107 protein-coding genes and 1 riboswitch (1 of these 108 cut by a window edge) are annotated in these 114,154 nt (G+C 63.2%); of the genes, 55 read left to right on the top strand and 52 right to left on the bottom strand.

Translation table 11 applies throughout. The features are described 5' to 3' along the window. The 3 genes from yidC to rpmH all read right to left on the bottom strand — a co-directional run. On the bottom strand, nt 1-285 hold the 5' portion of the coding sequence (gene yidC / locus ACTHLA_RS11500; protein ID WP_440189053.1) for a membrane protein insertase YidC. 1,554 nt of this gene lie to the left of the window's left edge; 285 of the gene's 1,839 nt are visible here — the first part of the coding sequence; the start codon lies at nt 283-285; the stop codon falls past the left edge of the window. Further along, nucleotides 282-683: a ribonuclease P protein component gene (gene rnpA / locus ACTHLA_RS11495; protein ID WP_440189050.1), complete on the bottom strand. Its 402-nt coding sequence runs from the start codon at nt 681-683 to the stop codon at nt 282-284. The genes yidC and rnpA overlap by 4 nt, the downstream gene beginning before the upstream one ends. An 86-nt stretch (nt 684-769) precedes the next feature. Beyond that, a complete protein-coding gene (gene rpmH, locus ACTHLA_RS11490; protein ID WP_018080783.1) occupies nt 770-910 on the bottom strand; it encodes a 50S ribosomal protein L34 in 141 nt (46 codons plus the stop codon). 261 nt (nt 911-1,171) lie between these two features. Here rpmH and ACTHLA_RS11485 point away from each other — a divergent pair, with 261 nt between their 5' ends. Together ACTHLA_RS11485 and ACTHLA_RS11480 are read left to right on the top strand one after the other, a co-directional pair. Beyond that, nucleotides 1,172-2,749, top strand: coding sequence for an ATP-binding protein (locus ACTHLA_RS11485; protein ID WP_440189046.1), 1,578 nt, complete (start codon nt 1,172-1,174; stop codon nt 2,747-2,749). A gap of 7 nt (nt 2,750-2,756) precedes the next feature. Then, the gene (locus tag ACTHLA_RS11480) at nt 2,757-3,290 is read left to right on the top strand and encodes a hypothetical protein (protein WP_440189043.1); all 534 of its coding nucleotides are present in this window, start codon (nt 2,757-2,759) and stop codon (nt 3,288-3,290) included. Here ACTHLA_RS11480 and ACTHLA_RS11475 read toward each other — a convergent pair. The 3 genes from ACTHLA_RS11475 to ACTHLA_RS11465 form a co-directional block, all read right to left on the bottom strand. Continuing rightward, entirely contained in the window at nt 3,287-4,330 is a 1,044-nt protein-coding gene (locus tag ACTHLA_RS11475) for an alpha/beta fold hydrolase (RefSeq protein WP_440189040.1), read from the bottom strand. The genes ACTHLA_RS11480 and ACTHLA_RS11475 overlap by 4 nt on opposite strands. After that, a complete protein-coding gene (locus ACTHLA_RS11470) occupies nt 4,327-5,229 on the bottom strand; it encodes a class I SAM-dependent methyltransferase (RefSeq protein ID WP_440189097.1) in 903 nt (300 codons plus the stop codon). The genes ACTHLA_RS11475 and ACTHLA_RS11470 overlap by 4 nt, the downstream gene beginning before the upstream one ends. A 199-nt stretch (nt 5,230-5,428) precedes the next feature. Beyond that, complete coding sequence (locus tag ACTHLA_RS11465; protein ID WP_440189037.1) at nt 5,429-6,082, bottom strand: glycine zipper 2TM domain-containing protein; 654 nt, start codon at nt 6,080-6,082, stop codon at nt 5,429-5,431. 148 nt (nt 6,083-6,230) lie between these two features. Between ACTHLA_RS11465 and thiE the strand changes: the two genes are divergently transcribed. Beyond that, the gene (thiE, locus tag ACTHLA_RS11460) at nt 6,231-6,863 is read left to right on the top strand and encodes a thiamine phosphate synthase (protein ID WP_440189034.1); all 633 of its coding nucleotides are present in this window, start codon (nt 6,231-6,233) and stop codon (nt 6,861-6,863) included. Between the two features lie 71 nt (nt 6,864-6,934). Beyond that, nucleotides 6,935-7,648 (top strand): hypothetical protein, encoded by a 714-nt coding sequence (locus ACTHLA_RS11455; protein ID WP_440189031.1) that lies wholly within the window; start codon nt 6,935-6,937, stop codon nt 7,646-7,648. Here ACTHLA_RS11455 and ACTHLA_RS11450 read toward each other — a convergent pair whose 3' ends face one another. Further along, complete coding sequence (locus ACTHLA_RS11450) at nt 7,649-8,446, bottom strand: inositol monophosphatase family protein (RefSeq protein WP_440189028.1); 798 nt, start codon at nt 8,444-8,446, stop codon at nt 7,649-7,651. It lies immediately after the preceding gene. 99 nt (nt 8,447-8,545) lie between these two features. Further along, a complete protein-coding gene (gene efp / locus ACTHLA_RS11445; RefSeq protein ID WP_440189025.1) occupies nt 8,546-9,112 on the bottom strand; it encodes an elongation factor P in 567 nt (188 codons plus the stop codon). 157 nt (nt 9,113-9,269) lie between these two features. Beyond that, nucleotides 9,270-9,462, top strand: a riboswitch (cobalamin riboswitch). Nucleotides 9,463-9,533: 71 nt separating this feature from the next. Here efp and metE point away from each other — a divergent pair. The 4 genes from metE to ACTHLA_RS11425 all read left to right on the top strand — a co-directional run bounded on the left by metE (nt 9,534) and on the right by ACTHLA_RS11425 (nt 15,212). After that, the gene (metE, locus tag ACTHLA_RS11440; protein WP_440189022.1) at nt 9,534-11,834 is read left to right on the top strand and encodes a 5-methyltetrahydropteroyltriglutamate--homocysteine S-methyltransferase; all 2,301 of its coding nucleotides are present in this window, start codon (nt 9,534-9,536) and stop codon (nt 11,832-11,834) included. Between the two features lie 252 nt (nt 11,835-12,086). Continuing rightward, on the top strand, nt 12,087-13,046 hold the full coding sequence (locus ACTHLA_RS11435) for an SMP-30/gluconolactonase/LRE family protein (protein WP_440189019.1): 960 nt from the start codon (nt 12,087-12,089) through the stop codon (nt 13,044-13,046). 133 nt (nt 13,047-13,179) lie between these two features. Further along, nucleotides 13,180-14,655 (top strand): nucleoside hydrolase-like domain-containing protein, encoded by a 1,476-nt coding sequence (locus ACTHLA_RS11430; RefSeq protein ID WP_440189016.1) that lies wholly within the window; start codon nt 13,180-13,182, stop codon nt 14,653-14,655. A 50-nt stretch (nt 14,656-14,705) separates the two neighbouring features. Further along, a complete protein-coding gene (locus ACTHLA_RS11425) occupies nt 14,706-15,212 on the top strand; it encodes a hypothetical protein (RefSeq protein ID WP_440189013.1) in 507 nt (168 codons plus the stop codon). A 43-nt stretch (nt 15,213-15,255) separates the two neighbouring features. Here ACTHLA_RS11425 and ACTHLA_RS11420 read toward each other — a convergent pair whose 3' ends face one another. Both ACTHLA_RS11420 and ACTHLA_RS11415 read right to left on the bottom strand, forming a co-directional pair. Beyond that, complete coding sequence (locus ACTHLA_RS11420; protein WP_440189010.1) at nt 15,256-15,951, bottom strand: TorF family putative porin; 696 nt, start codon at nt 15,949-15,951, stop codon at nt 15,256-15,258. Between the two features lie 82 nt (nt 15,952-16,033). Then, on the bottom strand, nt 16,034-17,869 hold the full coding sequence (locus ACTHLA_RS11415) for an ABC transporter transmembrane domain-containing protein (RefSeq protein WP_440189007.1): 1,836 nt from the start codon (nt 17,867-17,869) through the stop codon (nt 16,034-16,036). Nucleotides 17,870-17,998: 129 nt separating this feature from the next. Between ACTHLA_RS11415 and rpmE the strand changes: the two genes are divergently transcribed. The 13 genes from rpmE (at nt 17,999) to ACTHLA_RS11350 (ending at nt 27,926) form a co-directional block, all read left to right on the top strand. Then, on the top strand, nt 17,999-18,223 hold the full coding sequence (gene rpmE / locus ACTHLA_RS11410) for a 50S ribosomal protein L31 (protein WP_440189004.1): 225 nt from the start codon (nt 17,999-18,001) through the stop codon (nt 18,221-18,223). Nucleotides 18,224-18,422: 199 nt separating this feature from the next. Then, on the top strand, nt 18,423-19,313 hold the full coding sequence (locus ACTHLA_RS11405) for a heme-dependent oxidative N-demethylase family protein (RefSeq protein ID WP_440189001.1): 891 nt from the start codon (nt 18,423-18,425) through the stop codon (nt 19,311-19,313). Between the two features lie 196 nt (nt 19,314-19,509). Beyond that, nucleotides 19,510-19,857: a YcxB family protein gene (locus tag ACTHLA_RS11400; protein WP_440188998.1), complete on the top strand. Its 348-nt coding sequence runs from the start codon at nt 19,510-19,512 to the stop codon at nt 19,855-19,857. A 109-nt stretch (nt 19,858-19,966) separates the two neighbouring features. Next, nucleotides 19,967-20,269: a YerC/YecD family TrpR-related protein gene (locus ACTHLA_RS11395; protein ID WP_440188995.1), complete on the top strand. Its 303-nt coding sequence runs from the start codon at nt 19,967-19,969 to the stop codon at nt 20,267-20,269. Next, nucleotides 20,262-21,143 carry an ATP phosphoribosyltransferase gene (gene hisG, locus ACTHLA_RS11390; RefSeq protein WP_440188993.1) on the top strand — a complete coding sequence of 294 codons (882 nt, stop codon included), beginning with the start codon at nt 20,262-20,264 and terminating at the stop codon, nt 21,141-21,143. Before ACTHLA_RS11395 ends, hisG begins: the two co-directional genes overlap by 8 nt. A gap of 43 nt (nt 21,144-21,186) precedes the next feature. Further along, the gene (gene hisD, locus ACTHLA_RS11385; RefSeq protein ID WP_440188990.1) at nt 21,187-22,500 is read left to right on the top strand and encodes a histidinol dehydrogenase; all 1,314 of its coding nucleotides are present in this window, start codon (nt 21,187-21,189) and stop codon (nt 22,498-22,500) included. A gap of 94 nt (nt 22,501-22,594) precedes the next feature. Further along, nucleotides 22,595-24,079, top strand: coding sequence for an imidazoleglycerol-phosphate dehydratase HisB (gene hisB / locus ACTHLA_RS11380; protein WP_440188987.1), 1,485 nt, complete (start codon nt 22,595-22,597; stop codon nt 24,077-24,079). Beyond that, entirely contained in the window at nt 24,076-24,672 is a 597-nt protein-coding gene (gene hisH / locus ACTHLA_RS11375) for an imidazole glycerol phosphate synthase subunit HisH (protein WP_440188985.1), read from the top strand. The genes hisB and hisH overlap by 4 nt, the downstream gene beginning before the upstream one ends. Continuing rightward, nucleotides 24,669-25,400: a 1-(5-phosphoribosyl)-5-[(5-phosphoribosylamino)methylideneamino]imidazole-4-carboxamide isomerase gene (gene hisA, locus ACTHLA_RS11370; protein WP_440188982.1), complete on the top strand. Its 732-nt coding sequence runs from the start codon at nt 24,669-24,671 to the stop codon at nt 25,398-25,400. Before hisH ends, hisA begins: the two co-directional genes overlap by 4 nt. 167 nt (nt 25,401-25,567) lie before the next feature. Next, complete coding sequence (gene hisF / locus ACTHLA_RS11365; RefSeq protein ID WP_440188979.1) at nt 25,568-26,335, top strand: imidazole glycerol phosphate synthase subunit HisF; 768 nt, start codon at nt 25,568-25,570, stop codon at nt 26,333-26,335. A gap of 2 nt (nt 26,336-26,337) precedes the next feature. Continuing rightward, nucleotides 26,338-26,985, top strand: coding sequence for a bifunctional phosphoribosyl-AMP cyclohydrolase/phosphoribosyl-ATP diphosphatase HisIE (gene hisIE, locus ACTHLA_RS11360; RefSeq protein ID WP_440188976.1), 648 nt, complete (start codon nt 26,338-26,340; stop codon nt 26,983-26,985). Nucleotides 26,986-27,042: 57 nt separating this feature from the next. Then, nucleotides 27,043-27,429 carry a DUF805 domain-containing protein gene (locus ACTHLA_RS11355; RefSeq protein WP_440188973.1) on the top strand — a complete coding sequence of 129 codons (387 nt, stop codon included), beginning with the start codon at nt 27,043-27,045 and terminating at the stop codon, nt 27,427-27,429. Next, nucleotides 27,426-27,926: a DUF805 domain-containing protein gene (locus ACTHLA_RS11350; protein WP_440188970.1), complete on the top strand. Its 501-nt coding sequence runs from the start codon at nt 27,426-27,428 to the stop codon at nt 27,924-27,926. Before ACTHLA_RS11355 ends, ACTHLA_RS11350 begins: the two co-directional genes overlap by 4 nt. Here the strand turns inward: ACTHLA_RS11350 and ACTHLA_RS11345 are convergent. Next, nucleotides 27,923-28,915, bottom strand: coding sequence for a cupin-like domain-containing protein (locus tag ACTHLA_RS11345; protein WP_440188967.1), 993 nt, complete (start codon nt 28,913-28,915; stop codon nt 27,923-27,925). The two genes, ACTHLA_RS11350 and ACTHLA_RS11345, sit on opposite strands and share 4 nt — an antisense overlap. Nucleotides 28,916-29,029: 114 nt before the next feature. Between ACTHLA_RS11345 and ACTHLA_RS11340 the strand changes: the two genes are divergently transcribed. The 6 genes from ACTHLA_RS11340 (at nt 29,030) to pip (ending at nt 35,031) form a co-directional block, all read left to right on the top strand. Next, nucleotides 29,030-29,554 (top strand): DUF805 domain-containing protein, encoded by a 525-nt coding sequence (locus ACTHLA_RS11340; RefSeq protein ID WP_440188964.1) that lies wholly within the window; start codon nt 29,030-29,032, stop codon nt 29,552-29,554. After that, complete coding sequence (locus ACTHLA_RS11335) at nt 29,551-29,934, top strand: DUF805 domain-containing protein (protein ID WP_440188961.1); 384 nt, start codon at nt 29,551-29,553, stop codon at nt 29,932-29,934. Before ACTHLA_RS11340 ends, ACTHLA_RS11335 begins: the two co-directional genes overlap by 4 nt. 89 nt (nt 29,935-30,023) lie before the next feature. After that, a complete protein-coding gene (locus ACTHLA_RS11330) occupies nt 30,024-30,212 on the top strand; it encodes a hypothetical protein (protein ID WP_440188958.1) in 189 nt (62 codons plus the stop codon). A gap of 132 nt (nt 30,213-30,344) precedes the next feature. After that, nucleotides 30,345-32,981, top strand: coding sequence for a tipN (locus ACTHLA_RS11325; RefSeq protein ID WP_440188955.1), 2,637 nt, complete (start codon nt 30,345-30,347; stop codon nt 32,979-32,981). Between the two features lie 12 nt (nt 32,982-32,993). After that, entirely contained in the window at nt 32,994-33,971 is a 978-nt protein-coding gene (dgcA, locus tag ACTHLA_RS11320; RefSeq protein ID WP_440188952.1) for an N-acetyl-D-Glu racemase DgcA, read from the top strand. Between the two features lie 61 nt (nt 33,972-34,032). Further along, the gene (pip, locus tag ACTHLA_RS11315) at nt 34,033-35,031 is read left to right on the top strand and encodes a prolyl aminopeptidase (protein ID WP_440188949.1); all 999 of its coding nucleotides are present in this window, start codon (nt 34,033-34,035) and stop codon (nt 35,029-35,031) included. A 122-nt stretch (nt 35,032-35,153) separates the two neighbouring features. Here pip and rodA read toward each other — a convergent pair whose 3' ends face one another. The 6 genes from rodA to ACTHLA_RS11285 all read right to left on the bottom strand — a co-directional run bounded on the left by rodA (nt 35,154) and on the right by ACTHLA_RS11285 (nt 42,389). After that, nucleotides 35,154-36,314, bottom strand: coding sequence for a rod shape-determining protein RodA (gene rodA, locus ACTHLA_RS11310; protein WP_440188947.1), 1,161 nt, complete (start codon nt 36,312-36,314; stop codon nt 35,154-35,156). 9 nt (nt 36,315-36,323) lie between these two features. Then, the gene (gene mrdA, locus ACTHLA_RS11305; protein ID WP_440188944.1) at nt 36,324-38,354 is read right to left on the bottom strand and encodes a penicillin-binding protein 2; all 2,031 of its coding nucleotides are present in this window, start codon (nt 38,352-38,354) and stop codon (nt 36,324-36,326) included. 7 nt (nt 38,355-38,361) lie between these two features. After that, on the bottom strand, nt 38,362-38,964 hold the full coding sequence (locus ACTHLA_RS11300; RefSeq protein WP_440188941.1) for a hypothetical protein: 603 nt from the start codon (nt 38,962-38,964) through the stop codon (nt 38,362-38,364). Next, a complete protein-coding gene (gene mreC / locus ACTHLA_RS11295; protein ID WP_440188938.1) occupies nt 38,964-40,172 on the bottom strand; it encodes a rod shape-determining protein MreC in 1,209 nt (402 codons plus the stop codon). The genes ACTHLA_RS11300 and mreC overlap by 1 nt, the downstream gene beginning before the upstream one ends. A gap of 141 nt (nt 40,173-40,313) precedes the next feature. Further along, nucleotides 40,314-41,357 (bottom strand): rod shape-determining protein, encoded by a 1,044-nt coding sequence (locus tag ACTHLA_RS11290; RefSeq protein WP_440188935.1) that lies wholly within the window; start codon nt 41,355-41,357, stop codon nt 40,314-40,316. A gap of 282 nt (nt 41,358-41,639) precedes the next feature. Then, a complete protein-coding gene (locus ACTHLA_RS11285) occupies nt 41,640-42,389 on the bottom strand; it encodes a TVP38/TMEM64 family protein (protein WP_440188933.1) in 750 nt (249 codons plus the stop codon). Between the two features lie 267 nt (nt 42,390-42,656). Between ACTHLA_RS11285 and ACTHLA_RS11280 the strand changes: the two genes are divergently transcribed. Together ACTHLA_RS11280 and ACTHLA_RS11275 are read left to right on the top strand one after the other, a co-directional pair. After that, on the top strand, nt 42,657-43,865 hold the full coding sequence (locus tag ACTHLA_RS11280) for a pyridoxal phosphate-dependent aminotransferase (protein WP_440188930.1): 1,209 nt from the start codon (nt 42,657-42,659) through the stop codon (nt 43,863-43,865). Between the two features lie 154 nt (nt 43,866-44,019). Then, complete coding sequence (locus ACTHLA_RS11275) at nt 44,020-45,174, top strand: glycosyltransferase family 4 protein (RefSeq protein WP_440188927.1); 1,155 nt, start codon at nt 44,020-44,022, stop codon at nt 45,172-45,174. Here ACTHLA_RS11275 and arfB read toward each other — a convergent pair. Beyond that, nucleotides 45,153-45,584: an alternative ribosome rescue aminoacyl-tRNA hydrolase ArfB gene (gene arfB / locus ACTHLA_RS11270; protein WP_440188924.1), complete on the bottom strand. Its 432-nt coding sequence runs from the start codon at nt 45,582-45,584 to the stop codon at nt 45,153-45,155. The genes ACTHLA_RS11275 and arfB overlap by 22 nt on opposite strands. A 31-nt stretch (nt 45,585-45,615) precedes the next feature. Further along, a complete protein-coding gene (locus ACTHLA_RS11265) occupies nt 45,616-46,077 on the bottom strand; it encodes a Dps family protein (protein WP_440188921.1) in 462 nt (153 codons plus the stop codon). 252 nt (nt 46,078-46,329) lie between these two features. Here ACTHLA_RS11265 and nadA point away from each other — a divergent pair, with 252 nt between their 5' ends. From nadA to nadC, 3 genes are read left to right on the top strand one after another with little or no spacing between them, the layout of a single operon-like run. Continuing rightward, entirely contained in the window at nt 46,330-47,418 is a 1,089-nt protein-coding gene (nadA, locus tag ACTHLA_RS11260; RefSeq protein ID WP_440188918.1) for a quinolinate synthase NadA, read from the top strand. Between the two features lie 54 nt (nt 47,419-47,472). Further along, nucleotides 47,473-49,017, top strand: coding sequence for an L-aspartate oxidase (locus ACTHLA_RS11255; protein ID WP_440188915.1), 1,545 nt, complete (start codon nt 47,473-47,475; stop codon nt 49,015-49,017). Further along, nucleotides 49,017-49,865 carry a carboxylating nicotinate-nucleotide diphosphorylase gene (gene nadC, locus ACTHLA_RS11250; protein WP_440188912.1) on the top strand — a complete coding sequence of 283 codons (849 nt, stop codon included), beginning with the start codon at nt 49,017-49,019 and terminating at the stop codon, nt 49,863-49,865. Before ACTHLA_RS11255 ends, nadC begins: the two co-directional genes overlap by 1 nt. Here nadC and ACTHLA_RS11245 read toward each other — a convergent pair. The 7 genes from ACTHLA_RS11245 to uvrC form a co-directional block, all read right to left on the bottom strand. Further along, the gene (locus tag ACTHLA_RS11245) at nt 49,862-50,983 is read right to left on the bottom strand and encodes an acyltransferase family protein (protein ID WP_440188909.1); all 1,122 of its coding nucleotides are present in this window, start codon (nt 50,981-50,983) and stop codon (nt 49,862-49,864) included. The two genes, nadC and ACTHLA_RS11245, sit on opposite strands and share 4 nt — an antisense overlap. 35 nt (nt 50,984-51,018) lie before the next feature. Next, the gene (locus ACTHLA_RS11240) at nt 51,019-52,011 is read right to left on the bottom strand and encodes an HlyD family secretion protein (protein ID WP_440188906.1); all 993 of its coding nucleotides are present in this window, start codon (nt 52,009-52,011) and stop codon (nt 51,019-51,021) included. An 11-nt stretch (nt 52,012-52,022) separates the two neighbouring features. Then, nucleotides 52,023-52,733 carry an ABC transporter ATP-binding protein gene (locus ACTHLA_RS11235; RefSeq protein WP_440188903.1) on the bottom strand — a complete coding sequence of 237 codons (711 nt, stop codon included), beginning with the start codon at nt 52,731-52,733 and terminating at the stop codon, nt 52,023-52,025. Further along, on the bottom strand, nt 52,730-53,869 hold the full coding sequence (locus ACTHLA_RS11230) for an ABC transporter permease (protein WP_440188900.1): 1,140 nt from the start codon (nt 53,867-53,869) through the stop codon (nt 52,730-52,732). The genes ACTHLA_RS11235 and ACTHLA_RS11230 overlap by 4 nt, the downstream gene beginning before the upstream one ends. Before the next feature lie 164 nt (nt 53,870-54,033). Continuing rightward, entirely contained in the window at nt 54,034-54,654 is a 621-nt protein-coding gene (gene pgsA, locus ACTHLA_RS11225) for a CDP-diacylglycerol--glycerol-3-phosphate 3-phosphatidyltransferase (protein WP_440188897.1), read from the bottom strand. 319 nt (nt 54,655-54,973) lie between these two features. Next, nucleotides 54,974-56,062, bottom strand: coding sequence for a DUF6624 domain-containing protein (locus ACTHLA_RS11220; protein WP_440188894.1), 1,089 nt, complete (start codon nt 56,060-56,062; stop codon nt 54,974-54,976). Nucleotides 56,063-56,229: 167 nt separating this feature from the next. Then, complete coding sequence (gene uvrC, locus ACTHLA_RS11215; RefSeq protein WP_440188891.1) at nt 56,230-58,116, bottom strand: excinuclease ABC subunit UvrC; 1,887 nt, start codon at nt 58,114-58,116, stop codon at nt 56,230-56,232. A 148-nt stretch (nt 58,117-58,264) separates the two neighbouring features. On the opposite strand from uvrC, the gene ACTHLA_RS11210 reads away from it, so the two are divergent. Continuing rightward, a complete protein-coding gene (locus tag ACTHLA_RS11210) occupies nt 58,265-59,383 on the top strand; it encodes an acyltransferase family protein (protein ID WP_440188888.1) in 1,119 nt (372 codons plus the stop codon). Nucleotide 59,384: 1 nt separating this feature from the next. Here ACTHLA_RS11210 and ACTHLA_RS11205 read toward each other — a convergent pair whose 3' ends face one another. Then, the gene (locus ACTHLA_RS11205; RefSeq protein ID WP_440188885.1) at nt 59,385-59,858 is read right to left on the bottom strand and encodes an NUDIX domain-containing protein; all 474 of its coding nucleotides are present in this window, start codon (nt 59,856-59,858) and stop codon (nt 59,385-59,387) included. 167 nt (nt 59,859-60,025) lie between these two features. Here ACTHLA_RS11205 and ACTHLA_RS11200 point away from each other — a divergent pair, with 167 nt between their 5' ends. Continuing rightward, nucleotides 60,026-60,775, top strand: a complete 750-nt coding sequence (locus tag ACTHLA_RS11200; protein WP_440188882.1) for an SDR family oxidoreductase — start codon at nt 60,026-60,028, stop codon at nt 60,773-60,775. A gap of 218 nt (nt 60,776-60,993) precedes the next feature. Here ACTHLA_RS11200 and ACTHLA_RS11195 read toward each other — a convergent pair whose 3' ends face one another. The 3 genes from ACTHLA_RS11195 to ACTHLA_RS11185 are packed head-to-tail and all read right to left on the bottom strand — an operon-like array spanning nt 60,994 to nt 64,822. Then, nucleotides 60,994-62,529 (bottom strand): helicase HerA-like domain-containing protein, encoded by a 1,536-nt coding sequence (locus ACTHLA_RS11195; protein ID WP_440188879.1) that lies wholly within the window; start codon nt 62,527-62,529, stop codon nt 60,994-60,996. Between the two features lie 31 nt (nt 62,530-62,560). Beyond that, entirely contained in the window at nt 62,561-63,781 is a 1,221-nt protein-coding gene (locus tag ACTHLA_RS11190) for an acyltransferase family protein (RefSeq protein ID WP_440188876.1), read from the bottom strand. After that, nucleotides 63,782-64,822 (bottom strand): polyprenyl synthetase family protein, encoded by a 1,041-nt coding sequence (locus ACTHLA_RS11185; RefSeq protein ID WP_440188873.1) that lies wholly within the window; start codon nt 64,820-64,822, stop codon nt 63,782-63,784. Between the two features lie 128 nt (nt 64,823-64,950). Between ACTHLA_RS11185 and ACTHLA_RS11180 the strand changes: the two genes are divergently transcribed. Continuing rightward, nucleotides 64,951-65,700 carry a tRNA1(Val) (adenine(37)-N6)-methyltransferase gene (locus ACTHLA_RS11180; protein WP_440188870.1) on the top strand — a complete coding sequence of 250 codons (750 nt, stop codon included), beginning with the start codon at nt 64,951-64,953 and terminating at the stop codon, nt 65,698-65,700. Here the strand turns inward: ACTHLA_RS11180 and ilvC are convergent. Next, on the bottom strand, nt 65,663-66,691 hold the full coding sequence (gene ilvC, locus ACTHLA_RS11175; RefSeq protein WP_440188867.1) for a ketol-acid reductoisomerase: 1,029 nt from the start codon (nt 66,689-66,691) through the stop codon (nt 65,663-65,665). The two genes, ACTHLA_RS11180 and ilvC, sit on opposite strands and share 38 nt — an antisense overlap. 56 nt (nt 66,692-66,747) lie before the next feature. Between ilvC and ACTHLA_RS11170 the strand changes: the two genes are divergently transcribed. The 5 genes from ACTHLA_RS11170 to ACTHLA_RS11150 are packed head-to-tail and all read left to right on the top strand — an operon-like array spanning nt 66,748 to nt 69,981. Continuing rightward, nucleotides 66,748-67,554: a thymidylate synthase gene (locus tag ACTHLA_RS11170; protein WP_440188864.1), complete on the top strand. Its 807-nt coding sequence runs from the start codon at nt 66,748-66,750 to the stop codon at nt 67,552-67,554. Next, nucleotides 67,551-67,982, top strand: a complete 432-nt coding sequence (locus ACTHLA_RS11165) for a hypothetical protein (protein ID WP_440188861.1) — start codon at nt 67,551-67,553, stop codon at nt 67,980-67,982. Before ACTHLA_RS11170 ends, ACTHLA_RS11165 begins: the two co-directional genes overlap by 4 nt. Continuing rightward, on the top strand, nt 67,961-68,320 hold the full coding sequence (locus ACTHLA_RS11160) for a hypothetical protein (RefSeq protein WP_440188858.1): 360 nt from the start codon (nt 67,961-67,963) through the stop codon (nt 68,318-68,320). Before ACTHLA_RS11165 ends, ACTHLA_RS11160 begins: the two co-directional genes overlap by 22 nt. Next, nucleotides 68,317-68,838 (top strand): dihydrofolate reductase, encoded by a 522-nt coding sequence (locus tag ACTHLA_RS11155; RefSeq protein WP_440188855.1) that lies wholly within the window; start codon nt 68,317-68,319, stop codon nt 68,836-68,838. Before ACTHLA_RS11160 ends, ACTHLA_RS11155 begins: the two co-directional genes overlap by 4 nt. Before the next feature lie 24 nt (nt 68,839-68,862). Beyond that, nucleotides 68,863-69,981, top strand: coding sequence for a tetratricopeptide repeat protein (locus ACTHLA_RS11150; protein WP_440188852.1), 1,119 nt, complete (start codon nt 68,863-68,865; stop codon nt 69,979-69,981). A 95-nt stretch (nt 69,982-70,076) separates the two neighbouring features. Here ACTHLA_RS11150 and ACTHLA_RS11145 read toward each other — a convergent pair whose 3' ends face one another. Together ACTHLA_RS11145 and ACTHLA_RS11140 are read right to left on the bottom strand one after the other, a co-directional pair. Further along, on the bottom strand, nt 70,077-71,168 hold the full coding sequence (locus ACTHLA_RS11145; protein ID WP_440188849.1) for an NADH:flavin oxidoreductase: 1,092 nt from the start codon (nt 71,166-71,168) through the stop codon (nt 70,077-70,079). Between the two features lie 85 nt (nt 71,169-71,253). Then, nucleotides 71,254-72,369, bottom strand: coding sequence for an Mrp/NBP35 family ATP-binding protein (locus ACTHLA_RS11140; RefSeq protein ID WP_440188846.1), 1,116 nt, complete (start codon nt 72,367-72,369; stop codon nt 71,254-71,256). Between the two features lie 71 nt (nt 72,370-72,440). On the opposite strand from ACTHLA_RS11140, the gene miaA reads away from it, so the two are divergent. The 8 genes from miaA (at nt 72,441) to ACTHLA_RS11100 (ending at nt 82,578) form a co-directional block, all read left to right on the top strand. Next, a complete protein-coding gene (miaA, locus tag ACTHLA_RS11135; RefSeq protein WP_440188843.1) occupies nt 72,441-73,298 on the top strand; it encodes a tRNA (adenosine(37)-N6)-dimethylallyltransferase MiaA in 858 nt (285 codons plus the stop codon). A 1,445-nt stretch (nt 73,299-74,743) separates the two neighbouring features. Further along, nucleotides 74,744-75,364 (top strand): alpha/beta hydrolase family protein, encoded by a 621-nt coding sequence (locus ACTHLA_RS11130; RefSeq protein ID WP_440188840.1) that lies wholly within the window; start codon nt 74,744-74,746, stop codon nt 75,362-75,364. A gap of 148 nt (nt 75,365-75,512) precedes the next feature. Further along, entirely contained in the window at nt 75,513-76,682 is a 1,170-nt protein-coding gene (locus tag ACTHLA_RS11125) for an aldose epimerase family protein (protein ID WP_440188837.1), read from the top strand. 6 nt (nt 76,683-76,688) lie between these two features. Beyond that, on the top strand, nt 76,689-78,476 hold the full coding sequence (locus ACTHLA_RS11120) for an IlvD/Edd family dehydratase (protein ID WP_440188834.1): 1,788 nt from the start codon (nt 76,689-76,691) through the stop codon (nt 78,474-78,476). A gap of 119 nt (nt 78,477-78,595) precedes the next feature. Beyond that, a complete protein-coding gene (locus ACTHLA_RS11115) occupies nt 78,596-79,015 on the top strand; it encodes a YeeE/YedE family protein (RefSeq protein ID WP_440188832.1) in 420 nt (139 codons plus the stop codon). Then, nucleotides 79,012-79,473, top strand: coding sequence for a DUF6691 family protein (locus tag ACTHLA_RS11110; RefSeq protein ID WP_440188829.1), 462 nt, complete (start codon nt 79,012-79,014; stop codon nt 79,471-79,473). The genes ACTHLA_RS11115 and ACTHLA_RS11110 overlap by 4 nt, the downstream gene beginning before the upstream one ends. A gap of 143 nt (nt 79,474-79,616) precedes the next feature. Further along, a complete protein-coding gene (locus tag ACTHLA_RS11105; protein ID WP_440188826.1) occupies nt 79,617-80,105 on the top strand; it encodes an SspB family protein in 489 nt (162 codons plus the stop codon). A gap of 97 nt (nt 80,106-80,202) precedes the next feature. Next, nucleotides 80,203-82,578, top strand: a complete 2,376-nt coding sequence (locus tag ACTHLA_RS11100) for a serine hydrolase (protein WP_440188823.1) — start codon at nt 80,203-80,205, stop codon at nt 82,576-82,578. On the opposite strand, the gene ACTHLA_RS11095 is transcribed toward ACTHLA_RS11100, so the two are convergent. The 5 genes from ACTHLA_RS11095 to ACTHLA_RS11075 all read right to left on the bottom strand — a co-directional run bounded on the left by ACTHLA_RS11095 (nt 82,579) and on the right by ACTHLA_RS11075 (nt 87,212). After that, a complete protein-coding gene (locus ACTHLA_RS11095; RefSeq protein ID WP_440188820.1) occupies nt 82,579-82,935 on the bottom strand; it encodes a RusA family crossover junction endodeoxyribonuclease in 357 nt (118 codons plus the stop codon). It lies immediately after the preceding gene. Beyond that, nucleotides 82,932-84,185 carry a cytochrome P450 gene (locus tag ACTHLA_RS11090; RefSeq protein WP_440188817.1) on the bottom strand — a complete coding sequence of 418 codons (1,254 nt, stop codon included), beginning with the start codon at nt 84,183-84,185 and terminating at the stop codon, nt 82,932-82,934. Before ACTHLA_RS11090 ends, ACTHLA_RS11095 begins: the two co-directional genes overlap by 4 nt. Before the next feature lie 83 nt (nt 84,186-84,268). Beyond that, the gene (locus ACTHLA_RS11085) at nt 84,269-86,551 is read right to left on the bottom strand and encodes an ATP-dependent helicase (protein ID WP_440188814.1); all 2,283 of its coding nucleotides are present in this window, start codon (nt 86,549-86,551) and stop codon (nt 84,269-84,271) included. A 71-nt stretch (nt 86,552-86,622) separates the two neighbouring features. Then, entirely contained in the window at nt 86,623-86,862 is a 240-nt protein-coding gene (locus ACTHLA_RS11080; RefSeq protein ID WP_440188811.1) for a ribbon-helix-helix domain-containing protein, read from the bottom strand. Between the two features lie 149 nt (nt 86,863-87,011). Further along, on the bottom strand, nt 87,012-87,212 hold the full coding sequence (locus ACTHLA_RS11075; protein WP_440188808.1) for a DUF4169 family protein: 201 nt from the start codon (nt 87,210-87,212) through the stop codon (nt 87,012-87,014). A gap of 231 nt (nt 87,213-87,443) precedes the next feature. On the opposite strand from ACTHLA_RS11075, the gene ACTHLA_RS11070 reads away from it, so the two are divergent. The 3 genes from ACTHLA_RS11070 to ACTHLA_RS11060 all read left to right on the top strand — a co-directional run bounded on the left by ACTHLA_RS11070 (nt 87,444) and on the right by ACTHLA_RS11060 (nt 90,577). After that, nucleotides 87,444-87,824, top strand: a complete 381-nt coding sequence (locus ACTHLA_RS11070; protein WP_440188805.1) for a YccF domain-containing protein — start codon at nt 87,444-87,446, stop codon at nt 87,822-87,824. Between the two features lie 173 nt (nt 87,825-87,997). Then, nucleotides 87,998-89,026, top strand: coding sequence for a GIN domain-containing protein (locus tag ACTHLA_RS11065; RefSeq protein WP_440188802.1), 1,029 nt, complete (start codon nt 87,998-88,000; stop codon nt 89,024-89,026). Nucleotides 89,027-89,794: 768 nt separating this feature from the next. Continuing rightward, nucleotides 89,795-90,577: an EAL domain-containing protein gene (locus ACTHLA_RS11060; protein ID WP_440188799.1), complete on the top strand. Its 783-nt coding sequence runs from the start codon at nt 89,795-89,797 to the stop codon at nt 90,575-90,577. 60 nt (nt 90,578-90,637) lie between these two features. Here the strand turns inward: ACTHLA_RS11060 and fumC are convergent, their stop codons facing one another. Continuing rightward, on the bottom strand, nt 90,638-92,029 hold the full coding sequence (fumC, locus tag ACTHLA_RS11055) for a class II fumarate hydratase (protein ID WP_440189094.1): 1,392 nt from the start codon (nt 92,027-92,029) through the stop codon (nt 90,638-90,640). 323 nt (nt 92,030-92,352) lie between these two features. On the opposite strand from fumC, the gene ACTHLA_RS11050 reads away from it, so the two are divergent. After that, nucleotides 92,353-92,781 (top strand): MAPEG family protein, encoded by a 429-nt coding sequence (locus ACTHLA_RS11050; protein WP_440188796.1) that lies wholly within the window; start codon nt 92,353-92,355, stop codon nt 92,779-92,781. Nucleotides 92,782-92,842: 61 nt separating this feature from the next. Here ACTHLA_RS11050 and ACTHLA_RS11045 read toward each other — a convergent pair whose 3' ends face one another. After that, nucleotides 92,843-93,577, bottom strand: a complete 735-nt coding sequence (locus ACTHLA_RS11045) for a hypothetical protein (RefSeq protein WP_440188793.1) — start codon at nt 93,575-93,577, stop codon at nt 92,843-92,845. A 107-nt stretch (nt 93,578-93,684) separates the two neighbouring features. Here ACTHLA_RS11045 and ACTHLA_RS11040 point away from each other — a divergent pair, with 107 nt between their 5' ends. Both ACTHLA_RS11040 and ACTHLA_RS11035 read left to right on the top strand, forming a co-directional pair. Next, nucleotides 93,685-94,554 (top strand): 50S ribosomal protein L11 methyltransferase, encoded by an 870-nt coding sequence (locus ACTHLA_RS11040; RefSeq protein ID WP_440189092.1) that lies wholly within the window; start codon nt 93,685-93,687, stop codon nt 94,552-94,554. A gap of 94 nt (nt 94,555-94,648) precedes the next feature. Next, nucleotides 94,649-96,478: an aminopeptidase P family protein gene (locus ACTHLA_RS11035; RefSeq protein WP_440188790.1), complete on the top strand. Its 1,830-nt coding sequence runs from the start codon at nt 94,649-94,651 to the stop codon at nt 96,476-96,478. Nucleotides 96,479-96,480: 2 nt separating this feature from the next. On the opposite strand, the gene ACTHLA_RS11030 is transcribed toward ACTHLA_RS11035, so the two are convergent. From ACTHLA_RS11030 to ACTHLA_RS10975, 12 genes are all read right to left on the bottom strand, one after another. Then, complete coding sequence (locus ACTHLA_RS11030) at nt 96,481-97,206, bottom strand: SDR family oxidoreductase (protein WP_440188787.1); 726 nt, start codon at nt 97,204-97,206, stop codon at nt 96,481-96,483. After that, the gene (gene ligA / locus ACTHLA_RS11025) at nt 97,203-99,353 is read right to left on the bottom strand and encodes an NAD-dependent DNA ligase LigA (protein ID WP_440188784.1); all 2,151 of its coding nucleotides are present in this window, start codon (nt 99,351-99,353) and stop codon (nt 97,203-97,205) included. The genes ACTHLA_RS11030 and ligA overlap by 4 nt, the downstream gene beginning before the upstream one ends. Before the next feature lie 9 nt (nt 99,354-99,362). Further along, nucleotides 99,363-99,590, bottom strand: coding sequence for a hypothetical protein (locus ACTHLA_RS11020; RefSeq protein WP_440188781.1), 228 nt, complete (start codon nt 99,588-99,590; stop codon nt 99,363-99,365). Nucleotides 99,591-99,628: 38 nt separating this feature from the next. Further along, complete coding sequence (gene recN, locus ACTHLA_RS11015) at nt 99,629-101,353, bottom strand: DNA repair protein RecN (protein ID WP_440188778.1); 1,725 nt, start codon at nt 101,351-101,353, stop codon at nt 99,629-99,631. Nucleotides 101,354-101,433: 80 nt separating this feature from the next. Then, on the bottom strand, nt 101,434-102,282 hold the full coding sequence (locus ACTHLA_RS11010; protein WP_440189089.1) for an outer membrane protein assembly factor BamD: 849 nt from the start codon (nt 102,280-102,282) through the stop codon (nt 101,434-101,436). A 157-nt stretch (nt 102,283-102,439) separates the two neighbouring features. Further along, nucleotides 102,440-103,339 (bottom strand): UDP-3-O-acyl-N-acetylglucosamine deacetylase, encoded by a 900-nt coding sequence (gene lpxC, locus ACTHLA_RS11005; RefSeq protein WP_440188776.1) that lies wholly within the window; start codon nt 103,337-103,339, stop codon nt 102,440-102,442. Nucleotides 103,340-103,480: 141 nt separating this feature from the next. Next, the gene (gene ftsZ, locus ACTHLA_RS11000; protein WP_440188772.1) at nt 103,481-105,151 is read right to left on the bottom strand and encodes a cell division protein FtsZ; all 1,671 of its coding nucleotides are present in this window, start codon (nt 105,149-105,151) and stop codon (nt 103,481-103,483) included. A gap of 365 nt (nt 105,152-105,516) precedes the next feature. Continuing rightward, complete coding sequence (gene ftsA, locus ACTHLA_RS10995) at nt 105,517-106,920, bottom strand: cell division protein FtsA (protein ID WP_440188769.1); 1,404 nt, start codon at nt 106,918-106,920, stop codon at nt 105,517-105,519. Between the two features lie 25 nt (nt 106,921-106,945). After that, nucleotides 106,946-107,890, bottom strand: coding sequence for a cell division protein FtsQ/DivIB (locus tag ACTHLA_RS10990; protein WP_440188766.1), 945 nt, complete (start codon nt 107,888-107,890; stop codon nt 106,946-106,948). A gap of 207 nt (nt 107,891-108,097) precedes the next feature. Continuing rightward, the gene (locus ACTHLA_RS10985) at nt 108,098-109,612 is read right to left on the bottom strand and encodes a carboxylesterase/lipase family protein (RefSeq protein WP_440188763.1); all 1,515 of its coding nucleotides are present in this window, start codon (nt 109,610-109,612) and stop codon (nt 108,098-108,100) included. Continuing rightward, nucleotides 109,609-110,559: an ROK family protein gene (locus ACTHLA_RS10980; protein ID WP_440188760.1), complete on the bottom strand. Its 951-nt coding sequence runs from the start codon at nt 110,557-110,559 to the stop codon at nt 109,609-109,611. Before ACTHLA_RS10980 ends, ACTHLA_RS10985 begins: the two co-directional genes overlap by 4 nt. A gap of 85 nt (nt 110,560-110,644) precedes the next feature. Next, a complete protein-coding gene (locus ACTHLA_RS10975; RefSeq protein WP_440188757.1) occupies nt 110,645-112,273 on the bottom strand; it encodes an MFS transporter in 1,629 nt (542 codons plus the stop codon). 466 nt (nt 112,274-112,739) lie between these two features. Here ACTHLA_RS10975 and pyk point away from each other — a divergent pair. Next, a partial coding sequence (gene pyk / locus ACTHLA_RS10970) for a pyruvate kinase (protein WP_440188754.1) occupies nt 112,740-114,154 on the top strand: 1,415 nt, incomplete at its 3' end.

Genomic DNA, 114,154 nt, shown 5'->3' with positions numbered 1-114,154 from the left:
GTCGAGGCGCGCGCCGTCCAGCGCGATTGAGCCTTTCAGCGACGGGGTGTCGATGGCGACGCGCGGCGACTGGGCCAGCGCCTTGTCGCGCGGCAGCACGATCGGCTGCCCCGGAACCGGCAGTCCGGCGGCGGAGGCGCTCGACGAGGCCGACGCGGCGGCGGCCTGGGCGGCCTGCTGCTTCTTCTGCTGCGGGGTCAGGATGAAATACTGGTAAGCCGCAAGCAGCACCATGCTGGCGATCAGGAAGAAGATCATATTCCTGTTGTTGTCGTCTTTATTCATGGAGCGGCTTTTTCCTGAGAAGCTTGGGAAGGCGCGGAAGCGGGTCCGGGCCGGGTGTCGCGTGGGCTTTGCGGGCGGGAGAGCCTTAACAGGGCGGCTTTGACATCGTCAAGTAAAGCCTGCCAGTCGCGCGTCGTCGTGCCTGCGCGCGCTACGAAGACATAGTCGTGTCCCGGCTTGCCGTAGAGCGGCAGCAGGACTTCAGCGGCCTCGCGCAGGCGGCGTTTGGCGCGGTTTCGGATGACGGCGTTGCCGACCTTTTTGGTGGCGGTGAATCCGGCGCGCATCGCCTCTGAGTCGCTGCGGTCGCGCGCCTGCACGACCACGCCGGGACGGGCCTGCCACGGCGCCTTCGACGCGGCCAGAAAGTCGCTGCGGACCTTGATGCGGGAAATCATGCGAGGATTGGCCAGCCGGAAACAGAAAAAGAGCCCCTACGCAACATAGGGACTCTTCCTGTCATCACAACCGTGAAAAGCCGGTATCAGGCCGTCAGGCGCTTGCGGCCCTTGGCGCGGCGGCGGGCCACGATCTTCTGGCCGTTCTTGGTGGCCATGCGGGTGCGGTAGCCGTGGCGGCGCTTGCGCACGAGACGGCTCGGCTGATAGGTGCGTTTCGTTCCCATGACAGGGGCTCCGGTAAGGTGGCGGGCCGCCGGGTGCGCACAGACGCGCGCAGAAGCGACCGGGAATTGCGTAAAGAGGCGCGTGGATAGTCCAGCCGTTTTCGCTTGTCAATGCCCTTATCGGCCTGAATACGGGCGAATGGGTGGAATGGGTGCGTAAAACAAACGCTTTTCAGCATGTTTTCGCGCAATTTCCCGGCCATTTTTTACGAAAATAAGCTATACTGTCTAAACCTCCATCAGGCGTCGAAATAACAAAGCGTGTTCGATCCCGGCAAGACAGATATCAACCTTCCTTACGGACCGAAAGGGCGACCGCCCTCGCGGCAGGGCTTCTATGCCCGCCGTCTGGCGCATGCGGCGGCGGTTCTGGGGCGGCTCGGCCTCGACGCCGGAACGCGCGCCTTCAAGGCCGCGCGCGACTTCCTGTTCTCCCTGTCGGGTCAGCTTCTGATCCTCACCCTCGTCTTCGTGATGATCGTCGAGGTGGTGATCGTGATTCCGCGCATGGCCGCCGATCAGGAGGACTGGCTGACCGACCGGGTGCGCTCGGCCGAGATCGCCTCGCAGGCCGTGGACACCGCCGCCGCCAACAATGTCTCGCGCGCCACCTCGTTCCAGCTCCTGCGTTCGGCGGGCGTATTGTACCTGCGTTTGCAGGGCGGCGGTCGCGTCTATCAACTTCATCCCCTGTCCGATCTGCAAATCCCGGATGAGGTGCTGGACCTGCGCGATTCGCACAAGGATCTGCGCCACGACCTCGCCTATCTGTGGGCGCCGTGGAACACCTTGATGGCCAAGCCGGACCGGCTGATCCACCTGATCGCCAAGCCGCGCGTGCGCTCCGGCGACATGATCGAGATCGTGGTGCGCGCCCAGCCGCTCAAGACCTATCTCAAATCCAGCCTGCTCGGCATGTTGCGCATGTCGCTGAGCATATCGCTGGCCGCCGGTATTTTGGTCTTCGCCGCCCTGTCCGCCTTTATCGTGCGCCCGATCCAGAAGCTGACCGACGGCATCGCCGCCTTCCGCACCAACCCCGAAGACCCGTCCGCTGCGCCGAAACCGACGACGCGCCGCGACGAGATCGGCCATATTGAGCGCGAACTAGCCTCGATGCAGGAACAGGTGCGTCAGGCCCTGCGCTCGCGCGCCCGGTTGGCGGCGCTGGGTCAGGCGGTGTCGAAGATCAACCACGATCTGCGCAACATGCTGACCGCCGCCCAGATGGCCTCGGACCGGCTGGCGACCTCCGCCGACCCCGCCGTCGCCAAGGCTTTGCCGCGGCTGGAGCGCGCCCTCGACCGCGCCCTGTCGCTGGCGCAGAACGTGCTGACCTACGGCAAGTCGGACGAGCGCGCGCCCGAGATTCAGATCGTCAAACTGCGCGAACTGGCCGAGGCCGCCGCCGAGGACGCCGGCCTCGGCGTCACCGCGCAGGCGACGGAGAGCGTGCGCTTCGCCGCCCGCATCCCGCGCGGTTTCCATCTGGAAGGCGACCCGGAGCAACTTCATCGCCTGCTGGTCAATCTGATGCGCAACGCGCGTCAGGCGATCGAACTGCAGCCCAATCGCAAATCGCGCGGCCGCGTCACCCTGACCGCCATAAAAACGGCGCAGGACGTGGTCATCATTGTCGCCGACAACGGCCCCGGCATCCCCGAACGCGCGCGCGACAAGCTGTTCCAGCCCTTCTCCTCATCGGCCACGCCCGGCGGTTCGGGCCTCGGCCTGGCCATTTCGCGCGAACTGGCGCAACTGCACGGCGGCGATGTGCGTCTGGTGCAGACCGGGCCGGAAGGCACGACTTTTGAAATCCGTTTGCCGCTGAAAGGATAAGCGTAAATTGGAATTTGGCGACCTGCTCAATCTCGTGCGCGACAGCTACATCACTCAGTTTTCGAACTTCGTCGAAGAACAGAAGGCCAGTCACGAAAGCGGCGGCCCTGAGGTCAAGTTCGAACTGAGCGAAGACAGCGACTTTTACGGCCACGCCTACTGCGCCGACTACGCCTCGCCGGAAGACGGCGGCCACGTCGTCGAACTCTCGCCCGACGAGGAGATCAGCTTCGATCCCTTACAGGTCAGTTTCGGCGATCTGGAGCTGGCGGTGACGCGGCTGGCCTGGCACGATATGACCTTTTCCCTGCCCTCGACCGCGCAGGTGGCGGCGGACAGGCTGACGCCGTGGTTTCAGACCTGGTTCGATCCGAACGAGGAGCGCTTCGACCCCGACACGCGCTTTTCCGGCAATATCCACGCCCTGACGCTCGACCCGGACGGCATGAATGTCGATTTCGGCACCGCCCCCATCGACGCCTTCGTCGAACTGGTCGAACTGCTCGAAGCCGAAGGCTGCAAGGCGGTGGCGATTTCCTAACCTGCGTGCGGCTCGGTCTCCGCCGGCGCATCCAGCGCCTGAGCAAACGCCTCCGCCGCGTCCCCGCTCGGCGCGACAAGCTCGGCCAGGTCGTCAAACGCTTTGAGCGCCTGAAGCCGGTAGTCGTCCGCCTCGATCAGCAGTTCATGCTCGGCGCCCGCGACCTCGATATAGTGCGCGCCCGCGATCTTGCGCGCGAAGGCCCGCGTCGTCTGGTGGGCGATGACATGATCGTCGCCAGAGCAGATGAAGGTGATCGGCGTCTTGACCTTTTTCAGCCGCTTATGCTTGTCGCGCACCAGATCCTCGCCGAGGCGGAGGGCGAATTGCAGCCAGCCCCAGGTCGGCGACCCGACCGCCAGATGCGGGCAGGCGAACAACTGCTCGCGCCAGCGCTCATAACGCGCGCGGTCGTGCGTCAGGGCGTCGTCTTCAAAGGTGTTTTCAAACGGGTCTTCAAACAGCTCCGGCACATAATCGCTTCCGCGTCCGTGATTGACCTGCCAGTTGACCTGAAAATTGACCGACCACAGCGAATGCTTGCCGGTCTTGATGCGCAGCATCGGATTAACCAGCAGGGCGGCGGCGATGCGCGACTCCCCGCGCGTCAGGGTGGCCATGTTGAGCGCGGCCCCCATCGAATGGCCGATCACGATCCACGGCTTGGGCGCGCGCTCCTCGAAGGCGTCCAGCAGGCGTTGAAAATCGTCGAGGAATTCGTCGGCGCCGCGCGCATGGCATTTCAGCCGGTCGGGCAAAAGGCGCGCCGACAGGCCCTGCCCACGCCAGTCATGCGCCACCACGTCGAAGCCGCGCGCATTTAAGTCGCGCGTCAGCTCATAATATTTCTCGATCGGCTCCGAGCGTCCCGGCGAGATAAAGACCGTGCCTTGTGAAGCGCCGGAAGCAGGCCAGTAGCCGACGCGCAGACGCAAGCCCCCGGCGCCGCGGAACCACTCGCCGGTCCCGCCATCGGGAACCTGCGATTCCGGCGTGAACATCAGCGGGGCGCTGGTGGATAATGCGGCGATGCGACTCATGACGGCTTCCTGAACTTCAGCGTCATACGGTCGCTTTCTCCGATTGATTCGTAAAGCGTTCCGTCAAAATCAGGGTTGGGCGGCTGGCCGCGCGGCGCGGTCAGACGTTGCGGCGGCAGGGTCCAGACCCCGAACGGATGGTCCTTGTCGTCCTTGGGATTGGCGTTGATCTCCGAGGACGCGACGAAGCCGAAGCCCGCCTCGGACGCCAGTTGTCGCACGAACGGCTCCTGCACATAGCCGTTGCTGGCCGCCGGATCCTGCACATTGCCGATATCGGCGCGATGCTGCTCGACGCCCAGAACGCCGCCGGGCTTGAGCGCTGAAAAGGCGTCGGCGAACGCCTTTTCGGCGATTCCCGCCGCCATCCAGTCCTGCACCACGGTGATCATCAGCACGCAGTCCGCCGTCCCCGCCGGAACCAGAGGGCCGGTGTCGGCGCCGAACTGGCTATAGGTGATGTCGCCGTAAAGCTTTTTGTCGGCGTCGAAATGTTTGCGATAGGCGTCGTTGAGCGACAGGATGGCCTGATCGGCGCCCGCGCGCGGCGCGATCAGGGCGGCGACATATTCGCCCTTGCCCTTGTTGAGGTAGGGCGCCAGCACCTCGGTCATATAGCCCGCCCCCGGCCACATATCGACGACCGTGCTGTTCGGATCGACCTCGAAAAACTGCAGGGTTTCGATCGGGTGCTGATACTTGTCGCGCGCCTTATCGACCGCGTTGCGCCAGTTCCCCGACACCGCCCATTGCAGCGTTCCCTCCTGCTGGGCCAGCTTCGGATCGACCACCTCACTGGCGTCAGCGTCGGCGTCGGGATCGTCATCCGGCGGCGGGCCATCCGGTTTCGGGCCGCACGACGCCAGACCGGTCAGGACGCTGGCGCCCATCAGAGTCATCAATGCCCGGCGGCTGAAATCCTGCACGCGTGTTTGTCCTTGCCCCGACTGAACCCGCAAACTAGGCGCAGCCGCCGCAAAGGTCAAAGTGGTTAATGCAAATTTTTCAAGCTGTTTAGGCCCCACCCGCCATTTGCGTCATCGCGACCGGCGAAAAGGCCTCCGGGCCGCGACCCGGAGGCCATAACGCAATGTCGGCCTAGTGGTTATCATTATAACCATAGGACGGGGCCGAGGTTTCGCGCCAGCGACCGTCGGAATCCTTATAGCCATAGGCCTGCACCTGACCCTCGTGCCAGCGGCCATACGTGTCCTTCCAGCCGAAGGCGACCGGACGGCCCGTATGCCAGTCGCCGTGATCGTCACGCCAGCCCTGCTGACCGCGATAGTGATCGTGCGCCTGATTATAGGCCTGACCGTAGCTGTTGTTATTATCGGCGTAGCTGCGGTCGCGGTTGTAATAGATGTGCGAATAGGCTTTCGTCGGCGGCTGATCCTTATAATAGACGACCTGATAGCCGTCCGGCGCCGGAGCGGGCTGGTAATAGCCCTGCTGATAGGAATAGTAGTCGCCGTTCATGCACTTGACGCTGCTGGCGCCGATGCCGCGTCCGACCGCGCCGCCGACGACCGCGCCGCCGACCGCGCCGAGACCGCGTTCATTCTTGGAAATCTGCGATCCGGCCAGCCCGCCGACAATGGCGCCGATCACCGTGCCGGTGGTCTTGGCCTTGTCCTTCTTGGCGTAGCAATAGCCGTTATAGGTGGTGTCCTGAGCGTGGGCCGCCAGCGGGGCGGCGGCGAACAGGCTGGCGGCGGCGAACAGGCCGATTGCGGTCTTCATACGTGTCATAGCGGTGAGGCTCCGTTATTTTTTGCGCCCCCGCATAGGCCGACATGATAGACATACGGGCGCAGGCGTCGATGCGAAGATGATGGTCTGCGATAAAAACCGCATAAGCTTGCTTGCCGCGCCGCCGGACTTGGGGCAAAGCAGGCGCATGACCGATTGCCGCCTCTATCTGATCACCCCGCCGCGCCTCCCTGACCCGCAGGCCTTTGCGCGCGACCTGGACGCCGCCCTGACGGCGGGCGGCGACCGGGTGGCCGCCCTGCAGATCCGGCTAAAGGACGCCAGCGACGACGATATCCGGGCCGCAGCGCGTATTCTGACGCCGGTGGCGCACGCGCACGACGTCGCGGTGCTGATGAACGACCATGTCGGACTGACGAAGGAACTGGGGCTCGACGGCGTTCATATCGGCCAGTCGGATACGCCTTACAAGGAGGCGCGCCGCCTGCTGGGGCCGGACGCGATGATCGGCGTGACCTGCCACAACAGCCGTCATCTGGCCATGGAGGCCGCCGAGGCGGGCGCCGACTATGTCGCCTTCGGCGCCTTCTTCCCGACCACGACCAAGGCGGTCGAACATATGGCCAAGCTGGAGACTCTCAACATCTGGCAGGAAACGATGGAGACGCCGTGCGTCGCCATTGGCGGCGTCACGGCGGATACGGCCCGCGCTATCGCCGAGGCGGGCGCCGACTTCATCGCTGTCTCCGGCGCGGTCTGGAACCACCCGGACGGCGCGGCGGCGGGCGTTGCGGCGCTGAAAATGGCGCTGGAGGCCTGACGGCCCCGTCAGCTTGACCGCATAACGCAGCTATGCAAGCCTGCGCCGCGTCATAACACAAGGGGGTTGCTATGCGTTCTGTCCAATTGTCCACCTGTCTCGCCGCGATCATGGCGCTCGCCCTGACCGGCGCGGCGCAGGCGAAGGACTCGATCCTCGACCAGTTGCGTCCCGTGACCGATGAGATCAAGCTCAAGGGCAAGAAGGGGCATGACCTGTTCCATCCCGGCTATGCTCTGGGCGACTATGCGGGCGAAACCCATGCCGTGACAAGCCATGCCGACGGCCTCGGCCTGTTCACCTCCGACAAATTCAAGACCAGCTTCACCGTCACCGGTCCCGGCATGGGCGACGGGGTCAGCGCCGACTGCGCAGGCGGTCAGGGCCGGATTGGCCTCGACTGGCTGCCGTTCAAGCGCGACACATTGGCCTATATCTGCGCCTATGGCGGCGCCGCGCCGAAAGACGCCGAACTGGACCTTGCGCTCTCGACCGGCGGCAAGCTGCTGAACCGTCTGGCCCAGCCGCAGCGGGGCGGCGAATTTCACTATGGCGACGTCACCTTGCGCGTCACGACCGAACTGCTGGGCGGCTTCACGCTCAGCAACGGCCAGACCTCGGACTATCTGATTGCGCGCCCGGATGGAACGCCGGTCGCGGCGGTGCGCAAGACCGGCCTGCAGCCGACCGTCTATCTGCCGAAAACGCCGGGACCGGAGCGCGACGCCGCCGCCGTGCTGGCGCTCAGCCTGGTCTTTTTCATGGACCCCGGCAATAACAGATAGCTATTTCGCCAACCGCACCTTGTCGAGGAATTCCGGGAACAGGTCGAGATTGGCGCAGATCACCGTGCCGGTCTCGAACGGATGGGCGTCTGAGTCGATCGAGGCGAACTTGCCGCCCGCTTCGTGGACCATCAAAAGGCCCGCCGCCATATCCCACGGCTTGACGCCGCGCTCCCAGTAGCCGTCGAACTGACCGGCGGCGACATAGGCGAGGTCCAGCGAGCAGGCGCCGTTGCGACGGATGCCGACCGTGCGCTGCATGATCTGATGCAGCTCTTTGAGCGCCTGCGCATGGCCGGACTTGCCCAGAAACGGCAGGCCTGTGCCGATCAGCGCCTCGTCCAGGGTGCGGCGCGACGAGACGCGCAGGCGGTGGTCGTTGCGATAGGCGCCCTTGCCTTTTTCGGCCCAGTAGAGGTCGTTGGTGACCGGATTATAGGTCACGCCCGCCACGATCTCGCCATCGCGCTCCAGCGCGACCGTACAGGCGAAGTGCGGAATGCCGTGCATGAAGTTGGTGGTGCCGTCGATCGGATCGACGATCCAGCGGTGCGTCTTGTCGGTGCCGATGACCTCGCCCTGCTCCTCGCCGAGGAAGCCGTAGCCGGGACGCACGCGCAGCAGTTCCTCGAACAGGGCGGCCTCGACGCGCTTGTCGGCGGCGGTGACGAAATCGCCCGGCCCCTTTTTCGAGACCTGCAATTCGGACACTTCGCCGAAGTCGCGCGCCACGCCCTTGCAGGCCTTGCGCACCGCGCCGACCATGACCTGAATGAGGGAGGATTGCAGAACGGTCATTACGTCACCTGATGGCGCCCAAGCGGCGCTGAAACAAAAAAGTCAAATCCGGGCGAAGATGGTCCCCGCCCGGATGTCAATCGCCTTGCGCCGACAGTCTTAGTCCGCGCGCTTCATATATTCGCCGGTCTCGGTCGAGACGACGATGCGTTCACCCACGCCCATAAAGGGCGGGATCATGACGCGCATGCCATTGGAGGCCTTGGCGGGCTTGTAGGAGGACGAGGCGGTCTGGCCCTTGATGGTTGGCTCGGTCTCGATGACCTCCAGCACCACCGTATCGGGCAGGCTCATGCCGATCGGCTTTTCTTCGTGAGATTCGATGACGACCACCATGCCGTCATGCAGGAAACGGACCTGGTCTTCGCCGACCCAGTCCTTACTCAGGCTGATCTGTTCGTAGTTTTCAGTATCCATGAACACCAGCATGTCGCCGTCTTCGTACAGGAACGAATGGTCGCGCTGCTCCAGCACGGCGCGTTCGACCGTGTCGTCGGAGCGGAAGCGCTCATTCAGCTTGGTGCCGGTGACCAGGTTCTTCATTTCGACCTGGGCGAAGGCGCCGCCCTTGCCGGGCTTGACGTGCTCGGTTTTCACGACGGTCCACAGACCGTTCTGATATTCGAGGATCATGCCGGGCTTGATCGTATTGGCGTTGATTTTCATGAGATACGACTTGTCAAAGAAATAGGGATTCCGTTGGGCGCGTTACTACTCGGATCGGCGCGCAAAGGCAAGGGGGCGCGGAAACGGCGCTTAGGATGCATACATAATCACATAAACATATCTTTATATCTTTATTGACTCTCGCCAACACCCTGCTAATCTGCCCGTGACCAAAGGTTCCGGCGGCATGGCGACATGCGCGTCGGCTAAGAGGGAATCCGGTTTAAGGCCGGAGCTGTTCCCGCAACTGTAAGCGCGGAGCGCCGCCGCATATGTCACTGGGCAACCGGGAAGACGCGGCGGCGCATTGAGGCGCGAGCCAGGAGACCTGCCTTGGGTTTGACGATAATCCACGGGCGGGACTACCCGAAGGATGCACACTGGCATTCGCTTCCCCGCCCCCATTCTCAATGGGGTCACGATGACACATATTCAAACGGCCAATCTGGGCTTCCCCCGTATTGGCGAAAGGCGCGAGCTGAAATTCGCGCTCGAATCCCACTGGTCCGGCAAGACCTCCGAGGCCGAACTTCTGGCGACCACGGCCGACATCCGCGCGCGCAACTGGACACGACAGGCCCACAGCGGCCTCGACATCCTGCCGTCGAACGATTTTTCGCTTTACGACCATCTGCTCGACACCGCCTTCATGGTGGGCGCCATACCAAGGCGTTTTGGCGAGACAGCGGACCTTGCGACCTATTTCCGTATGGCCAGAGGACAGGCGGGACGGGTCGCCTGCGGCCACGACCACGGTGACGCCACCGCGCTCGACATGACCAAATGGTTCAACACCAATTACCATGTGCTGCTGCCGGAGCTGGGCCCGGATACAGATTTCGCCCTGACGACCAACAAGCCTCAGGCCGAGTTCATGGAGGCGAAGGCGCAAGGCGTCCATACCCGCCCGGTTCTGGTCGGGCCGGTCACCTTCCTGTCGCTGGCGCGCACAGACAGCCATTTTGACGCTTTAAGCCTGCTGCCGAAACTTCTGCCCGTCTATACGCAAGTCCTGCGCACGCTTGCGGCGGCGGGCGCGGACTGGGTGCAGATCGACGAGCCTGTTCTGGCGCAGGAGCTGGACGGCCAGAAACGCTGGGCGCTCGACACCACTTATAAGAGCTTCGCGCGCGACGCCGACATCAGACTCATGCTGACCAGCTATTTCGATACGCGTCTGGCCAATTTGCGCCTCGCTTTCGACCTGCCGGTGGCGGGCCTGCATGTCGATACGGTCAGCCGTCCTGAGCTTCTGCCGCGCCTGCCGGAGCTGGCCAAAGACAAGCTTCTGTCCCTCGGCGTGATCGACGGCCGCAATATCTGGAAGACCGACCTCAACGCCCTGCTCGACCGGCTCGAACCGGTCATGGCGAAGCTCGATCAGGTCATCCTCTCCCCGTCCTGCTCCCTGCTGCATGTCCCCATCGACCTTAACGCCGAGACGCAGCTCGACGCCGAACTCACCTCCTGGCTGGCCTTCGCCGCGCAGAAGCTCGACGAACTCCAGCTTCTCAAACGCGCTCTGAACGAAGGCCGCGACGCCGTCGCCGCCGATCTCAAGGCCAATGCCGAGGCCCTGGCGGCGCGCAAGGCGTCAAAGCGCATCCATAATCCGCACGTCGCCGCGCGCCTCGCCGCCGTGACTCCGGCCCTGTACGACCGGCAAAGCCCGTTCACCGAGCGCAGCCGCAAACAGGCGCGCCGCCTGAACCTGCCGCTGTTGCCGACCACCACCATCGGCTCCTTCCCGCAGACCGCCGAGGTGCGTCAGGCGCGTCTCAAACACAATCGCGGCGAACTCAATGACGCTGGCTATAACACCTTCCTGAAAGCCGAGACCGAACGCGCCATCCGCTGGCAGGAAGAGATCGGCCTCGACGTACTGGTCCACGGCGAGTTCGAGCGCAACGACATGGTGCAGTATTTTGGCGAGCAGATGGACGGCTACGCCTTTACGCAAGCCGGCTGGGTGCAGTCCTATGGCTCGCGCTATGTCCGCCCGCCGATACTTTATGGCGACGTGTCGCGCCCGAAGCCGATGACGGTCGATTGGGCCGCCTATGCGCAATCCCTGACGAATAAGCCGGTCAAGGGCATGCTGACCGGGCCGGTGACCCTGCTGCAATGGGCGTTCGTGCGCGACGATCTGCCCCGCGAAACCGTCTGCCGTCAGGTCGCCCTGGCCCTGCGCGACGAGGTGCTGGACCTCGAAGCGGCGGGCGTCACCATCATCCAGATCGACGAGGCCGCCTTCCGCGAAGGCATGCCGCTCGACGCATCCGAGGCCGCCGCCTATCTCGACTGGGCCGTCGCCTGCTTCCGGCTGGCCGCAAGCGGCGCGGCGGACGAGACGCAGATCCACAGCCATATGTGCTATTCGGACTTCAACGCCATTATCGGCGCCATCGCGCAGATGGACGCCGACGTCATCTCGATCGAGACCTCACGCTCGCAGATGGCGCTGCTGGAGGCCTTCGCCGACTTCAACTATCCGAACCAGATCGGACCGGGCGTCTATGACATCCACAGCCCGCGCGTCCCGACCGAAGCCGAAATGGCCGAGCTTTTGCGCGCAGCTCTCAAACGTCTCAAACCGCAGCAGCTCTGGGTCAATCCCGACTGCGGCCTGAAGACGCGCGGCTGGGACGAGACCCGCCCGGCGCTGGAACGCATGGTCGCGGCGGCCAAACGCCTGCGCGCCGAACTCAGCGTGAAGGCGTAAAGTCTCTCCCGCGCAGCGGCAAACCTTATGCTCCCCACCGTCGATAGCGGTAGCGTGCGACGACCCTGAACATCTGTGCTGATCTGTGGATTAAAAAACGACCTTTATCGCCCGCGGAGACGACGGCAGTAAGGGTATCCACAGATGACACAGATGTTCTGAGTTGCGACACGCTACCGCTATCGTCGGCTTGACGCCCAACCCCTCTCCGCGCTTTATGCTGCTTATAATTATAAATCTGAGAGGACACCCATGCGTCACATCACCCGCCGTTCAGCCTTGCTCACCGGCCTCGCCGCCAGCGCCGCCGCTTCGCTCCCCACCCTCGCCCGCGCCGACGAGACTCCGCGCGCCGTCACCCCGCCGGGCATGATCCTCGGCGAAGGCCCAATCTGGTCGGCGCGCGACAACGCCCTCTACTGGGTCGATATCCGCGGCAAGAAGATTCACCGCCTCAACTTCAAGGACAACAGCCAGCAGAGCTGGGACACGCCGGATATCGTGCCGTGGATCGTCGAGCGCAAGTCGGGCGGCTTCCTGTGCGCCATCCTGCGCACGGTCTGCGCGGTCAGCTTCGACCCGGAGTTCAAGCTGACCCCGCTGTTCAGCATCGAAAAGGACAACGCAGCCGTCCGTCTCAACGACGCCAAGGTCGATCCCATGGGCCGTCTGTGGACCGGGACCATGGACCTGGCCTTCAAGGACCGCATCGCCAATCTTTACCGCATCGACCCGGATCTCAGCGTCCACACAATGGACACCGGCTATACCTGCACCAACGGCCCGGCCTTCTCGGCGGACGGCAAGACCCTCTATCATAACGAGACGCATGACGGCATCGTCTATGCCTTCGACCTCGCCGCCGACGGATCGCTCAGCAACAAGCGCGTCTTCGTGAAGCTTCCCGACGGCGTCGGCTTCCCCGATGGCTGCACCACCGACGCGCAGGGCGGTCTGTGGGTGTCGCATTACGGCGGCGCGCGCGTCAGCCGCTATACGCCCGACGGCAAGCTCGATTTCGACGTGATGGTTCCGGCCAAACAATCCACCAGCCTGACCTTTGCGGGCGCCAATCTCGACCGGATGTTCGTCACCACCGCCGCCCAGCCGCCGGTCGATGCCGACGACAAACAGGCCGGAACCCTGTTCGAAATCCCGTCCGCCTCCTTACGCGGCCACACCGGCCTGCCCATGGGCGTGTTTGCGGGGTAGGTTGACGCTCAGGAAAAGGCCACCACTCTGGCGGTGGCCTTTTTTGCGCCTGAGTCTGCGAGGCGGATTGATTTTCACAAGGCTCGATAATAGCGCTACCACAAAAAATAAACTCTCAGGGAAAGCTCCGAAAATGCCGCACAAGATCCTGTCGCCGTCCATTCTCCTCGCCTGCGGTCTTTGCCTTGCGCCCCTGCAGACGATGGCGGCCCAGCCCGCAGCGGCGCACCCGCCTTTATCCGCCCCCACGAAGAAGCAGCGCCTGATCGTTCTGACGGACATTGGCGGCGAACCGGACGACACCGAATCGATGGTGCGTTTGATGCTGTATTCCAGCGAGATCGACATTGAAGGTCTGGTCGCCACGACCTCGGTGTGGATGAAGAATGACACCCATCCTGACGACATACGTCACGTCATTGAAGCCTATGGCAAGGCGCGGCCCAATCTGCTCCTGAACGAAACCGGCTATCCAACAGTGGAAAGTCTGCTGGCGAAGGTGGCGGTAGGCCAGCCCGGCTACGGCATGGACGCGGTCGGCAATGGCAAGGACTCCGCAGGCTCCAACTTAATTGTAAAGGCGCTGGAATCGAACGACCCGCGCCCGCTCTGGGTCACTGCATGGGGCGGAATCAATACGCTGGCTCAAGCCTTGGAAACAATTCACGACACCAAATCGCCCGTCGAAGCCAAACGACTGATCGCCAAGTTGCGAGTCTATGCAATTTCCGATCAGGACGACGCGGGACCGTGGCTGCGCAAAAAATTTCCGGATCTCTTCTATATCGTCAGCGTTGGCGCCTACGCCAATGCGACCTGGACCGGCAACAACGCCGTCATCGACGGCATCGACAACGACAGGATCAGCAATGGCTGGCTGGCTAAAAACATTCAACAGGGCCATGGCGCGCTGGGCGCAGCCTATCCCGATGTTGGCTGGGGCATGGAAGGCGACACGCCATCCTTTCTGGCCCTCATACCCAATGGTTTAAGCGTTCCGGATCATCCGGATTATGGCGGTTGGGGTGGGCGCTATATATTGGCGACACCTTCGGTCGAAGGTCTGGGCGACAGCGTCAACGGTGGCATTCCAATAATGCCGGAAACGCGCCCCATCTGGTCGAACGCCATAGACGCCTATACGCCCTATGTTCCATCCGATTACGGTCGCGCCATCAAGCCTGGAGACAAAACTTTCAAGGACTTCCGCGTAACCCTGTGGCGCTGGCGCGACGATTACCAGAACGACTTCGCGGCGCGTATGCAATGGGCCACAAAGCCCTTTGCGCAGACCAATCACGCACCGATCATCAAACTCGCAACGCCGGATCATATGACGGTTCATTCGGGCGATTACGTCGGCATGAGTGCGGCGGGCACGACCGATCCCGACGGCGACAGCCTCAGCTATCTATGGTTCGACTATGCCGAAGCCGGAAGTCTCGACAAGCCGATCGCGATCAGTGGCGCTGAAGATGTTTACCACGCTGGTTTCACGGCCCCCGTCGTCACAAAGCCGGAAACTGTCCATATCATCCTGAAGGTTACTGATAAGGGCATGCCATCCTTGACAAGCTACAAGCGGATCATTGTGACGGTCCTGCCCTGATTGACGACTAATCTTATCCCCCTCCCAAATTTCTGCTGCATCCTATCCCCATGTCATCGGATGCGCGCACAGATCAGCCCCACCTGACGCCGGAACAAAGGCGCGAGATGCTGCGCGCCTTCGCCGACCGGATGTTGATCAAGATATCGGCCATGGACGATCCCGAAGACCTACCGGGCGTCGAGCGCGCCGTGCGCGTGGCCTCGGTCATCGAGCGGCTCTACAGCCGCTGCGACCACGCCGAACATCAAGGGCCCGATCCGCGCAAGCTTCGCGCCGAGCGCGCGCAAAACGAGGGCGAAGCCCTCAAGGCGCAGGTGTCGCTGGCCGGGACGCTCAGATGGAGCGAGGAGCGCCGTCGCGATCTTGGCAAATGGTGGGACGCTGCTGGCGAGGCGATCAAAACGCCGGTCGCGGAGACGAAGACGACCCACACGCCGCCGGTCAGAATGGCGAAAGCGGCGGATGTCAGCAAGGCCCATGACACCGAAACAAGGCAGACCGCTCCGGGACGCTTCCCGACAGGGACCGGCAAATCCCCCCTCCCACCACCTTGATCTTCTACCTCTCCCCCCGTTTACGGGGAGAGGGAAAAGGCGCTTAAAACTTCTGGCTGATTTTGGCGACCAGACGGCCCTTATATTTATCGCCGTAGCCATGTTCATCGCTGTCGTACCAGCGCACGTCGAGACTGGTTTTTTTCAGCAGCGCATAGGTTCCGCCGACATTCCAGCCGTTGTAATTCTTCGCCGGCGTGACATCGCGATGGCCATAGGCCGCCGACAGGGAAAACTTCGGCGTGATCTTCTGCGCGACCGAAGCTTCGGTCCAGTACGACGCCTTGGTCTTACCGTAGGAATCACCGGTATATTGCTCGCTCAGCTTCACCGAGGTCTTGCCGAAGCTGCGCCCGATCGCGCCCTGCCATTCATAATAGGCGTCGTCCGTACCGGCCCTGGCGCCGTCGATGATCTTATAGACGACCTGCAAGGACAGATCATATCCGCCCGCCTTGCCCGCTGCGCCCGCATACCATTCCTGCTGGTCGTCTCCGCCTTCGGCGGTCTTGACGTTCTTGACGCGCGCCCCCGCGTACCAGATTCCGTGCGAGACTTTCAGCCCGACCAAGCCTTGCGGATCGCCGTCCGTATCGGTGGCGCCCTTGGTCATGCCCGCCGTCGCCAGACTGGCCTCGCCGCTGAGTTTGAAAAAGGGTTTGTCGGCGGCGTGCGCGCCAAACGCCGAAACGGAAGCGGCCATGATCAGGCCAAGAGCAAACGGGTACGCAACTTTCATAAATACTATTCCTTGAGAGCGGAAACGGCGTCTGTCGGCCATTCCTCCGTACAAGGATTACCATCGGGCTGTTGAAAAGCCGTTAAACCTCGAATTGCAGGCTGGCCAGCCTTTGATAAAGCCCGCCGCGGGCGACCAGTTCGTCGTGCGTGCCGATATCGACCACGCGCCCGGCGTCCATGACCACGATGCGGTCGGCCTTCAGCACCGTGGCCAGCCGGTGGGCGATGACAAGCGTGGTGTGTTCGCGCATCGCTTCGCTCAGCGCTTCCTGCACCAGCCGCTCATTCTCGGCGTCGAGCGCCGAGGTCGCCTCGTCGAGCAGCAGCACCGGCGCGTCGCGCACCAAAGCCCGCGCAATCGACAAACGCTGCTTCTGACCACCGGACAAGGACTTGGCGCGCTCGCCCAAGGGCGTGTCGAAACCTTGTGGCAGCGCCTCAATAAAGCCGAGCGCCTGCGCCTTGGCGGCAGCGGCGCGCACCTCGTCCATCGTCGCGCTCTCGCGCCCGAAGCGGATATTGTCGGCCGCCGAGCCGGAGAACAGGGCCGCGTCCTGCGCCACCAGAGACAGGCGCTCGCGCACCGCCTTGGGGTCGGCGGCGCGGATATCGACGCCGTCCAGTTCGATCCGGCCCTCATTGAAGTCGTAATAGCGCAGCAGCAGCCGGAACACGCTCGACTTGCCCGCGCCGGACGGTCCGACCAGGGCTACCGTCTCGCCGGGCTGAACGTGCAGGGAAAAGTCGTCCAGCACCACCGTATCGGGCCGCGACGGATAGGCGAAGCGCACATGCTCGAAGCGAATCTCGCCGCGCGGCGCAGGCAGGTTCGCGGGCGTCGGCGGCGCGGTGATATTCGGCTCGGACTGCAACAGCTCGTCGATGCGCATCATGGCGCCCGCCGCCTTTTGCAGATCGCCCCAGGTCTCATTGAGATTGGCGACCGACCCCGCCGTGAACACCGACAGCATGACGAACTGGATCAGGGCGCCGGTCGTCATGCGGTGATGGAAGACATCGTGCGCGCCCAGCCACAGCACCACAGCGATGCCGCCGAACACCAGCGAGATCACCAGCGCCGTCATGGTCGCCCGCGCGCGGATGCGCTTCAGCGAGGTTGCATACGCCGTCTCGACCGCCGCGTCGAACCTGCGCCGCGTAAAGGCTTCGCGCACAAAGGCCTGCACCGTCTCCAGCGCGTCGAGCGATTCGGACGCAAAGCCGACCGCGTCAGCGAAATTGTCCTGCGTCCTGCGCGTCAGCTTGCCCACGGCGCGGCCAAAGGTGATCAGCGGAACCAGCACCAACGGAAACAGGGCCAGCACAATCAGGGTCAGTTTCGGACTGACAATCATCAAAAGCGTCAGGCCGCCGACAAAGGTGACGAGATTGCGCAACGCGATGGAGATCGAGGACGACACAAGCGTTTCGATGATCTGGATGTCGCTGGTCAGGCGCGAAATCACCTCGCCGGTGCGGATACCGAGGAAAAAGGCAGGGTCGAGCCTGAGGATATGCGCGAACACGTCTTCGCGCAGGTCGGCCACCACGCGTTCGCCCAGCCGGGTGATGTAGAAGTAGCGAAACGCCGTCGCCAGCGCCATCACAATAGCCACGCCGCCGATCACCAGGAACCAGGCGTCAAGCTGGGCTGCATTGCCGGAGCCGAATCCCTTATCGACCAATAGACGCGCCGCGCCGGTCAGGCTGAGGCTGGCCGCCGACGAAATGACCAGAAACACCAGCATGAGCGCCAGATTGCGCTTCTGCCGCATCAAATACGGCCATAGCCGCGCCAGAGGCTTCAGATTGCGCGTCTTGCCCCGTCCGCCCGCCGCGTGCCGGATCTGGGCGGCCAGCTCGGCGCCAGCGGAGGGACGATCTTTGGCGGCGGCTTCGGGGGCGGAGTCGGGCATGACGGCTGTTTAAACAACAAGCCCTTGCGCGGCAAGGCCGCATCCTGTATGAGCCGCGCTTCGCTAAAGTTTAGCTCCACCCTTTTCTGGCGTCGGCGTCATGCTGGCTGACGTAGCAAGGATCGCAAGATGAAAAAAGACGGCCACCCCGATTATCACTGGATCACGGTCACCCTGACCGACGGCTCCAGCTACAAGACGCGCTCGACCTACGGCAAGGAAGACGCCGTCCTGAACCTCGACATCGACCCGCGCACCCACCCGGCCTGGACCGGCGGCACGGGCACGCTGCTCGATCGCGGCGGCCGCGTCTCGCGCTTCAACAACAAGTTCGGCGGCTTCCTCAAGAAGTAAGCGGCGAACGCGCCGCAGCGAAAACTTAGTTGCGTTTATCCGGCTCGCGTTTGATTACGCGGGCCGGATTTTTAATCCCCCTCGATGTTGGCGCCCTTATTCTCATTGCCTCCCCATCTTTGATGGGGAGGGGGACCGTCCTCCGCAGCGTCAGCGAAGGAGGATGGTGGTGGGGTCTCTTTCTTGCTAAGTTTTTGACATGCACACCCCCTACGACGGTTCGCACAAGCTGTTCACCATCGGCGTCAAACCGCTCGATCCGGCGGGGTGGATCGCGGTCGATGACACATTGCTGGCCTATCTCGACGAAAAAGACCGGCTGGCCGAGCGCGCGCCCGAGACGATCTTCGTAATGGAGCCCGGCACGGAGGCGGCGCAGGCCGAAGTCCTGACCCTGCTGGCCGACCACCTGCCCGAACGCTGGCCCGGCATCTATCAGCGCCTGGGCCCGCAGATCGACATCGTCCCCGCTTTCCGCCGCGTGCGTCTGGATACGCCCTATCCGCCCCTGCTGATCGCGGGCGGGCTGGTGCAGGAAGACCTTGTGCTGATGCGACGGGGCGAGGATGGCTGGCGTCTGGCCGCGGCGCATCTGTGCTTTCCGTCCTCATGGCGGCTGCATGAAAAATTCGGCAAGGCCTTGCAGGAGATTCACGCCCCCGTGCCGGACTTTGGCCGCGACACGCGTAACGCTAATATCATCGAGCGCATGTTCGATAATTTACGCACCGAACAGCCGGTCTATCGCTGGAACTGGTCGCTGCACGCCGACGACGCTTTGCACCATCCGCACTCGGCGGGGCAATGGAGATTTGGCGATGAGCGCATCGACAACCTCTATTTCCGTCTGGAGCGCCAGACCTTACGCAAGCTGCCGGTGAGCGGCGATATCCTGTTCACCATTCGCATCTTTCTCGATCCGCTGACCGAAATGGAGCGCCTGCCCAACGCCCCCGACCTGGCCCGCGCCCTGATCGAGCAGCTAGGCGCCTATACGTCGCAACAGCTCGATTACAAGGGCCTGACTCTGGAGCGCGACCGGCTGATCGAGCGGCTGGCGGCCATTGCTCATCAAGATTCAGCGTCTTGATTATTTAACGGTATCATTGCACAATATTGACATGAATGACGCCACGACAAGTCTTAACGGCTATTCGATCAAGATCAGCGATTACAGCGCCTTTTATCGCGCCTATCTTCGTCATAATTATTGGACACTGTCGCGGTGCTTCTATTTTTTGTAATTTTCGCTTCAAAACCAAGTCATTGCGATGGATTGGGCAGACATGATTATCATGACCGTCCTAGCCATCTCAGTGTCCTACATAATTACGCCTGTTTTGACCTATATCCACGGCGTCACGCAATTCGCCTTTGGCAAGGCGGTGAAGGTCCAGCATAATCTCAGCATATCAGGCGAAGGCGTAACCAAATCATCCCAACTGGCCACGGTCAGCATTCCGTGGACCTCACTCTACGCGATTGATGAAACGCGCAGCACCATCCTGTTCTTCACGAATCGGCGCTGCGCCATCATGCTGCCCAGGACAGCCTTTGCTTCGTTCGCCGACTCCGAGGGCTTCTTAGCTGCTGCGCGCACCTGGTTTAGGCAGGCAAAAATCGTTGCTGGCTGATCTCGGAAACCACGCGCTGAAATAAAAGTTCATGCAAATCTCTGAATTGCAGCTTGCATCCCAACCCGTCACACTGTATTAGCGCGATAACACGTTACTACGGTGAGACATGTCGCTGACCAAGCCTGAAGACGTCGCCGCTCTGGCCGAGGCCCTGCTGGGTCTGCAATCGCGCGAGGAGGTTCTGGCCTTTCTCGACGATCTGTGTACGCCCGGTGAGTTGCGCGCCTTCGCCGAGCGGTTCAAGGTGGCGAGGTTGCTCGATCAGGGCGGCCTCAGCTACCGCGAAATCTCCGAGCTGACCGGCGCCTCGACCACCACGGTCACGCGCGTCGCCCGCTTCCTGCGCGACATGCCGCATCAGGGCTACCGGCGCGTATTGGATAAGATGAAAGATAAGACGCATGACTGAACCCCGCCTCCGTATCGCCGTGCAGAAATCCGGCCGACTGGCCGACCGCTCGCTGGAGCTGATCTCCGGCGCGGGCCTGCGCGTCATGAAGGGCGCCAACGAGCTTCTGTACCGCATCGAGAACCAGCCGATCGACCTGCTGCGCGTGCGCGACGACGATATTCCGACCTTCGTGGCCGACGGCGTGGCGGAGCTGGGTATTGTCGGCCTGAACGTGCTGGCCGAACACTTCCCTGAGACCGACCTGTCGGACATGATCGTCATGCGCCTGGGCTTCGGTTCCTGCACGCTGAAGATCGCCGTGCCCGCCGACGCTGACTATACCGGCCCGCAATGGCTGAACGGCAAGCGCATCGCCACCTCCTACCCCAACATTCTCGCCAAGTGGCTGAAGGCGAACAATGTCACCGCCGACATCGTCGAGATGCGCGGCGCGGTCGAGGTCGCCCCACGCATGAAGATCGCCCACGCGATCTGCGATCTGGTCTCGACCGGCGCGACGCTTGAGGCGAACGCCATGAAAGCGTGCGACCTGGTGCTGAAGTCCGAGGCCGTGTTGATCAAGGCTCCGCACGCCCCGCCCGCCGAATTGCAGCACACCTATGACATGGTGGTGCGCCGCTTCGATGGCGTGACGGAATCGACCGGCGCGAAATATGTCATGCTCAACGCCCCGCGCGCGCATCTCGATGACATTATCCGGCTGATCCCCGGCGCCGAGGCCCCGACCATCATGCAGCTGGCTGGCCGTGACGATGTGGTCGCCGTCCACGCCGTCTGTCAGGAAAACGTGTTCTGGGACACGCTGGACAAGCTGAAAAGCGCCGGGGCCTCGGCCATACTGGTGCTGCCGATTGAGAAGATGATGAAGTGAGGCGCGATCCCGCGCCGGGGAATTTTTTTAGGAGCGCGCCCGGATGGGCCGTCGCAACATGAAGACCTTTATCTGGAAAGACCTTAGCGCCTCCGAGCGCCGCAACGCCCTCGCCCGGCCGGAGAACCGCCGTGATCCGGCGGTGCTGGCGCGCGTGCATGAGATTTTCGACGACATCGAGGCGCGCGGCTTTGCGGGGCTGGCCGACTGGGCGATCAAGCTCGACGGCCATGCGCCGACGCAAATCCGGCTCGATGCGAAGACCGTGGACGCCGCGCGCGCGCAACTCTCCGCCGACGATCTTGCGGCGATGGAGCTGGCGGTTGAGAATGTGCGCAGCTTTCAAGCCGCCGAGCTGCCCGGCGACGGCCCCGTCATTGCGCCGAAACCGGGTCTGAGCTTGCAGCGCGTCTATCGCCCGATCACCACGGCAGGCCTCTATGCACCGGGCGGCACAGCGCCTCTGTTTTCGACCCTGATCATGACAGCGGTTCCGGCCCTGGTCGCCGGCGTGCCGAACCGCGTCTGCATCACCCCGACAGCAAAAGATGGTTCAATCCACCCGATGATGATCGCAGCGGGCGCGGCTTCCGGCCTTGATGCGGTGTGGCGCGTCGGCGGCGCGCATGGCGTGGCGGCGCTGGCGCTGGGGGTGCTTGAGGGCGTTCCCGCCGCCGATAAGATCTACGGCCCCGGCAACAAGTATGTCGCCGAAGCCAAGCGCTACGCCACCGAGCGCGTCTCCAGCCTCGCCATCGACATGCCCGCCGGGCCGTCGGAACTCTTATGCATCGCCGATGAGACGGCCAATGTGAAGCTGGTGGCCGCCGATCTCCTTAGCCAGGCCGAACACGATCCCGACGCGCAGGTCATCCTCGTCGCCACCTCACGCGCCGTCGCCGAAGCCATCGAGGCCGAGGTCGCCCTTCAGGTCGAGCGCCTGCCGCGCGCGCAGATCGCCAAGGCCTCGCTCGATCAGGCGCGCGCCTTTATCGTCGCCTCGCTGGAAGAAGCCGCCGAGGTCTCCAACCTCTATGGTCCCGAACACCTAGCGCTTCAGGTCGCGGAGGTCGATGCGCTGATCCCGCAATTGACCGCCGCCGGGACGATCTTCGCCGGAACCTACGCTGCGGAGACCTTTGGCGACTATGCAGCGGGGCCGAGCCACGTCCTGCCGACCGACGGCGCCGCCAGAGCCTATGACGGCATCACCGTGCGCTCGTATCTGACCAGCTTCGTGGTGCAGAGGGCGACGCGCGCGGGCGCCGCCGCCATCGCCCCCGCCGCCGCCCGCCTGGCCCGGCTCGAAGGTTTAGAAGCCCACGCTCTGGCGGCGGACTTCCGACTGGAGATTTAAAAGGATGATCCGGGTTTGCGCCGCCAGCATTTTTGTTTGCGCTAACGCTTCGCTTCTTGAGCGCGGGGCGGCCGATTTCCGCTTGGAGATATAGATGTTCAACTCGCCCTTCTCATCGCTGAACGCCACGGGCGCGGGGCTGGAATCGCTGCCGCCGTCGCTGGAGCCGCTGCGAGAGCGCATGGCCGACTTCTACGGCGTCGAGGCGCACAGCCTGATGGTGACGCGCGGCGCCTCGCACGCCATGGAGGTGCTGATGCGCCGCCTGCGCGTGCCTGGCCATGAATTTGTCTGCGCGCAAGCCGACCACTATCTCGACGATCTCAGCGCCGTCTATAATCTCTCTGTGCGCCAGCCGCCGCAAAGCGGCCCCCTGCCCAAGGGCGCGGGCTTTCTGCTGATCCACAATCCGCGTCAGAGCGATGGCCGCGCCTGGGACATGGTGGCCGCGCGCTCGCTGGCGGTCGATATCTTCCCGTGCCTGCTGGTCATCGACGAAAGCTATTTCGACGCCTGCACGGCGGACAGTCTGGTCGAACTGGCCGTCACCGAGCCGAATGTGGTGGTGCTGAAAAGCCTGTCCTACCTGTTCGGCATGGCCGGGGCGCGCGTCGGGGCGCTGATCGCCGGGACGAAGACCTTGCAGGGCCTGCTGAAATTCTGCGAGCCGCATCCGGTGCCGACCCCCAGTGTCCGCGCCGCCGAGGCCGCCTTGTCGCCGTCGCGCGCCCTGAGCGTCGCCGCCCGCATCGACACCATCCGCGCCGAACAGGCCCGGCTGCGCGAGGCCCTGTCACGCTCGAAACAGCTCGACTCGTTCGACCTCAATGACGGCCCGTTCATGCTGCTGCGGCCCAAGGCGCTGATCACGACCCAGACCGCGCTGAAACGCATGGGCCTGTCGGCGCAGGTGACGCCGAACGGCCTGCTGCTGGCGATGGGCGATGTGGCGACGAACAACCGCATCCTGACCGCGCTTGGCGTCGCGCCGGAGGGCAAAGCGCCGCGCGTCGGCGAAATTCTGCGCGACACCAAGGAGACCAAGATCGCGGTCACGGTCAATCTCGACCAGCCTAAGCCTGTCCTGATCCGCACCGGCGTCGGCTTCTTTGATCACATGCTCGATCAGGTCGCGACCCACGGCGGCTTCTCGTTGCAGGTCGGCTGCGAAGGCGATCTGGAGATCGACCCGCACCACACGATCGAGGACTGCATGCTGGCCTTCGGTCAGGCGCTGAAACTGGCTCTGGGCGACCGGGCGGGCATGGCGCGCTTCGGCTTTGTGCTGCCGATGGATGAGACCGAGGCCAGGGTCAGCGTCGATCTGGGCGGGCGTCCGTTCTGTGTGTTCGAAGGCCATTTTGAGGCCTCGCACATCGGCGACTATCCGACCGAAATGACCGCCCACGCCTTCCGTTCGCTGTCGGAAACCCTGGGCGCCGCCGTCCATGTCGAGGTCAAAGGTGGCAATGACCACCACAAGACCGAGGCCTGTTTCAAGGCCCTGGGCCGCGCCCTGCGGCAGGCGACGCGCATTGAAGGCGACGCCCTGCCCTCGACGAAAGGCATGTTAGCGTGAGCGACGAGATTATCGTTATTGAACTGGGCTGCGCCAATACCGCCTCCGTGCTGTTCGCGCTGGAGCGGTTGGGCGCGTCGGCGCGGCTGTCCTCGGACGCCTCCGAAATCGCTGCGGCGTCAAAGGTCGTGCTGCCCGGCGTCGGCGCGGCGGGCTTCGCCATGCGCCGCATCCATGAGCTTGAGCTTTTCGACGTCATTCGCGGCCTCAAGGTTCCGCTGCTCGGCGTGTGTCTGGGGCAGCAACTTTTGTTCGAAGGCTCGGAAGAAGGCGATGTGCCCTGCCTCGGCCTGATCCCCGGACGGGTGACGAAGATGACGGTTCCCGCCGATCTGGTGGTGCCGCATATGGGCTGGAACCAGCTCCGCGTCGTGCGCCAAGACCCGCTCAATGCGGGGGTTCAGGACGGCGATTACGCCTATTTCGTCCACTCCTTCGTCTGTCCGGTCAATGACGCCACGCTCCTGACCTCCACCTATGGCCAGCCGTTCGCGGCTATGGTGCGTAACGACAATGTCTGGGGCTGCCAGTTTCACCCGGAGCGCTCGTCCAGCGTCGGCGCTCACATCCTGAAGAATTTTGTGAGTCTATGATCCTTTATCCCGCCATCGACCTGATCAACGGTGAGTGCGTCCGCCTTGCGCAGGGGCGTTTCGACGCCGTGACCCGTTACGATTCCGATCCGTTCAAACGCCTTGACCTGTTCAACGCCGAAGCCGCGCAGTGGGTGCATATTGTCGATCTGGACGGCGCCAAGGCCGGATCGCCGCAGCAGCATGACCTGATCGGACGGCTGGCGAAAGCCTCGAAGGCGAAGATTCAGACCGGCGGCGGGGTGCGGTCGCGCAAGCATGTGCAGACCCTGCTCGATGCAGGCGTCTCGGCGGTCGTGGTCGGCTCGGCGGCGGTGAAAAGCCCGGACGAGGTGCGCGGCTGGCTGAGCGATTTCGGCAAGGATCGCATCACCCTGGCGCTCGATGTGATTCCGACGAAAGACGGCGATTTCGACGCCGCCCTGCATGGCTGGGTCGAAGGGTCGGGCATATCGCTGTGGGACGTGCTGGACTATTATCCGGTTGGCGTCGCGCAACGCATCCTCGTCACCGACGTGTCGCGCGACGGCATGTTGATGGGGCCGAATATGGAGCTGATGCGCGCCTTACGTCACAAGCGCCCGGATCTGGAGATTCAAGCCTCCGGCGGCGTGCGTTCGGTCGAAGACCTATACGATCTCAAGGCGCTTGGCGTCCACGGCGCGATCGTCGGCAAGGCGATCTATGAGGGTTTGATCGATTTGAAGGCGGCGCTCAATGTTGGGTAGGCTGCCAAAAGCCTCCTCTGCGCAGCGGGGGAGGTGGCGCGGCTTGTCCGCGCCGGAGGGGGCGGCGGGGGCGGCAGCGGCCCCCTCCGTCTCGACGCGCTTCGCTTGCTCGCCACCTCCCCCGCTGCGCAGGGGAGGATCTAGATATTCTTTGGAAAGCGCTTGTCATGCTGGCTAGACGCATTATCCCCTGCCTCGACGTCAAGGACGGCAAGGTCGTCAAGGGCGTGCAGTTTCTCGGCCATGAGGTGCTGGGCGACGCCGTCGATCTGGCCCTGCGCTATCGCGACGAAGGCGCGGACGAGCTGGTGCTGTACGACATCACGGCGTCGTCTGAGGGCCGCACCGTCGATTATGACTGGGTGCGCGACATTGCCCGCGCGCTCGATATTCCGTTCTGCGTGGCGGGCGGCATCCGTTCCGCGGAACAGGCGGTGCGCTGCCTCGATTCCGGCGCCGACAAGGTGTCGATCAATTCGCCCGCTCTGGAGCGCCCGGACCTGATCGACGAACTGGCCGAGATGGCCGGATCGCAGTGCGTGGTGGTCGGGGTCGATAGCCGCGAGGAAAACGGCGACTACATCGTCCATCAGTATTCCGGCGACCCGGACAAGATGCGCACAGTCGGCCGCCGCACGCTCGACTGGATTGTCGAGGCGCAACAGCGCGGCGCGGGCGAGATCGTGCTGAACTGCATGAATCAGGACGGGGTGCGCAAGGGCTACGATCTGAAACAATTGCGGCTGGCGCGCGACCTGTTGCATATCCCGCTGGTCGCCTCGGGCGGCGCGGGCGCCCCTGAGCATTTTAACGAGGTGTTCGATAAGGCCGACGTGTCCGGCGCCCTGGCCGCTTCGGTGTTCCACAAGAAGATCATCGCCATCCCCGACCTGAAGCGGAACTTAAGCGCAGCAGGCATTCCGGTGAGACTGTAACCATGTCCGACTCCCACGCCCTGCCCAATCCCCTCACCGTCGCCGATATCGACCGGATCGACTTTGCCAAGGACGGCGGCCTTGTCCCTGCCGTGGTGCAGCACGCCGACACCTTGCAGGTGCTGATGCTGGGTTACATGAACGCAGAGGCGCTGAAGGCCACGCTGCAAGGCGGGCGTGTGACCTTCTGGTCGCGCTCGAAAAGCCGGTTGTGGATGAAGGGCGAGACCTCCGGCGACACGCTGGAGTTGGACCGGGTGCTGACCGACTGCGACGAGGATGCGCTTTTGGTCTATGCGCGCCCGAACGGCCCGACCTGCCACACCAAAACCACCTCCTGCTTCGGTCACGAGGACGCGCCGGGCATCGGCTTCCTCGGCAAGCTGGCCGGTGTGGTTGCAGAGCGCGCCAAGGCGCCGCCCGCCGATTCCTATACCGCGCGCCTGATGCAGAAGGGCGTCGCCAAAATCGCCCAGAAGGTCGGCGAGGAAGGTCTGGAAACGGCGCTGGCCGGACGCTGCGGCGACGATGAGGAGCTGCACAACGAGGCCGCCGACCTGCTCTATCATTTGTCAGTCCTTCTGATGGCGCGCGGCACATCGCTGGAGAACGTGCTGGCGGTGCTGCGCGAGCGCCACGCGGGCCGCTGATTGGCGATTGACTTTCGCCGCCGTTATGTCAGCCTTTCTGACAGGGGGGGAGGCATCATGACGCTGCTATCGTTTTACGGACGTTCAGGGCGCGTGCGCTATCTGCTGGAAAGCCTTGCCCCCTATGTCGTGCTGATCGCGCTGATCATCGCCATGATCGTGCTGGGGAACGGCGCGGGAAGACTGCCTTCGACTCCGTCTGACTTCCACCCGGCGCCAGGCTTCTGGGCGGCGGTCGTCGCCTTTGTCCTCGGTTGCGGCCTCGGCATATGGATCGAAATCGCCGCGCAGGTGCGCAGGCTGCACGATCTCGGCCAGAGCGGCTGGCTGGCGGCGCTCAACCTTGTGCCGGGCGTCTCGCCGCTGATGTGGCTCGTCTTGGTGCTGGCGCCGGGGCAGCCGCACGATAATGTTTATGGCAGCGCCTCAGGGGGGAAATCATGATAAATCTGAGTTGGGACACAAACGGTCGCATAGACCGGGAGACTTACCGCAAGGAACGGTGGCGGCATTTCGCCTTCTGTTTGATACCGATCGCCCTGTTCGTTCTGGGCGGGATCGGAGCGATGACGGCGCCGATCTGGCTGTGCGCCATCGCGTGGATCGCGGGCTTTGTCCTGATCACCTATTACCGCTATCGCTTCATGCAGGTCATGGTGCGCCGACTGCACGACCGCAATCTGTCAGGCTGGTTCATGCTACTCAGCCCGCTGGTAACCGTGCTGGCCATGGCGGTCGGCGGCGGCTGGCTATTCGCCACATTCGCCGTCGGCGCACCCGTGCGGCTGGATGAGACGACGAGTCAGGGCGTCTTCTTCGCCATTCTGCTGCCGACGATCATCATCAACATCTTTCTGCGCTTCCAACTGACGCGGCCCGGCACCAACGGGCCCAATAAATACGGCCTACCACCAGGCGTCGGACAGGCGCAGATCTTCTAACCCTGCAAGCCCTGCCCCAGCGCCTTGAGCATCGCCGCACGGACCTCCGGCGTCAGGTCGCCCAGAATGCCGCGCATGGCTTCGGGCAGGTGATCGGCGACCGGATCGGACTGGTGGAAGACGAAATGGTCGAACATCGCTTTCCACGCCCGGTTCTGCGCCGGAGGCAGGTCGCGCACGGCCAGAAGCGCGTGCGCCAAAGCCTGCATGGGTTGCGGCATATCCGCCGCCGGGTTCCACCAGCAATTGACCTGCATGTTGAAGGCGTCGTCCGACATGACCTGATGCCACCACATATAGGGGACGAACAGGACATCGCCGGGCTTCAACTCCGCGATCAACCCCGACGCCCGCGCCTCGCGCAGGCGCGGAAAGCGCTTAAAATCCGGCGCGTCAATATTGGCCATTGAGGTCGGGACGCCGGACACCGTATGCTCCAGCGGGCCGATATAGAGGTTCTTCGTCTGTCCCGGCGGGAACAGGATGAAGCGCTTCGTCCCCGCGACCATGCAGACGAGATTGTCATAGAGGTCGAAATGCGTCTGCGTGACGGCGCGGTTGCCGATCCAGGCGCGCGGCGGCGCCGTCACGCCAGGAAGCGGATTGGCGTCCGCCAGACCCGGGAAATAGAGGTCGAGCGGCGCCGACTGGATATAGACGCGCTCATCGGAACCGCCTTTCGCCAGAACGCGCAGCCGCTCCAGCGCAGCGGACAGCGGCGCCTCCGCGCGCTGGAAGTTGAAGCCGTCCGCGCCCTCGCCGTAGAAAAACCGTCCGTCGCCGCCTGACGCCTGACGGAAGACCTGCGCGGGCTTGCCGGCGTCAAAGCCCTTGAGATAGTCAATCAGCGCATCCGTCGAGGCCTGCCGGACCAGCGGCCAGTCGGCGACCGCGCCTGCAAAGACCACCGGCGCGTCGAGGTCGCGCACGGCCTCGGCGATCGCCTCCGCGTTCAGTCTTTCGCGCCGCACGGGCGTAAATCCGGTCATGCCGTCCTCCGCGCCTACCGCTAGCCCAAAACCGGACCACCGGCAATCAGCGGCGCGCATTTACAGCCGCGCCGCGCGCCGCTACAGTCAACAGGGTTAATACGGAGCCTCGCCATGCTCAAACTGGGTTGGAACGCCAGCGGCCGCCTCGACCGGCGCAGTTTTCGCGAAGCGACGGGCCGTATGGGCTGGACCACGATTTTCGCCCTGCTGCTGGGCGCCGTCGTCATTGTCAGCCTGACGCGCGACAAGCCCGTCCTGTCGATGGCGGTGGCCGCCATCGTGACCCTGCTCGTGCTGTATCTGCAATATCGCTATGCGCAGTTGTCGATTCAGCGCCTGCACGATCGCGGTCTGAGCGGCTATCTTTACGCGCCGATCCTGTTGATCGCCTTCGCGGTTATCGTGTGCAGCGCCGTGGTGCTGGAGCAGGCCCTGCTCAAGGGCGGCGTCCTGTCCTTCTTTTTCAGTCTGTTGGGGCTGATCGACCCGTTCATTCAGGTGTTTTTCTACAAGGGGTTCGGCGTGATGGCGACCCTGGTTCTGATCCTCTACAACCTGTTCATCAGTTGGAACCTGCACGCACCCGGACAAAGGCGCGACAACGGTTTTGGTCCGCAACCGGAGGCGCTGGCGTGACGGCGTGGCTATCGCCGAAAGGGCGCATCGACCGCACCGGATTTCTTACCGGTCTGGGCGCCGTCCTGCTGATCGCGCTGGCGCTCGATCTGGTTCTGGCCGCGCTGCCGGGGGTCGATGAAGCCCTGATCCTGTCCGGCGTCTGGGTCGCGCTGGCATGGCCCGTTGTTTGTTTGCTGACCCGCCGGTTTCGCGACGCGGGTTCAGGACCGCACGGCCTGTGGCTGTTCGCGCCGCAAGCGCTGGTCGCCCTGCTGTCCTTGCTGATGAATGGCGGTTGGCCGGGACCGGTCCTGATCGCCTTCACCTTCCTCGCCGCCGCCGCCAATCTGGCCTGCTGGGGCGCATTGATCTGGCTGGCGGCGCGACCTTCAGCGTGAGTGCTGACATAATCTGACGCTTTCGCTACGCGTTTTGATTGCAACGACACGCGCTTCGGCGCATGATGCGCGCCGGGAGGGTGGGCGTCATGTCCTGGCTGCACAATCTGTTGAGTTCGCTGATCGCGTTCCTGATGGCTGTCGTGCTCGCGCATTTCGGCGCGCATGGACAATCGTCCGGTTCGTCCTCCGGCGATCCCGGACACAGCGGCGACGCGCCCGCCGCGCATCGCCCGCCACAGGATTCGGACCACGATCGCGACCGCGCTGCGTCATAGCTCCCCTTTTTCTTCAATCCATACAAAAAGCTTTGCCATTCTCCGGTGCAGGAGATAGCTTTCGCCTGTAAAGAGAACACGTCAAACTCTGGAAAAATGGACCGCCGCCCGACCGGACGGCGGAAAGCGTGAATGAAATCGAGACGTCCGCCGCTGAATTTCACCCCCCGCAACCGGAGCAGCGAACCTGCGCCGGATATGGACGAAACAGCTATGGATGACGACGATATTCTGAACGCGCCCCTGACCAGCGCCGATGTGACCGACGCGGAGCCGCGCGCCGACGCGGAATCTGACCTGTCCACCGACGGTCTTGATGTGCCCGAAGGCTTCACGCCGGTGACGCCGCCGCCGGAGACCACGCCGCCCGCCGTCGCCGCCAAACCCGATGCGGCGCCGAAGCGCGATCTGGCCGCGCTCAAGGTCAGGCCCGAAGGCGTGATGAAGACCACCGGCATGCCGCCCTTCTATTTCTGGGGCGCGGCGACCTTTATCAGCCTGTTGTGGGGCATGGGACTGGTCGCCTTTGCGCTGGGAGCGCAGGCCAATCTGACCGCCTTCGCCTATCGCCCCTTCACCCTGGCCATTCTGGCCCTGTTCGCGGTCTTCCCGATCGGGCTGGTCTTCGCCTCGGCCTTTGCGCTGCGCAACGCCGCCGCCCTGGCGCGCGAAGCGCGCCGCACCGCCGCCTTGGCCGACGCCATGGTGGCGCCCGCCGCCGCCGCTGCGTCGGAAACGGGTTCGCTGGTCGAGGCGCTGCGCGCGCAGGTCGACCACGCGGTTCAGGCCGTGCGCACGGCTCATGCCGACATCGCCGAACTGTCCACCCGACTCAAGACCGAGACCGACCGCCTGACCGACGCCGCCCAGATTGCGCGTTCGGCGACCCAGAGCGTCACCCGCGCTCTGGAGCAGGAGCGCGGCGCGATCACAGCCCTCAGCACGCAACTCGACGCGCAGGCCAAAGGCGTGATCGAGGCCACCGACCGTCAGGCTCGCATGGTCGCCGACGCCTCTGATCTGGCCCAGACCCAGTTGCGCGAGGCCGAGGCCAGCCTGACCGCCGCGACCGCACAGGTGGTCAACGCCGCCAGCGACGTCTCCGGCGCCGCGCGCGTCGCTTCCGAGGATCTCGACCGCCAGACCGTGCGGCTGGAGACCGCCGGTTCGGGCGTGTCGGACCAGATTCGCACGGTCGAGGCGGGCCTGTCCGAACAGCGCGCGGGCCTGGTGTCGGCGGCCCTTTCTTTACGCGCCGATCAGGAGGATTTCGCCGTCCATATCGAGAACCAGCGCGCGCAGTTAACCGAGGCCCTGGCCATCACCCGCGTCGCCACGGTCGATCTGGGCGAAACCTCGGCGCGCGGCATCGACGTGCTGCGCGACATCGTGGTGCAGGCGCAGAGCCACTTCCATGCGGTCGGCGAGGCCGCTGAGAACGAACGCACCGCCTTTGAAACCCGCGTCCACGCGACCTTGTCCAATATCTCGGTCATGGCCGCCGACGCGCGCGACGATCTGGTCGAGGAGACGCGCCGCTCGCTGGAACAGCTCAATATCGCCGCCACGGAGGCCAAGCGCGCCGCCGCCGAAGCGGCCCAGACCGCGCAGGCGCGCGTGGACCGGCTCAACGAAACCATTTTCGAGGCCAGCAAGTCGGCCGATGAGGTGTTCGACGCGCGGCTGGCCGCCGCCCGGCGTCTTATAGAGGACTCCGCAGGACTGATCGTCGACGCGGGCGACCAGACGGCGCAACGGCTCGACGACAGCTTTGCGCACACCCGCCAGACCCTGGCCGAGGTGCATGCCGCCATGACCGACATCGCCAGCAGCGCCGAAGGCCTGCCCGCTTTGGCGCAGGCGCGCATCGCCGAAATCCGCCGCAGCGTCGAGGAGGGCGTGGCGGCCACCATGGCGGCGGCGAAAAAGGCCGCCGAGGAGACCGAGGCGATCGACGCCGCTTTTCAGGAGCGGGTCAAACGCAATTACGACATGCTGACCGAAGCGGTGCGGCTGATGGGCGTGGTGTCGGGGGACTCATCGGCGGAGGCGCCGCTGGACCTGAAAATGCCTGCGCCGGAACGCCCGGCGATGCGCGACCGCGATTATGGCCGCACCTTCGGCGCGCGCCGCGAGCCGCCTGCGGCGCCGCAACCGTCCGGGGCGAGCGGCTCTCGCCTGCGCCTGTCGCCGCTCGGCGCCGAGACGCGCGCGGCCAGCAATCCGCCGCCGCAGACCCCGGCGCAAAACCCCGCGCCGACGCCGCCGTCGGCAACGCCGCAGCGCGTGCAGGACGGCTGGTCGTGGCGCGAACTGCTGGGCGGCATGGAGACCCGGCAGGCCGCCGAAACACCGCCGCCCGCGCTCGAAACACCGCAGACCGGAGAGGCGCCGCCGACGGACGCCGAGTTCGACCGCATCGACGATCAGATGGTCGCCGAGGTCGCCGCCATGGGCATCGACGCCGCCGCCGTGCTGGGCCGTTCGCGGCTCGATGAAACCGTCGCCGCCATCGTCGCCGAGGACAACGAAGGCGCGCGCCTCGTGGTGCGCCGCGTCGCGCCCGCGGCCATCCGTCGCCTGGGACGCCGCCTGCTCACCGATCAGGCCATCCGTCAGCACGCGCATGACTTCGTCGACTGGTACGATCAGCAGGTCAATATGGCGCTGATGGCGCGCGATCCGAAAACGGCCTTGAGCGAACTGCTCGGCTCGGACGCGGGCCGCGCCTATCTCCTGTTCGACGCCGCGCTCAGCGACCTGATCTAGGCCTTTCATCCGATGCGCCTGATCCTGCGTGACGACACCTTCCCGATCGCCGGGCGCTTTACGATTGCGCGCGGCTCTAAGACCGAGGCGCGCGTGCTGTACGTCGCGCTGGAGGATAGCGAGCATACGGGTCAGGGCGAGGCCGTGCCCTATGCGCGCTATGGCGAGAGTCTGGAAGGCTGCCTGGCCGAGCTTGAGGCCGTGCGCTCGCGCATCGAGGCGGGGATTACGCTCGACGCGGTTCAGACGCTGTTGCCGTCCGGCGCGGCGCGCAATGCGCTCGACTGCGCCTTGTGGGATCTCAACGCCAAACGCTCGGGCGTTCCGGCGTGGCGGACGGCGGGCCTTCACGCGCTCAATCCGCTTAAGACCGCCTATACGCTGAGCCTCGATACGCCCGAAGCGATGGCGCAGCAGGCCGCCGCCAATGCGCGCCGCCCGCTCCTCAAGCTCAAGATCGGCGGTCCCGGCGACCTGGATCGCGTCGAAGCCGTGCGCGCCGCCGCGCCGAAATCGCGCCTGATCGTCGATGGCAATGAGGGCCTGAGCTTCGACGATCTGACGCGCATCGCGCCGGACCTGCACAAACTCGGCGTGCTGCTGATCGAACAGCCGCTCAAGGTTGATGAGGACGAGGCGCTGCTCGGCTATGCGTGTCCGGTGACCCTTTGCGCCGATGAAAGCCTGCACAGCCGCGCCGAGTTGGCCCGCTGCGCGCGGCTCTATCGCTGCGTCAATATCAAGCTCGACAAGACCGGCGGCCTGACCGAGGCCCTGGCGCTGAAGGCTGAGGCGCTGGCGTTGGGGCTGGAGATCATGGTGGGCTGCATGGTCGCGACCTCGCTGAGCATGGCCCCCGCCATGCTGGTGGCGCAGGGCGCGGACTATGTCGATCTGGACGGGCCGCTGCTGCTGGCGCGCGACCGCGAGCACGGGCTGGAGGTCACCGGCTCGATCCTGCATCCGCCGACGCCCGCGCTTTGGGGGTAAAAACGGTTGTGAAGCCGCGCATTTTGCGGCTAACTGCTGACATTCTGTTCCTTTCAGCGCCATGACCGACTCCGTGAAGACATCTGCCCGCCCGCGCGGCCTCTATCCCGACATCGACCCGTATGACGCGGGCTATATGCCCACCGGCGGCAAGCATCGCATCTATTACGAACAGTGCGGCAACCCACAGGGTCTGCCCGTCGTCGTGCTGCACGGCGGTCCGGGCGGCGGCGTGTCGCCGAACCTGCGCTCCTATTTCAACCCGGACGGCTACCGCATCATCCTGTTCGACCAGCGCGGCTGCGGCAAATCGACCCCGCACGCCTCGCAGGATATTTCGCTGGAGGACAACACCACCTGGCATCTGGTCGCCGATATCGAGGCGCTGCGGCAGAAGCTGGGGATCGAAAAATGGGTCGTGTTTGGCGGGTCGTGGGGCTCGACCCTGTCGCTGGCCTATGCGCTGAAGCACCCGGAGCGCGTGCTGGGACTGATCCTGCGCGGCATCTTTCTGGTGCGCAAGCCGGAACTGGACTGGTTCTATCAGGAAGGCGCCAGCCACCTCTATCCCGATCTGTGGGAAGGCTTCGTCGCGCCGATTCCCGAAGCCGAGCGCGGCGATCTGCTGGCTGCCTATGTCAAACGCCTGAATGGCCCCGACCGCGATGAACGCGTGCGCTGCGCCCTGGCGTGGAGCGGCTGGGAGGGCGACACACTGTCGATCGACGGCCCGCCGCAGGCCGCGTCGAAATTCGCCGATCCCGACTTCGCCGTCGCCTTTGCGCGCATCGAAAGCTGGTACTTCCAAAACCGCGGCTTCTTCGAAAGCGATACGTGGGTGCTGGACAATATCGACCGCATTCGCCACATCCCCGGCTGGATCGTGCAGGGCCGCTATGACGTGGTCACGCCGATGCAAACGGCGTGGGATCTGCACCGCGCCTGGCCGGAAGCGAAGTTCAAGGTGATCAAGAAGGCCGGTCACTCCTCCAGCGATCCGGGCATTCTGGAGGGCCTTGTCGCCGCCGCCGATGAGGCTTTAGCCTTGCTGGCGAAGTAACCTCTATTCTTCCTTCCGGCTTAAAATTTGGAGCCTTGAGTCGAGTACCAGGAGGCTAGCGCCGCCCGTATATCAATACGGGCAAGCGACGCCGACGCCGTAATCGGCCAAGGATACAAATTTTACTCGAAGCGTGAGAAGATTGAGGCCTGCCTCGGCAGTTCCTGATAGCGGTGGACGCGCACGGCCATGACGAGGCCGAAGCCGGTCATGAACATCAGCATGGCCGAACCGCCATAGGAAACGAGCGGCATCGGCACGCCGACGACCGGGAACAGGCCCATGACCATGGCGCTGTTGATCAGCACCGACAGGGCGAAGGTCGCGGTCGCGCCCGCCGCCGCCAGCCTGCCGAAGTGCGAGTGCGACACCGCCGCCATGCGCAGCGCCATCAGGATGATCACGCCGCACAGCAGGAAGACGACGAAGCCGCCCGCAAAGCCCAATTCCTCGCATACCGCCGCCATGATGAAGTCGGTGTGCTTTTCCGGCAGGAAGTTGAGCTGGCTCTGCGAGCCCAGTCCTAAGCCCTTGCCGAGCAGGCCGCCGGAGCCCATCGCGATCTTGGATTGCAGGATGTGGTAGCCGTCGCCGGACGGGTCGTTTTCGGGGTGCAGGAAGGTCAAAAGGCGCTTCTGCTGATAGCCATGCAGGTGCGGAATGGCCAGCGGCACGGCGACGACCACGGCGGCTATGCCCCCGGCGATCACGCGCCAGTCCAGTCCGGCCACCACCACCACAGCCAGCCCGGTCAGCATGATCATGACCGCGGTGCCGAGGTCTGGCTGCTTCATCACCAGCAGCACCGGCATGCCGATCAAAGCCGCCGGGATGATCAGCTTCCACGACAGGCGCGCATCCTTGGCCGAACATTCGTGATAGAATCGCGCCAGGGCCAGCACTACGGCTAGCTTCATATATTCCGACGGCTGGAACTGGATAGGTCCAAAGTCGATCCAGCGGCGCGCGCCGTGGCTGACCGAGCCGATAAATGGCACGGCGGCCAGCAGCAGCAGCATGGCGCCATAGACGTAATAGCTGATTTCCAGCCAGATGCGCAGATCCAGCAGGGCCAGACCGACGGCCAGCAACAGGCAGAAGCAGAAGATCAGCAACTGCTTGTAGGCCCAGGGCTGCCAGCTCATGCCGCCCGCGCTGTACAGGATCGAAATGCTGATCGCGACGAGCGCGATCAACAGGCCGATAAAGACCCAGTTGACCTGCATCAGCTTGGAATCGTAGCGCTCACGCTGTCCGGGACGGGAAAGGGCGGAATCGACCATACTGGCTCCCTACAAACTCGTATCGCCGCCGTCATCGACCGGGGTCGCGGGCGCGGCGTCGGGCGGGGCGACGCCATCGGGGTCTGAGGTCGCCGCCTTTGAGGCCGCAGCCATACCGGCGCGGTCGATGTCGGTGGAATAGGGAACGGTGATGCGCTGGCGGATTTCGGGATCCTTGATCAGGGCCAGGCGCATGATTTCGCGCGCCTTGGGCGCCGCCGCCGTGCCGCCGAAGCCGCCGTGCTGCACGACCACCGCGCAAGCGTATTTAGGCGCGTCGGCAGGCGCGAAGGCGACGAACCAGGCGTGGTCGCGCAGCTTCCAGTCGCCGACCGCGCCGTGGGCGCCGCGTCCGCCCTTATAGCTGTAGGCCTGGGCTGTGCCGGTCTTGCCCGCCATATGGATCGGACCGAGGCCGAGATCGCCGAGACCCGACGCCGTGCCGCGCGTGCCCGCCGCCGTAACGTCGGCCATGGCGGAGCGCACGAAATTGATATGGGCCGGATCAGCGGCCAGATCGGGCACGTCATCGCCCGGTTTCTGCTCGGCGCCGCCGATCGACTTGACCAGACGCGGCTGAATCGCCTTGCGGCCATTGGCCAGACGCGACACCATCACGCAGTTCTGCAGCGGATTGACATTGGTGTAGCCCTGACCGATGCCGAAACTGGGCGTCTCGCCCGGCCACCAGCGCGTATCGGCGGGATTGCGCTTGGCGAAATACTCTTTCTTCCACGCCTCGGTCGGCACCAGTCCCTTGCGCTGACCGGAAATGCCGATGTCGAAGATTTCGCCGAGGCCGAACTTGTGCGCCATGGCGGCGACCTTGTCCGGCCCGCCCATCGACAGGGCGCACTGGTAGAAATAGATGTCGCACGAGGTGACGATGGCCTGATGCAGATCGAGCGCGCCGTGCGCCTGATCGCAGGAAAAGGTGTGGCCGCCGAAGGTCCAGTGCCGGTTGCAGACATGCACGGTGGCGGGATCGTAGCCGTTTTCCAGCGCCGCCAGCGCCACCATGGTCTTGAAGGTCGAGCCGGGCGCGAAGGTCGAGCCGATCGCCTTGTCGAGCAAAGGCAGGTGATCGTAATCGGCCAGCAGCCGGTATTCATCCGTCGAAATGCCCGACACGAACAGGTTGGGATCGAAGCCGGGCGACGAACTCATGCACAGGACGTCGCCGGTCTGACAGTCCATCAGCACGGCGGCGCCCGATTCTTCGCCGAACACCTCGACGGCGCGCTGTTGCAGGTCGGCGTCCAGCGTCAGAACGATATTCTCGCCCGGAGTCGGCGGGATCGAGCCTTCGGGGTCTTCCTGAACCACCTGGCCGCGCGCATCGACCTCGACCTTCTTGCCGCCCGCCTTGCCGCGCAACTGGCGGTCATAGGCTTTTTCGATGCCCTGCTTGCCGATGCGGAAGGATGGATGGTGCAACAGATTCGGATCGGCGTCCGGCTGCGCCAGTTCGGTCTTCATGTCCTTATCGTTGATCTTGGACACATAGCCGACGACGTGCGAGAAGGCGCCGCCGTAATAATAGGCGCGGACCTCGTCCATATCGGCGACCACGCCGGGAATGTCATTGGCGTAGAGACTGACCTTGGAGAAGTCGTCCCAGCTTAAATCGGCGGCCACGATGGTCGGCACCGAGCGCTGGTTCTGGTTGATGTCGCGCAAGATTCTGCGGCGCGAACCGGCGGTCTGCGGCAGGACATAGGCGATCTGATCCAGCGTGTCGTCGATGTCCTTGACCTCATTGACCTCGATCATGACGCGGAAGGACGGGCGGTTGCCCGCGATCAGCTTGCCATTGCGGTCGAGAATTTCGCCGCGCGGCGGCGGGATGACGCGGAAATTGTACTGATTGCCCGCCGACAGCTTGGCGTATTTCTGGCCCTGAAGAATCTGCAGATGCACGAGGCGCCCGGTCAGGGCGAACAGGCCGAACGCCACCACCCCGCCCATCATGAAGACGCGGCGGTTGAACGTCCCCTGACGTTCGTTCACATCCGAAAAGACAATGGAAGGTTCGGCCATAACAACGCTACATAAACTTTACGTCCGTCTGAACGTAGCGGTCCAGCAGGATCAACGCGAACGGGAACAGAATCGTGGTGGCGAGCATCTGTTCGAACACGCCCCACAGACGCGGCACGGCCCCGGCGTACAGGCTCATGGCCAGGACGCCGAACAGGAAGAACAGAAGCTCGGCCAGCAGGAAAATGCCGAACACCACGACGGTGTCCTGACCGATGATGTAGCTGCGCGCCATCAGCAGGACGCCATAGACCAGCATCAGGTCCAGCATCCAGAAGCCCATGGGCGCGCCCCAGAAGGCGTCGAGAAACAGGCCCAGCGCGCCGAGGACGAACGGCGCGATAAAGGACGGGCGGATCAGCGGCCAGACGAAGGCCAGAATCAACGGTGAGACCGGCTCCGGCAGATAAAGCCCGAACAGCTTGAACGGCGTCGCCAGCACGATGGTCAGGGCGAAACTCATCAGGGCGGGGGCGAAAATCCAGTCCCACGGCGTGATGACGCGCGAGGCCACGCCGCCGCGCAGGCCGGAATTGACGGGACCGCGCGGCGACACCACGCGGCGGCCCGCCGTCGCCTTCTTCAGACCGAGGGCGGCGGGCAGGCGCATCAGTTCGCCCCCTCCCCGCTGCTGCTGGCGGGCGGGACATAGGGCTTGAGCACGGGCGCGACCGGCTGGGCTGGCGTCGAAGACGCAACGGCGTGCGAGGCTGCGACGTGAGAGGACGACGCGGCATGCGAGCTGGACGGTGCGGCGACGGGCTTTACAGGCGACGGCTTCACCAGAGGCGTTTTTGACGCGCTGCTGCTTGACGCGGCGATGGTTTTGACGGGCGCATGCGTGGACGCGCTGGCCGGTTTGGCGGCGATGCTGCTGCTGGATGCGGATGTCTTGCCCGAATCCGGCGTGGCGGGCGGCGGCAGGATGTCGCTGACCGGCGGCGCGCGCAGCAGAGTATCTGCATTGGGAAGTTGCGAAAAATCCTTGTACAGAAGGACTTTCACGAAGTCGATCGGCGCGCGGTTGGCGTAGAGTTTGACGCGCCAGACACCATCGACGCCCTTCACCGCCTCGCCTACAGGCAGGCCGCGCGGGAAAATGCCGCCATCGCCTGACGACAGGATCTGATCGCCCGCCTTGACCGTATCCTGACCGCGCACGAACTCCAGCTTGGGGTAGCCGCCGCCGTCGCCGCTCATCATGGCGCGGCCATCGGAGCGCAGGATCATGACCGGCACATGGCTGGTCACGTCGGTGACCATCAGGATGCGGCTGACCTGGCCCGACACGCCAACCACCCGGCCCACCAGACCCTGATCGGTCATGACCGGATTGTTGAAGCGAATTCCATCCTTCGAGCCCGCATTGATCAGGCGGTTATTGGCGAACGGGCCACGCGACACCGAGATCGAACGCGCCGTCACCATCTCCACCGGCGGGTCGGTGCGCAGTTTCAGCAGCGATTCGTAGCGCGCATTCAGGTCTTTCAGCTCAATATAGTCGTCGCGGTACTGCGACAGTTCGGCGACCTTCTTTTTCAGCAGACGGTTTTCGCGCACGGCGAAGAAATAGTCGTCGATCCAGTTGGCGCCGTCGCCGATCTTATGCACCGGGAAGGACAGGACATTGTTGACCGGTCCCGCCGCCGCGTCGAAACCGGCGCGGTCGCCATAGGCGGTCGCCTCGTCCTGATGGCGGCGGTCGCCAAGGAACATCAGAAGCGCGCCGACGCAGATGACGCCGACCACGCCCATGACCGTCCACGTCATCGGCAGGCGCAGATGCTCAAAATGCCTGTTATTATCCCCGTAAGCCAAACGACCAAAATCCTAAAACAGGGGAAAACCTCATGCAGGCTGCGCGATTCGCCTTAACAAGGGTTTATGCCCAAGTCAGGTTTTAACGTGCGCTTGCGTCTATTTTATGGACGCGTGCAAATTTCGCGCCGATTTCAGACTTTACGACATGGTGGCGTCGAGAATGCCCTTCATCCAGCGCGGATGCTCCAGCACGCGGCCGCAGCCGATGGCCACGCATGACAAAGGATCCTCAGCCACCGACACCGGCAGACCGGTCTGATCGCGGATTTCGACATCGAGACCGCGCAGCAGCGCGCCGCCGCCGGTCAGCATGATGCCCTTGTCAGCGATGTCGGCGGCCAGTTCCGGCGGGGTCGCCTCCAGAGCCACCTTCACCGCGTCGATGATCTGCGCCACTGGCTCGGCCAAGGCTTCGGCGGCCTGACGCTCCGACATGCGCACTTCGCGCGGCACGCCCTGCATCAGGTCGCGGCCCTTGACCTCAATGGCCATGCCTTCACCGTCGTGCGGGACGCGCGCGGTGCCGATATCCTTCTTGATGCGCTCGGCGGTGGTTTCGCCGATCAGCAGATTGTGGTTGCGGCGCATAAAATTGGTAATCGCCTCATCCATCTTGTCGCCGCCGACGCGGACCGACTTGGAATAGACGATGCCCGACAGGGACAGGACGGCCACCTCGGTCGTGCCACCGCCGATATCGACCACCATTGAGCCGGTCGGCTCATGGATCGGCAGGCCTGCGCCGATGGCGGCCGCCATCGGCTCGTCCAGCAGGCCGACGCGGCGCGCCGAAGCGTTCAGGCAGGAATCGTTGATGGCGCGGCGCTCCACCGCCGTGGCGCCCGAAGGCACGCAGACAATAACCTTGGGGTTCACGAAGCCCTTGCGGTTATGCACCTTGCGGATGAAGTGCTTGATCATCTCCTCGGCGACCTCGAAATCGGCGATCACGCCGTCGCGCATCGGACGGATGGCCTCCATGTGGCCCGGCGTGCGGCCCAGCATCTGCTTGGCCTCGATGCCGACCGCGTGAACGACCTTACGGCCGCCGACATTGCGCAGCGCCACCACCGACGGCTCGTTCAGCACGATGCCGCGCCCCTTCATGTAAATCAGCGTGTTGGCCGTTCCCAGGTCGATGGCAATGTCATTGGAAAAACCGCCGAAGAAGGATTTGAGCATGGACAATAACTACCTTGGGGAGCGCGCGCGTATGAGGTTTCTAAATTCCGGGGAGCCGGAGCGTCCTTAATTCAGGCCGGGAGGCGTTGCTGGCCTCGTTTCAGTCTGAGTCCGGACGACCGGAAGGCTCCCCACTTGCCCTTATCTGCAAGCAATTTCAAGGGGCTTGAAAGGGGGTTCGTCAAAAAGATGATTTCAACCCACAAGCGATAAGGTTAAACCCTTGAAATCTATTATTAAGGCTCTTTTTTGTCCGCGCCGATCACGGAAAATGTCATCGCTCTATTGCGCCGCGTCATCCGGGCCTGCCCTGTGCGCTGTTTCGGCGTGGTGACGGGCGCGTTCATAGACCCGCCGCGCCGCCAGCATGACGCCCAGCCAGACTACGGCCAACCCCGCCAGCAGCAGGGCCATCTTCCAGTTTCCGCCCTTGCCGAGAGAAGAAAATGACGAACCGAACAGGGTGACCAGCGCCGTCTTGGGCAGGACGCCGAGCGCGCAGCCGCCGATGAAGCTTAGAAAACCTGCGCGTGAAGCGCCGAAGGCCATATTGACGACAATGAACGGCGCTGACGGGATGTTGCGCACGATGAAGGAGGCGGAAAAAGCGTTCTGGCCCAGATAACCGGACAGGCGGTCCAGCCGCTTGCCGCCGAAGCGCGCCAGCAGCTTTTGGCCGGCGAAACGGCCCATATAAAAGGTCATGGCCGCCGAGACGACCGTAGCGAACCACGAATAGCCAAAGCCCCGCACCGGGCCGAAGGCCACCACGCAGGCGGCGATCAGCACAAATTGCGGCGCGCCGAACAGGGCTGAGACGCAGAACACCGCGGTCACAATCAGCACGGCCAGAGGCGAATGCTGGTAGGACTGCATCCACGCCTCCAGCCCCGCCGTCATTGCCTGGCCCCAGGGCGACTTGCCGATCAGGAAGGTGGCGACCATAAGAGCCAGCAAAAGCGCGCTGGTCCACACCGCGCGCACGGCGCGGGCGTCGAGATTAACGAGGAAGCGCGTTACGTTTCGCCACATTTATTGAAGCAGCTTGTGCATTGCACAATCTTCCATTCAACTGTTCTAATCCGGCGTCCATAGCATCGCCGCTGCGGTCAGGGACAGGGAAAAACTGAATTCAGTCGTAACCAAGCGCGGCGAAATCGCCGCACCTTCTGGGCGACGGGGAGATTTTGCATCATGTTTGCGGATGACGGTTGGACAAACGAGCGCGTGCGAGTAAAGAGAGGCCTGCATTTTTCCACGCAGGCCCCCGACCGGGCCGCAGAGCAGCCGAGTCAAATCATGTCCAGCTTCACCGAATCCGAAACCCTCAAGCGCGTCAAGCCGTCCCCGACTCTGGCCGTAACCGCCAAGGCGCGCGAACTGGCCCGCCAGGGCAAGAAGGTGATCAGCCTCGGCGCGGGCGAGCCCGATTTCGACACGCCGGAAAACATCTGTGACGCCGCCATCAAGGCGATCAAGCGCGGCGAGACGCGCTACACCGATGTCGATGGCATTCTGGAGCTGAAACAGGCGATCGTCGATAAGTTCAAGCGCGAAAACGGTCTTGAGTACAAGACCAGCCAGGTGCACGTCGCGCCGGGCGGCAAGCCGGTCATCTACAACGCCATGATGGCGTCGCTGAACCCCGGCGACGAGGTGATCGTGCCGGCGCCCTACTGGGTGTCCTATCCCGACATGGTGCTGCTGGCCGGCGGAACGCCCGTGGTCGCCATTGGCGAGATGGAGACCGGCTTCAAGCTGCGTCCCGAAACGCTCGAAGCCGCGATTACGCCGAAGACCAAGTGGCTGATCCTCAACTCGCCGTCCAACCCGTCGGGCGCCGCCTATACCGCCGATGAGCTGCGCGCTCTGGGCGAGGTGCTGAAGCGCCATCCGCAGGTCTGGGTGCTGACCGACGATATGTATGAGCACATTCTCTATGACGGTTTCCAATACGCGACCATCGCCCAGGTCGTGCCGGAGCTTTACGACCGCACCCTGACCATGAACGGCGTGTCGAAGGCCTATTCGATGACCGGCTGGCGCATCGGTTACTGCGCCGGTCCCGAAGGCCTGATCAAGGCGATGGGCAAGATCGAGTCGCAATCGACCTCCAATCCGTGCTCGATCGCGCAATGGGCGGCCGTCGAGGCGCTCAACGGGCCGCAGGACTTCATCCCGCAGCGCGCCGCCGTCTTCCAGAAACGCCGCGATCTGGTGGTGGCCATGCTCAATAACGCCAAGGGCGTGACCTGCCCGACGCCGGACGGCGCCTTCTACGTCTATCCGTCGATCGCGGGCTGCATCGGCAAGCAGGCGCCGTCGGGCAAGATCATCGACAGCGACGAGACCTTTGCGTCGGAGCTGCTGCAAACCGAGGAGGTCGCCGTCGTGCATGGCGCCGCTTTCGGGCTGTCGCCCTTCTTCCGCATCTCGTACGCGACCTCCGAAGCGGTGCTGACCGAGGCCTGCTCGCGCATTCAACGTTTCTGCGCCAGCCTGAAATAGGCGCGCAGCGCACAACTGCGACAAAAGCGGCGGCGGGTCTTTCGCCGCTGCTTTTTTGTGCTAGTTTGCGCCGCGTCGCGCGTCTTTGGACGCCAGTATCTCTGAAGAGGCCGTCGGGGGGCGGCTGCGGGGGAAGCGGGAGATAGATTTTCACATGACCCAAAGCTCCAGCGTCATCTGGCTGCTGCCGCCGACGGCACTGGCGGTTGGCTTCGCCCTCGCCCTCGCCGCCAGTCTGGCCCTGGCCTGGCTGGCGGCGGCGAGCGGCCCGGTGGACCGGCCAAGGACGCGCGGCGCGCACCTGCATCCGACCCCGACCAGCGGCGGCCTCGCCATCATGGCGGCGACCGCCCTGGCGCTGGGCGGCGCCCTCGCCCTGTTCGGCGATGCGGTTCCCGGCGGATGGCGCGACGGTCTTATCGTCTTGCTGTTTGCCGCAATCGTAGGACTCGGCGGAGCGGCCGACGATCTTCTCGACATGCCCGCCAAATGGCGTCTGGGCTTTCAGATCGTCGCCAGCCTGGTCTTCGCGGGCATTTATCATGTTGATACGCTTGATTTCGGCCCCGGCCTGATCCTGACCCTGCCGAGCTGGCTCAGCATACCGGGCAGCGCGCTCTGGCTGGTGTTGGGCATGAACGCGATCAATTTCATGGATGGCGCCAATGGCCTGGCGGTCGGCAGCCAGTTCATCAGCCTCAGCGTCCTGGCTGTGTTGATCGTGCTGATGGCGCCGTTAAGCGTCGCCGGCGCCTGGCTGGGCGCGCCTCTGATGGTCGCCGTGTGCGCGGCGGGCGCGCATCTGGGCTTTTTGCCGTGGAACCTGCCGCCCCTGCATCCCTCACGCGCCGCTGTGTTTCAGGGCGACGCCGGCTCCCTGTTTGGCGGCGCGCTGATCACCGGACTAACCCTGATGACGCGCAATTACGGCGTCGGCTCGGTATGGATCGGCGGCTTCGTGCTGGCGCCGATTCTTGTCGATGTCGTGCTGACCCTGTTCGTGCGCGCCCGCGCCAGGCGCAATCTGATGCGGCCTCATAAGGAGCATCTTTATCAGCTCTGGCTGCAAAAACGCGACCCCAGCCACTTACGGCTGGCCTGGCGCGTGTGGCTGCTGACGCTTGTGTCGAGCGGCGTCGGCCTGGCGGCGCGCCTGATCGACATCACCTACCGGACGGATCTGCGTTTCATCGCCCTGGTCGGCGTAATCTTTTTCTACAGTCTGGGCTGGTTCCGGCTGCGCGCCCGGCTGGTGGGCGCGCCTCAGACCTCATCGCCGGAGGCGGCTCAGTCCTCGTCGAGATCCTGAACCCGCCCGCGGTTGGCCTTAACGCTGGCGCGGATCGCCTTGCCCGCCAGACGACGGCGCACCGAGCCCTGCGTCGGCTTCGTCTTGACGCGCGGCGGCGGCGGCGGTTCGGCGGCCTTCTGCACCAGCGCGACAAAGCGCTCCAGCGCCGCTTTGCGGTTCATCTCCTGCGTGCGGTGCGTCTGCACGAACAGCACCAGTTCGCCCTCCTGCGTCACGCGCCTGCCTCCGAGCCTGATCAGGCTCTGCTTGACCTCGTAAGGCAGGCTCCAGTTGTTTGTGATCGAGAAGCGCAACTCGACCGCCGTGGCGACCTTGTTAACATTCTGACCGCCCGCGCCCGAGGCCCGCACGAAGCTTTCGTGCAGTTCGTTATCCGGTACAGAAAGGCGCGGCGTGATAAAGACCATGCCGCGCCTTTAACAGACTTTACGCCGGAAATTAAGCCAGCGACGATTTCAGCATCCAGATATGCTTTTCATGCGCGGTAATGCGCTGAGTGCAGAGGTCATTGGTTGAGATATCACCCGCCTCGTCGGCGACTTCGGCAGCTTTTTTCAGCGTCGCAACGGTCGTTTCGTTGCCGGCGATCAAGTCTTTCAGCATGGCCTCAGCCGCCAGCGACGGATCGCCGTCCTTGATCGAGGTCAGGTTGCCGAAGGCGTCGGCGCCCATCGGCGCGCTCTGGCCCAGGGCGCGGATGCGCTCGGCGATCTCATCGACCGAGGCCCAGATTTCATTGTACTGCTCTTCCAACAGCAGGTGCAGACCACGGAAGTTCGGGCCGACCACGTTCCAGTGATAGCCATGCGTCTTTTGATAGATGGTGAAGGTGTCGGCCAGCACCTTGGACAATTCGTGCGCCACGGTCTTGTTGTGATCGACGCCGGTTTCTTTCGCCATAAAAAATCTCCTTTAACTGGAAGGCAATGCCTGGATAGGATGTCTGAAATATGTGCGCATAGCATAAGGATTCAAGGTGGAAACGCCGGGCTGCGGCGCCCTGAGGCAGGTATTTTAACACAGGTTTGACGTCACGCCTCTGTCATAAAACGTGAAGCTTTGCGGGAAAATGCGTATTGCATCGCCGCCGCCAACGACTATGTTATAGACACCTTATGCTGAAAATGAGCATAAGTGGTTTAAGGACACGCCATGCTGGACACAGCCCTGCCACTGGAATTCACGTCTGAAGTTGAAGCCGAAACCGCCGCGATTCATGACCGCCTGAAGGGCAAGGTCTCGGACCTGGAGTGGCGCTTGCAGGCGCCGCTGATTGCCGCGATTAACCGGCTGAAGCGCGAAATGAACGCCGTCATTCTGGCGCACAACTATATGACGCCCGATATTTTCCACGGCGTCGGCGATTATGTCGGCGACAGTCTCGGTCTGGCGCGCGAGGCGGCGGCATGCGATGCGGATATCATCGTGCAGGGCGGCGTGCATTTCATGGCCGAGACCTCGAAGATTCTGGCCCCGGAAAAGACCGTGCTGATCCCCGACCTGCGCGCGGGCTGTTCGCTGGCGTCCAGCATCACCGGCGAGCAGGTGCGGCTGATCAAACAGCGCTATCCGGGCCTACCGGTCGTCACCTATGTCAACACCACCGCTGATGTGAAGGCCGAGACCGACATCTGCTGCACCTCGGCCAATGCGGTGCAGGTGGTCGAACATATTGCGCGGGAATGGGGCGTCGATACCGTCATCATGCTGCCGGATCAGTTCCTGGCGAAGAATGTCGCGCGCCAGACGGACATCAAGATCATCGCCTGGGCCGGGGCCTGCGAGGTGCATGAGCGCTTTGACGCCTCGGACATCGCCGAGGTGCGCAAGGCCCATCCGAGCGCGGTGGTGCTGGCCCACCCGGAATGTCCGCCCGATGTGATCGCGGCGTCGGACTTCACCGGCTCGACCACGGCGATGAGCGACTATGTGACGAAAAACAAGCCCGCCCAGGTGGTGCTGATCACCGAATGTTCGATGGCCGACAATGTCACCGCCGACGCGCCGGACGTCGAGTTCCTGCGCCCATGCAATCTGTGCCCGCACATGAAGCGCATCACCCTGCAAGGCATTTACGATTCCCTGCGCCTGCGTCAGTTCGAGGTCACGGTCGATCCGGCCCTGATCCCGCGCGCCGCCGCCGCCGTGCAGCGCATGATCGACATGCCGCCGCTGAAGACGCCCGCGCGCTACGATATGGTCAAGGCGCGGCATCATGTCGATGTGGAAATGATCAGCTAGGACTTCCCTGCTTTGACCGCTTGCGGTCCCGCCCTCCGAGGAATGGGCAACATCATGGCCAACCAAATCTACATCCGAGAGTCTTACATTTTCGGGGGCCCGCTGATTGTCGGCGCGGGGCTGGCCGGACTGTCCGCCGCCCTCGCCTGCGCGCCGCACAAGGCGCTGGTGCTGTCGCCGGTCGCGCTCGGCCAGGCCGCCTCGTCGGCCTGGGCGCAGGGCGGCATGGCCGCGGCCCTGTCCGCTGAGGACTCTCCCGCCGCCCACGCGCTCGACACGGTGAACGCCGGCGCAGGCCTGGTCGATGCGGAGGCCGCGCGCGCCCTGACCCAGGCCGGTCCCGACACGGTGCGCCGTCTTAACGCGCTCGGCGCGCCGTTCGATAAGACGCCCGACGGCGGCTTCGTGCTGAACCGCGAAGCGGCGCATAGTCTGGCGCGCGTGGCGCGCGTCGGCGGCGATCTGGCGGGAAAGAAGATTCTCGAAGCCGTGGTCGCGACGGCGCAAAAGGCTGACCATATCGAGATCTGGGAGGACGCCCACGCTTTGGGTCTGATCAAATCCGACGCCAGAACCGTGATCGGCGCACTGATCCGGCGTGGCGACAATCTGATCGAAATCTATGCGCCCGCCATCATTCTGGCCACCGGCGGGGCGGGCGGCCTGTTCGCCGTCACCACCAATCCGTCGGCCTTGCGCGGCGAGGGCATGGCGATGGCCGCGCTTGCTGGCGCCGAGATCGCCGACCCGGAGTTTGTGCAATTCCATCCGACTGCGCTCAATGTCGGTCGCGATCCCGCCCCGCTGGCCACCGAAGCGCTGCGCGGCGAAGGCGCGATCCTGATCGACGCGAAAGGCGAGCGCTTCGCCTTCGACGACCACCCGGACGGCGAACTGGCGCCGCGCGACATCGTGGCGCGCGCCGTGCATAAGGCGAACCTGCATCGCGGCGGCGCGTTTCTCGACGCGACGCAGGCGATTGGCGCGCATTTTGATAAAGAGTTTCCGACCGTCTTCGCCGCCTGCATGGCTGAAGGGATTGACCCGCGCGTGGAACCCATGCCGGTCGCGCCCGCCGCGCATTACCATATGGGCGGGATCAGGACTGATATCGACGGACGCACCACTTTGAGCGGCCTCTATGCGGTCGGCGAATGCGCTGCCACTGGCGTGCATGGCGCCAACCGGCTGGCCTCGAACAGCCTGCTCGAAGCCGCCGCCTTTGGCGAACGCACGGGCCGAACAGCGTGCGCGGCGCTGCCCGAAGGTTTCACGCCCGATATCGGCCAGGCGGTCCGTCCCGCTATCCCGACGGAATTGTCCGCCAAAGACCTGCAAACCCTGCGCGAAGCGATGAGCCATAATGCAGGCATGGTGCGTTCAGAGGCGGGATTACGCGCGCTTTTGGCCCTGCTGGACCGGCTGGACGCACTCTATCCCGGCGCTCTTGCCCTGGTCGCGGCGCGGCTGATCGCGACTTGCGCCTTGCAAAGACGCGAGAGTCGGGGTTCTCATTACCGCAGCGACTTCCCGCAGACCGCAACGACGGGCAAGCGCACCTACACGGACTGGAACGCTGTCAAGAAGGAAGTCGCCTGATGATCAATCCCGGCCTGCCTGATCTTTTGATCGAACCCGTGGTGCGCGCCGCGCTGCTTGAAGACCTTGGGCGCGCCGGCGATGTGACCGCTGATGCAGTCATCCCGCCGAAAGCGCGTTTTCAGGCCGAGTTCAAGGCGCGCGACCACGGGGTCAGCGCCGGCATCGACTGCGCGCGGCTGGCCATGAGCCTGATGGACCCGCAGATTCGCTTCGAGACGCTCTTGCCTGATGGCAGCGCGGTCAAGCCGGGCGACGTGATCGCGCGCATTGAAGGCAAGGCGCGCGCCATTCTGGCCGCCGAACGCACGGCGCTGAACCTTTTGTGCCATCTGTCGGGCGTGGCCAGCCTGACGGCGCGCTATGTCCAGACCGTCGATGGCCTGACCACCAAGATCGTCTGCACGCGCAAAACCCTGCCCTCCCTGCGGGCCTTGCAAAAACACGCGGTCCGCTGCGGCGGCGGCTATAATCACCGCTATGGCCTGGACGACGCCATTCTGATCAAAGACAACCATATCGCCATCTGCGGCGGCGTCGAAAAGGCGATGGAACGCGCCAAGGCCAATGTCGGTCACACCATGAAGATCGAGATCGAGGTCGATTCGATCGCCCAGCTCAAGGCTGCCCTGCCCTATAAGCCGGACGTGATGCTGCTCGACAATTTCTCGCTCGATATGTTTGCCGAGGCGGTGAAACTGGCGGCCGGGAAAACCATCCTCGAAGCCTCCGGCGGGGTCAATCTCGACACCGTGCGCGCCATCGCCGAAACCGGCGTCGATGTCATCAGCGTCGGCGCCCTGACCCATTCGGCGCCGAACTTCGATATCGGTCTGGATGCAGTTTAAACGCCGCCCTTGACGAAGCTCAGGCGCGATACGCGCGCGCTGAGCGGCTTGTCAACCAGGGCGTCGAAGACGAAGGCGGTGGCGATGGCCAGGGCGACGCCGAAGCCCCACAGCCCCCATTGCGCGGCGGCGCCGAGTCCGAAATGGTCGATCAACTTGAACGCCACGCCGAACCAGACGGCGCCGACCAGAGAATGCACGAGGAACAAGGCGAACGAGGCGCGCCCCATAAGCTGCGTCGCACGCGTTTCCGGGAAGGTCACGCCGCCCGATACAGCCAGCACCACCGCCAGCAAGGCCAGCAGCAGCGTGTCCATGCCGATGGAGCGCGGCAGCAGGCACAGAAACGGCAGGACCATCAGCACGCCGACGCTGCCGAGCCAAAAAGCCGGCTTGGGCGCGACCAAACCGGAGGTCGCCCGTTCGATCAGGCTGCCGATGATAAACAGAGGGATCGCGCGCCCCAGTCCCCAGGTGAAGGGCAGATCGACGAGCGGATGGCGGACCACGTTCAGCGCGAAAATCTGCGCCACCATCAGTACGCCGAGCGCCAGCGCCGCCAGTTGCCAGCGTTTCAGCCGCCATATCCATGGCGCATAAAAGCTGAACAGGCCGTAGCAGATCAGCAGCGCTGAGATCGTCCAGGTCGGCACGTTCCACGACGGCGAGGCGAACATGCCCCAGCCGTGCACCATGAAGGCCTGCGCGACAAAGGCGAAAAGTCCGTACTTTTCCGGGTGTTTCGGCATAAGGCCGACCGCGCCGGAGGCCAGCACGAAGACTCCGAAGGCCAGCAGCACGATGATATGCGACGGCCACAGCCGCGCGAACCGGCGCAGGAAGAAATGCGAACGCCGCATGCCGGATTCGACCAGCCGACGCCCATAGGCGCGCGACAACACATAGCCCGACAGCATCAGGAAGAAATCGGTCGCCAGCCAGCCCTGCCGGAACACAGGTATGATCGTTTCGAGATCGCGCGGCGCATTGGTTCCGTAATGGAACAAAAGAATGAACAGGGCGGCCAGAAAACGCAGCACATCAAGCGACGCGCCGCCGGCGCGCGCCTTGATCACAGCGCCTGAACCGGCGGGGAGGGAAAAATTGAGCGGCTTCACGCCGCTCAAACTGACACAGAGCGGTTGATTTTAGGTTAGCTGGCCGCCGCCGAAGCCGACGCGCTGGATGAAGCGGCGGCGGCGATCGCCGTGCCTTGCGCCTTCTTGCCCGGTTTCATGAACTTGACCAGCACGCGCTGACCGATCAGATAGGGCGCGTTGTCGGCGCTGACCACGACCTCGACCACGCGCTCGTCGGTGGCCTCGTTCTGGCTGTCGGACAGAAGCTTGCGCGCGCCGAAGGTGGCGGCGATGCGCAGGACGTGGCCGACATAGGTTTTGGTCGGGTCGTTTTCCGACACGATCTCAGCCTCCTGACCAATATGCACGTCGGGGATCGAGCTTTCGACGATTTCGGCGCGCACAATATGCGGGATGGCGGGCTCAAGGTCGAACATATCCGACACGTTCAGGGTCGAGGCGCCAGCGCCCGGATTGGCGTAGCGACGGATGATCTTGCCCGCCAGCGGCGCGCGGATCACGGTCAGGTCGAGATTGTATTCGGCCTGCGCCAGTTGCGCTTTCGCGGTCTGCACGGCGGCGAGTTGTGAATCGAGCGTCGCCTTGGCGGTGTCGATGGCGTCCTTCGCCTGATCGAGCTTCTGCTTGGCGACATAGTTTTCCGGCGCCAGCTTGGCCAAGCGGTCGTATTCGCGCTGCGCCGTGCGGATATTGACCTCGGTGAGCTGTTCGGCGGCGACGGCCTGATCGACCCCGGCCTTGGCGGTCTGCACGGCCAGACGCTGGGCGTCGTCCTCCTGCCGGGCCAGAACCTGACCGGCGGTGACGGTGTCGCCTTCCTGCACATAGACCTCCTGCACGATGCCGGCGGTGCGGGCGGCGACCTGAATCACCCCGCCTTCGACATCGACCTTGCCATTGGCGATGGCGGCGTAATTGCTTTCGGGAACGGTGACGGCGGCCTTGGCGTTCTTGCCGCCTGCGCCCGGTTTGGCGTGACAGCCGGCCAGGGCGGACGCGGCGGCCAGCAGGACAAGAGCGGAAGCGGTGACGAGTTTGCGAGACATGAAGGTTTCTCTTAGGCTTGCGAAGAACGGTCGATCATGTGATCGGAAAGGATCTTGCCGTCTTCCATGTGAATGATGCGGTCGGCATAGGCTTCGAGGCGCGGATCGTGGGTCACGACGATGACGGCGGCGTTGCGCGCCTTGGCGGCGTCGTGCAGCAGCTTGATCACCACCTGACCGGACACCGAATCGAGCGCTGAGGTCGGCTCATCGGCAAAGATCAGCTTCGGCTCTTTCGACAGGGCGCGGGCGATGGCGACGCGCTGCTTCTCGCCGCCGGACATTTCCGACGGACGCAGGCTGACTCGCGGCCCTAGACCGACCGATTCCAGCACGGCTCTGGCGCGTTTCTTCGCCTCGCCATGCGGCACCTTGCAGTATTTCAGCACCTGCTCAACCTGCTGCATGGCGTTAAGCGCCGGGAACAGATTGAAGCCCTGAAAGATGAAACCGCAGTGATCGAGGCGGAACCTGTCGATCTTGCCGCGCTTCTTCTTCCACAGGTTTTCGCCGAGCGCGACCACCTCGCCCTCGTCGGGCTTCATCAGGCCGGACAGGGCGGCGATCAGGGTCGATTTACCCGAACCGGACGGCCCCATGATCATGGTGACCTGACCGTGATAGGCGTTGAAATCGACATTCTTCAGCACCTGCTGTTTCGATTTGCCGATCTTGTAGCTCTTGCCAAGATTCTTGGCGTCGATGGCGATCTGTCCGGTCATCTCAGCAGGTCCGCGGGCTGGCTCTTCTTCAGGACGCCGAGCGAGAAGAAGCCCGACATGATGGCGATCAGCAGAAGAACGATGGAGACGGGAATGTCGATATAGAGCGGAAAGTCCATCGGGATGTTCAGCGACTTGGCGATCATGGAGATGCCCGCCACCAGAACGGCGGTCATGATCAGGCCGAATATGCCGACCCAGAAGCTGATCTCCATAATGATCAGGCGCAGACTGCCCATCGAGACGCCCAGAGCGCGCAAACCGGCAAATTCCTTGATATTGGCCAGAATGGCGGACTGCAGCGTCTGCCAGGTGATGACGATGCCGATAAAGGCGCCGACCACCACCGCAAAGCCGATGATCACCGAGATGCCGCCCTCTTTCAGCATGCCACGCTCGGACACCTTGGACAGGTCTTCGCGCGCCCACGCCTTATACTGGCCGCCGCCCATCTGGTTCAGTTCGGCCACCACCTGTTTGACGCGCTTCGGGTCTTTGATCTTGACCAGCAGGCCGCCGACGCGCGGCCCCTCATCGACGATGTTGAGCAGCTTGGCGGTCTGGCGCGAGGTGAAAACGATCGAGTTGAACATCGACGGATAGTCGTTGGTCGCGCCGCGCACCCAGATGGTCTGGCCGTTCATCTTGGCCTTGTCGCCGATCTTGACGCCCAGCTTGCCCTCGCTGGAGGAGTCGATGATCACCGCATAGGGTTCGGCGATGGTCTGCAACATGCGCTCGTCGAAATCGTTGGGGATGGTCAAGGAGCCGGGCGCAGGGTCGATGACCATGACCTGCACGCCGTTGCCCTTGGCGGGCTGGCCGTCCTTGGGGAAGTTGGACCAGAAGGCCCAGCTTCCCGACAGGGGCATGACCTCGGTGACGTCAGGATGCTGATAGACGGTCGGGATCAGACGACGCGGCAGGCCGCTGTTATTGCCGAACAGGCTGTCGGAATCGGCGGCCAGCACCATGATCTCGGCGGGGGAACGGTCGATGGTGGCGGTAAACGCCTTGCCGACGCCCAGAAACATGCCGGTCATGGCCAGCACCATCAGCCCGGCGACCGCCAGGGCGATAATGGCGGCGAAATAGCGCCGCCACTCAAAAATTAGCGTGGAAAAAGCTAAGGACACAACTCCCCCTTCGCAATATGCGAACGTGTTGGCCCACCATCACGAAACTTGCCGCGCAGGTCCAATTAAATCGCGGTAAGGTTGGTTACGATATTGACATCTTATACGATGGTCACGGACGGCGCCCGTTTTCGAACAGGCTCAGGCGCGCCCGATGGAGCGTCTCACAAATCCGCGCGGGCGGCTAAGAAGTAAGCGACGCCCGACCAGACCGAGGCGATGGCCGCGATCAGCAGCAGGACATTGGCGGCGATAAAGCACGGCCCGTACCACTCCAGCGGCAGGCCGAAGGCGCCCCAGCTTTCGGCGATCAACAGGGCGGCCAGCGCCACCAGTTGCAGGGTGGTCTTGATCTTGCCCATGAAGGAGACCGGCACCTTGACCCCGCGCGCCGCGCCCGCTTCGCGCAGGGCGCTGACGGCGAATTCGCGGAACAGGATGAAGGCGGCGGGCAGGGCGAAGACCGGATCGCCGGTCTTGATGCAGAACAGGCCCAGAATCGTGCCGCAGACGAGAATCTTGTCGGCGATCGGATCGAGAATGGCGCCCCAGCGGCTTTCGGCGTGCAGCTTGCGCGCCAGTATGCCGTCGAACAGGTCGGTCAGGGCGGCGATGATGAAGATATAGACGCCCCAGCGCTGCAAGGCGTCCAGCACCTCGCTATTGACGTCGAGAAACGGAATGCCGCCGACCGCGCCCGCCAGCAGGACGAACATGACGACCCCGCCGATCAGACGGATCATGGTCAGGATATTGGGGATCGGATTGACGCTTTCGCCGGTCATGATGCTCGCCTGATAAAACTCGCGCGCATATTAGCCATCAAAGGCGCCGCGCCAAGCCTTTTATCCGATAGAGAGAAGGAATACGCGCCCTTCCCGCCCTTTTATCGGCGTGGCATTCGGGTGATGGAAGTCACCTTATATCCATGAGAGATTGCAGGCTTGGGTTTTAGTAAAGGCCGCCTTGGGCTCACAAACGAATATTGGCAAACCAGGTTGGAACCAGAAATTAACGATAAAAATCGACTTCGATTTCACCTTGAGCTTGGCGTGTGGGCTTCCATCCAGGCAACGACCTGTAGGTGGAGCAGGCTTTCGCGAACTATTTTTCCGCCGAACAGAGACCAGACATATGGTTGACGTAATCTGCTTCCGGCCCTAGCCCCATACTGGCGCGACGCTCATCCAATTTCGCCGGGTCTTCCGTTTCACCGGCGCTCCATTTTCCATTGTCGACACACTGCCCTTGTGACCCATATCGTGAGGGTTGCCCCGAATTGCGCGCCACGCGGTCAAAAAGGTACGCGTAATCTTGAGTGTTAACGTCCTTCGACCCCAGTAACGGCTCCATCATCGATAAGACATGCTTTTGAAAATCGATATCCCGGTCGGCATGTTGCACGAGGATGTACGCATCATGAGCCATGGCCGCACCGTCAGTCGAAAGTTTCGGCCACCCGTTTGCTGCTAAATCGGCTTTAATCCATTGAAGGTTGGCAAGGTCGGTATGGCACACCTGGTTTGCATCGTACAAGGCCATATAGGCCTGTCCTGCGGCGTTCAAGTCGGCAGCCCAAAGTCTGTGTTGTTGAAGGGCCGAAAAATTGTTCCTTTGAAATTGATCTTCGGCCGCCCGATCTGCCAATTCGCGCGCCCGAGATCCAGCAGCTAATGTTATTGCGCGCGCGGCAAGTGGGACGGAACTGTGGTCGTATATCGGATCGACCTTAACGCCGCTCATAACCTGATCATGGAGACGCTGTCGCTCCATGATGGCATTTGAAACCTGGTCGTCATTCGTTTTCCACTCTGAGTCATTGTTCGCAGCCTTGGCCAAATCGAGTCCGGTAGTGGCCTCATGATACCAAATCGGGAAATTGCAGATGCTTTGTCCAGGCTTCCATTTCTCACTCAGGGATGCTTTCGCATCCTCAAAAAGGCGCGCTTTGATCGCGTCGACGCCAGCGTTCCCGACCCGAACCTTTATCGCGTAATAAACACCCAGATCACTAGGCGGTGCTGCCTCCAACTCCGCGGCGATCGAGTCAGGAGTCCGAAGCGCAATTCCATTCTTTTCAGTGGAATGCGCCGCTGGTATTTGACCACACAAAAGTAGAGTTGCCGCGGTTATGACAGATGTAGAAAATTTCAAAACAATCCCCCTCTGATGTTCTGCGCGATCAATACGCAAATTGATAACGCCTTTTTGGGCAATTTTAAGGTCTGATTAAACAAAGCGGGCAATTTGACCGGTTGATAAGCGCTGTTTGACACGTCATTAACGGCCCGGTTTCGTCCACGTCACGAAACTTAAGCTAAAGTGTCTGCAAACCCGCAGAAGCCCAGAGCCTGCAAACCTCATCCCCCGTGGAAGAAGTCGTAAATCTTCTGCGCCATGCCCGCGCTTATGCCTTCGACGGTGATCAGGTCTTCGAGCCGGGCCTGCGATACGGCCTTGCCGGAGCCGAAGGCGGCCAGGAGGGCGCGTTTGCGGCGGGCGCCGATGCCTTCGATCTCGTCGAGCGGGTTCTTGGTGATCGCCGCGTCGCGTTTCTGCCGGTTGGCGCCAATGGCGTAGCGGTGGGCTTCGTCGCGCAGGCGTTGCAGGTAGTAGAGGACCGGCGACTTCGGCTCCATCATGAAGGGCGCGCGTCCGGGTAAGAAGAAACGCTCCAGCCCGGCGTCGCGGTCCGGCCCCTTGGCGACGCCGACCACCGGAATGTCATCGACGCCCAGTTCCGCCATCACCGCCAGCACGGCGTCGAGCTGGCCCTGCCCGCCATCGACCAGCACCAGATCGGGCCGCCCGAAGCCTTTTTGCGTCTCCGGCGCGTCCTTTTCCTTGATCAGCCGCATGAAACGGCGGCGGAAGACCTCGGCCATCATGGCGTAGTCGTCGCCCGGTTTCGTGTCGAGATCGCGGATGGTGAACTTGCGGTACTGGCCTTTCATAAAGCCTTCGGGACCAGCCACCACCATGCCGCCGACCGCATGCGTGCCGCCCAGGTGGGAATTGTCATAGACCTCAATGCGCACCGGCGCCGCGTCCAGTCCAAAAGCGTCCGCCACGCCCTGCAACAGCTTGGACTGCGCGCTGTGTTCGGCCAGACGCCGCCCAAGGGCCGCGCGCGCATTGTCGAGCGCGCGGGCGACCACGCCGTATTTTTCACCGCGCTGCGGCCGGGTGATGATCACCTTGCGCTCGGCCTTAAGCGCCAGCGCCTCCATCATCAACTCGTGTTCGTGCAATTCGTGCGAGACAAGGATCAGTTTCGGCGGCAGGCGGTCCTGATAGAACTGGCCCAGAAAGGTGTCGAGGATCGCGCCCGCATCGTCTTCGGCGTCAACGCGCGGAAAATAGGCGCGGTCGCCCCAGTTCTGGCCGGCGCGGTAGAAGACGACCTGCACGCAGGCCGAACCGCCTTCGTTGAAGACGGCGAAAACGTCGGCCTCCGGCTCGTTGAGATCGACCGAGGACGACATGGCGACGTGGCTGAGGGCGCGGATGCGGTCGCGTAAGTGACCGGCGCGCTCGAACTCCATCTCGTCCGAGGCCTGCATCATCTCTTTGGTCAGGCGGTCGATCACCGAACGGCTGCGTCCCTTGAGGAAGTCGTGCGCCTGCTGGGCCAGACCGTTATAGTCGGCGAGGCTGATCTCACCGGTGCAGGGGGCGGAACAGCGCTTGATCTGGTGCAGCATGCACGGACGGGTGCGGCCCGAATAGACGGCGTCGGTGCAGGTGCGTAAGAGAAACGCCTTTTGCAGCGTGTCGAGCGTATGGTTGACCGCCACGGTCGAGGCGAACGGGCCGTAATAGTCGCCGGGGATCGAATGGGCGCCGCGATGTTTGGTGATCTGCGGCGCTTCGTGGTCCTTGCGCACCAGAATCTCGGCGAACATCTTGTCGTCGCGCAGCAGCACATTATAGCGCGGCTTCAGCGCCTTGATCAGCCGCGCCTCCAGCAGCAGGGCCTCGCCCTCGGTCTGGGTGCGGATCAGCACCATTTCGTGCGTCAGCGCCACCATGCGCGCAATGCGCTGGGTGTGGAAACGGCCCTGCGCATATTGCAGGATGCGCTTCTTCAAGGACTTGGCCTTGCCGACGTACAGAACCTCGCCGTCATGGCCCAGCATGCGGTAAACGCCGGGCAGGTCGGGCGCCAGAGCGGCCTCGCGCTTGATCAGGGCGGGGCCGATGAGCTTGTCCTGCGGGATGTCGATGGCGATCTCGTCTTTACTCATGGATACAGCATTAGCATGACTCGCCGCTCATATATGGCGGCAGGCGGCGGAAATCATCCTCCTGACCAAGCGCGACTGTAACATTCTTCCGATCACGCCGCCGTGATTGTGATTTTGCGTTTGCGGCCTGATGTCGTAAACGGGCCGCATGTCCGAAGTTAAGAGTTCCATGCCGCGCGGCGAGATCAAGGCGCTGACCGGCCTGCGCGGCGTCGCGGCGCTTTATGTCGTGCTGTTCCACGCCAACGGCCTGCACGCCTTTCCTCAAATGGTGCGCCCGTTCGTGCATCATGGCTATATGGCGGTCGATCTGTTCTTCCTTCTCAGCGGCTTCGTCATGGCCCTGACCTATGCCGACCTGTTTCGCGACGGCTTCGATTTCGGCAATTTCAAAAAGTTTCTGCTGCTGCGGCTGGCGCGCATCTATCCGCTCTACATTCTGGTGACGCTGATTACGGCGGTGATGATCACCACGGTTCTGGCCGACACCTATCATTTTGACGACAATGTGCTGCGCGCCCTGCCGTTCAACCTGACCATGACGCATGTGTGGGGGCTGGCCTACGCCATCGTGCCGCCGTCCTGGTCGATCAGCACCGAATGGGCGGCCTATCTTTTGTTTCCGCTGACCATCATGGTCGCGGTGTGGCTGCCCCGGCGTTACGCAGTCGCTGGCGTCGGCCTCGCCTTCGCTGTGCTGGCCGCGGTCGCCTTCGGGCCGTACTGGATGACGCGCCATCACCACATGCACGGCACGCTCGACGTCGTGCATTCCTATGCGCCCGGCACGACGCTGCGCTGTCTCGCCTCCTTCTATATCGGTCTGGTGGCGTTTCGGTTCCGCGAGCGCATTCCACCCTTTGCGGCGATCCTGGCCCTGATCGCGGCGCTCGTCCTTTTGTGCTTCAAAAGCACCGATCTGGGCCTTGTCGCAGTCTTCGCGGTGCTGATCATGGCCCTAAGCCACGATAAGGGGCCGGTGGCGCGTGTGCTGCAAAACCCGGTCATCTACTGGCTGGGCATCGTGTCCTACGCGCTCTATCTGGTGCATGATCTGATCCAGAAGATCATTCTCAAATCCTTCCCGGCCTGGGGCCTGAGCGGCGGGTTGACGCGCGGCGAATGGGTGTGGGTGTCGGTGGCGGTTTCGCTTGGCGTCGCGGCGCTGGCGCACTATGCGTTCGAGAAGCCGTCGCGGCGCTGGGCGCGCGCCCTGTTCCTGCGCGACGCCAAGCCCGCCAGTCCGTCGCCGGTTCCCGCCGAATAGTTCACCACACCGGATCGGGCGCGGCGCCGCCAAGAGCTTCGCGGATGCGACGCGCAGACGCCGCATTCATCGGCTGCGGCAAGGCGTCGAGCGCGAAAAAACCGACGCCTCTGATCTCGCCATGCGACGTCATGTCGCAGGCCCGCCAGTCCGTGACGCGGAACAGCAACACATGATCGCCGGGGAAGAACGCCTCATTAGCGTGCACCGACAGAAGCTGCGGCGCGCCGACCGGATCGACGCCCGCCTCCTCACGCAGTTCGCGCGCCACGGCCTGATGCGCGGTTTCACCGCGATCCACCCCGCCGCCCGGCAGCCACCAGCCCGGCACATAGGTGTGTTCGATCAAAAGCACGCGGTTCTGTTCGTCCGTCACCAGAGCGCGCACACCCAGCGTCTTGCCGCGCGTCAGGCGCGACCAGAAAAAGAAAAAGGGCCGCGCCAACGGCTCAAGGCGGCGTTTCCATTTCGACATAGGCGCACCTTGCCGCGCGTCGCGTCGCGTCGCAAGCCTCTTGCCATCCGCAGACGGGCCGTTTAACCGTAGGGACGGAAACTGGAGTCGTCACATGCTCGCCATCGGTATTTTCGCCGCCTTCCTGGTCGTTATGGGCCTTCTGAACCTGGTCGATTTTGGGCGCCTTGACTAAAACCGCCCTCGTCACCGGCGCGGCCAAGCGGATCGGTCGCGCCATCGCTCTGAAACTGGCGCGCGACGGTTACGATATCGGCGTGCATTACGGTCGTTCGCGCGACGACGCTCTGGCCCTGGTCGCCAAGCTTGAGGCGTTGGGCGTGCGCGCCGCCGCCGTGCAGGCCGATCTGGCCGAGGTCGCCACGGTGACGCGCCTGATCGACGATACGCGCGCCACGCTGGGGCCGATTTCCGTTCTGATCAACAATGCCTCGGTGTTCGCCGACGACCGGGCGCGCAATCTGACGCTCGACTCATGGCGTTTGCATATGGACACCAACCTGCTGACGCCGGTGATGTTGTCGCAGGCCTTCGCGGCGCAGGCCGATCTGCCGGAACATGCCTCGATCATCAACCTGATCGACCAGCGGGTGCTGAAACCCTCGCCGCCGTTTTTCAGCTATGGCCTGTCGAAAGCGGGGCTGTGGCACGCGACGCGCACCCTGGCGCAGGCCCTGGCGCCGCATATCCGCGTCAACGCCATCGGCCCCGGCCCGACGCTGAAATCCATCCACCAATCCGAGCAGGACTTCGCCCGCGAAGCCCGCGCCACCCTGCTGCAAAAGCCGACCTCGCCGGAAGAGGTGGCCGAAGCCGCCGTCTTCCTGCTCAACGCCTCCAGCGTCACCGGTCAGATGATCTGCGTCGATTCCGGCCAGCACCTGACCTGGAAGACGGTGGATATGCTGGATTTATGATCTATTCTTTCTGTCCCGCTCTGCCTGTTGAGATGCGGACCACAAGGCGGTGGAAGAACCGATATAGAAAGAGAGGATATCCACAGATAAGTCAGATAAGCACAGATTATAGGATGAGCTATTATTTCTGTTCTTATTAGCGCAAAATCATCTATCATTGCCATAAACTCAGATTATCTGTGCTTATCTGGCTTATCTGTGGATGGACATCTACTTTTTCACCGCCGCCGCGTATTCCCCAGCAAACCTCGCACCAGCGAACCGGCGATGGCGATGCCGACGGAGCGGATGATCGGCACGGCGACGCGCTCGACGTTTTTGACCATTTCGGCCTGCGCCTTCTGTTTCGCCTTTTCGTCGGCGAGGCGCTGGCGTTCGGCGTCTTTTTCGGCCTGAACAGCGGCGCGCTGGGCGGCCTTGTCCTCAGCGGTCGGCGGCGGGGGCGGCGCGGACGCCGCAGCAGCGGCCAGACGCCCGCTTAAAACCTCGAAAGCCGATTCGCGATCGACCGCCTTGTCATACACGCCCGCTACCGGCGATGCGGCGATGATCTGGGCGCGCTCGGCGTCGGTCACCGGCCCCATGCGCGAGGCGGGCGGACGGATCAGGGTGCGTTCGGTGACCGTGGGCGCGCCCTTGGCGTCGAGCAGCGACACCAGCGCCTCGCCGACGCCGAGCTGCTGCAACGCCTCCATCGTGTCGAAGGCCGGATTGGCGCGGAACGAGGCCGCCGCCGATTTCAGCCCCTTCTGCTCGGCGGGCGTATAGGCGCGCAGGGCGTGCTGCACGCGATTGCCGAGCTGACCCAGCACATCGTCGGGCACGTCCGCCGGGTTCTGGGTGACAAAATAGATGCCGACCCCTTTGGAGCGGATCAGGCGCACCACCTGCTCGATCTTGTCCTGCAAGGCCTTGGACGCCTCGTCAAACAGCAGGTGCGCCTCGTCGAAGAAGAAGACGAGACGCGGCTTGTCCGGGTCGCCGACCTCAGGCAACTGCTCGAACAACTCCGACATCAGCCACAGCAGGAAGGTTGAATAGAGCTTGGGCGTCTGCATCAACTGGTCGGCGGCCAGCACATTGACATAGCCCTTGCCCGCAATATTGGTGCGCATCATGTCTTCGAGCCGCAGCGCCGGTTCGCCGAAGAACTGCGCCGCGCCCTGATTTTCCAGCGCCAGCAGATTGCGCTGGATGGTGGCGATGGTGGTCGGCGACACCTGGCCATAGGTCGCGCCGATTTCCTTAGAATTATCGCTTAAATATTTGAGCATGGCGCGCAGATCGGCCAGGTCGAGGAGCAGCAGACCTTCCTTGTCGGCGACGGAAAAGGCGATATTCAATACGCCTTCCTGCACGTCGTTGAGGTCCAGCATGCGCGCCAGCAACAGCGGCCCCATCTCGGAGATGGTGGCGCGGATCGGATGGCCCTTCTGACCGAACAGATCCCAGAACACCACCGGCGCGGCGGCGGGTTGCAGGTCGAGGCCCAGGGTTTGCGCCCGCGCCAGCAGCTTGTCGTTCGGCTGGCCCGGCATCGCAATGCCCGACAAATCGCCCTTCACGTCAGCGGCGAAGACCGGCACGCCCGCGTCGGAAAAGGCCTGCGCCAGAATCTGCAAGGTGATGGTCTTGCCCGTGCCCGTGGCGCCCGCAACGACGCCGTGGCGGTTGGCGCGACCGTAGAGCAGAAGCTCCGGCGACTTGTCGGCGTTCTGCGCCTGACCTACGAAAGCGCCTGTTGGATCGGCCATGATCAGTCTCCTCGTGAATCGGAAGACGGTTTTACCGCAGCGGCGCCAACCGCGCCAGCCTCGGCGCCAGCCAGTCGCGAATCTGCTTGCGCAGCGGCATTTCAAAATAGCGATAGCTGAGCCAGGCCAGCCCCATCGCTGCCGCCATAAAGGCCAGATAGGCGAGCGGTGACGAAAAGATATGCGCGCGCACTGGAAACGGCAGTCGCGACAGGAACAGCATCAACGTGATCTGTAAGGGAAAGTGGATCAGGTAGAGCGAATAGCTGATATCACCGATCCAGCTCCAGCGTTTCAGGTGATCCGTCTGCATCCACGCCTCGCGCCACGTTTCGCGCTTCAGGCCGAAAAACACCAGGGTCAGCGGTATCAGCACATAGGCGAAGCTGGCGATGGAAAGAAGCGCGGCGTGAACGCCCTGACGCGGCAGGCCTTGCGCGGCGCGCGCGGCCTGCTCCGCGCCCCACAGATTGTCATAGCCGCCCAGATAGGCCAAAGCCCACATCAGCGGCAGGGCCGCGCCCAGACCCCAGACGACATAACGACAGACTGGCTCGCGCCGTTTCAGCGCCTCGACCGCGTACCAGGCCAGACCGCCGAGAAAGAAGCTGGGCAGGCCGCGCACAAAATCGTTGGTCGGATCGAAGTGGATATATTTGAACAATAGCCCGGCCACGATCAACGCCAGCGCCGTCCACGCCGATTGCAGCCGGAAACGGCACAGGGCGAAGAAGACGATATAGAGAAAGACCTCAACCGAAATCGACCAGCCGGGGCCGTTGAAGGTCTGGTTGGCGTCGGGCGGCCATTGCTGGGCCATGACCAGGTTTAGGACGAAGTTCAGCCCGGTATTGTCGCTGTAGATATAGTCGTGACCGTACAGACTGCGAAACGCGGCCTGCGCCAAGGCCACGAAGATCAGGGTGACGAGATAGAGCGGGTAAAGCCGCGCAAAGCGCGCGATGGCGAAGCTGCGCAGGCCGATCTTGCGCGTCGCGATCGCCTCGGAATAGAGCCAGAAGAAGACATAGCCGGAGATCGAGAAGAACAGCTCGACGAAGAACTGGCCATAGACATAGACCGGCATGAGAATCTGATGCAACGGCATGTCGGTGTAATCGAAGCTGCCCGCATCGGTGAGGAAGAAGTGCTTGTAATGGAAGGTGACCACCACGATGGCGGCCAGTCCGCGCAGGACATCCAGCTCGTAAAAGCGGCGCTCCGGCTTCAGGCTCTCCCCCTGCGCGGCCACCTAGACCTTGCGCTCGACGCTGTAAACGGCCAGCGCCTCAAGCGCCTCGCGCCACGGCCCCGGCGCAAACACGCCAAGCGCGTCGCGCGCCGCTTTCGCATAGCCTTCGGCGACCTGACGCGCCGCTTCCAGCGCGCCGCAGCCGCGCATCAGGCGTTGCGCATGGGCGAAGTCGCCCGCCTTCTGCTCACGCCGACCGATGACGCGCGCCCAGAAATCCGCCTCGTCCTGCGTCGCCTGCATGGCCAGGATCAGCGGCAGAGTCGATTTGCCCTCGGCGAAATCGTCGCCCGCATTCTTGCCCAGCGCCTCGGCGGAGCTTTCATAATCCAGCACGTCGTCGCGGATTTGGAAAGCCAGACCGAGATAGAGGCCGTAATCGTAAAGCGCCTGAACGCGCGCCTCTTCGGCGCCCGCCGCGACCGCGCCGCTTTCCGACGCCGCCGAGAACAGCGCCGCCGTCTTGGCCGAGATGATCTCGATATAATCGGTCTGCGTCAGATTCAGATCGAAGGCCTTGCTCAGTTGCATGACCTCGCCCTGTGTGATCACCGCCGAGGCTTTCGACAGGATGCCCAGCGCGCGCAGATTGCCGGTTTCGACCATCAGCTCAAAGGCGCGCGCAAACAGAAAGTCGCCGACCAGCACCGAGGACGGCGCGCCCCAGATCAGGTGCGCGGCGACCTTGCCGCGGCGCAGGGACGAGGAATCGACCACGTCGTCGTGCAGAAGCGTTGCGGTATGGATAAATTCGACCGCCGCCGACAGGTTGTGGTGATGCTGATTGTCCGAGCCGCACAACCGCGCGGCGGCGACGCACAGAAGCGGACGCAGGCGCTTGCCGCCCGCCGAAATCAGGTGTTCGGCCAAGGCAGGAATCGTCGGCACGTCCGACTGCATCCGCTCAAGGATCAGCGCGTTGACGTCGGCCATATCGTCGGCGCACAGGGCGACCAGCGCGTTAACATCCGCCTTGACGTCCTTTGCGGGCGCCGGAGCGTTGTTTCCGGCGCGCACCGTTTCGAGATTGGCCGAATCCAATGCGTTAACTCCTGACTAAAACGCTTACGCCATAAACCGCCTTGACGTTACAGACAAGACGCCGCGATACTATTTAGCCCCTGCCTGCGGCTATCCTGCCGCAGGCCTTATCAATTTCCGATCCGTTTATGCCCGAAACCTCCGTCACGCACACCCATCTGCTCGGCGGGCGCGTCGCCCTGACGCAACCGGCGAGGGGCTACCGCGTCGGCATGGACGGGGCGCTGCTGGCCGCCGCCGTGGCGTCTTTGGCGGCGGAAAAGAAGGCGATGAGGGCGCTGGAACTCGGCTGCGGCGTCGGCGGGGCGCTGCTGTCGCTGAAAGCGCGCGCGCCAGAGCTGGCGGTGACCGGCATTGAGCGCGAGGCCGACTATGCGGCTCTGGCGCGGCGCAATGCGGACGATAACGGATTTGCGGCGGAGATTATCGACGGCGATATCGGCGCGGGCTTTAAGAGTTTCGGGCTTGAGCGGTTCGATCTCGCCTTTTCCAATCCGCCCTATTTCGACGAGCCGAACCAGTTGCGCGCGCCTGACGCCGCCAAGCGTCCGGCCTGGATCGCAGACGATGGATTGGCCGCGTGGCTCGATTTCGCGCAAAGCTCCGTAAAGGATGGCGGCCATATCGTGTTTATCCATCGCGCCGACCGGCTGGGGGATATTCTGACGGGTTTGAGCAAGTGCGGCTCGTTTATTATCCGCCCGGTCCAGCCCTTCGCCGATCAGGACGCCAAGCGCGTGATCGTGCGCGCTCAGCGGCTGGGAAAGGCGCCGTTGCGGCTGTTATCCCCGCTGGTTCTGCATGATGGGGGGATACGTAAGCACACCGAGGCCGTCGAGGCTATTCTGCGCGGCGAGGCGGGGTTGGAGTGGCTGTAACCCCATCCAGATAGGCTTTTGTCGCGTCCAGCAGATTGTCCTTTAGCGCGGCGCGGCGTTGCAAAAGGTCCGGGCTGCCTGCATCGTAATCCTTCATCAGCGCGCGCACGAAATCGCCCGACTGTACATCCTTCAGCACGCCCTGCATGGCGGCGCGCGAGGCGTCATTAATCACGCGCGGGCCGGTCAGATAGGCGCCGTATTCCGCCGTGTTGGAAATCCGGGCGAAGCCGCCCGACATGCCCAGTTCCCACAGAAGATCGACGACCAGTTTCAGTTCATAACAGGTCTCGAACCACGCCACTTCGGGCGGATAACCAGCGTCCACCAGCGTCTGAAAACCGTTCGACACCAGTTCGCGCGTGCCGCCGCACAGCACCACCTGCTCGCCGAACAGATCGCTCTCGCACTCGTCCTTCATGGTGGTTTCTAAGATGCCTTTACGCCCGCAGCCAAGCGCCGCCGCGAACGAAAGGCCGATGGCTTTGGCATGGCCCGTCGCGTCCTGCTGTACACTAAACAAGCAGAAGACCCCCTCGCCCGCCACATAGATGTCGCGGATGCGCGGGCCGATGCCCTTGGGCGACACCAGCAGCACATCGACATCGGTAGGCGGGGTCACCAGCCCGAAATGGACCGACAGGCCGTGCGCGAAAATCAGGGCCTGGCCGCTGCGCAGGTTCGGCGCAATTTCGTTGGCGAACAGGTCGCGATGCGCTTCATCCGAGGTCAGGACGACAATCACCTCCGCCCATGCCACGCCCTCGGCCACCGAGACGACCTCGAAGCCGTCGGCCCTGGCCTTCTCGCGCGTTTGGGAGTCCGGTTTCAGCGCCACCTTGATCTGCGCCACACCGGAATCGCGCGCGTTCAAGGCCTGAGTCCGGCCCTGCGAGCCATAGCCGATTACCAGCACGCGCTTAGCCCGGATGATGGAAATATCGCAGTCCTTGTCGTGATATACGGCCAAGCGAGAGACAGGTTGGGACATGGCGCGGCTCCTCGGCTATAGTGTCGCAGAATCGACCCGTATATAGTGCAGCCGCCATGTTTGATCACCCCGAATATCAGTATCTGAACCTTGTCCGCGACATTATGGACAATGGCGTTGCGCGCTCCGACCGCACCGGCACGGGGACTTTGGGCCTGTTCGGGCGGCAGATTCGCTTCGATCTGTCCAAGGGCTTTCCGCTGCTGACCAGCAAGAAGGTGCATTTCAAGTCGATCGCGGTCGAGCTTCTGTGGTTTCTGCGCGGCGACACCAATGTGAAGTATCTGCACGACCACGGCGTCAGCATCTGGGATGAATGGGCCGATGAGAACGGCGACCTCGGCCCCGTCTATGGCAAGCAATGGCGCTCATGGGCCACGCCGGATGGCCGCGTGATCGATCAAATGAAGCAGCTTGTCGAGAATCTGAAGACCAATCCCTATTCGCGTCGCCATGTGATCTCGGCCTGGAACCCGGCGGAGGTCGAGGACATGGCCCTGCCGCCGTGCCATTGCCTGTTTCAGTTCTTCGTCGCGGAAGGGAAATTAAGCTGCCAGCTCTATCAGCGCTCGGCGGACATTTTTCTGGGCGTGCCGTTCAACATCGCTTCCTACGCTCTGCTGACGCATATGGTGGCGCAGGCGACGGGTCTTGAGGTCGGCGACTTCGTTCACACCTTCGGCGATGTGCATCTCTATACGAACCACATGGAGCAGGCGAAGACGCAGCTTGAGCGCACGCCCTACCCGTTCCCAACGCTGAAACTGGCGCCGAAGACCGACCTGTTCAGCTTCGATTACGCCGATATAATGATTGAGAACTACCAGTCGCACGGGGCTTTGAAAGCGCCGGTGGCGGTATGAGTGATTTTTCATTCACTAGTCGTGCAGATTTCATAAGCTTGGCTACGGCCAAATTTGAAGATGCAAAATTATTATTAAAAAACAATCGATACACGAATGCTTACTATCTCGCAGGTTATTCTGTAGAAATGGGATTAAAAGCTGCCGCTTGTAAGCTGTTTTTGAAAGAATGTCTCCCTAATAAGAAATTTGTAAACTCGCTCTACTCACACTCTATATCAGATTTAATTGGACTATCCGGTTTAAAATTAGAATTTGACGAGCAAAAGAATAATTCTCCTGATTTTGCAGCTAATTGGGCTATTGTGAGCAACTGGGATGAATCGTCAAGATACGAAAATATAGATGAGGTATCTGCTGTAGAATTAATTAATGCAATTTCAAATGAAAATAGCGGAGTTATGAAATGGCTGATGCAACATTGGTAGAAGAAAATTTTTCATTAGGTTCTGATTTGATAAACTCCCTACAGGAGCAAGGAGTTGATATTCGTGGAGCATATTGGAAGTATAGCTCCGACTCTAAAAGGTGGAAGTTAAACATTGCAACAGAAATAGCAAAAAAAGGTGAAAAGGAACTTTTCTTAAAAGCCATTAAGGCACAGACAAAAATAGATCTAAGCCTTGTGCAATTTGTAACACCGGAATCTCCATTTTACAAAGCTTTGCATTCTTTTATCCATGTAGATGGCAGAAAGGCCGACATAAAAAATAACACTGTAAACGGTATATTTATCGAACATATTATTGCTTATAAAATCACATGAATCTTGCGCGTCCGAAACTGGCGCTTGTCGCCGCCGTCAGTGAAAACGGCGTGATCGGCCGCAACGAGGCCCTGCCCTGGCATATCCGCTCGGATCTGAAGAACTTCAAGGCGATCACACAGTTCAAGCCAGTTATTATGGGCTCGAACACCTGGGATTCGCTGACGAAAAAGCCGCTGCCGGGGCGGTTGAACCTTGTCCTGTCGCGCGACCTGAAGTTCGAGGCCGAGGGCGGCATTGTCTGCACGACCCTGATGGAGGCGCTCGATATCGCACGCGAACACGCCGAGGATGACGGCGCCGATGAAATTTGCGTCATCGGCGGAGCAAATGTCTATGAGCAGACCCTGCCGAAAGCCGACCGACTCTACATCACCCACGTCCATGCCGAGGTCGAAGGCGACACGCATTTCCCCGCCATCGACCCGAAGGTCTGGAAGGTGGTGCGTGAGGATGCGTTCGAAAAAGGCGAAGGCGACGATTATGCTTTTACCATTAAGGTTTATGAGCGCGTCTAAACCATGCGCTCAGGGGGGGATTTCATGAAATGGATCACGTTGCCCGCGGTAATGCTGGCGCTGCCGCTCGCGCTGACGGCGAACGCCAGCGCCGCTGCGCCAGTTCAGGATGAAACAGCCAGACAAGCCGCGCAAAAAGAAGCCTGGCGCGTGGAGTCTCAGCAACGCCGCGACAAGTTGCAAAAAGCTATAGAAAAAGGCGACGCCGACGCTATGGCCGACATGGGCGCTATACTGGAACAAGGGGACGGCGCCGGGCGGGCTGACCCCGGCGCCGCGCTTGACCTTTACGAGCGGGCCGCCGCAAAGCGCAATCACATCGGCCTGCGAAAAATCTGCATCGCCTATCTACTGGGCGAAGGCCGACCGGTCGATCTGCAGAAGGGGCTGAACGCCTGTTACGCCCTGCCCAAGGATGATGCTGTTTATATCTTCGCCAGCGCATACGACTATGAACATGGCATCACCGGGCCGAAGAGTGTCGACGTTGCGCCCGGCATGTATCTGGACGCCGTCAAGGTCGGCTCCGGCGAGGCCGCCGACGCCCTGGGCCGGATCGTCCGCGGCATGAGCAAGGCCGATGCCGCGCGCGCCTGGTTCCGGCAAGGCGTTTATCTGAATTCACCCGACGCTATCGAGCATTACGCTGAAATGCTGGAAATGGGCGAGGGCGGCGCCGCCGACCCGGCAGAAGCGGCCTGGCTGTACGCCGCCGCCGCAAAGCGCGGAAACGCCGCCGCACAGACATGGCTTGGCGGCCATCCGCAAGTCTCAGCACCCGATCGCGTCACCATGGTCGAGGGGCGTAAGGAAATGTCCGTCACCCGCCATTATGGCGTTGCGGACAAGGCGCACAGCGAATCCATGACGCCCAGCGCTCTGGCGCAGCAGCTAACCGGCTCTTATCCCCGCCGCGCCCTGCGTGACCGCGTAGAGGGCGAAGCGACGATCCAATGCTATATCAATGCCCGGCATGAGGTCGACGCGTGCGTCATCGCCAACGAATACCCTCCCGGATACGATTTTGGCCTCGTACTCGGTCAGATTTTCGCGGCGCGCCTCACCGTCGGAGACGAAGACGCCAAGGGCGCGCCGACAGCAAACAAGACCATGGCTCTGCGACTGAAATGGCGGTTCCGCTAGGGCGCTTTGCGATATGTTGAATCGGATTGACGCGCTGAGCCTGCGCCTTATCGCTCTTCCTGATCCCAAATGCTCCTGAGCTACTATATCAGGACTTAAACCAGACTGCCCAGCAGGCTGCGTTCGAAGCCGTTGGCTTCGGTGAGGCGGCCTTCGCGGGCCTTTTTGACCCATTGGGGGTCGGCCAACAAAGCGCGACCCACGGCGACCAGATCGAACTCGCCCGCATCGAGGCGTTTCAGCAGGGCGTTGATGTCGGTCGGGCTCGATTTTTCACCGCCGAAGGCCGCGATGAACTCGCCCGACAGGCCGACGCTGCCGACCGTGATGGTCGGAACGCCGGTGATCTTTTTGGCCCAGCCCGCGAAGTTGAGGTCCGAGCCTTCGAACTCCGGCTCCCAGAAGCGGCGCTGCGAGCAGTGCAGCATATCGACGCCCGCTTCGACCAGCGGGTGCAGCCACTGCTCCATCTCATCCGGCGTCTTCGCGACCTTGGCGTCATAGACCGGCGACTTGAACTGCGACAGGCGCATGATGATCGGAAAGTCCGGCCCGACCGCCGCGCGCGCCGCCTTTAAGACCTCGACCGCAAAGCGCGTGCGCTCGCCAAGCGTTGCGCCGCCCCATTTGTCGTTGCGCTTATTGGTGCCGTCCCAGAAAAATTCGTCGATCAGATAGCCGTGCGCGCCGTGCAGCTCGATGGCGTCGAAGCCGATGCGCTTGGCGTCGCCCGCCGCGCGCCCGAAGGCGGCGATGGCGTCGGCGATGTCGGCTTCGCTCATCGGCTCGGCAATCTTGTCGCCCTTGATGTTCAGGCCGGACGGCGAATCGAGCGGCGTCGGCGCATAGCCGCCCTGCCCGGCCACAATGCCGGTGTGCCAGATCTGCGGCGCGATCCGACCGCCTTTGGCATGAACCGCCGCGACCACCTTCGCCCAGCCGTCTAGCGCCTCGCCGTAAATGTTCGGAATATTGGCTTCGTTCTTGGAGGCCGGTCGTTCGATCACCGTGCCTTCGGTCAGGATCAGGCCGACGCCGTTTTCGGCGCGGCGCTCATAATAGGCCGCGACCTTCGCATCCGGCACGCCGCCCGGCGACATGTTGCGCGTCATCGGCGCCATGACCACGCGGTTGGGCAGGGTCAGGGATTTGAGGGAAAACGGCGAAAACAGCGTGTCCAGCGACATGACGGCTCCTTGGCAGAAAACGTATCCGTCGCAGATATGGTTTCAGATTATGGGGCCGCAACCGCTCGCCAAAAAAAGAATGGCGTTATGCCGTCAAGGCGTCGCGCACCGTTTGCGCCATCGCCCGGAACCGCTGCGCCATATCACCGTCGGGCTGAAGCGCCGTCAGAGGCTGCCCCGCATCGCAGCCCGCGCGCAAGGCCGGATCAAGCGGCGCCTCGCCGAGAAACGGAACCTCAAGCGCCTGCGCCATCGCTTTCGCGCCACCACGCCCGAACACCTCCATTTCGGAGCCATCCGGCAGGGCGAGGAAGGCCATATTTTCGATCACGCCCAGAACGCGCACGCCGGTTTTGCCGAACAGGGTGACGGCGCGGCGCGCATCGGCCAGCGCCATCTCCTGCGGCGTCGAGACCACCACCGCCCCGTCGATCAGCGTCTTCTGCGTCAGGGTCAGTTGCACATCCCCCGTCCCCGGCGGCAGATCGACGACCAGCACGTCGAGCGGTTCTTCCGCCGTGCCCCAGCGCGTCTGGGTCAGCAACTGAGTCAGGGCCTGCGACGCCATCGGCCCGCGCCAGATCATCGCCTGCCCCGGATCGACGAGGAAGCCGACCGAATTGACCTTCAGGCCATGCGCTTGCGGCGGAACCATCAGCTTGTCGGCCCCGAACTGCGGCGGCTGGTTCAGGCCCAGCATGACCGGAACGGACGGGCCATAAATATCGGCGTCGAGCAGGCCGACGCGCAGGCCCAGTTGCGACAGGCCAATCGCCAGCGCCAGCGACACGCTCGACTTGCCGACCCCGCCCTTGCCGGACCCGACGACGATCACGTGTTTTACGTGATTGGGCCGCGCCGTGGCGACCGGCGCCTTTGGCTTGCCGTCTTCAACCGCGCGCTCGGACAGGCGCGCCGACGGACCTTTAGGCGCATCCGGCGCGATCATCTCGGCGGTAAGCACCACCTGAACCTTGGCGACGCCTGGAAACGCCGCCTTGAGCGCCTTTTCCGCCGCCAGCCGCACAGGGCCATAGGCCGTCACGCGCTCCTGCGGGACTTCCAGCATGAAGCCGACGCGCTCCGGGCGCGCGATCAAAGCCTTGACCATACTTGCATCCGACAGCCCCTTGCCGGTCATAGGATCGACAATTCCGTTCAATACGGTCAGGACATGATCGGGCGATATATCGGCAGGCATGGACGAACTTTCGCGCTATCTCTAAAAGCGGCCCTGACATAGGCTCATAGTTTGCGTATTTAAAGCCCTAAATGACCCCGACCGACGCCCCTCTTTATCTGCTGGCCGGTCCGACCGCTTCAGGCAAGTCGGCCAGGGCGCTCGACTGGGCGGCGCGCACCGGCGGCGTGATCCTCAACGCCGATTCCATGCAATTGTATCAGGACGTTCCGATTCTGACCGCACGTCCGTCGCGTGAGGACGAAACGCAGGCCCCGCATGTCCTCTACGGGTTTCTGGACGCACAAACCCTGTGGTCCACCGGCGAATGGCTGCGCGCCGCGCGACCCTTTATCGCCCAGGCGCTGAATGGCGGGCCGAAGCTATGTGTTGTCGGCGGCACGGGGCTCTATTTCAATGCGCTGGCGCATGGGCTGGCGGAGATTCCTGAGATCGACAACGCGGCTCGGACGCAGGCACGCAGCGATTACGAACGGCTGGGCGAGGCGGCGTTTCGCGACCGACTGCGACAGCATGACCCGAAGGCCGAGGCGCGCATCCTGCCCCATGACCGGCAACGCCTGACGCGCGCTTATGAGGTCTATCTGCAAAGCGGGGTGAGTTTGAGCGACTGGCAGGCGCGCACACGTCCAGAAGTTCCGCGAGACAGCTATACGATGGAGATTCTGAACCCGCCCCGCGAAGACCTTTACGCCCGCTGCGATCAGCGCCTGCAACTCATGCTCGATCACGGCGCACTCGATGAGGTGCGCGCTCTGATAGAACAGGGCCTTTCGCCGGACTGGCCGATTATGCGCGTACTGGGTTTGAGCGAATTCGCCGCCCATCTGCGCGGCGAAATTACGCTGGACGTCGCGCTAGACCTGGCCCGGCAAAAGACGCGCAACTACGCCAAACGCCAAATGACCTGGTTCCGCAATCAGTTCTGAAACCCATTGCGAAAACCGTTGGTTAGCGCTAGCGTCGGCGCAAGGTTTTGGGGGGACTTACATCATGACATCGAAAACCAGCCGCCGCGCCTTTCTGGCGGCCAGCGCCGCCGCGTTTGGCGTCGGCGCCGCACGCGCGGAAAGCGCGCCTGCCGCATCAACTGCGCCTGCAATTGAGATTTACGCCGGCACGCCTTTGGTGGACCATATCGCCCTGTCGCCGGACGGGCAGCGCATCGCCATCGTCTCGCAAAAAGGCGACGACAAGATTCTGCTGCACTATGAGATCGCAAATCCGCAGCCGAAAAGCATTTCCATCGGCGCCGCCAAGGTTCGCGACCTGTTCTGGGGCGACAATACCCATGTCATTCTGATCGATTCACAGACCACGGCCCTGACCGGTTTTGCGGGCTATAAACATGAGTTTCGGCTGGCGCGCAGCATCGCGGTCGATACGGCCCAAGTCCTGACCTTCTTCAGCAATATGGAAGGTTTCTCCAATGTGGTGATGGGCGAGCCGCAGCGCGTCAGGACTCCAGAAGGCTACCGCGTCACCGCCGCCAATTATCGTCTTCACACCGATGACGGCACGGTTTCCGTCTATGACGGCAAGCTCTACCTGTACAGTTTCAGCATGGACAAGACGCCGCCGCACCGCATCAGCGAGGCGTCGCAGGAGGCGACAGATTTTATTGTCACCGCTGAAGGCGCGCCGCTCGCTTATGTCGAGCATATTCCGCTGCATAACGAATGGCGTCTCTATATTAACGCCACGCCGACGGAAAAGGATCAGCATTTTCAGTTCGCCTATGGCGTGAAAGACCCGGTCAGCCTGCCGACAGCCGAAGGCGTAGGACGCGATGGCCGTTCCGTCGTGGTCTATTTCGACACGGGCGATTACCAAGGCGAATTTCGCGAAATCTCGGCGGACGGCAAGGTGAGCGACCCGCTCGACCCGCAGGCGACTCTGGACCGCGACCCGCTATTCCATCCGGTGACGCGCAGGCTGGCTGGTTTCAGATATTTTGATGACTGGCAGCGAGACGAATATTTCGAACCGCTCCTGAAAAAACTGGCGGAGTCGCTGCCGCAGGTCGTCGATCCTGGCGACCGGGTCAGGATTGTGGATTTCGCCGAAGATCCGCGCAAGATGATCGTCTATGTCGAGAATGCGCACAATGCCGGCGCCTATGTCTATCTCGACTTCACCACCGGCGGCGGCGCGACCATCGCCACCAACTACGCCGCCCTGCCGCAGGAATGGATCACGCAAAAGCAGCCGATCGACTATAAGGCCGCCGACGGACTGGGGATTCACGCCTACCTGACCCTGCCGCCGGAGATCGCGCTGAACGGGCGACCGGCGAAAAGCCTGCCGCTGATTGTCCTGCCGCACGGCGGTCCCCTGGGCGCGCGACTATGTCGATTTCGACTGGCAGCCACAGGTGCTGGCCTCGCGCGGCTATGCGGTGCTGCAACCCAATTATCGCGGCTCCAGCGGCAATGGCCGCGCCTTCATGGACGCGGGCAATGGCGAATTCGGACGCAAAATGCAGACCGATCTTTCCGACGGCGTGCGCTATCTGGTCGCGCAAGGGCTGGTCGATCCGAAACGCGTCGCCATTCTCGGCGCCTCTTACGGCGGCTATGCCGCTCTGGCGGGCGCCACGCTCGATCCGGGCGTCTATAATTGCGCCGTGTCCATCGCCGGACTTTCCGATGTGGGGGCCTTCGTCAACTACCTGCTGGAATCGACCAATAATATGGACACGCCCGCTATCGTCGCCTGGCGGCAGGTGCTGGGCGACAAATCCGGCTGGGACGCGATTTCACCGGCCAGTCAGGCGGCGAAAGCCTCCTGTCCGATCCTGCTGATGCACGGCACGGACGACACCGTCGTGCCGATCCATCAGAGCCAGCGCATGGAAAGCGCCCTTAAGGCTGCCGGGAAGCCGGTCGAGTTCGTCACCTACAAGGGTCAGGACCACTGGGAGACCATCGGTTCGGCGCGCATCGAGATGATGAAAACCGCTCTGGCCTTTCTGCAAAAATATAATCCCGCCTGATTAAATTCATAAAAGTCGGCGCAAGCTATTGTCCGACTATTGGGACAGGTCTATGAGTGTCGTGCGCGCGCGTCCTCCGTCTTTGTACGGCATGCGGCGCCATGACATAAGCCGTTCAAAAATCGCAATGCCCTGTGGGAGGGATTTCATGACCATTCGCAAGATGACGCGTAAACTGTCGACGCTCGCCGCCTTCGCCAGCCTCGCCGCCTTGACTGTCGCCGCGCCGTCTCTGGCCGCCACCGCGACTCAGGGCGAGTTCGGCAAGCTGGCCAATGGAACCGCCATTGACTCCGTCACGCTGAAGAACAGCCACGGCCTGTCGGCGCGCATCATCACCTACGGCGCCATGTGGCAGTCGATGATGGTCCCCGACCGCAACGGCAAGATGGCCGACGTCATCCTCGGCTACGACACGATCGGCGAATATGTCGCGCGCAACCAGTATTCGGGCATGACGGTCGGCCGCTACGCCAACCGCATCGCCAAGGGCCAGTTCACGCTCGACGGCAAGTCCTATCAACTGGCGATCAACAATCCGCCCAACGCCCTGCACGGCGGCCCGACCGGTTTTGAGGTGCGCGTCTGGAAGATCGTCAATGTCGATAAGGGCGGCGCCGGTAAGCCCGCCAGCGTGACGCTGGAATATGTCTCCGCCGACGGCGAGGAAGGCTATCCGGGGACCATGACCACGGATGTCACCTATTCGCTCAACGACAATAACGACCTGACGATCAGCTATAAGGCCACGACCGACAAGCCGACCATCGTCAACCTGACCAACCACGCCCTGTTCAATCTCGAAGGCGTGGAATCAGGCCGCAGCGCGCTCGACGCCACGGCGCAGGTCGAGGCCGATACGTATCTGCCGACCGACAAGACTGCGATCCCCACCGGCGACTGCGTCACGGTCAAAGGCACGGCCTTTGACTTCACCAAGCCGGCGGTCATCAACACCCGCGCCCATGACGGCAAGGATCCGCAAATCCTGATCGGCACCGGCATCGACCACAATTTCTGCCTGCGCGGCGGCGAGACCAAGACGCCGAAACTGGCGGTCACCATGATTGATGCGCATTCGGGCCGCGGCATGAAGATCCTGACCACCGAGCCGGGCATCCAGTTCTATACCGGCAACTTCCTCGACGGCTTGACGCCGGGCAAGGGCGGCGTCACCACACGTCAGGGCGACGGCGTCGCCTATGAAGCACAGCACTTCCCCGACAGCCCGAACCACCCGGACTACCCCTCGACTCGCCTCGATCCGGGCCAGACCTACACCCAAACCACCGTCCACCATTTCTTTGTGACCAAGTAAATCTGTATGACCTCTAAACCCGCCCTGCGCTCGCGCGCCTGGTTCGACAATCCCGCCAATGCCGACATGACGGCGCTCTATCTGGAGCGTTACATGAATTTCGGCCTGTCGCTGGAGGAGCTGCAATCGGGTAAGCCGATCATCGGCATCGCCCAGACCGGCTCAGACCTGTCTCCGTGCAACCGCCACCACCTTGTTCTTGCCGAACGCATCCGCGCCGGCATTATCGAGGCGGGCGGCATTCCGCTGGAGTTTCCGGTCCACCCGATTCAGGAAACCGGCAAGCGGCCCACGGCGGGCCTGGATCGCAATCTGGCCTATATCGGCCTGGTGGACATTCTCTACGGCTATCCGTTGGACGGCGTCGTGCTGACCATTGGCTGCGACAAGACGACCCCGGCCTGCCTGATGGCCGCCGCCACGGTCAATATCCCGGCCATCGCGCTCTCGGTCGGGCCGATGAACAATGGCTGGTACAAGGGCCAGCGCACCGGCTCCGGCACGATTGTCTGGAAGGCGCGCGAACTGCTGGCGTCGGGCGAGATCGACTATAAGGGCTTTATCAAGCTGGTCGCCTCGTCCGCCCCTTCCACCGGCTATTGCAACACCATGGGCACGGCCACGACCATGAACTCGCTGGCCGAGGCGCTGGGGATGCAGTTACCCTATTCCGCCGCCATTCCGGCGCCGCACCGCGACCGTCAGGAAATGGCCTGGCGCACCGGCAAGCGCATCGTCGATATGGTGCATGAGGATCTCAAACCCTCTGACATCCTGACGAAGAACGCCTTTATCAACGCCATCCGCGTCAATTCGGCCATCGGCGGTTCGACCAATGCCCCGATCCACCTGAACGCCCTGGCGCGTCATATCGGCGTCGATCTCAAGGTCGAGGAATGGCAGACCTATGGCGAGGACGTCTCGCTGATCGTCAATCTGATGCCCGCGGGGGAATATCTCGGTGAAGACTATCACCATGCGGGCGGCGTGCCCGCCGTGGTCAAGCAGCTCATGGATCAGAACCTGATCGAGGACGCCCTGACCTGCACCGGCAAGTCGCTGTCCGAGAACTGCCGCGAGGCGGTGATCGAGGATGAAAACGTCATCCGCAGCTATGACAAGCCCTTGAAGGAAAAGGCCGGTTTCCGCGTCCTGTCGGGTAATCTGTTCACATCGGCCATTATGAAGGTCAGCGTGATCTCCGAAGAATTCCGCCAGCGTTACCTGTCAAATCCCGCCGATCCGATGGCGTTTGAAGGCCGTGCGGTCGTGTTCGACGGGCCGGAAGACTATCACCACCGCATCGATGATCCGGCGCTCAATATCGACGAACACTGCATCCTGTTCATGCGCGGCGCTGGTCCCATCGGCTATCCGGGCGCGGCCGAGGTGGTCAATATGCGCTGCCCCGACTATCTGCTCAAAAAGGGCGTGACCTCTCTGGCCTGCATCGGCGATGGCCGTCAGTCCGGCACGTCCGGCTCGCCGTCAATCCTCAACGCCTCGCCCGAAGCGGCGGCAGGCGGCAATCTGGCCATCCTGAAGACCGGCGACCGCGTGCGCGTCGATCTGAACGAGGGCACGGTCAATGTGCTGATCTCCGATGCGGAGATTGCGCAGCGTCGCGCCGACCTCGATGCCGCAGGCGGCTTCAAGTACCCGGCCAGCCAGACGCCGTGGCAGGCCATGCAGCGCCGCACCGTCGGCCAGATGGACACTGGCGCCTGTCTCGAAGACGCCGTCGAATTCCAGCGCATCGCCCAGACCATGGGCCTGCCGAGGGACAATCACTAAAAGCGCTGCTTAACACGCCGACAGCCGCCGCCCCACCGGGCGGCGGTTTAGTTTTCATCGCGGCCAGTCTTCACATTTCCTCGTTTGCAGCCGCGATCCGCGCATGTGAGTATTTGCGCATGTTCATGAATGACGCTCTGCTTTTCGCTCTCTTTGGCGGCGCCTTGATCGGCGCGGCGGCGGGCGGGTTTTATCTGACCGCCGGACGCATTGCGGGCGTCAGCGGCATTTTCGGTGACGCCGTTCTGCGTGGGCCACAGGCATGGCGCTGGTTGTTCGTGCTTGGCCTGGTCCTGGCCGGACTGATCGCGCGCATGGCGGGCGCCGCGCCGCACAGCCTGAATACCGGACCGATGCTTCTGATCGCGGCGGGCCTGCTGGTCGGCTTCGGCGCGCGCCTTGGCAATGGCTGCACCAGCGGCCACGGCGTCTGCGGTCTGGCGCGCCTGTCGCCGCGTTCGCTGGTCGCCGTGCTGGTCTTTATGGCGACGGCGGCGATCACCGTTTTCATCGTCCGCCACATCGGAGGCCAATCATGAACAATGTCATGAAAGCCGTCATGAAAAATGTCTGGGCGTTGATCTTTGGTTTGCTGTTTGGCGCAGGCCTCGTCATCTCCGGCATGACCGACACGGCCAATGTCAAAGGTTTTCTGGACATCACCGGCCACTGGCGTCCGGCTCTGGCGCTCGTCATGGGCGGCGCGGTTCTGACCGCCCTGCCCCTGTTCCGCCTGGCGCAACGCCGAGGGCAGGTCATGGCGGGTCAGATTCCGCCCGCGCGTATCGACGCCCGCCTGCTGATCGGCGCCGGGATATTCGGCGTCGGCTGGGGACTGAGCGGCGTCTGTCCCGGCCCGGCTCTGGTCTGGCTGGGCGTCGATCCGGCGCAGATCGCGCCTTTCGTCATCGCCGTGCTGGTCGGCGCCGGTCTGGCGGATCTGCTCGCCGCGCCACGCGCCGCGCTCGAACGCGCCGCGACGCCCGAAACGCGCTGAGCGCCGCTCCCGACATTTCCACATCGCATTTTTACAAGCTCACGGATTTTTTGGTTCCGTTTCCGCAGGTGCGTGCTAAGTCTCAGAAACAGCGGCGACGCGCCGTCCCTTTTTCCTCAAAGCCTGACGATCAAAGCCGCACCATGTCCGAACCCACGATGATTATCGACCAGATGGATTACGCCGGACTGACCCAGAACGCCTTGCGCGGGGTCATTCGCGAAGCCCTGCGTCGCGCCGCCGACGAAGGGTTGCCGGGCGAACATCATTTCTACGTCACCTTCCTGACGCGCGCGGCGGGCGTGTCGATCCCGGCGGACCTGCTGGCGCGCTACCCCTATGACATCACCATCGTGTTGCAGCATCAGTATCAGGATCTGCGCGTCACCGACGACTTCTTCCGCGTCACCCTGACCTTCGGCGGCATGCCGAAGATTCTGACTGTGCCGTTCGCGGCGATCACGCGTTTCCACGACCCCTACGCCCAGTTCATGCTGGAATTCGAAGCCGAGGAGCCGGTCGCGGAGGCCGACGAGGCTGAAGCGGAAGCCGTCGAAGCGCCGGACGCTGTGGTCGAAGACGTTGACGATGCGCCCAAGATTGTCTCGCTCGATCAGTTCCGCAAAAAATAAACCGCGATCCCCCTGTGCGGGCGGCTAGGCCCTGCGCTCGAATCGCCTGAACTTCAACAAGCGGAACCTGTTGGCGAACTCCTGACGGAAGGCGGTCATGGTCTGGCGGCTGGCTATCTCATCGGTAAAAACATCGTGCGCGATCGGCGCGCTGGCCCTGCTGTTCGGCGCTGCGCCCGCTGTGACGCAGACAACCGAACCCGACGTTCAGGCGCAGTTGCACCCCTATGTCCCGCCCGCCAGCGCCAGCAGCGCATCGGTGGAAGCCAGTCCAACGGCGAGCGCAGCTTCGTCGAGTTCGCAATCGCACGCCGCGCCGCGCCCCCGACCCAAACCCTCCATGCCCGTGCCGAGGCCTGCGCCGCCGATAACGGCGTCAGCAGGCACTCCATCTTCGCAAACCTCTGGCCTGTCCGCCGGGCCGGTTCCCTACGGCGCCGCCGGTTCGTCAGTCGCGCCGCCGGTCGTCCACATCGCGCCCAAACCGGTCAAACCCGCCGCCCCCGTCAATGCCGGACCTGGGGCCGTCCCGGTCAGCGTCCCCATCAGCGCTGGCGACATCGAGACCTTCACCGATTCGGTCGTACGCACCCTGATGCAGCGCGACCATGTGCTGGGCGTCGAGGTCGCCGTCGTGCAGGGCGACACGCCCCTGCTGGTCAAGGGATATGGCTATGACCGTCTCAAGCCCGCGCGACGCGTCGATGCGACAAGCTCGCTGTTCCGGCTCGGTTCGATCAGCAAGGTCTTCACCTGGGTTGTCGCGCGCCAGGAAATTGAGGCCGGTCGCATCAAGCCAAACGTCTCGATCGGCGACTATCTGCCCGCCGACATCTATACCGAGGACCGGCGCTTCAAGCCGATCACGCTCAACGATCTGATGGACCATACGCCGGGTTACGAAGACACCAGCCTAGGCCACCTGTTCAATCTCGACGGCGCGCAGCTTGAAGGCGTCGATTCCTATTTCCGCATCCACCGCCCGCGCCGCGTGCGTCAGCCGGGCGAGTTTTCCTCCTATTCCAATTTCGGCGTCGCGCTGGCCGCCCGCGCCCTGGCCCAGACCGCGCGCGCCAAGGACGTGCCGTCGCTGATGGAGGCGCGCGTCTTTTCCCCGCTCGGCATGGCGCACACCACCCTGCGCGAGCCGTACCAGCCCAATGACCTCAACGCCTATGACCTGCCCGCGCCGCTGGCGCCCGGCCTGACGCAGGATCTGTCCGAGGGCTTTGTCTGGGACGGCGCCACCTATGCGGCCCAGCCCTTCGACCACGCCCTGCCGCTGTCAGGCGCGCTTGGCGCCTCCTCGACCGCGCAGGACATGGCCGTCTTCATGTCGATGATGCTCGGCAGCGGCCAGTATGGCGGCGTGCAGTTGTTCAACGCCGAGTCGGCGCGCGCCTTTCGCACGCCGATGCTGAAGGTTCCGTCCGGCTATAATGGCTGGGCGTCAGGCCTGATGACACGTGAAGCGCCGTCGGGCGAGATCACCTATGGCCACGGCGGCGCGACCCTGTGGTTCAACGCCAATATGGTGCTGGTCCCAAGTCTTAATCTCGGCGTCTTCATCGCCGCCAACACCCAGACCGGCGGCCCGCTGACGCAAAGCTTCCCCAATCTGCTGCTCGACCACTTAAGCGGCGATCTGGTCCGTCCGCCGCTCATGCCTGCGCCCGACATGGCCTATGCCGATCATCGCGACTATTACCGCGCGATCAGCGGGCAATATGTCTCGACACGGCGCGCCTATGGCGGGCTGGAAGGCGCGGTGACCCGGCTTCTGAACACGGTTTCGATCAGCGCCGATCGCGACGGGCGGCTGATCCTGGCCACCGCCAATGGCCTGTCCGCCTTCGTTCCGGCCAGCGCGCCGGGCTTCTTCCTGCAACAGGACGCCGAAGACCCCGGCCCCGCGGCGGAGACCGGCGGTCTGCACTTCCTGCTGCCCGCTAATGGCGGCAAGGCCAGGGCGTTCGAGACGGCGAGCAATCTGGCGCGCTATGAGCGCGTCGGCTGGCTGCACAGCCCTCAGACCCTCGGCTGGCTGAGCGCCATCGCCGTGGTGGTCTCCCTGCTGACGCTGCTGTCTCTGGCCCGCCCGCGTCAACGGCATGAGCAGCCGACTCAAGCGCAGGTCTGGGCCACCATCGTTTCCGTCGGCATGGCGGTGCTGTGGCTGCTGGCCCTGTTCATCTTCCATAGTTGGCGCGAAGGTCTGGCTGACAATCCCGGCGCCCTGTTCACGCGCTGGCCGTCCGGTTCGGTGCGGCTGGCCTCCAGCCTCGCCTTCCTCGCCGCCCTCGGCGCCCTCTATCAGGCGGGTAGCCTCTACTTCGTGCTGTCCGATGAGGCGCGCTATGGCGAAGGCTGGACGGCGTGGCAAAAAGCGGCGCATGCGGCCCTGGTCGCATGGTCGGTGTTCTACGCCGTCGTGCTGATGCTGTGGGGCGCGCTGGAGCCGTGGAGCTGGTGATCAGCGCTTCAGCGGCCAGACGCGGATCGTGATCTGCTCGCGCGCGCCTTCAAAGCGCTCGACCAAAAGCCGCGCCACCTGCGAATCGTCGTGGAAGACAAAGCCCTTGATGGCGTCGAGCAGCGCCTTGGCGAGGTTGTCGAGGTCCATCATCGGCGGATCGCCGATATGCTCCATGCGGATATCGACGCCGTAATCGCCCCAGGCGGGACGCCCGCCGCGCCACTCTTTACGAAAGAACTCATAGACCAGCGGCTTGTAATAGCGCCCCTGCGTGGTCAGGCCGTCGATGACGATCTCCAGCCCTTCAGCGCTTTCGCGCGCCTTGACCTTGCCGGACGTGATCCAGTCGCTCACATCAGCACATCCAGCCGCGCCAGACCACGCACGCCCGGCACCACCCGCCAGTCGGGCGCGGAGTCGTCGGCCTTGCGCAAGTTCGGGAAGCGCTCGAACAGCTTGCCGATCGCCATCTGGCCTTCGATGCGGGCCAGAGGCGCCCCGATGCAGATATGCGCCCCGGCGCCGAAGGTCATGTGCGGGTTCGGCTTGCGCGTGATGTCGAAGCGGTGCGGATCGTCGAAGCGGTTGTCGTCGCGATTGGCTGAAATCAGGCTGACCACCAAAGCGTCGCCCTTGTGATAGGGGCAGCCGCCAATATCGCCGCCCGCCTTGGCGAAGCGCGCGGTGAACGAGATCGGCGGTTCATAGCGCAGGATTTCCTCAACAGCGCTCTGGATGCGCTTCGGATCATCAGCGATCGCCTGCCGCGCTTGCGGATGGCTGAGCAGCAGATGCACGCCATTGCCGATCAGGTCCGCCGTGGTCAGATGCCCGGCCACCAGCAGGGCGAACAGGTTGTGCAGGATTTCATTGTCGTCGATCGGCGCGCCATTATTCTTGGCGGCCAGCAGGTCGCTGACCAGATCGTCCTGCGGCGCGGCGCGGCGCTCCGCCATCAGCTCGCGGAAATAGCCGAGAATGCCGCGGCGGCCTTCCAGCGCCAGTTGCTCGGCCTCGGCGGACTTGGTCGGGTCGAAGGCGACCTGACCGGCCTCGGTCCACGCCTTGAGATCGTCGAGACGGTCCTGCGACGCGCCCAGCAAGGTTCCCAGCACGCGGATCGGAATCTCACCCGCATAGTCGGCGACGACATCGAAGCCCTCGGTTTGCGCCAGGGCGTCGAGCCGTTCGTCGATAATGCGCGCCACCAGATCCTGCGAACGGGCGGCGCGTTTCAGAAACGCCTCGGCCACGACGCCGCGCACGCGGCCATGATCGGGATCGTCAAGGGTGAGCATGGAATCGGGCTTGCCGAATTCCGCCTCGACCGCCTGGCTCAGGCGTCGGACATTGGCGATCACCGGATTTTCCGGCGCCGCGTCGTTGAAATTGCGCGACAGGGATGAATCGAGCAGGGCCTCGCGGCCATAGGCGTAGGACGAGATCAGCGCCGCCGGGATCATGCCGTCATGCTCGACAGGACGCTCCGTGCGCTGAGGATCGAAAATGGCGTGCGGATTCTCCCGCAAAGCCGGATTCAGCTCGGAATATTCAAACAAAAGCAGTCGGGGTGCGGTAAAGGCCGGTTTCGGCTCATTCGGCATCAGGAGGTCTCCGATCGTTTACCCGCGCGTTTCTGGTCGCGCTTCATCACATCGCACAGGGCCATCTCGCCGGTGCAATATATTTAGGCGCGCTCGACAAAGCTGTCGATGACCTTTTTGTCACCGCTGGTCTCAAAATTGACGACAAGCTTGTTGCCTTCCATCTCGGTGATGATCCCATAACCGAATTTGATATGGAAAACACGTTCGCCCAGCTTGAAGTTTTTCGCCGAAGGCTTCGGCGGCGCCGACGGCCGGTGCGGGGCGGATTTCGGACGCAGGCGCGACATATCCACGCCCGACAGGTCATTATCCGTCGCACGTTTTGTGTAATTCGGCTCATAGCCTGCGCGATCCCACCGGCTTTCCTGCGACTGCCACCCGCCGCTGCTCTGATAGCCAGTCTGCGACGCGGCTTCGACATTCTCCATCGGCAATTCATCGACGAAGCGCGACGGAATCTGACTGGTCCAGCGACCATAGACCTGCCGATTGGCGACGAAGCTGATCCGCGCCTCCTGACGCGCGCGGGTCAGGCCGACATAGGCCAGCCGCCGCTCTTCTTCCAGAGCGCGCAGACCGTTTTCGTCGATGGAACGCTGTGACGGGAAAATCCCCTCCTCCCAGCCTGGCAGATAGACGACCGGAAACTCCAGCCCCTTGGCGGCGTGCAGCGTCATCAGCCGCACCGAGGACGCGCCATTGTCGCGCTCCAGATCCATGACCAGCGAGACGTGTTCGAGGAAGGCTTCGAGATTGTCGAAGGCCTGCATCGAGTCGCCGAGTTCCTTTAAGTTGTCGATCCGGGTCTGTCCCGACGTCTTGTCGGCGCGCTGCATGTCGTAATAGCCCGTATCGGTCAGCACGCGGTCAATCAGCTCATCGGCGGCGACCTGCTTCGCCTGTTCGCGCCAGCGGTCGTAATCGCGCAAAAACCCGATCAGCGGCGTCTTGGCGCGCCCCGGCAGTTCGTCCGTCTCGATCAGATCGCGCACCGCCGTCATCACCGACACGCCCGCCAGCCGCGCCGATTGCAGCAGCTTTTGCACCGTCGCGTCGCCTATGCCGCGCTTGGGCACATTGATGATGCGCTCAAAGGCCAGATCGTCGTCCTCGGACTGGATCAGGCGCAAATAAGCCAGGGCGTCGCGGATTTCGGCGCGCTCGAAGAAGCGCGGTCCGCCAACCACCGTATAGGGGATTTGCAGCATGACGAAGCGTTCCTCGAACGCCCGCATCTGGAAGGAGGCGCGCACCAGAATCGCCATGTCGGACCATTTCCGTCCGGCCTTTTTCTGCCGCTCGATATCCTCGGCCACGAACTGCGCCTCAGCGGCGCCGTCCCACAGGCCTTGGACGCGCACCATGTCGCCGCCCGCCTGCTCGGTGAACAGCGTTTTGCCAAGGCGCGCGGCATTGGCCTTGATCAGACCCGACGCGGCGGCCAGAATGTGTTGGGTCGAGCGATAGTTGCGCTCCAATCGGATCACCTTGGCGCCCGGATAGTCGCGTTCGAACTTGAGGATATTATCGACCTCGGCGCCACGCCAGCCATAGATGGACTGGTCGTCATCGCCGACGCAGCACAGATTGCGATCGGCATTGGTCAACAGCCGCAGCCACAGATATTGCGCGACATTGGTGTCCTGATACTCATCGACCAGCACATATCTGAAGCGCTGATGATAACGCTCCAACACGTCGGGATGTTTGGTCAGAAGCTCCAGATTATGCAGCAGCAGGTCGCCGAAATCGCAGGCGTTGAGGATGCGCAGGCGGTCCTGATACATCTGATAGAATTTCACGCCGCGCCCACCCGCAAAGGCCGCGCCCTCATCGTTTTTGACTCTATCCGGTGTCAGGCCTTTATTCTTCCATTGGTCGATATGCCAGGCGAAGGATTTGGGCGTCCATTTCTTGGTATCGACGTTTTCCGCTTCGAGAATCGCCTTGATCAGCCGCGTCTGGTCGTCATCATCGAGAATGGTGAAGCTGGATTTCAGGCCGACCAGTTCGGCGTTGCGGCGTAATATCTGCGCGGCGATGGAGTGGAAGGTGCCGAGATTGGACAGCCCTTCCGCCGCCGCGCCCACCAGAGCCACGGTGCGTTCGCGCATTTCGCGGGCCGCCTTGTTGGTGAAGGTCACGCACAGGATTTCCCACGGGCGGGCCAGACCTTGCGCCAGAATATGCGCGATGCGCGTGGTCAGAACGCGCGTCTTGCCGGTTCCGGCGCCGGCCAGCACCAGCACAGGGCCTTGCGTGGCGCGGACGGCGGCCTCCTGTTCGGGATTAAGTCCGCGGAAGAAGTCAGGGCGCGCGGCGGCCAGATCGCTGATCCGGGTGGCGGGGGGCGAGGTTTCCATCACCCTCAGTTAATCCCACTCGCCGCAAACGCCAAGGGACAAATGCAGAACGTGAACAGAATTTCGCCCGTTCAGGCGCGCTTGCGGCGCGGCGCGGCGGCTTTTTGCTGCACAAAAGCCAAGGCCGACAGGCGGCAGAACGAAGCCAGTAGACTTTCGCCTCTGCGGGAATCGAGGTCGGCGATCAAGGCCGCGAGGCTGACCCTGCGCTCTTTCGACATGTCTTCCAGAACGGCCCAAAATTCGGGCTCCAGCGCCACCGATGTGGCGTGACCGGCCAGATTCACCGATCGTTTTTTCAGACCTGGCATTTGCTCTCCTCCGACATGGAGACGGCCCTTACCGTCTCTGGATTGGCTTCGGATCAATGCCCCCCACATCTGTCTTCGGCTAAAAAATCACCGCCCCCGGCAAAATCTCATCCCTTTTCAAACCGGCGTCGCATCGCCGTCTGCTGCGTCTATTCGTCAATCGCCTTGGGAAGCGCGGCGTCAAGCCTGCGTCCCTCCAGACGAGCCTCATCCTTATCCCTTTGCGCGCGCGCCGCCTTCTTCTCAGCGACGCTCAAACCGTGCAGCACGCGATTCTGCGCGGCCATAGCCGCATTGGCGGCCCTGGAGCGCGCCTTGCGCGCCTTATTGAGATTAATCAGTTCCGCCATGATCTTAGCACCTGATAGCTTGCGGCAAAATGCGACAGAACAGCGTCTTCGCATACCGCATATAAAATAACGATGCGCTTTAAGCTCAATCGTCAAACTTGGTCACATCATATGTCAAAAAACACCGTTCGTCGAATCTGATAGCGGTAAGTTCTGCCCACATGAGCGAAATTTAACATGCCTGCCCTTTCAGAAATCATTAAAATGGCGCGTGCGTTTAATGGAGCCCACATGACCCTTCTGCTCAATATTCTTTGGTTTATATTCGGCGGCTTCATCTCCGGCTGCCTGTGGCTGCTGGGCGGACTGATCCTGGCCTGCACGATCGTCGGCCTGCCGTGGGCGTTTTCGGCCTGGCGCATCGCCAGCTTCGTCTTCTGGCCGTTCGGTCGCCGCATCGTCGATCGCCCGGTAGATCCGGTCAGCGGCTGCCTCGGCGTCTTTCTCAACATCATCTGGTTTGTGTTCGCCGGCTGGTACATCGCGCTGGCGCATGTGCTGATCGCCATTCCCGAAGCGATCTCGATCATTGGCGTGCCGTTCGCCTTCAAGGATCTGCAACTGGCGCAACTGGCCCTGGCGCCAGTGGGAAAGGAGATCGTCAGCGCCTAAGGAGTTGAATTGACGCTGAAACTTATATGACTCCCTTTTAATTTGATTTTCCTGGAAGCGTGCCGCACCCTTGTGAACAAGTCAGACCGTCACACGACGGTCCCGGCGGATCGCCGACCGTTCTCGCCGCGGGCTGGAGAACGGTCAGTTCCGCCCTCGTTTTTGGAGGCAGTATGCGTACATCCCTTCTGATCGCGATCGCCAGCGGCGCCCTCGTCGCCGCGCCCGCCTTCGCCATCACCATGCCCGGCGACGGGCCGCAGATCGAACTGCGCGACCTTGCCGCCCGCGTCGTCGTCACGCCCGAAAACCGCAGCAATGTCGATATCCGCGTCCGTTACGGCAAGGCGCAGGTGCCGACCCTGATGGTGTCGTCGCGCGGCGACACCACCGTGCTGAACGGTCATCTCAGCGACCGCTTCCATGGCTTCAGCCTGCGCGTCAATATCGACGACAATCACAATACGGTCGCCATCAGCGGCCTGGGCGCGGTCAATATCGACGATCTGCCGCTCGTGCTGGTGCGCGTGCCGATGCACGCCAGCGTCAAGGACAGCGCCTATGTCATCGGTCGCATCGGACCGTCGCAAGGCGTGGATCTGACCATGAACGGCGGCGGCGCCTGGACGGTGGACCCTGTCAGCGGTCCGCTCAGCATCATCAATACCGGTTCCGGCGACATCCATGTCACCCAGGCCGGCGACGCCATTGTCGATAATATGGGCGGCGGCGCCATCACCCTGGACAGCGTCGGCAATCTCAAGGCGTCCCTGACCGGTTCCGGCGATTTCATCGTTGGCCGCAGCGGCGTCACCGAGGTGCAGAACCAGGGCTCCAGCGATATGACCTTCGGCAATGTCGCCACCATGCGCGCCGAACTGAACGGCTCCGGCGATATGACCGTCGGTACGCTTGGCAACGGCTTCACGCTCGTCAATAACGGCTCCAGCGACGTACGCGTCACGCGCGTCTCCGGCCCGGTGCAGCTCAATCTATCCGGTTCGGGCGACGTCAGCATTGATGGCGGGCAGGCTTCGGTCTTCCGTGTGCAGGGGTCCGGCTCCGGCGACGTCGATTTTGGCGGCGTGGCGGGCGCGGTCACCGTTGACACCAACGGATCGGGCGATGTCAGCATCGACAAGGCGACCGGCGCTGTGATCACCAAGGTGGTCGGCTCCGGCGACATGCACATCGGCCATTGAACCTTCCCGCCCGGTGCGCATCCGAAGCCGTCCGAAAGGGCGGCTTTTTCTATGTCTGCTTCCGCCTGACGCCGCCCCTGCGACAGTTTGTCTTCGGAAATTTTACGAAATTACCGCATGAAATCAGCATATGTCACCACGCCGCGCTCGCTACCGTTTAAAGTGAGTTGCGGTGCAGCATTTTTTATCAACCTTACAGAATTGTAATAATAACACATTGATTTTACGTAATTATTAAATCCATTTCATGACTTGGTATTAATTTGAACTATGCACGTTCAGGGCGCATATACGGGTCATCGAACAACGACACATGCACAGGAGATTTTATCATGTCGACCTCGATGCTTTCCGTTTCCGCCCTGCTGGCCCTGACCGTGTTTATGGTCGCTTCGCTTGTCACCATCGGTTGAGGCGCCCGTCATGTCCACGCCCGTCGCCACTGTTTCCGCCCTCGTCGCCATCACATTGTTCATGGCCTTCTCGCTGCTCAGCCTCGGCCACTTCTGAGCCGATAATCCTCTGGAGATTCACCAATGACCCATCCCCATACCGACGCTTTCGCCCCGCTGCTGCCCGTCGCCGCTCTGGCGGTTTTCACAGCCTTCATGACCATAGCGCTCCTCGGCCTCGGCCACTTCTAAGCGCAAGCGTAACCAGCGTAAAAAACAAGGCGCGGAGATCGCTCTCCGCGCCTGTTTTTATGCGCTTAACCCGAATTTGAGCTTTTTTCGCTAAGCGTTGCCTCAAACCAAAGGGAGTGAGGCTGTGACTTCTAAACTGTCCTGTCAGGGATGCCGCGACGGCTCGGAACTGCCCTTCGCCTTCACAATGGCCTTTCAGCCTATTCTCGACCTCTCCCAGGCGCGCATCTGGGGCTATGAGGCCCTGGTCCGCGGTCCGGAGGGACAGGGCGCAGGCCATGTATTAAATCAGGTTACACCCGAACTGACCTATAAGTTCGATCAGGCCTGCCGGGTCCGGGCGATTGAATTGTTCGGTCGTCTGTCCGGCCCTGACGATACGCGCCTGTCGATCAACTTCATGCCCAAGGCCGTCTATGAGCCCGCCGCCTGTATTCGCGCTTCTCTGGGCGCCGCCGCGCGCGTCGGTCTGAATCCAAGACGTTTGATGTTTGAATTCACCGAGCAGGAACACATCACCGACACGGCGCATATTTCGAAGATTGTCGCGGAATATAAGCGTCAGGGCTTTATGACGGCGCTGGACGATTTCGGCGCGGGCTATGCGGGGCTTAACCTCCTCGCCAACCTTCAGACCGATCTGATCAAGATCGACATGGAGTTGATCCGCGACATTCACACCGACCGCGTGCGCCAGTCCATCGTCGCGGGCGTCATGACGATTGCGCGCGCGCTGGACATCCAGGTCATTGCCGAAGGGATCGAATGCGAAGGCGAGATGACCACCTTGCGGGCGGCGGGCGTCAATCTGTTCCAGGGCTATTATTTCGCCAAGCCTCAAGTCGAGGCGTTGCCGGACATTGCAGGATTTGCAAACGCTGCGCCTGAGACTGTTTTACGAGCGTAAAAGAAAAAGTCCCGTTCAGCGCTGAACGGGCCGGTGAAACTATCGCTCTTAAGACGCGCCTCAGCCCGGATGGACCATGTTTTCCGGGCGGACGATCTCGTCGAACTCTTCGTTGCTCAGATAGCCGCCGCCGACGGCCTCCTCGCGCAAGGTGGTGCCTAATCTGTGCGCGGTTTTGGCGATCTTGGCGCAGGCGTCATAGCCGAGCTTGCCGTTCAGCGCCGTGACTAGCATCAGCGAGTTTTCGACGCCCTTTTTGATGTTGTCGAGGCGCGGCTCGATGCCGACCACGCAATTGTCGGTGAAGCTGACCGCCGCGTCGGCCATCAGGCGTACGCTTTGCAGGAAGTTGTACGCCATGACCGGGTTATAGACGTTCAGTTCGAAATTGCCCTGGGAACCGGCGAAGGTCAGAGCGGCGTTGTTGCCGAAGATCTGCACGCACACCTGGGTCATCGCCTCACACTGGGTCGGATTGACCTTGCCCGGCATGATCGACGAGCCCGGTTCGTTTTCCGGCAAGGCCAGCTCGCCCAGGCCCGAACGCGGGCCCGACGCCAGGAAGCGGATGTCCTGCGCGATCTTGAACAGGGAGGCCGCCACCGTATTGATGGCGCCATGGCTGAACACCATCGCGTCGTGCGCGGCCAAGGCCTCGAACTTGTTGGGCGCCGTGGTGAAGCCAAGGCCGGTGATCTGGGCGATCTTGTCGGCCACGCCCTCGGCGAAGCCGATCGGCGCGTTCAGGCCCGTACCGACCGCCGTGCCGCCTTGCGCCAGTTGCATCAGCTTGGGCAGGGTCTGCTGGATGCGCTCGATGCCGTTGGTCAGTTGCTGCGTATAGCCGCCGAACTCCTGACCGAGCGTCAGGGGTGTCGCATCCTGGGTGTGGGTGCGGCCGATCTTGATGATGTCCTTCCACGCCTCGGCCTTGTCGTTCAGCGCATTGCGCAGGGTTTGCAGCGCGGGCAGCAGGCGGTGGACGATCTCCTCGGCGCAGGCGACGTGCATGGCGGTCGGATAGGTGTCGTTCGACGACTGCGACATGTTGACGTGATCGTTGGGATGGACCGGCTTTTTCGAGCCCTTCTCGCCGCCCAGCAGTTCGATGGCGCGGTTCGAGATCACCTCATTGGCGTTCATGTTCGACTGCGTGCCGGAGCCGGTCTGCCACACCACCAGCGGGAAGTGTTCGTCGAGCTTGCCTTCCATCACCTCGGTCGCAGCTTCGATGATCGCCTTGCCGATGGCCGGGTCCAGCTTGCCCAGCGCCATATTGGTCTCGGCGGCGGCGCGCTTGACGATGCCGAGCGCCCGCACCACCGGCAGAGGCTGCTTTTCCCAGCCGATCTTGAAATTGCCGAGCGAGCGTTGCGCCTGCGCGCCCCAATACTTGTCGGCGGCGACTTCGATCGAGCCAAAGGTGTCGGTTTCGGTGCGGGTGTTTTTCATCACGGCGATGCTCTCCTGTGGCGACGGCGCGGAGGGCGACGGCTCCGGTGACTCAAATTTGGCGCCGCGAACCGTGCGGGGCTTTTTGGGACCGAACAAACCGAACAGCGCCATGCGCGCCTCCTTGTAAGATGAGCGTTTCCATATACCTTGAGCATGAAAGCGCAATGAAAAATCCGCGTCAGAGCATCTGCTTTTTGCACATGCGTCATGGAGCGCCAGCGCCTTCGCCTGACAGGTGTTGATTTTTCGCGCAGGCGTCCGGCATGATCCGCAGGCGATCGGGGACGTACCCTTAGCGTGATGTTTCTTCAGAGCCAATCATGACCCCATTCACATCAATCCTGTGGCCAATGGCTGCGCTGGCGCTCCTGACCTTTGTCGTCCTGCTGATCATGCCATTCCTGCGCGTGGGCGATGTCGCCGCCGGACGCGCGAAGGCCGCCGATTTCCGCTACGGCGAAAGTGAGGACGTGCCGTGGCGCACGCGCCTGTTCAACCGCAACTATATGAATCTGCTGGAACTGCCTGTGCTGTTTTATGCGGCCTGCCTGATCGCGTTCGTTACTGACGACCGGGACGCCCTGCCGCTGGGTCTGGCCTGGGCCTTTGTCGGCTTTCGCGTCCTGCACACCCTCGTGCATGTCAGCCTCAACCCCATCCTGATCCGCATGGCGCTGTTCGCCGCTTCAGCCATGACGCTGCTGGCCCTGTGGGTCGCGATCTTCTGGCGACTGGCGCAGCTCGGATAGACCCTACGAAAAAAGCCCGCCGACATATCCGGCGGGCTTTGCAATAGGATGATCCGTTGCGCTATTTTGCGCCGAACAGACGCGCCCAGAATCCGGGCTTCTTCTTCGAGGCTTCGGCGGCCTTGCCGGTCGCCTCGTGAGCACGGGCGGCGACGTCGGCGGTGAAGGCGTCCGCCTTCTTGGCGAACTCCTCGACATGCGGACGGGCCTGCTCCACGGCGTCCTCGATCTTTTCCTGCGCCTCGTGCAGCGCCGCTTCGGCCTTCTTTTCCAGATCCTTCAGCGCGGGCTCGGCGGCGGCGCGCACCTCTTCGATCTTCTTGGCGGCGGCTTCGCTGGCCTCGGCGATCGACGCCTTGGCGGCTTCGCTGACAGCTTCCAGCTTGGCGGCGGTCTGTTTGGTTGACTTGCGCGCAGCGGGCTTGGCCTGAGCGACGGCCTTTTCGACCTTCTTTTCGGCGGCCTTGGTCGCCGAGGTCACCTTGGCCTTGGCCGCTGCGGCGGTCTTCTTCACGGTCTTTTCCGCCTTAACCGCCGTCGTCTTGACGGCCTTCTCAGCCTTGGCGGCGGCTTCCATCACCGGCTTCTCGACATCCTTGACCAGCGCCTTGGAGGCGGCCGCCGTCTTTTTGGCCGCCGTCGCGACCTTCTTTTCGGCGTCCTTCACCGCTTTCGCCGCCGGTTTCGGCGCGGGAGCCTTGCGCGCCAGCGTCTTTTTCACGCCTGCATCAGCCGCAATATCCGTCGCGGGCGTTTTCTCGCCGCCCGAAGTGGTTTTTTTGGTAGCTCTCGCCATCGTCTGTCCTTAAATGCCTGTCGTTTACAAACCGCACCGTGAAGATTCGACGTTATCCGAATCGAGCGGTGGAATCAACGAACCCGTTACAGACCTTACCGCAGAGCATCATGACCTACAATCCGCAACAGATCGTCGCGCGCGGCCCGCGCCGCATCGCCGAAGCCGCCGCCGAGGCCATCGACGCCGACGACGTGCTGGAAAGCGTCACCTATTCGATTCTGGAAGAGGATGAGGACCGCGACGTCTGGCGCATCGACGCCTTTCCGACCGCCGAGGAGGAGGACGCGCAGCTCCAGGCCGTGCTGGCCGGATATCCCGAACTGAACGTCACGGTCGAAACCCTGGCCGACGCCGACTGGCTGGCCATGGCGCTGTCGGGCCTGCCGCCGGTGCGCGCCGGTCGGTTCTTCATCTACGGCATCCATGATCGCGGTCAGGCCCCGTCCAGTACGGTCAACCTGCGCATCGAGGCGGGCGCCGCCTTCGGCACGGGCCACCACGGCACGACGGTCGGCTGCCTGATCGCCTATAACGACCTCTTGAAATCGCAAAAATTCGACCGCGTCCTCGATGTCGGCGCCGGGACCGGCGTGCTGGCCATCGCCGCATCCAGGACCGGGACGAAAACCGCCGTCGGCACCGATATCGACCCGATCTCGGTGCGCATCTCCAACGAAAACGCCGCGCTGAACCAGAGCCGCGCGCGCTTCGTCCACGCCAATGGCCTCAACCACCGCAAGGTGCGTCAGGACGCGCCCTACGATCTCGTCTTCGCCAATATTCTGGCCCGCCCTCTGGTCAGCCTTAGCATGCCGATCCGCGGCGCCCTGAAGCCCGGCGGCCTCGTCATCCTGTCGGGCCTGCTGCGCACACAGGAGCGTTTCGTCAAGGCCGCCTATCTGAGCCACGGCTTCCGGCTGGTCCGCCGCATCCATCGCGACGCCTGGTGTACGCTGGTGATGCAGAAGGCGTAACGCGCCCGCCGGTCATGATGAGAGAAGATGAAATCATTTGAAACGTCCGGGCGCGGGTCTATATAGGATTCAATCTTATCCAAGAGGCCCCGCCATGACCGCCGACACCGCCTTCTTCCAGTCCTTCGATGTGACCACGACCCCGGCGCAGGGCGTCAGCAACGTCGCGGCTTTGCGGGCGCAGATGAAGACGCAGGGGCTCGACGGCTTCATCGTCCCGCACGAAGACGAGCATCAGAACGAATACCTGCCCGACGCCAATGAACGTCTGGCCTGGGTGTCGGGCTTCACCGGCTCGGCGGGCGCGGCGATCATCTTCATGGACCGCGCCGTCTTGTTCGCCGATGGGCGTTACACGCTGCAATCGCGCGAACAGACCGATCCGAGCGTCTTCTCGGTCGAGGACTTTCACGCAGGCTCCCTGACCGATGCGGTCGCCACGGCGCGCTCAGGTTCGGTGATCGGCTACGATCCGCGCCTGCTCAGCCCGGAGCATGTCGGCCGCCTCGAAGCCGCCGCCAGGGGCGCGGGCGTGACACTGAAAGCCGTGTCGCCGAACCCGATCGACCTCGCATGGGGCGCGGCCCGTCCGGCGCAACCTATGGCGAAGATCGTCCCCCAGCCGCTCGACTATGCGGGCAAGGCGTCCGCCGACAAACGCGCCGAAATCGCCAAGACTTTAAAAAGCCACGGCATAACCGCCGCCCTGATCACCGCGCCCTCGTCGCTGGCATGGCTGTTCAATATCCGTGGCGGCGACGTGATCCGCTCGCCTCTGCCGCTCGGCCAGACCATTCTGAAAAATGACGGCTCGGCGGAACTGTTCATCGAACCGGCCAAGATCAGCGAGGGCCTGCTGGAATGGCTCGGCAATGAAGTGTCGGTCAAAGGCCCCGACGAGGTCGAGGCCAGTCTTCAGGCGTTCAAAGGCCAGTCGGTGCTGATCGACGGGCAATTGTCCTCGGCCTACTGGATGCAGGCGATCCGCGACGCGGGCGCGACGCCCATCGCCGCCGATGATCCATGCCTGTTGCCGCGCGCCTGCAAGAATGCGGTCGAAATCGCCGGAACCAAAGCCGCACACATCCGCGACGGCGCCCTGCTCTCGACCTTCCTCTACTGGGTCGCGACCGAAGCGCAGGAAAAGCCGTTCAGCGAGATCGAGATCGCACAGAAGCTGGAATCGATCCGCCGCAGCGCATCCGATCTGAAAGACCTGTCCTTCGACACCATTTCCGGCTTCGGCCCGCACGGCGCGCTGCCGCACTACAAGGTCAATGTCCAGTCCGACATTAAAACCGGCCAGGGCAATCTGCTGCTGGTCGATTCCGGCGCGCAATTTATGGACGGCACCACAGACGTCACCCGCACCATCGCGATCGGCGAGCCGTCCGCCGAACACCGCCGCATGTTCACCCTGGTGCTGAAAGGCCATATCGCGCTGGCCACGGTGAAGTTCCCGGCGGGTACGGTCGGCACGCAGCTCGACGCCTTTGCGCGTCAGTTCCTGTGGGCTGAGGGCTTCGACTATGATCACGGCACCGGTCACGGCGTCGGCGTCTATCTCGGCGTCCACGAAGGCCCGCAGCGTATCTCCAAGGCGCTCAACAAATACGCCCTGCAACCCGGCATGATCGTCTCGAATGAGCCGGGCTATTACAAGTCGGGCGACTACGGCATCCGCATCGAGAACCTGCAATTCGTCACCGAGCCGTCGGTGCCCGAAGGCGGCGAGCGCCCGATGCTCGGCTTCGAGAACCTGACCTGGGCCCCCATCGACCGCAACCTGATCGAGGTTGCGATGCTGAGCGAGGCCGAGCGCCTCTATATGGACCTCTATCACGCCCGCGTGCTGGAGCTTGTCGGCCCGCTGGTCTCGCCTGAGGTGCGCGCCTGGCTGCAAGAGGCCTGCGCGCCGCTGTAATTTTAGCCCCGCCCGTACAGCGGCATACCCGAAGCCATTACCGTGACGAAGGGGATATTGGCCTCCGGCGGCAGGCTGGCCATATGCAGCACCGTCCTGACCACCGCGTCCATATCCATGCGCGGCTCAGGGCGCGTCGCGCCGTCGGCCTGAAGAACGCCTGTCTTCATGCGCGCCGACATGTCCGAGACGACATTGCCGATGTCGATCTGCGAGCACAGGATTCCGTGTGCGCGCCCGTCGAGGATCAGCGCCTTGGTCAGGCCGGTGATGGCGTGCTTGCTCATCGCATAGGGCGCGGCATTGGGGCGCGGCGCATAGGCCGAGACCGAACCATTATTGATGATGCGCCCGCCCTGCGGCGATTGCGATTTCATGACGCGAAAGGCTTCACGCGCGCACAGCAACATGCCGGTGACATTGGTGTCGATCAGGTCGCGCAAGGCCTCGACCGGCAGTTCATCGAGCGGAACCGCCGGGGCGCTGACGCCCGCATTGTTGAACACCAGATCGACGCGGCCATAGCGCGCCACAGCGGCGTCGAACACAGCCGCGACATCTTCGGACCGCCGCACATCGGTGGCGACGCACAGGGCGTCCGCCGCTGTCTCCCGCAAAGCCTCCTGCCGCCGCCCGGCCAGCGCCAGCGCATAGCCATCCGCCGCCAGACCCCGCGCCACCGCCCGGCCTATGCCCGATCCCGCGCCGGTGATGAGCGCGACCTTCATGCCCCCACCATCTCCATCCAGTCATCCTCGCTCAGCACCGTGACGCCAAGATCGGCGGCCTTTTTCAGCTTCGAGCCCGCGCCCGGACCCGCGACCAGATAGTCGGTCTTGGCCGAGACGGAACCCGCCACCTTGGCGCCCAGACGCTCGGCCTGCGCCTTGGCCTCGTCGCGCGTCATCTTCTCCAATGTGCCGGTGAAAACCACGGTCTTACCGGAAACAGCGTGGTCGCCCGCCACGGCCTCGGCGTCCTCGACCGTGACCTGCGCCTTGAAGCGCTCGTAGATGTCGCGTTGATAGGGGTGAGCGAAATAGCTGAGGATCGTCCCGGCGACCACCGGCCCCATCTGGTCGATATCGGTCAGATGCTGCTTCGCGTCTTCATCGCCGCCCGCCGCCGCCGTCATGGCTTCATGGAAATGCCGCTCCGAGCCGTAAGCGCGGGCCAGCAGGCGCGACGTCGTCTCACCGACATGCCGGATGCCGAGCGCGGCGATAAACCGGTCAAGCGGCAGGACGCGCCGGTCCTCGATGGCGGCGAACAGCTTATCGATCCCCGCGAAGGCGCGGTCCTCGTCGGCCAGCGCCTTGTCCGCGCTCTGCCCGCTCTTTTCCCGGCGTTCGGCGGACTGACGCTTGCGTTCCTCCAACACCGCGGCGCGCACCCGATCCGCGCGCTCATGCAGTCGGTAAATGTCCGCCGGTTCGTCGAGCAGACCGGCGCGATGGAAGATGTCGATATTGCTTTCGCCCAGCCCTTCGATATCGAGCACGCGGCGGCTGCAGACATATTTGAGGTATTCGACGTGTTGGTGCGGGCAAGCCTGATCGCCTGAGCATTTGCGCGCCACGCCCTCCTCGCCTTTCACATTGGCGTCGCGCACCACCTCGGTCTTCAGCGGACACGGGCAAAGCGTCGGGAATTCATACGGCTTCGCCGCCTTAGGCCGCTCGCTCAACTCGACCCCGACGATCTGCGGGATCACGTCGCCGGCGCGCTGCACGCGCACCATGTCGCCTAGGTGGATGTCCTTGCGCGCGATCTCATCGGCATTGTGCAGGGTGACATTGGTGACCACCACGCCGCCCACATTGATCGGCTCCAGCCGCGCCACCGGCGTCAGGGTTCCGGTGCGCCCGACCTGAATGTCGATGGCGACCAGCCGCGTCAGGGCCTGCTGGGCCGGGAATTTGTGCGCGATCGCCCAGCGCGGCGAGCGCGAGACAAAGCCGAGCCGCCTCTGCCAGTCGAGCCGGTCGGCCTTATAGACCACGCCGTCGATATCGTAGCCGAGTTCCGAACGCTCTTTCTGGATATGATCGTAGATGTCGAGCAGGCCCTGCACGCCTTCGACGCGCCGCGATTTCGGATTGACCTTGAAGCCCCAGCGCCGGAACGCCTCCAGCGCGCCCCACTGCGTGTCTGAAAACTCTTCGCTGACTTCTCCCCAGGCATAGGCGAAGAAATGCAATGGCCGCGAAGCGGTCACGCTGGCGTCCAGTTGCCGTAGCGCGCCCGACGCCGCGTTGCGCGGATTGGCGAACACCTTACCGCCCTTGGCCTCCGCGCGCGCATTCATGGCCGCGAATTCGGCCAGAGGCATATAGACCTCGCCGCGCACCTCGATGCGCGCAGGCCAGTCATCGCCGTGCAGGCGGTGCAGGATGTCTTTGATGGTGCGGACATTTTCCGTGATGTCCTCGCCGGTGCGACCGTCGCCGCGCGTCGCCGCGCGCACCAGTTCACCGTCCACATAAAGGATCGAACACGACAGGCCGTCGATCTTCGGTTCGGCGGTGAAGGCCACGGCCTCGTCATCCGGCAGTTTCAGAAACCGGCGGAGGCGCGCCTCGAAATCGGTCACGTCTTCGGCGGCGAAAGCATTGTCGAGCGACAGCATGGGCACGCCGTGCTGCACGGGCGCGAACTTGGTAGAGACCGGCGCGCCGACCTGAAGCGTCGGGCTTTCCGGCGTTTTCAGTTCGGGAAAATCAGCCTCTAACGCCCGCAGACGCGTCTCCAGCGCATCGTATTCGGCATCGCTTAGTTCCGGCGTTTCCTCATTATAATAGAGGTCGCGATGGTGCTGCACCTGCGCCGCCAGATCGGCGTGCAGGGCGCGGGCGTCGTCGATAGAGAGGGCCAAGCGGACGTCCTATTGCTGAAGTGTGTCGCGGGTCGCGCGATAGCATATGATGACCAGAAACAGAATGATCGTCACGACCAGAGCTACTCTTGTAAACAGGTTCATGTCCGCCATGAAGCCCGGATCGAGGCGATAGCTGAGGCCGTGCTTGCTCAGCAGATAGATCGCCGACCCGACAATCAGAGTCAGCAGGGTGATGACAAATTGCAGAATGAATACGCCCAGACGCCGCACCATGACCGACCTCCGCCCGTCAGCTCTGGACGATTATAGCATCAAACGGCGATGTCTTCCGCCGTTTTCAACCGCTGCGCCGCCGCACGCGCTTCCGGCGTCACCTCGGCGCCCGACAACATGCGCGCCAGTTCCTCCAGCGTCTCGTCCGGGGTCAGTTGCGTGACCGAGGAGCGCATCAGTCCCTCCAGTTCCGACTTGGCGACCTTTAAGTGCTGATCGCCACGCGCTGCGACCTGCGGGCTGTGCGTCACGACGATCACCTGCGCGCGTTCGGCCAGCCGTTTCAGGCGCAGCCCCACCGCATCGGCGACCGCGCCGCCGACGCCCTGATCGACCTCGTCGAAAATCATCACCGGCGCCATGGCGTCGTCCTGCGTGCGCGAACTCAAGGCCGCCTTGAGCGCGAGGGCGAACCGCGCCAGCTCCCCGCCGGACGCAATCGCGCTCAGATTGCCCCAGTCGGCGCCCGGATTGGTGCGCACCTCGAAGGCGACCGCATCGCCGCCGCCCGCGCCATAACGCTCCGGCTCCAGCGCCGTCACCGCGACGCGGAACTTCGCCTTGTCGAGCTTGAGCGGGCCGAGTTCCGCCATGACCGTCGCGCTCAGGGCGTCGCCCGCCGCCGCACGGCGCGCGCGCAAGGCTTCGACCGAAGCGTGGAAAGCTTTTTCCGCCGCATGAATCGCCAGATCGAGCTGGTGCAGTCGTCCGTCGAGATCCTCGATCTCGTTCAAGGCCCCGGCGATGCGCGCGCGCTCTTTCGGCAGATCCTCGACCAGCACGCCGAGCTTGCGCGCCATCGCCCGCAAAGCGAACAGACGCTCCTCGACCCGGTCCAGTTGCCCCGGCTCGACATCGAGACTGTCCGCCGCCTGATCCATCAGCGCCAGCGCCTCATCCGCCGCGATCAGGGTGCGGTCCAGCGCGTCCGCCGCCGCCGTCAGCCGCGCCAGCACCGGATCGTCCGACGCCGCGCCCGCCTGCATGGCGCGGGTGCGCGCATGATCGAGGGCGCGAAACGCCTTGACCAGACGCTGCGACAACTGGTCGCCGCCCACGGCGTCGCGCGCCTCGGAAATATCCTCCAGCGCCCGCTCCGACGCGCCGAGCAGCGCGCGCTCGCCCGCCAGACGCGCTTCCTCGTCGGCTTCCGGGTTCAGCCGCTCCAGCTCCTGCAAGCGCGCCGTCATCAGATCCAGCTCGGCCTTATCGCCCTGAGCGCGTTTCATCAGGTCGCGATGCTGCTCGCGCAAGGTTTTCAGCGCCTTCCAGTCCTGCGCGACCCGCGCCCGTTCGTCCTGCGTCTGACCATAGGCGTCGAGCAGACCCATATGGCTGCGCACGTCGAGCAGCCCGACCGTTTCGTGCTGGCCATGCACCTCCAGCAGCATATCGCCGAGCGCCTTCAGCACGGCGACGCTGACCGGCTGGTCGTTGACAAAGGCCTTGGAGCGCCCGTCGCGGCTGACCACCCGGCGCAGGATCAGCGTCTCGCCCGGTTCAACCAACAGGCCCTTGTCGTCGAGAAAAGCATAGAGCGGATGGCTGGGCGCCGGTTCGAATTCGGCGGTCACCGAAGCCTGCGCGGCGCCTGCACGGATCAGGCCCGCATCGGCGCGCGCGCCAGTGGCCAGACCCAAGCTGTCGAGCAGGATGGATTTACCAGCGCCGGTCTCGCCGGTCAGCACGCTCAGACCGGCGCGCACGTCCAGTTCGAGGCGATCGACCAGAACGACATCGAAAATGCTCAGGCGGGTCAGCATATGGGGCGACTCAAAGACGGTTTACGTCCGACATTAAAGCCGAATTTGCGCGCCCTGACAAGAACAATTACAGAACAAACCTAGCTGACGTTCGGCTTCTTGTGGCTGAACCAGCCCTTACGGTGCTTGGTGTCCGGCTTGTCCGGCCCCTTCTTGCCCTTGGGATCGGGCGCGACCTCGGGACGCTGGCCCTTGCTGGTCAGCAGCTTATAGGCGCGCGCATACCACGGATCGCCCGGATAGTTGTAACCCAGCACCGCGCCGTCGCGCTTGGCCTCCTCGGTCAGGCCGAGCATTTCATTGGCCTCGACCAGACGATACAGGGCTTCAGGCGTATGGCTGGTGGTCTGGTAGTTTTCGACCACGCCCTTGAAGCGCCCGATGGCGGCCAAAGGCTGATTGTCGTTCAGATACCAGCGGCCGATATCCATCTCCTTGCCCGCCAACTGGTCATGCACCATGTCGAGCTTGACCTGCGCGTCGCGCGCATATTCCGTGCCCGGATAACGGCGGATAATGTCGGTCAGCAGGGCTTCGGCATTGGTGGTGAAGCCCTGATCGCGCCCGACGTCCATGATCTGCTCGAACTGGCAGATCGCCTTCATATAGTAGGCGTAAGGCGTCAGATCGCTGCCCGGATAGAGCTTGATGAACTGATCGGCGGCGGCGCTGGCGTCGTCATACTTGTCGCCCTGATAATCGGCGTAGATGGTCATGACGATGGCGCGGCGCGACCATTCGGAATAGGGATGCTGGCGCTGAACTTCCTGGAAGTACAGGACGGCGTCGGACCAGTCCTTCTGGTCCAGTTGCTCCATACCGGTATTATAGAGCAGCTCGACGGGACGTTCTTCGTAAACCAGATGCTCCTGCTTGCCCTTGCCTGCGCAGGCGGTCAGGCCCGCGACGGACGCCGTGGCCAGCAGCATTACGATCGCCGATTTCCTCAGAAACGTCTCAACGCTCACGATGTCTTCCTCTTGTCCGCGCGGATCAGGTTATCAGGAGGACACATCTACACGAGCGTTCGCGCCCCGCCAACCGAATTCGCCCGCTATAGTTAAGCGCGGCGGAAGCGGCGAGACGTCAGCCGACCTGCGCCAGAGCAGGACCGCGCGTCACGACACGGTAGGCGTCCGGGCGCGACAGTAGTTCGCGAACAAGGGCATTATTAAGGCCGTGTCCCGCGCGGATTCCTTCAAAACGGCCAAGAAGCGGCATGCCCAGCACATAGAGGTCGCCAATGGCGTCCAGCGCCTTGTGACGCGCGAATTCATCCGCGAAGCGCAGGCCGCCCTCGTTCATGATGTGGTCGCCGTCGATGACGATGGCGTTGTCGAGCGAGCCGCCGCGCGCCAGACCGGCGGCGCGGAGCGCTTCGACGCCGTCGAGGAAGCCGAAGGTGCGGGCCGCGGCCAGTTCGTCGCGGAAGGATTGTTCGGTCACAACCAGATCGACCGCCTGATGACCGATCGGCGTTCCGGGAAAGTCGATTTCAAAGCGCACCTCGAACTGCTCTGAAGGCAGCAGCGCCGCGCGCTTGTCGCCTTCGATCACTTCGACGGGCTTGAGGATTTCGATGACCGACTGCGGCGTCATCTGGCGGCGGAAACCGGCCTGATCCAGCAATTGCACGAAGGGTTCGGCCGAGCCGTCCATGATCGGCACTTCCGGGCCGTCCAGCTCGACGACGACATTGTCGAGGCTCAGGGCGGCGAAGGCGGCCATGACGTGTTCGATAGTCGAAACTGAGACGCCCGCGGCGTTGGTGATCACCGTGCCGAGCGTGGTCTTGGTGACATTGTGCGCCAGGGCGGCGACGCGGTTGTCGCGGTCTGTGATATCCGTGCGCACGAAGACGACGCCGGTTCCAGCGGACGCAGGGCGCACAAGCATGCGCACGGGCTCGCCCGTGTGCAGACCCATTCCCGCGATGATAGCGGCGTGGGCCAATGTCTGCTCGTTCTGATCCTGCAACATCATCATGTCACCCGTTACGCGCTCGCGACTCTGAAGCCGCAAACAAAAATGCGGGCGCATTTCTGGCCCGCATTCTGTATAGATTTTGTGACGCAGCGCGACAAACGAACTTGTATTTCCGTTTGTAACGCCTTGCTTAATCAGGAATTAATTGGCGAGACGACGCAGAAACGAAGGAATTTCAAGATCATCCTCCGCCTCCATGGCGGGCTGCGCCTCGGTGCGCGCGGCGGGGTTCAGATTGCCCTTGGCCGGGGTCGGCACGTAACGATCGGCCTCATCGCGGGCCGGTTCCGCCGCAACGGGGGCCGCAGCGGTCGGCGCAGAGGCGTGGCGCTGCGGGAACAGGCCGCGCCAGAAGGATTCGCGCCCCTCTTCCTGAGTCGCCATCGGGGCGGCTTGCGCAGGCTGGCTGTAGGACGGGCGCGGCGCAGGCGTCGCCGGACGCGCACTGGCGTAGGACGGGGCCGGTTGCGGCGCGGCCTGCTGGACGGGCGCAGGAGTCGGCTCGTCTTCGACCGACGGATCGACGATGCGCGAGATGATGCGAGGCTCGGGGGCCGCAGGAGCAGGCGCGGCGGGCGTCGCCGTCGGCGCTTCGCCGAACAGGCTGGAGCGCGGTGTGGCCGGAGCGGCGGCCTGCGGCGCGGGGACCGGAGCCTGAGCGACCGGCGCAGGTTGCGCCAGAGTCGGTTGCGCCGGAGCCGGTTGCGCGCTGGCCATCGGCGCAGTTTCCTGGCGCGAACCATAGCCCATGCCGAAGGTCGGCGGCGGGGTTTGCGACACGGGCGCCTGCGGGCGCGCGACCGGTTGCGGCTGGGCCGCCGGGGTCGCGACCGGGCTTTGCAGCGCCACGCCGTCCATACCCGTGGCGACGACCGAGACGCGCAGGCAACCATCCAGCGCCGGATCGAAGGCGGCGCCAAAGATGATATTGGCTTCCGGATCGACCTCCGAGGAAATGGCGTTGGCCGCTTCGTCGACCTCATGCAGCGTCATGTCGAGACCGCCGGTCACATTGACCAGCACAGCCTTGGCGCCCTTGAGCGATGTTTCGTCGAGCAGCGGATTCTGGATGGCGTTCTGCGCCGCCAGCAGAGCGCGCTCCTCGCCCGAGGCCTCGCCCGTGCCCATCATGGCCTTGCCCATATCGGACATGACCGAGCGCACGTCGGCGAAGTCGAGATTGATCAGGCCCGGCAGCACCATCAGATCGGTGATCGAGCGCACACCCGCATGCAGCACCTGGTCGGCCATGCCGAAGGCTTCGGCGAAGGTGGTGCGCTCATTGGCGATGCGGAACAGGTTCTGGTTCGGAATGACGATCAGCGTATCGACATAGCGTTGCAGTTCGCTGATGCCCGCATCGGCCAGACGCATGCGATGACGGCCTTCGAAGGTGAAGGGCTTGGTCACCACGCCGACGGTCAGAATGCCGCGTTCGCGCGCGCACTTGGCGATGACCGGCGCGGCGCCCGTGCCGGTGCCGCCGCCCATGCCCGCGGTGATGAACACCATATGCGCGCCTTCGAGATGTTCGCTGATCTCGCCGGTCGAGGCTTCGGCGGCGTTCATGCCGACCTCGGGGTGCGCGCCCGCGCCCAGACCCTGCGTGATGCCCACGCCGAGCTGGATGCGCGCTTCGGTGCGCGAGAACTGCAATTGCTGGGCGTCGGTATTGGCGACGACGAATTCGACGCCCTCCAGCCCGGCCTCAATCATGTTGTTGACGGCGTTGCCCCCGGCTCCGCCTACGCCAAAGACAACGATACGCGGTTTCAACTCGGTCGCGCGAGGCGCAGAAAGATGAATAGCCATGGCTCTCAGGTTCAACCTTTCACAATCTCTTCCACGAAGGAAGCCAGCCGTGACGCTGGGCCTCTCCTGTAACGTATGATGAGACTACGATTATGCTTAACGAATGATTACCCGATAGCTTGAGTCGGGCGGTTTTGAAGCGGTTTCGGTAACTATTTTTAAGACGGGTTACCAAAGTATGACCAAGACTAACCGGCAAATGAGTCAGAAGGGAGTCGCAAGCTCTGTTTCTCGCCAACATGACGAAAACCATTAACAGTTTTTTGCGCAACGACCGCAGCGGACGCACATCACCAGCCTCTGAGAGCCGTCAAAGGCGACGCAGATGCGGGAACAAATCGGGAAACCGGGCCGACAGGGGCGAATCAGAGATTGGCCTTCAACCAGTCCACCATGCGCATGACGATATTGCCGGAGCCGGACGGCGCGTCGCGCGGGCCGATCTTGGCCGCCATGATCTTGCGCACCGGCACGACGTCGCGCGGCCCGTAGAGGGTGCGCAGGATCACGCCGGTCGGGGCGGCGAAAGCCGGCCCCGCCGCCGCATCGCCCAGATGCGGCGCGCGCATCGGCTTGCCCAGCCGCACCGGGCGATCGAAGACCCGGATGGCCAGTTCGCGCACGCCCGCCAGTTGCGAGGCGCCGCCGGTCAGGACAATGCCTGCGCCCGGCTCGACATGCACGCCGGACGCCTTGATCTTCTCGCGCAGCAGCTCAAAGATTTCCTCGACGCGCGGCGCGATAATGCCTTTCAAAATCGAACGCGGCACGACGATGGGCGCGCCGCCGCGGTCGTCGCCGCGCGGCGGCGCCTCGACCGTTTCGCGGTCCTCATTGCTCGATGCGATGGCCGAGCCATGCAGGGTCTTCAATCGCTCGGCGCCCGCCAGCGTCGTGGACAGGCCGCGCGCAATGTCGGCGGTGACATGGCCGCCGCCGACATTGAGGCTGTCGACATGGATCAGCGTTCCGCCCATGAAGATGGCCACTGTGGTCGAAGAGGCGCCCATGTCGATGCAGATGCAGCCGAGATCCTTTTCGTCCTCCTCCAGCGCCGCTACGGCGGACGCCAGCGGCGCGCAGACGATGGCGTGAACCTCAAGATGCGCCTGCGCCACGCATTGCACGATGTTGTTGAACACGTTTTCGTCGATGGTGACGACCAAAAGCTCCAGGCCGAGATTGCGTCCGTTCAGGCCGCGCGGATCGCGCACACCGACCTGCTCATCGACGCTCCACGCCACCGGCAGCAGGTGGATGGCGCGGCGATTGGCGAAGCGCGCCTGCGCCAGGGCCGAGGCGATGGCGCGGTTCAGGTCGAGATCAGAGATCGGCTTTAAACCCAGCGACACCTGCGCCGAGACGCGGTGCGAGGCGCAGCCCGCGCCCGGCACGCTGACGCGCACACCCTGGATCGAGACATTGGCCATGGCCTCAGCGCGTTCGACCGCCTGGGCGATGGCCTGTGAGGCGGCCTCCATGTCGATGATCGCCCCGGCGCGCACGCCGCGCGACTGCACATAGCCGACCCCGGCGACGCGGATCGAATGATCGGCGTGGCGCGCGCCTTCCGGGCGCATGATGAAACAGCCGATCTTGGAGGCGCCCAGGTCGAGCGCGGCGATCAGGCCGGACGCGGCGGGCGGGCGCTCCCCTGTGGCGGGCGCGGCGCCGGAGCGCAACGCCTTCTGGCTGGGGCTGATCTGCTGGACACGCTGCGGCTGCAGGGCCTGCTGCTTGGCGTTCTGACGGGCTTCAAATCCGGACATGAGTTTCTACTCGTGAGTCTGGCGGTTATGCGGACGGGGCGGCGGGTTTGGCGGTGCTGGCGTTACGCGGTTCGAGCGGAACGACCACCAGCGCATTGGGGTCTAACAGGTCGATTTCGGCCAGCCCCTGATCCAGAACGCGCTGCTGCGCGATCAGAGCGTCGAGGCGGGTCATGGCCTGATCCTGATTGACGGCGGGCAGCTTGATCAGCGTGCCGTTCTTCAACAGGATGTTCCAGCGGCGCGTATCGACGCGCTGCAAGGCGAAGACGCGCTGCATCAGTTGCGGGCGCGCGCGCAAAAGTTCGATAATGTCCGAAGCCGTCTCATTGGCCCCCTCGCCGACGATCAGCGGCAGGTCGGGGAATTTCGAGGCCACGGCTTCGGGGATGATCTGGCCGGTGTCGTCAATGACCTGATCGCGGCCCTGATACTGCCAGACCGCCAGACGCGGGCGCTCGACCACCGAGACGATCAGCGTGCCGGGAAACTGGCGGCGGATGGTGGCCGACTTGACCCAGCCGACGTTTTCGACGTCGCGCTGCACCTGATTGAGGTCGAGGAAGGTGAAGGGCTGATCGCGATGGAAGGCCAGCGCCTTCTTGATGTCCGGCGACGCCTGATCCGACACGCCGACCAGACGCACATCCTCCAGTTTCACGCCGACGGCGGCCATGCGGTCATCGGCGAAGCCCAGCATAGCGCGGCCCAGCGCTTCAGCGCGATGGCCGGTCAGCAGCACCGCCGCCAGCAGGCCGCCGATCAGCAGCACGGCCAGCCAGCCGGTCGTCTCGGCGGTCATCGGCACGGCGCCCAGCAGGCGCGGCTTGCCCGCAGATGCGGAGGCTTTGCCGCGCGAACGACCGGATGATTTGCCCGAAGACCCGCCGGATTTGCCCGCAGCAGCGCCGCCGCGACCTTGCGGCTGCGAAGGGGCTTGGCGTCGGCCTCCACGAACAACGGCGGGCATTGGCGTCTCCAGATACTCAAAGCATCGCCTAAGACGACCGAACGCGCGCAACCGCCGGTATTGCGCGTCAATCGGTAAACACCTCTGGCGGGTTAAGCCGCCATAAAAACCAGAACGTCCTTAACAGACCGATAACGAACGCCGCCTTACGTAAGATTTTGGTAGCTATCATGTCGCAAGCGACATAACGGCGTCATTTTTATGAGATTACGGCGTGTCGCGCCACTGGCAGACCGGCGCGCGCATCTGGTCGCGCACCTGCGGCCCAGAGGTCGAGAACTCGATATAACGACCGTTCGTTCCGAAGGACGGCCAGTCAGGCAACCCCGCCCCGTTCGGATTGCCGGTTTTGGCGAACTGTGTCCAGTCGTCGAGCAGGCGCGGCCATTGCGCATCCGTCTTGTCCGCCGGTTGCGGGTTCATCACAAAGGCGAGGTCGGAAGAATGATGCGGCGGCCCCTCGCCATTATTAACATCAAGCTGATAGGCCCAGACCGGCGCCCCCGCCTGCATCTGGCGCTGCGCCGTCCAGTCCGACGGGCAGCGCATCATCAGGTCGGTCGATAGCTGCATGGCGACGTCGCCGTAGAGGGGATCGGCAGACGGCTGCGTCGTCGCGGTCACGCCGTAAAAGCGCATCGCTTCGTCCGCATGCGCGCCGAACTGGCGCACGATTTCAGACTGCACTGCAGACGGCCCGCCGAACAGGCCCAGTTCCTGCGCGATCGTGCCGATAATCAGCGGAACCTTCGCCTGCTCGCCCTTGCGAAAGGCGTCCTGCGGCGATTGCGGCAGCACCTTGCCGTCCACCACCGCCTGTAACCAGATAAAGCCGTCGTCCGGGATCGGAACCGGCAGGCGGTCGCCCGCATATTGCAACTGGCGCGCCGGAACCCGCCGCAGGTCCGCCAGCGCCGCGTCGCTGTCGGGAGCAGCGCCCGTGTAGAACTTCGCCAGATCAACGCCCATGGCCTCGTTCTGGGCCAGGGTCCGGGACGGCAGGCCAAACTGCGGCGGGCCGCTTTCCTCAATCGCTTTCTGGAACAGGCCGCGCGCGGCGGGCGCGGTCAACAACATGCCGACATCCTCGGCGCCCGCGCTCTGGCCGAAAATCGTCACATTGCCCGGATCGCCACCGAACTGCGCGATGTTATCGCGCACCCATTCAAGCGCCTTGATCTGGTCCATCAGCGCATAATTGCCGCTGGCCCCGCCCTGCTCGCGGCTCAAGGCCGGATGCGACAGGAAGCCGAAGACGCCGAGCCGGTATTGCAGCGAAACGATGATCACGCCCTTGCTGGCGAAACCCGCCATGACGGTCACGGAACCGCCGCCCGCGCGATTAGCCCCGCCGTGAATATAGACCATGACCGGCAAGGGCTTTTGCGGGCGCAAGTCCGGCGTCCTGATCTCCAGATAGAGACAGTCTTCAGAGGACTTCGCCGCCATATCGGTCTGCCAGCCATAGTCGATCTGCAAACAGGCGGGCGCGCTGTCCGCCGCATGCCGCACGCCGCTCCAGGGGACGACATCCTGCGGCGCGCGCCAGCGTGAGGCCCCGACCGGCGGCGCAGCGAACGGAACGGCGTGAAAGACGTAGGAGTTGTCGGGCAGGCGGTCCCCGGCCAGATCTCCGCCTGTGACATGCAGCACCGGCTCCGCCGCCTGCGCCGCCGATCCGCACAGGATCAGACCCAGCGCCAGTGCAGCCAGCCGTCTCATGCGTACGTCTCGGCGGTCAATCTTTGACCCTGCGCCCACAGATAGGCGGCGCCGCGCACGCCGGAGGACTCGCCCCATTTCGCCGGAACGATCTCGGCCTCCCAGACATCGGAAAACACATAGGGCTGGATCTTGCCCGCCAGGCGTTCATACAGCTCCGGCACATTGCTGAGGCCGCCGCCCAGTACGAACACATCCGGGTCCATCATATTGACCAGCACGGCCATGCCGCGCCCCAGTCGGTCCACCAGCCGGTCAAAAGCGGCCTCGGCCTCAGTATCGCCCGCACGCATCGCGTCGATAATCTCTTCGCCTTTCAGCGCCCTGCCGGTCACCGCCTGAAAATCGCGCGCAAAGCCGCTGCCCGACACCCAGGTCTCCAGACAGCCGTGCAGGCCGCACCAGCATCGGGCGCCCGGATATTCCTCCGGTTTCGGCCACGGCAGCGGCATGTGGCCCCACTCGCCCGCCACGCCATTGGCGCCCTCGATCAGCTTATGATCCATGACCAGCCCGCCGCCGCAGCCGGTGCCGACGATAATGGCGAAGACGTTGGAGCGCCCGCGCCCCGCGCCGTCAATTGCCTCGCTGAGCGCCAGACAGTTGGCGTCATTGGCCAGCCGCACCGGACGTTGCAGCGCGGTTTCAAGGTCTTCGCGAAACGTCTTGCCGTTCAGCCAGGTCGAATTGGCGTTGCGCATTACACCGGTGCGCGGCGAAACGCTGCCCGGCGCGCCGACGCCAATGGTGGCCACGCGCGTGGCCAGTGACGGCGCCTTGGCGTGGGCTTCGGACTCGACGGACTGGATGAGCGCGTCGACGGTTTTCAGCGCATCGGCGTAATTGCCCGGATTGGGCAGCCGCTGGCGCGACAGGAAGCTCCCGTCCGCATCGAGCGCCGCCGCCTCGATCTTTGTGCCGCCGAAATCCACGCCGATATAAAGCATTTCTCATCCCGCAGCGAAAACCGCTGTCTGTTATAGTTTAAAGAAGAACGGCTCCCGAAGCACGGGAGCCGTTTTACGCGAGAACCTAGTGCGCCGATGCGACGCCTTCTTCGATGGCGTGGACCGGGGCCTTCTTGGCGGCCCAAGCAAACCACAGAACATAGAGGTAGCAGAGCAGCGGCACCACAAAGGCCAGCGAACGGGCGCCCACCGGGAAATGCGCAAGGAACTGATCAACGGCGAAGCCGTACAGAACCGAGATGAAGCCGCCGCCGCAGATCGCCAGACACATCAGGCCCGACGCCGCCGAAGCCGGGGCATTTGAGCGCTCCAACGTCAGAGTGAAGATTGTGGGGAACATAATTGAATTGAACAACCCGATCAGGATTGCGGCGAAACCGGGCAGGAAACCCATAGTCATCGGCGCATCATAGACGCCCGGGAAGGTCGGGATCGGGAAGGTTCCCGATAAAGGCGTCGCCTGCATGTGATAAGTGGCGATGACGATAATGCAAAGAACGGTCGCGCCAAGCGCAACAATCGCCAGCATGGTGGTCGCCTTAATAAAGGTCATTAAGCCCGACCCGATAAAACGACCGAACATCGCGAACAACATAAAGACAGGACCGACGAAGCCTGCCACCTGCGAGGGAATATTCATGATCTGCGACTGCTCCAGGAAGAAAATCATCCCGGAAATCACGCAAACCTCGGCGCCGACATAGAGGAAGATGCCGATAGAACCGAGATTCGCCCACTTGTCGGACATGGCCTTAAAGGGCGATTCCACCGTTTCGGAAAGGGCGGGCCATTTCGAGTTGATGAAGCCGAATAGAATTTTCACGACAATGGCGAAGAAGGCCACCATGGCGATGATTGTCAGGCTGGTTTGGACCCATCCTGGAATGGCCATGCCATTCACGACAGGAGAAATGACCAGAGACAGCAGCAAAGTAGCGACTGCGACAACCAGTGTGCCGACAAAGACGCTCAGACCAGCCATGCCAAGCTTGGGGCCCTCATGACTATCGCCGAGATTCTTGGGAGAATGCGCGCTGATGACATTGCGCACCAGAAAGACGGCCAGGGTGAAGACGGCCAGAATGACGCCGATAATGATATAGACATTCGTGACATGGCCAAGACCGGCGTCCTTCATCGCCTGCGTGATCACCACGTCCTTTTCAAACAATGGCCCTTTTAGCAGGAATTTCGATCCAAACATGCCGCCCAGAAAGGCGCCCATGGAATTGAAGGCTTGCGACATATTCAAACGGAAGTGCGAGCCTTTCGGATTGCCCATGGCGGCAATCAGAGGATTGGCGGCGACCTGCAACAAGGTGATGCCCGAAGCTGCAACGAACAGGCCCAGCAAAACGGTCACGAAGGTGTGGGTATAGGCTGTCGAGAAAGCGATAAGGCAGCCCGCAACTATGGTCAGCAATCCCACAATGATCGAACGGGCGTAACCATTGCTGGCGAGATACCAGGCCGATGGAATCGACATGACGCCATAGGCGATGAAGAAGGCGAACTGGTTGAGCTGCGCTTCCGCGTCGTTGAGCGTGTAGATGATCTTCATCGACTTGACGAGCGGATCGACGAGGTTGGTGACGAACGCCCAGATGAAGAAGAGCGCAGTCACATAGATGACGGCCAGTATGAGGCCGCCGCCGCCGGACTTGGCCGCGGGGGCCGTTGCAGAATCTGACATAGTACCTGCCTGTTGTTGTTATGGGTGAGAGGGCGCGCTACCTAGCCTTCACCGATTAAATAAATCAAATTGCATAAAGCCCGTTTTGGCAAGCCCTGCAATGAAAAAATTGCGGAGCGTTCAAAACGGCTTCAGGCGCGCCAGATGTAGCCGAGCTTGAATTGTCAGACAAGAGTCTGACGCTTTAGACGCGAGTACGAAAAATCTGCTTCCTCGCGACGCTTATAACGCCACTTTGACAATTCCCGCCTCAGACGCCAAAGGCCATGTGCCTAAAGACAAAAGACGACAGCGCTGTCAACCTTTGCAGCGCAGCGAAAATTTCACTTGACCCACGGGGAGAATGCGGGCTTTGTCGCACGCGAAAACACCCGCCGGTCAGACAAATGCGCGGGGATTCTGAGGGAATATTCGCGCGCTCCCGCCGCTAAACTTCTGAATTATCATACATATTGCGAGTCCTGTCTTGAAGATTCTTCGCCGCCGCAAAACCAAGATCGTCGCCACACTGGGCCCGGCCAGCTCCAACGCCGAGATGCTGGAGCAACTGCATCAGGCGGGCGCCGACGTCTTCCGCCTGAACTTTTCGCACGGCAGCCACGAAGATCACGGGCGCAATATCGACCTGATCCGCGCGCTCGAAGCCAAGACCAAACACCCGATCGGCATGCTGGCTGACGTGCAGGGCCCGAAGCTGCGCGTCGGGCGCTTTATGGGCGGCGCCGTGGTGCTGACCAATGGCCAGACCTTCCGCCTCGACCTGAACCCAACGCCGGGTGATTCGCGCCGCGCCAACCTGCCGCATCCCGAAATCATCAAGGCGGCGCAGATCGGCTCGCACCTTCTGCTCGACGACGGCAAGCTGAAGCTGCGCGTCACCCATGTGCGCGACGATCATCTGGAAACCGTGGTGGTCAATGGCGGTCGTCTGAGCGACCGGAAGGGCGTTAATGTCCCCGACGTGGTGCTGCCGATCCCGGCCCTGACCGAAAAAGACCGCGCCGACATGGCGTTCGCACTGGAGCGCGGCGTCGAATATATCGGCCTGTCCTTCGTGCAGCGCCCCGAAGACGTGCTGGAGGCGCGCGAACTGATCAAGGGCCGCGCCTGGGTGCTGTCCAAGATGGAAAAGCCGCAGGCGCTCGACAATCTTGAGGAAATCGTCCGCCTCAGCGACGCCATCATGGTGGCGCGCGGCGATCTCGGCGTCGAACTGCCGCCCGAAGAGGTGCCGCTGGCGCAAAAGCGGCTGGTCGCCAGCGCCCGCGCTTCGGGCAAGCCGGTGATCGTCGCCACCCAGATGCTGGAATCGATGATCTCGGCCCCGACCCCGACCCGCGCTGAAGCCTCCGACGTCGCCACCGCCGTGTTCGACGGCGCCGACGCGGTCATGCTGTCCGCCGAAACCGCCGCCGGCCAATTCCCGATCGAAGCCGTCACCATCATGGACCGCATCGTCGCCCGCGTCGAAAAGGACGACGGCTGGCGCGGCCTGACCGACCGCCGCCGCCCGGAGCCGGAAAAAACCACCTCGGGCGCCATCGCCGCCGCCGCGTCTCAGGTCGCGCAGACCATCGACGCCGCCGCCATCGCCGCCCTGACCAATTCGGCCAACACCGCCCTGCGCGTGGCGCGCGAACGCCCGACCGCACCGATCCTGGGCCTGACGCCGAACAATGAAACCGCCCGCCGCCTGGCCCTGACCTGGGGCGTGCATCCGGTCGTCGCCCCCGTCACCCCTTCAATGACGGAAACCGTCGCGGTCGCCACCAAGATCGCGCGCACCGAAGGCATAGCCCAGCCCGGTCAGGACATCGTCATCGTCGCGGGCATGCCGTTCGGCAAGTCCGGCTCGACCAATGCGCTGCGCGTCGCCCGCGT

Source organism: Asticcacaulis sp. (assembly GCF_051956075.1).
GTDB lineage: Bacteria > Pseudomonadota > Alphaproteobacteria > Caulobacterales > Caulobacteraceae > Asticcacaulis.
The sequence above is the reverse complement of the archived record's forward strand: the minus strand, read 5'-3'. Positions and strand labels throughout refer to the sequence as shown.

Coding starts and splice junctions, on each gene's coding strand:
- rnpA (WP_440189050.1), bottom strand. CDS start 683: ATGATTTCCCGCATCAAGGTCCGCAGCGACTTTCTGGCCGCGTCGAAG.
- rpmH (WP_018080783.1), bottom strand. CDS start 910: ATGGGAACGAAACGCACCTATCAGCCGAGCCGTCTCGTGCGCAAGCGC.
- ACTHLA_RS11475 (WP_440189040.1), bottom strand. CDS start 4,330: ATGAGTCGCATCGCCGCATTATCCACCAGCGCCCCGCTGATGTTCACG.
- ACTHLA_RS11470 (WP_440189097.1), bottom strand. CDS start 5,229: ATGACTCTGATGGGCGCCAGCGTCCTGACCGGTCTGGCGTCGTGCGGC.
- ACTHLA_RS11465 (WP_440189037.1), bottom strand. CDS start 6,082: ATGACACGTATGAAGACCGCAATCGGCCTGTTCGCCGCCGCCAGCCTG.
- thiE (WP_440189034.1), top strand. CDS start 6,231: ATGACCGATTGCCGCCTCTATCTGATCACCCCGCCGCGCCTCCCTGAC.
- ACTHLA_RS11455 (WP_440189031.1), top strand. CDS start 6,935: ATGCGTTCTGTCCAATTGTCCACCTGTCTCGCCGCGATCATGGCGCTC.
- ACTHLA_RS11450 (WP_440189028.1), bottom strand. CDS start 8,446: ATGACCGTTCTGCAATCCTCCCTCATTCAGGTCATGGTCGGCGCGGTG.
- efp (WP_440189025.1), bottom strand. CDS start 9,112: ATGAAAATCAACGCCAATACGATCAAGCCCGGCATGATCCTCGAATAT.
- metE (WP_440189022.1), top strand. CDS start 9,534: ATGACACATATTCAAACGGCCAATCTGGGCTTCCCCCGTATTGGCGAA.
- ACTHLA_RS11435 (WP_440189019.1), top strand. CDS start 12,087: ATGCGTCACATCACCCGCCGTTCAGCCTTGCTCACCGGCCTCGCCGCC.
- ACTHLA_RS11430 (WP_440189016.1), top strand. CDS start 13,180: ATGCCGCACAAGATCCTGTCGCCGTCCATTCTCCTCGCCTGCGGTCTT.
- ACTHLA_RS11425 (WP_440189013.1), top strand. CDS start 14,706: ATGTCATCGGATGCGCGCACAGATCAGCCCCACCTGACGCCGGAACAA.
- ACTHLA_RS11420 (WP_440189010.1), bottom strand. CDS start 15,951: ATGAAAGTTGCGTACCCGTTTGCTCTTGGCCTGATCATGGCCGCTTCC.
- ACTHLA_RS11415 (WP_440189007.1), bottom strand. CDS start 17,869: ATGCCCGACTCCGCCCCCGAAGCCGCCGCCAAAGATCGTCCCTCCGCT.
- rpmE (WP_440189004.1), top strand. CDS start 17,999: ATGAAAAAAGACGGCCACCCCGATTATCACTGGATCACGGTCACCCTG.
- ACTHLA_RS11405 (WP_440189001.1), top strand. CDS start 18,423: ATGCACACCCCCTACGACGGTTCGCACAAGCTGTTCACCATCGGCGTC.
- ACTHLA_RS11400 (WP_440188998.1), top strand. CDS start 19,510: ATGATTATCATGACCGTCCTAGCCATCTCAGTGTCCTACATAATTACG.
- ACTHLA_RS11395 (WP_440188995.1), top strand. CDS start 19,967: ATGTCGCTGACCAAGCCTGAAGACGTCGCCGCTCTGGCCGAGGCCCTG.
- hisG (WP_440188993.1), top strand. CDS start 20,262: ATGACTGAACCCCGCCTCCGTATCGCCGTGCAGAAATCCGGCCGACTG.
- hisD (WP_440188990.1), top strand. CDS start 21,187: ATGGGCCGTCGCAACATGAAGACCTTTATCTGGAAAGACCTTAGCGCC.
- hisB (WP_440188987.1), top strand. CDS start 22,595: ATGTTCAACTCGCCCTTCTCATCGCTGAACGCCACGGGCGCGGGGCTG.
- hisA (WP_440188982.1), top strand. CDS start 24,669: ATGATCCTTTATCCCGCCATCGACCTGATCAACGGTGAGTGCGTCCGC.
- hisF (WP_440188979.1), top strand. CDS start 25,568: ATGCTGGCTAGACGCATTATCCCCTGCCTCGACGTCAAGGACGGCAAG.
- hisIE (WP_440188976.1), top strand. CDS start 26,338: ATGTCCGACTCCCACGCCCTGCCCAATCCCCTCACCGTCGCCGATATC.
- ACTHLA_RS11355 (WP_440188973.1), top strand. CDS start 27,043: ATGACGCTGCTATCGTTTTACGGACGTTCAGGGCGCGTGCGCTATCTG.
- ACTHLA_RS11350 (WP_440188970.1), top strand. CDS start 27,426: ATGATAAATCTGAGTTGGGACACAAACGGTCGCATAGACCGGGAGACT.
- ACTHLA_RS11345 (WP_440188967.1), bottom strand. CDS start 28,915: ATGACCGGATTTACGCCCGTGCGGCGCGAAAGACTGAACGCGGAGGCG.
- ACTHLA_RS11340 (WP_440188964.1), top strand. CDS start 29,030: ATGCTCAAACTGGGTTGGAACGCCAGCGGCCGCCTCGACCGGCGCAGT.
- ACTHLA_RS11330 (WP_440188958.1), top strand. CDS start 30,024: ATGTCCTGGCTGCACAATCTGTTGAGTTCGCTGATCGCGTTCCTGATG.
- ACTHLA_RS11325 (WP_440188955.1), top strand. CDS start 30,345: ATGAAATCGAGACGTCCGCCGCTGAATTTCACCCCCCGCAACCGGAGC.
- dgcA (WP_440188952.1), top strand. CDS start 32,994: ATGCGCCTGATCCTGCGTGACGACACCTTCCCGATCGCCGGGCGCTTT.
- pip (WP_440188949.1), top strand. CDS start 34,033: ATGACCGACTCCGTGAAGACATCTGCCCGCCCGCGCGGCCTCTATCCC.
- rodA (WP_440188947.1), bottom strand. CDS start 36,314: ATGGTCGATTCCGCCCTTTCCCGTCCCGGACAGCGTGAGCGCTACGAT.
- mrdA (WP_440188944.1), bottom strand. CDS start 38,354: ATGGCCGAACCTTCCATTGTCTTTTCGGATGTGAACGAACGTCAGGGG.
- ACTHLA_RS11300 (WP_440188941.1), bottom strand. CDS start 38,964: ATGCGCCTGCCCGCCGCCCTCGGTCTGAAGAAGGCGACGGCGGGCCGC.
- ACTHLA_RS11290 (WP_440188935.1), bottom strand. CDS start 41,357: ATGCTCAAATCCTTCTTCGGCGGTTTTTCCAATGACATTGCCATCGAC.
- ACTHLA_RS11285 (WP_440188933.1), bottom strand. CDS start 42,389: ATGTGGCGAAACGTAACGCGCTTCCTCGTTAATCTCGACGCCCGCGCC.
- ACTHLA_RS11280 (WP_440188930.1), top strand. CDS start 42,657: ATGTCCAGCTTCACCGAATCCGAAACCCTCAAGCGCGTCAAGCCGTCC.
- ACTHLA_RS11275 (WP_440188927.1), top strand. CDS start 44,020: ATGACCCAAAGCTCCAGCGTCATCTGGCTGCTGCCGCCGACGGCACTG.
- arfB (WP_440188924.1), bottom strand. CDS start 45,584: ATGGTCTTTATCACGCCGCGCCTTTCTGTACCGGATAACGAACTGCAC.
- ACTHLA_RS11265 (WP_440188921.1), bottom strand. CDS start 46,077: ATGGCGAAAGAAACCGGCGTCGATCACAACAAGACCGTGGCGCACGAA.
- nadA (WP_440188918.1), top strand. CDS start 46,330: ATGCTGGACACAGCCCTGCCACTGGAATTCACGTCTGAAGTTGAAGCC.
- ACTHLA_RS11255 (WP_440188915.1), top strand. CDS start 47,473: ATGGCCAACCAAATCTACATCCGAGAGTCTTACATTTTCGGGGGCCCG.
- nadC (WP_440188912.1), top strand. CDS start 49,017: ATGATCAATCCCGGCCTGCCTGATCTTTTGATCGAACCCGTGGTGCGC.
- ACTHLA_RS11240 (WP_440188906.1), bottom strand. CDS start 52,011: ATGTCTCGCAAACTCGTCACCGCTTCCGCTCTTGTCCTGCTGGCCGCC.
- ACTHLA_RS11235 (WP_440188903.1), bottom strand. CDS start 52,733: ATGACCGGACAGATCGCCATCGACGCCAAGAATCTTGGCAAGAGCTAC.
- pgsA (WP_440188897.1), bottom strand. CDS start 54,654: ATGACCGGCGAAAGCGTCAATCCGATCCCCAATATCCTGACCATGATC.
- uvrC (WP_440188891.1), bottom strand. CDS start 58,116: ATGAGTAAAGACGAGATCGCCATCGACATCCCGCAGGACAAGCTCATC.
- ACTHLA_RS11210 (WP_440188888.1), top strand. CDS start 58,265: ATGTCCGAAGTTAAGAGTTCCATGCCGCGCGGCGAGATCAAGGCGCTG.
- ACTHLA_RS11205 (WP_440188885.1), bottom strand. CDS start 59,858: ATGTCGAAATGGAAACGCCGCCTTGAGCCGTTGGCGCGGCCCTTTTTC.
- ACTHLA_RS11195 (WP_440188879.1), bottom strand. CDS start 62,529: ATGGCCGATCCAACAGGCGCTTTCGTAGGTCAGGCGCAGAACGCCGAC.
- ACTHLA_RS11180 (WP_440188870.1), top strand. CDS start 64,951: ATGCCCGAAACCTCCGTCACGCACACCCATCTGCTCGGCGGGCGCGTC.
- ilvC (WP_440188867.1), bottom strand. CDS start 66,691: ATGTCCCAACCTGTCTCTCGCTTGGCCGTATATCACGACAAGGACTGC.
- ACTHLA_RS11170 (WP_440188864.1), top strand. CDS start 66,748: ATGTTTGATCACCCCGAATATCAGTATCTGAACCTTGTCCGCGACATT.
- ACTHLA_RS11165 (WP_440188861.1), top strand. CDS start 67,551: ATGAGTGATTTTTCATTCACTAGTCGTGCAGATTTCATAAGCTTGGCT.
- ACTHLA_RS11160 (WP_440188858.1), top strand. CDS start 67,961: ATGGCTGATGCAACATTGGTAGAAGAAAATTTTTCATTAGGTTCTGAT.
- ACTHLA_RS11155 (WP_440188855.1), top strand. CDS start 68,317: ATGAATCTTGCGCGTCCGAAACTGGCGCTTGTCGCCGCCGTCAGTGAA.
- ACTHLA_RS11150 (WP_440188852.1), top strand. CDS start 68,863: ATGAAATGGATCACGTTGCCCGCGGTAATGCTGGCGCTGCCGCTCGCG.
- ACTHLA_RS11145 (WP_440188849.1), bottom strand. CDS start 71,168: ATGTCGCTGGACACGCTGTTTTCGCCGTTTTCCCTCAAATCCCTGACC.
- ACTHLA_RS11140 (WP_440188846.1), bottom strand. CDS start 72,369: ATGCCTGCCGATATATCGCCCGATCATGTCCTGACCGTATTGAACGGA.
- miaA (WP_440188843.1), top strand. CDS start 72,441: ATGACCCCGACCGACGCCCCTCTTTATCTGCTGGCCGGTCCGACCGCT.
- ACTHLA_RS11125 (WP_440188837.1), top strand. CDS start 75,513: ATGACCATTCGCAAGATGACGCGTAAACTGTCGACGCTCGCCGCCTTC.
- ACTHLA_RS11120 (WP_440188834.1), top strand. CDS start 76,689: ATGACCTCTAAACCCGCCCTGCGCTCGCGCGCCTGGTTCGACAATCCC.
- ACTHLA_RS11115 (WP_440188832.1), top strand. CDS start 78,596: ATGTTCATGAATGACGCTCTGCTTTTCGCTCTCTTTGGCGGCGCCTTG.
- ACTHLA_RS11110 (WP_440188829.1), top strand. CDS start 79,012: ATGAACAATGTCATGAAAGCCGTCATGAAAAATGTCTGGGCGTTGATC.
- ACTHLA_RS11105 (WP_440188826.1), top strand. CDS start 79,617: ATGTCCGAACCCACGATGATTATCGACCAGATGGATTACGCCGGACTG.
- ACTHLA_RS11100 (WP_440188823.1), top strand. CDS start 80,203: ATGGTCTGGCGGCTGGCTATCTCATCGGTAAAAACATCGTGCGCGATC.
- ACTHLA_RS11090 (WP_440188817.1), bottom strand. CDS start 84,185: ATGCCGAATGAGCCGAAACCGGCCTTTACCGCACCCCGACTGCTTTTG.
- ACTHLA_RS11085 (WP_440188814.1), bottom strand. CDS start 86,551: ATGGAAACCTCGCCCCCCGCCACCCGGATCAGCGATCTGGCCGCCGCG.
- ACTHLA_RS11080 (WP_440188811.1), bottom strand. CDS start 86,862: ATGCCAGGTCTGAAAAAACGATCGGTGAATCTGGCCGGTCACGCCACA.
- ACTHLA_RS11075 (WP_440188808.1), bottom strand. CDS start 87,212: ATGGCGGAACTGATTAATCTCAATAAGGCGCGCAAGGCGCGCTCCAGG.
- ACTHLA_RS11070 (WP_440188805.1), top strand. CDS start 87,444: ATGACCCTTCTGCTCAATATTCTTTGGTTTATATTCGGCGGCTTCATC.
- ACTHLA_RS11065 (WP_440188802.1), top strand. CDS start 87,998: ATGCGTACATCCCTTCTGATCGCGATCGCCAGCGGCGCCCTCGTCGCC.
- fumC (WP_440189094.1), bottom strand. CDS start 92,029: ATGAAAAACACCCGCACCGAAACCGACACCTTTGGCTCGATCGAAGTC.
- ACTHLA_RS11050 (WP_440188796.1), top strand. CDS start 92,353: ATGACCCCATTCACATCAATCCTGTGGCCAATGGCTGCGCTGGCGCTC.
- ACTHLA_RS11045 (WP_440188793.1), bottom strand. CDS start 93,577: ATGGCGAGAGCTACCAAAAAAACCACTTCGGGCGGCGAGAAAACGCCC.
- ACTHLA_RS11035 (WP_440188790.1), top strand. CDS start 94,649: ATGACCGCCGACACCGCCTTCTTCCAGTCCTTCGATGTGACCACGACC.
- ACTHLA_RS11030 (WP_440188787.1), bottom strand. CDS start 97,206: ATGAAGGTCGCGCTCATCACCGGCGCGGGATCGGGCATAGGCCGGGCG.
- ACTHLA_RS11020 (WP_440188781.1), bottom strand. CDS start 99,590: ATGGTGCGGCGTCTGGGCGTATTCATTCTGCAATTTGTCATCACCCTG.
- recN (WP_440188778.1), bottom strand. CDS start 101,353: ATGCTGACCCGCCTGAGCATTTTCGATGTCGTTCTGGTCGATCGCCTC.
- ACTHLA_RS11010 (WP_440189089.1), bottom strand. CDS start 102,282: ATGCTGCTGGCCACGGCGTCCGTCGCGGGCCTGACCGCCTGCGCAGGC.
- lpxC (WP_440188776.1), bottom strand. CDS start 103,339: ATGATGATGTTGCAGGATCAGAACGAGCAGACATTGGCCCACGCCGCT.
- ftsZ (WP_440188772.1), bottom strand. CDS start 105,151: ATGGCTATTCATCTTTCTGCGCCTCGCGCGACCGAGTTGAAACCGCGT.
- ftsA (WP_440188769.1), bottom strand. CDS start 106,920: ATGTCCGGATTTGAAGCCCGTCAGAACGCCAAGCAGCAGGCCCTGCAG.
- ACTHLA_RS10990 (WP_440188766.1), bottom strand. CDS start 107,890: ATGCCCGCCGTTGTTCGTGGAGGCCGACGCCAAGCCCCTTCGCAGCCG.
- ACTHLA_RS10985 (WP_440188763.1), bottom strand. CDS start 109,612: ATGAGACGGCTGGCTGCACTGGCGCTGGGTCTGATCCTGTGCGGATCG.
- ACTHLA_RS10980 (WP_440188760.1), bottom strand. CDS start 110,559: ATGCTTTATATCGGCGTGGATTTCGGCGGCACAAAGATCGAGGCGGCG.
- ACTHLA_RS10975 (WP_440188757.1), bottom strand. CDS start 112,273: ATGTCAGATTCTGCAACGGCCCCCGCGGCCAAGTCCGGCGGCGGCGGC.